This is a genomic window from Paenibacillus sp. J31P316 (genome assembly GCF_056269105.1).
Map to the genome: position 1 here is coordinate 1 of NZ_JBWDNI010000018.1, position 113637 is coordinate 113637.

The 113637-nt window shown below is 53.9% G+C and carries 123 protein-coding genes, 1 pseudogene, 1 riboswitch and 1 other annotated feature (1 of these 126 only partly in view); of the genes and pseudogenes, 13 read left to right on the forward strand and 111 right to left on the reverse strand.

The window, feature by feature from the left end; all coding sequences use genetic code 11:
- The 13 genes from AC0YNU_RS28250 to gpr all read right to left on the reverse strand — a co-directional run.
- The coding region (locus AC0YNU_RS28250) for a hypothetical protein (RefSeq protein WP_475762561.1) at nt 1-338 on the reverse strand (338 nt) is incomplete at its 3' end.
- A 204-nt stretch (nt 339-542) separates the two neighbouring features.
- Nucleotides 543-734 (reverse strand): hypothetical protein, encoded by a 192-nt coding sequence (locus tag AC0YNU_RS28255; protein ID WP_475762563.1) that lies wholly within the window; start codon nt 732-734, stop codon nt 543-545.
- 13 nt (nt 735-747) lie between these two features.
- Nucleotides 748-924, reverse strand: a complete 177-nt coding sequence (locus AC0YNU_RS28260) for a YfhD family protein (protein ID WP_475762565.1) — start codon at nt 922-924, stop codon at nt 748-750.
- Nucleotides 925-1022: 98 nt separating this feature from the next.
- Nucleotides 1023-2153, reverse strand: coding sequence for a molecular chaperone DnaJ (gene dnaJ, locus AC0YNU_RS28265; RefSeq protein WP_475762567.1), 1131 nt, complete (start codon nt 2151-2153; stop codon nt 1023-1025).
- Nucleotides 2154-2409: 256 nt separating this feature from the next.
- Nucleotides 2410-4248 carry a molecular chaperone DnaK gene (dnaK, locus tag AC0YNU_RS28270; RefSeq protein ID WP_475762569.1) on the reverse strand — a complete coding sequence of 613 codons (1839 nt, stop codon included), beginning with the start codon at nt 4246-4248 and terminating at the stop codon, nt 2410-2412.
- A gap of 51 nt (nt 4249-4299) precedes the next feature.
- A complete protein-coding gene (gene grpE, locus AC0YNU_RS28275) occupies nt 4300-4869 on the reverse strand; it encodes a nucleotide exchange factor GrpE (RefSeq protein ID WP_475762821.1) in 570 nt (189 codons plus the stop codon).
- Between the two features lie 189 nt (nt 4870-5058).
- Entirely contained in the window at nt 5059-6084 is a 1026-nt protein-coding gene (gene hrcA, locus AC0YNU_RS28280) for a heat-inducible transcriptional repressor HrcA (RefSeq protein ID WP_475762571.1), read from the reverse strand.
- 311 nt (nt 6085-6395) lie between these two features.
- Nucleotides 6396-6872, reverse strand: coding sequence for an N-acetyltransferase (locus AC0YNU_RS28285; RefSeq protein ID WP_475762573.1), 477 nt, complete (start codon nt 6870-6872; stop codon nt 6396-6398).
- A gap of 126 nt (nt 6873-6998) precedes the next feature.
- Nucleotides 6999-8156, reverse strand: a complete 1158-nt coding sequence (gene hemW / locus AC0YNU_RS28290) for a radical SAM family heme chaperone HemW (RefSeq protein ID WP_475762575.1) — start codon at nt 8154-8156, stop codon at nt 6999-7001.
- Nucleotides 8157-8438: 282 nt separating this feature from the next.
- Entirely contained in the window at nt 8439-10256 is a 1818-nt protein-coding gene (lepA, locus tag AC0YNU_RS28295) for a translation elongation factor 4 (protein ID WP_475762577.1), read from the reverse strand.
- A 65-nt stretch (nt 10257-10321) separates the two neighbouring features.
- Complete coding sequence (locus tag AC0YNU_RS28300; RefSeq protein ID WP_475762579.1) at nt 10322-10744, reverse strand: hypothetical protein; 423 nt, start codon at nt 10742-10744, stop codon at nt 10322-10324.
- A gap of 31 nt (nt 10745-10775) precedes the next feature.
- Nucleotides 10776-12110, reverse strand: coding sequence for a stage II sporulation protein P (spoIIP, locus tag AC0YNU_RS28305; RefSeq protein WP_475762581.1), 1335 nt, complete (start codon nt 12108-12110; stop codon nt 10776-10778).
- 269 nt (nt 12111-12379) lie between these two features.
- Nucleotides 12380-13384, reverse strand: coding sequence for a GPR endopeptidase (gene gpr / locus AC0YNU_RS28310; RefSeq protein WP_475762583.1), 1005 nt, complete (start codon nt 13382-13384; stop codon nt 12380-12382).
- A gap of 192 nt (nt 13385-13576) precedes the next feature.
- Between gpr and rpsT the strand changes: the two genes are divergently transcribed.
- Nucleotides 13577-13849 carry a 30S ribosomal protein S20 gene (gene rpsT, locus AC0YNU_RS28315; RefSeq protein WP_161697389.1) on the forward strand — a complete coding sequence of 91 codons (273 nt, stop codon included), beginning with the start codon at nt 13577-13579 and terminating at the stop codon, nt 13847-13849.
- An 82-nt stretch (nt 13850-13931) separates the two neighbouring features.
- On the opposite strand, the gene AC0YNU_RS28320 is transcribed toward rpsT, so the two are convergent.
- The gene (locus AC0YNU_RS28320) at nt 13932-14768 is read right to left on the reverse strand and encodes a helix-turn-helix transcriptional regulator (protein WP_475762585.1); all 837 of its coding nucleotides are present in this window, start codon (nt 14766-14768) and stop codon (nt 13932-13934) included.
- 119 nt (nt 14769-14887) lie between these two features.
- Between AC0YNU_RS28320 and AC0YNU_RS28325 the strand changes: the two genes are divergently transcribed.
- Nucleotides 14888-15730, forward strand: a complete 843-nt coding sequence (locus AC0YNU_RS28325; protein WP_475762587.1) for an NAD-dependent epimerase/dehydratase family protein — start codon at nt 14888-14890, stop codon at nt 15728-15730.
- A gap of 118 nt (nt 15731-15848) precedes the next feature.
- Here the strand turns inward: AC0YNU_RS28325 and holA are convergent, their stop codons facing one another.
- From holA to AC0YNU_RS28345, 4 genes are all read right to left on the reverse strand, one after another.
- Nucleotides 15849-16871, reverse strand: a complete 1023-nt coding sequence (gene holA / locus AC0YNU_RS28330; protein ID WP_475762589.1) for a DNA polymerase III subunit delta — start codon at nt 16869-16871, stop codon at nt 15849-15851.
- A gap of 247 nt (nt 16872-17118) precedes the next feature.
- Complete coding sequence (locus AC0YNU_RS28335) at nt 17119-18258, reverse strand: anti-sigma factor family protein (RefSeq protein WP_475762591.1); 1140 nt, start codon at nt 18256-18258, stop codon at nt 17119-17121.
- Nucleotides 18255-18803: an RNA polymerase sigma factor gene (locus AC0YNU_RS28340; protein ID WP_475762593.1), complete on the reverse strand. Its 549-nt coding sequence runs from the start codon at nt 18801-18803 to the stop codon at nt 18255-18257. Before AC0YNU_RS28340 ends, AC0YNU_RS28335 begins: the two co-directional genes overlap by 4 nt.
- A 210-nt stretch (nt 18804-19013) precedes the next feature.
- A complete protein-coding gene (locus tag AC0YNU_RS28345) occupies nt 19014-19973 on the reverse strand; it encodes a D-2-hydroxyacid dehydrogenase (RefSeq protein WP_475762595.1) in 960 nt (319 codons plus the stop codon).
- Between the two features lie 154 nt (nt 19974-20127).
- Here AC0YNU_RS28345 and AC0YNU_RS28350 point away from each other — a divergent pair, with 154 nt between their 5' ends.
- A complete protein-coding gene (locus AC0YNU_RS28350; protein ID WP_475762597.1) occupies nt 20128-20460 on the forward strand; it encodes a hypothetical protein in 333 nt (110 codons plus the stop codon).
- A gap of 231 nt (nt 20461-20691) precedes the next feature.
- On the opposite strand, the gene AC0YNU_RS28355 is transcribed toward AC0YNU_RS28350, so the two are convergent.
- The 9 genes from AC0YNU_RS28355 to AC0YNU_RS28395 all read right to left on the reverse strand — a co-directional run bounded on the left by AC0YNU_RS28355 (nt 20692) and on the right by AC0YNU_RS28395 (nt 30625).
- Nucleotides 20692-21120 (reverse strand): cupredoxin domain-containing protein, encoded by a 429-nt coding sequence (locus AC0YNU_RS28355; protein WP_475762599.1) that lies wholly within the window; start codon nt 21118-21120, stop codon nt 20692-20694.
- 12 nt (nt 21121-21132) lie between these two features.
- Nucleotides 21133-21333 carry a twin-arginine translocase TatA/TatE family subunit gene (locus AC0YNU_RS28360; protein WP_475762601.1) on the reverse strand — a complete coding sequence of 67 codons (201 nt, stop codon included), beginning with the start codon at nt 21331-21333 and terminating at the stop codon, nt 21133-21135.
- 40 nt (nt 21334-21373) lie between these two features.
- On the reverse strand, nt 21374-22141 hold the full coding sequence (gene tatC, locus AC0YNU_RS28365; RefSeq protein WP_475762603.1) for a twin-arginine translocase subunit TatC: 768 nt from the start codon (nt 22139-22141) through the stop codon (nt 21374-21376).
- Nucleotides 22138-23859: a GMC family oxidoreductase gene (locus tag AC0YNU_RS28370; protein WP_475762605.1), complete on the reverse strand. Its 1722-nt coding sequence runs from the start codon at nt 23857-23859 to the stop codon at nt 22138-22140. The genes tatC and AC0YNU_RS28370 overlap by 4 nt, the downstream gene beginning before the upstream one ends.
- Nucleotides 23860-23880: 21 nt before the next feature.
- Complete coding sequence (locus AC0YNU_RS28375; protein ID WP_475762607.1) at nt 23881-24666, reverse strand: gluconate 2-dehydrogenase subunit 3 family protein; 786 nt, start codon at nt 24664-24666, stop codon at nt 23881-23883.
- 361 nt (nt 24667-25027) lie between these two features.
- Nucleotides 25028-27853: a ComEC/Rec2 family competence protein gene (locus tag AC0YNU_RS28380; RefSeq protein ID WP_475762609.1), complete on the reverse strand. Its 2826-nt coding sequence runs from the start codon at nt 27851-27853 to the stop codon at nt 25028-25030.
- 139 nt (nt 27854-27992) lie between these two features.
- Nucleotides 27993-28523 (reverse strand): deoxycytidylate deaminase, encoded by a 531-nt coding sequence (locus tag AC0YNU_RS28385; RefSeq protein ID WP_475762611.1) that lies wholly within the window; start codon nt 28521-28523, stop codon nt 27993-27995.
- 33 nt (nt 28524-28556) lie between these two features.
- Nucleotides 28557-29849 carry a homocysteine synthase gene (locus tag AC0YNU_RS28390; protein ID WP_475762613.1) on the reverse strand — a complete coding sequence of 431 codons (1293 nt, stop codon included), beginning with the start codon at nt 29847-29849 and terminating at the stop codon, nt 28557-28559.
- Between the two features lie 68 nt (nt 29850-29917).
- Nucleotides 29918-30625 carry a ComEA family DNA-binding protein gene (locus AC0YNU_RS28395; RefSeq protein ID WP_475762615.1) on the reverse strand — a complete coding sequence of 236 codons (708 nt, stop codon included), beginning with the start codon at nt 30623-30625 and terminating at the stop codon, nt 29918-29920.
- A gap of 248 nt (nt 30626-30873) precedes the next feature.
- Here AC0YNU_RS28395 and comER point away from each other — a divergent pair, with 248 nt between their 5' ends.
- A complete protein-coding gene (gene comER / locus AC0YNU_RS28400) occupies nt 30874-31713 on the forward strand; it encodes a late competence protein ComER (protein WP_475762617.1) in 840 nt (279 codons plus the stop codon).
- Nucleotides 31714-31765: 52 nt separating this feature from the next.
- Here comER and leuS read toward each other — a convergent pair whose 3' ends face one another.
- From leuS to AC0YNU_RS28485, 17 genes are all read right to left on the reverse strand, one after another.
- Nucleotides 31766-34204 carry a leucine--tRNA ligase gene (gene leuS / locus AC0YNU_RS28405; protein ID WP_475762619.1) on the reverse strand — a complete coding sequence of 813 codons (2439 nt, stop codon included), beginning with the start codon at nt 34202-34204 and terminating at the stop codon, nt 31766-31768.
- A 90-nt stretch (nt 34205-34294) separates the two neighbouring features.
- Nucleotides 34295-34530, reverse strand: a binding site (T-box leader).
- Nucleotides 34531-34622: 92 nt separating this feature from the next.
- Nucleotides 34623-35396, reverse strand: a complete 774-nt coding sequence (locus tag AC0YNU_RS28410) for a class I SAM-dependent DNA methyltransferase (protein ID WP_475762621.1) — start codon at nt 35394-35396, stop codon at nt 34623-34625.
- 12 nt (nt 35397-35408) lie between these two features.
- The gene (locus AC0YNU_RS28415) at nt 35409-36416 is read right to left on the reverse strand and encodes a CvfB family protein (protein ID WP_475762623.1); all 1008 of its coding nucleotides are present in this window, start codon (nt 36414-36416) and stop codon (nt 35409-35411) included.
- The gene (gene rsfS / locus AC0YNU_RS28420) at nt 36413-36760 is read right to left on the reverse strand and encodes a ribosome silencing factor (protein WP_475762625.1); all 348 of its coding nucleotides are present in this window, start codon (nt 36758-36760) and stop codon (nt 36413-36415) included. Before rsfS ends, AC0YNU_RS28415 begins: the two co-directional genes overlap by 4 nt.
- Nucleotides 36757-37332: a bis(5'-nucleosyl)-tetraphosphatase (symmetrical) YqeK gene (yqeK, locus tag AC0YNU_RS28425; protein ID WP_475762627.1), complete on the reverse strand. Its 576-nt coding sequence runs from the start codon at nt 37330-37332 to the stop codon at nt 36757-36759. Before yqeK ends, rsfS begins: the two co-directional genes overlap by 4 nt.
- A complete protein-coding gene (nadD, locus tag AC0YNU_RS28430; protein ID WP_475762823.1) occupies nt 37319-37909 on the reverse strand; it encodes a nicotinate-nucleotide adenylyltransferase in 591 nt (196 codons plus the stop codon). Before nadD ends, yqeK begins: the two co-directional genes overlap by 14 nt.
- A gap of 45 nt (nt 37910-37954) precedes the next feature.
- Entirely contained in the window at nt 37955-38245 is a 291-nt protein-coding gene (gene yhbY, locus AC0YNU_RS28435) for a ribosome assembly RNA-binding protein YhbY (protein ID WP_161697434.1), read from the reverse strand.
- Nucleotides 38246-38270: 25 nt separating this feature from the next.
- Nucleotides 38271-39134, reverse strand: coding sequence for a shikimate dehydrogenase (locus tag AC0YNU_RS28440; protein WP_475762629.1), 864 nt, complete (start codon nt 39132-39134; stop codon nt 38271-38273).
- A 65-nt stretch (nt 39135-39199) separates the two neighbouring features.
- Nucleotides 39200-40324: a ribosome biogenesis GTPase YqeH gene (gene yqeH / locus AC0YNU_RS28445; protein WP_475762631.1), complete on the reverse strand. Its 1125-nt coding sequence runs from the start codon at nt 40322-40324 to the stop codon at nt 39200-39202.
- Nucleotides 40321-40848, reverse strand: a complete 528-nt coding sequence (locus AC0YNU_RS28450) for a YqeG family HAD IIIA-type phosphatase (RefSeq protein WP_475762633.1) — start codon at nt 40846-40848, stop codon at nt 40321-40323. The genes yqeH and AC0YNU_RS28450 overlap by 4 nt, the downstream gene beginning before the upstream one ends.
- Nucleotides 40849-41203: 355 nt before the next feature.
- Nucleotides 41204-43447 carry a transglutaminase-like domain-containing protein gene (locus tag AC0YNU_RS28455; protein WP_475762635.1) on the reverse strand — a complete coding sequence of 748 codons (2244 nt, stop codon included), beginning with the start codon at nt 43445-43447 and terminating at the stop codon, nt 41204-41206.
- Nucleotides 43444-44700, reverse strand: a complete 1257-nt coding sequence (locus AC0YNU_RS28460; RefSeq protein WP_475762636.1) for a DUF58 domain-containing protein — start codon at nt 44698-44700, stop codon at nt 43444-43446. Before AC0YNU_RS28460 ends, AC0YNU_RS28455 begins: the two co-directional genes overlap by 4 nt.
- Nucleotides 44701-44705: 5 nt before the next feature.
- Nucleotides 44706-45662, reverse strand: coding sequence for an AAA family ATPase (locus tag AC0YNU_RS28465; protein ID WP_475762638.1), 957 nt, complete (start codon nt 45660-45662; stop codon nt 44706-44708).
- A 155-nt stretch (nt 45663-45817) separates the two neighbouring features.
- The gene (gene spoVAE, locus AC0YNU_RS28470; RefSeq protein WP_161697448.1) at nt 45818-46168 is read right to left on the reverse strand and encodes a stage V sporulation protein AE; all 351 of its coding nucleotides are present in this window, start codon (nt 46166-46168) and stop codon (nt 45818-45820) included.
- A gap of 23 nt (nt 46169-46191) precedes the next feature.
- A complete protein-coding gene (gene spoVAD, locus AC0YNU_RS28475; RefSeq protein WP_475762641.1) occupies nt 46192-47208 on the reverse strand; it encodes a stage V sporulation protein AD in 1017 nt (338 codons plus the stop codon).
- A gap of 2 nt (nt 47209-47210) precedes the next feature.
- Complete coding sequence (gene spoVAC / locus AC0YNU_RS28480; protein ID WP_475762643.1) at nt 47211-47657, reverse strand: stage V sporulation protein AC; 447 nt, start codon at nt 47655-47657, stop codon at nt 47211-47213.
- Between the two features lie 410 nt (nt 47658-48067).
- Entirely contained in the window at nt 48068-49162 is a 1095-nt protein-coding gene (locus AC0YNU_RS28485) for a LacI family DNA-binding transcriptional regulator (protein ID WP_475762645.1), read from the reverse strand.
- A gap of 171 nt (nt 49163-49333) precedes the next feature.
- Here AC0YNU_RS28485 and AC0YNU_RS28490 point away from each other — a divergent pair, with 171 nt between their 5' ends.
- Entirely contained in the window at nt 49334-52501 is a 3168-nt protein-coding gene (locus tag AC0YNU_RS28490) for a beta-galactosidase (RefSeq protein WP_475762647.1), read from the forward strand.
- Between the two features lie 102 nt (nt 52502-52603).
- Here the strand turns inward: AC0YNU_RS28490 and AC0YNU_RS28495 are convergent, their stop codons facing one another.
- The 3 genes from AC0YNU_RS28495 to AC0YNU_RS28505 form a co-directional block, all read right to left on the reverse strand.
- A complete protein-coding gene (locus AC0YNU_RS28495) occupies nt 52604-53179 on the reverse strand; it encodes a nitroreductase family protein (RefSeq protein ID WP_475762649.1) in 576 nt (191 codons plus the stop codon).
- A gap of 171 nt (nt 53180-53350) precedes the next feature.
- The gene (locus AC0YNU_RS28500) at nt 53351-54190 is read right to left on the reverse strand and encodes a sugar phosphate isomerase/epimerase family protein (RefSeq protein ID WP_475762651.1); all 840 of its coding nucleotides are present in this window, start codon (nt 54188-54190) and stop codon (nt 53351-53353) included.
- A gap of 17 nt (nt 54191-54207) precedes the next feature.
- A complete protein-coding gene (locus tag AC0YNU_RS28505) occupies nt 54208-55275 on the reverse strand; it encodes a Gfo/Idh/MocA family protein (protein WP_475762653.1) in 1068 nt (355 codons plus the stop codon).
- Between the two features lie 130 nt (nt 55276-55405).
- On the opposite strand from AC0YNU_RS28505, the gene AC0YNU_RS28510 reads away from it, so the two are divergent.
- The 3 genes from AC0YNU_RS28510 (at nt 55406) to AC0YNU_RS28520 (ending at nt 59337) form a co-directional block, all read left to right on the forward strand.
- Nucleotides 55406-56275: a helix-turn-helix domain-containing protein gene (locus AC0YNU_RS28510; RefSeq protein WP_475762655.1), complete on the forward strand. Its 870-nt coding sequence runs from the start codon at nt 55406-55408 to the stop codon at nt 56273-56275.
- 277 nt (nt 56276-56552) lie between these two features.
- Nucleotides 56553-58208, forward strand: a complete 1656-nt coding sequence (locus tag AC0YNU_RS28515; protein WP_475762657.1) for a helix-turn-helix domain-containing protein — start codon at nt 56553-56555, stop codon at nt 58206-58208.
- 136 nt (nt 58209-58344) lie between these two features.
- Nucleotides 58345-59337 (forward strand): iron-hydroxamate ABC transporter substrate-binding protein, encoded by a 993-nt coding sequence (locus AC0YNU_RS28520; RefSeq protein ID WP_475762659.1) that lies wholly within the window; start codon nt 58345-58347, stop codon nt 59335-59337.
- A 94-nt stretch (nt 59338-59431) separates the two neighbouring features.
- On the opposite strand, the gene AC0YNU_RS28525 is transcribed toward AC0YNU_RS28520, so the two are convergent.
- The 11 genes from AC0YNU_RS28525 to AC0YNU_RS28575 all read right to left on the reverse strand — a co-directional run bounded on the left by AC0YNU_RS28525 (nt 59432) and on the right by AC0YNU_RS28575 (nt 71599).
- A complete protein-coding gene (locus tag AC0YNU_RS28525; protein WP_475762661.1) occupies nt 59432-60310 on the reverse strand; it encodes a phytanoyl-CoA dioxygenase family protein in 879 nt (292 codons plus the stop codon).
- Nucleotides 60311-60415: 105 nt separating this feature from the next.
- Complete coding sequence (locus tag AC0YNU_RS28530; RefSeq protein WP_475762663.1) at nt 60416-61282, reverse strand: helix-turn-helix transcriptional regulator; 867 nt, start codon at nt 61280-61282, stop codon at nt 60416-60418.
- A 165-nt stretch (nt 61283-61447) separates the two neighbouring features.
- Nucleotides 61448-61819 (reverse strand): IDEAL domain-containing protein, encoded by a 372-nt coding sequence (locus AC0YNU_RS28535; protein WP_475762665.1) that lies wholly within the window; start codon nt 61817-61819, stop codon nt 61448-61450.
- 228 nt (nt 61820-62047) lie between these two features.
- On the reverse strand, nt 62048-64099 hold the full coding sequence (locus AC0YNU_RS28540; RefSeq protein ID WP_475762667.1) for a molybdopterin-containing oxidoreductase family protein: 2052 nt from the start codon (nt 64097-64099) through the stop codon (nt 62048-62050).
- Nucleotides 64100-64259: 160 nt separating this feature from the next.
- Complete coding sequence (locus tag AC0YNU_RS28545) at nt 64260-65249, reverse strand: aldo/keto reductase (protein ID WP_475762669.1); 990 nt, start codon at nt 65247-65249, stop codon at nt 64260-64262.
- A 120-nt stretch (nt 65250-65369) separates the two neighbouring features.
- Complete coding sequence (locus AC0YNU_RS28550) at nt 65370-67253, reverse strand: LTA synthase family protein (protein ID WP_475762671.1); 1884 nt, start codon at nt 67251-67253, stop codon at nt 65370-65372.
- 232 nt (nt 67254-67485) lie between these two features.
- Nucleotides 67486-68103 (reverse strand): TetR/AcrR family transcriptional regulator, encoded by a 618-nt coding sequence (locus tag AC0YNU_RS28555; RefSeq protein ID WP_475762673.1) that lies wholly within the window; start codon nt 68101-68103, stop codon nt 67486-67488.
- An 87-nt stretch (nt 68104-68190) separates the two neighbouring features.
- Nucleotides 68191-68961 (reverse strand): SDR family NAD(P)-dependent oxidoreductase, encoded by a 771-nt coding sequence (locus AC0YNU_RS28560; RefSeq protein ID WP_475762675.1) that lies wholly within the window; start codon nt 68959-68961, stop codon nt 68191-68193.
- Complete coding sequence (locus AC0YNU_RS28565; protein WP_475762677.1) at nt 68958-69767, reverse strand: SDR family NAD(P)-dependent oxidoreductase; 810 nt, start codon at nt 69765-69767, stop codon at nt 68958-68960. The genes AC0YNU_RS28560 and AC0YNU_RS28565 overlap by 4 nt, the downstream gene beginning before the upstream one ends.
- On the reverse strand, nt 69764-70765 hold the full coding sequence (locus AC0YNU_RS28570) for a sugar phosphate isomerase/epimerase family protein (protein ID WP_475762679.1): 1002 nt from the start codon (nt 70763-70765) through the stop codon (nt 69764-69766). The genes AC0YNU_RS28565 and AC0YNU_RS28570 overlap by 4 nt, the downstream gene beginning before the upstream one ends.
- Nucleotides 70766-70828: 63 nt before the next feature.
- Complete coding sequence (locus tag AC0YNU_RS28575) at nt 70829-71599, reverse strand: SDR family NAD(P)-dependent oxidoreductase (protein ID WP_475762681.1); 771 nt, start codon at nt 71597-71599, stop codon at nt 70829-70831.
- 132 nt (nt 71600-71731) lie between these two features.
- Between AC0YNU_RS28575 and AC0YNU_RS28580 the strand changes: the two genes are divergently transcribed.
- On the forward strand, nt 71732-72625 hold the full coding sequence (locus AC0YNU_RS28580) for a helix-turn-helix transcriptional regulator (RefSeq protein ID WP_475762683.1): 894 nt from the start codon (nt 71732-71734) through the stop codon (nt 72623-72625).
- A gap of 282 nt (nt 72626-72907) precedes the next feature.
- On the opposite strand, the gene AC0YNU_RS28585 is transcribed toward AC0YNU_RS28580, so the two are convergent.
- From AC0YNU_RS28585 to AC0YNU_RS28595, 3 genes are all read right to left on the reverse strand, one after another.
- Nucleotides 72908-75367 carry a GH116 family glycosyl-hydrolase gene (locus tag AC0YNU_RS28585; protein WP_475762685.1) on the reverse strand — a complete coding sequence of 820 codons (2460 nt, stop codon included), beginning with the start codon at nt 75365-75367 and terminating at the stop codon, nt 72908-72910.
- Between the two features lie 105 nt (nt 75368-75472).
- A complete protein-coding gene (locus AC0YNU_RS28590) occupies nt 75473-77257 on the reverse strand; it encodes an L-fucose isomerase (protein WP_475762825.1) in 1785 nt (594 codons plus the stop codon).
- A gap of 61 nt (nt 77258-77318) precedes the next feature.
- On the reverse strand, nt 77319-78380 hold the full coding sequence (locus AC0YNU_RS28595) for a LacI family DNA-binding transcriptional regulator (protein WP_475762687.1): 1062 nt from the start codon (nt 78378-78380) through the stop codon (nt 77319-77321).
- Nucleotides 78381-78650: 270 nt separating this feature from the next.
- On the opposite strand from AC0YNU_RS28595, the gene sigK reads away from it, so the two are divergent.
- Complete coding sequence (gene sigK, locus AC0YNU_RS28600; RefSeq protein WP_161697496.1) at nt 78651-79352, forward strand: RNA polymerase sporulation sigma factor SigK; 702 nt, start codon at nt 78651-78653, stop codon at nt 79350-79352.
- A 69-nt stretch (nt 79353-79421) separates the two neighbouring features.
- Here sigK and AC0YNU_RS28605 read toward each other — a convergent pair whose 3' ends face one another.
- The 35 genes from AC0YNU_RS28605 to AC0YNU_RS28775 form a co-directional block, all read right to left on the reverse strand.
- Complete coding sequence (locus AC0YNU_RS28605; RefSeq protein ID WP_475762690.1) at nt 79422-80087, reverse strand: HAD family hydrolase; 666 nt, start codon at nt 80085-80087, stop codon at nt 79422-79424.
- A gap of 38 nt (nt 80088-80125) precedes the next feature.
- Nucleotides 80126-80788 carry a ribose-5-phosphate isomerase RpiA gene (rpiA, locus tag AC0YNU_RS28610; RefSeq protein WP_475762692.1) on the reverse strand — a complete coding sequence of 221 codons (663 nt, stop codon included), beginning with the start codon at nt 80786-80788 and terminating at the stop codon, nt 80126-80128.
- A gap of 38 nt (nt 80789-80826) precedes the next feature.
- The gene (locus tag AC0YNU_RS28615; protein ID WP_475762694.1) at nt 80827-81258 is read right to left on the reverse strand and encodes a GNAT family N-acetyltransferase; all 432 of its coding nucleotides are present in this window, start codon (nt 81256-81258) and stop codon (nt 80827-80829) included.
- 64 nt (nt 81259-81322) lie between these two features.
- Nucleotides 81323-81907, reverse strand: coding sequence for a GNAT family N-acetyltransferase (locus AC0YNU_RS28620; RefSeq protein WP_475762696.1), 585 nt, complete (start codon nt 81905-81907; stop codon nt 81323-81325).
- Nucleotides 81908-81979: 72 nt separating this feature from the next.
- Complete coding sequence (locus tag AC0YNU_RS28625; protein ID WP_475762698.1) at nt 81980-82675, reverse strand: hypothetical protein; 696 nt, start codon at nt 82673-82675, stop codon at nt 81980-81982.
- Nucleotides 82676-82679: 4 nt separating this feature from the next.
- On the reverse strand, nt 82680-83165 hold the full coding sequence (locus AC0YNU_RS28630; RefSeq protein ID WP_475762700.1) for an NUDIX hydrolase: 486 nt from the start codon (nt 83163-83165) through the stop codon (nt 82680-82682).
- A gap of 40 nt (nt 83166-83205) precedes the next feature.
- The gene (locus AC0YNU_RS28635) at nt 83206-83661 is read right to left on the reverse strand and encodes an NUDIX domain-containing protein (RefSeq protein ID WP_475762702.1); all 456 of its coding nucleotides are present in this window, start codon (nt 83659-83661) and stop codon (nt 83206-83208) included.
- Nucleotides 83662-83966: 305 nt separating this feature from the next.
- The gene (locus tag AC0YNU_RS28640; RefSeq protein WP_475762704.1) at nt 83967-84479 is read right to left on the reverse strand and encodes a DUF6933 domain-containing protein; all 513 of its coding nucleotides are present in this window, start codon (nt 84477-84479) and stop codon (nt 83967-83969) included.
- A 48-nt stretch (nt 84480-84527) separates the two neighbouring features.
- Nucleotides 84528-84824, reverse strand: a complete 297-nt coding sequence (locus AC0YNU_RS28645; protein WP_475762706.1) for a MazG nucleotide pyrophosphohydrolase domain-containing protein — start codon at nt 84822-84824, stop codon at nt 84528-84530.
- Nucleotides 84821-85429 (reverse strand): hypothetical protein, encoded by a 609-nt coding sequence (locus AC0YNU_RS28650; RefSeq protein ID WP_475762708.1) that lies wholly within the window; start codon nt 85427-85429, stop codon nt 84821-84823. The genes AC0YNU_RS28645 and AC0YNU_RS28650 overlap by 4 nt, the downstream gene beginning before the upstream one ends.
- A gap of 47 nt (nt 85430-85476) precedes the next feature.
- Nucleotides 85477-85947 (reverse strand): NUDIX domain-containing protein, encoded by a 471-nt coding sequence (locus AC0YNU_RS28655; protein WP_475762709.1) that lies wholly within the window; start codon nt 85945-85947, stop codon nt 85477-85479.
- Nucleotides 85948-85985: 38 nt separating this feature from the next.
- Nucleotides 85986-86489: a GNAT family N-acetyltransferase gene (locus AC0YNU_RS28660; protein ID WP_475762711.1), complete on the reverse strand. Its 504-nt coding sequence runs from the start codon at nt 86487-86489 to the stop codon at nt 85986-85988.
- Between the two features lie 12 nt (nt 86490-86501).
- A complete protein-coding gene (locus AC0YNU_RS28665) occupies nt 86502-87059 on the reverse strand; it encodes a DUF4240 domain-containing protein (protein ID WP_475762713.1) in 558 nt (185 codons plus the stop codon).
- Nucleotides 87060-87096: 37 nt separating this feature from the next.
- Nucleotides 87097-87408, reverse strand: coding sequence for an RNA polymerase alpha subunit C-terminal domain-containing protein (locus tag AC0YNU_RS28670; RefSeq protein ID WP_475762715.1), 312 nt, complete (start codon nt 87406-87408; stop codon nt 87097-87099).
- 92 nt (nt 87409-87500) lie between these two features.
- Entirely contained in the window at nt 87501-87932 is a 432-nt protein-coding gene (locus tag AC0YNU_RS28675) for an NUDIX hydrolase (protein ID WP_475762717.1), read from the reverse strand.
- Between the two features lie 41 nt (nt 87933-87973).
- On the reverse strand, nt 87974-88465 hold the full coding sequence (locus AC0YNU_RS28680) for a GyrI-like domain-containing protein (protein WP_475762719.1): 492 nt from the start codon (nt 88463-88465) through the stop codon (nt 87974-87976).
- Between the two features lie 3 nt (nt 88466-88468).
- Nucleotides 88469-89104 (reverse strand): histidine phosphatase family protein, encoded by a 636-nt coding sequence (locus AC0YNU_RS28685; protein ID WP_475762721.1) that lies wholly within the window; start codon nt 89102-89104, stop codon nt 88469-88471.
- Nucleotides 89105-89155: 51 nt separating this feature from the next.
- Entirely contained in the window at nt 89156-89620 is a 465-nt protein-coding gene (locus AC0YNU_RS28690; RefSeq protein WP_475762723.1) for a GNAT family N-acetyltransferase, read from the reverse strand.
- Nucleotides 89621-89667: 47 nt separating this feature from the next.
- Nucleotides 89668-90120 (reverse strand): GNAT family N-acetyltransferase, encoded by a 453-nt coding sequence (locus AC0YNU_RS28695; protein WP_475762725.1) that lies wholly within the window; start codon nt 90118-90120, stop codon nt 89668-89670.
- A gap of 32 nt (nt 90121-90152) precedes the next feature.
- The gene (locus tag AC0YNU_RS28700; RefSeq protein WP_475762727.1) at nt 90153-90686 is read right to left on the reverse strand and encodes a GNAT family N-acetyltransferase; all 534 of its coding nucleotides are present in this window, start codon (nt 90684-90686) and stop codon (nt 90153-90155) included.
- Nucleotides 90687-90759: 73 nt separating this feature from the next.
- Nucleotides 90760-91377 (reverse strand): nucleoside/nucleotide kinase family protein, encoded by a 618-nt coding sequence (locus AC0YNU_RS28705; RefSeq protein ID WP_475762729.1) that lies wholly within the window; start codon nt 91375-91377, stop codon nt 90760-90762.
- An 18-nt stretch (nt 91378-91395) separates the two neighbouring features.
- Complete coding sequence (locus tag AC0YNU_RS28710) at nt 91396-91932, reverse strand: NUDIX hydrolase (RefSeq protein ID WP_475762731.1); 537 nt, start codon at nt 91930-91932, stop codon at nt 91396-91398.
- A gap of 31 nt (nt 91933-91963) precedes the next feature.
- Entirely contained in the window at nt 91964-92140 is a 177-nt protein-coding gene (locus AC0YNU_RS28715) for a hypothetical protein (RefSeq protein WP_475762733.1), read from the reverse strand.
- Nucleotides 92141-92212: 72 nt separating this feature from the next.
- A complete protein-coding gene (locus AC0YNU_RS28720; protein WP_475762734.1) occupies nt 92213-92599 on the reverse strand; it encodes a zinc ribbon domain-containing protein in 387 nt (128 codons plus the stop codon).
- Nucleotides 92600-92802: 203 nt separating this feature from the next.
- Nucleotides 92803-93855 carry a beta-L-arabinofuranosidase domain-containing protein gene (locus AC0YNU_RS28725; protein ID WP_475762736.1) on the reverse strand — a complete coding sequence of 351 codons (1053 nt, stop codon included), beginning with the start codon at nt 93853-93855 and terminating at the stop codon, nt 92803-92805.
- A gap of 39 nt (nt 93856-93894) precedes the next feature.
- A complete protein-coding gene (locus tag AC0YNU_RS28730; RefSeq protein WP_475762738.1) occupies nt 93895-94467 on the reverse strand; it encodes a hypothetical protein in 573 nt (190 codons plus the stop codon).
- 60 nt (nt 94468-94527) lie between these two features.
- Complete coding sequence (locus AC0YNU_RS28735; protein WP_475762740.1) at nt 94528-95007, reverse strand: GNAT family N-acetyltransferase; 480 nt, start codon at nt 95005-95007, stop codon at nt 94528-94530.
- 38 nt (nt 95008-95045) lie between these two features.
- A complete protein-coding gene (locus AC0YNU_RS28740) occupies nt 95046-95483 on the reverse strand; it encodes an NUDIX hydrolase (protein WP_475762742.1) in 438 nt (145 codons plus the stop codon).
- A gap of 26 nt (nt 95484-95509) precedes the next feature.
- Nucleotides 95510-96175: a hypothetical protein gene (locus tag AC0YNU_RS28745; protein ID WP_475762744.1), complete on the reverse strand. Its 666-nt coding sequence runs from the start codon at nt 96173-96175 to the stop codon at nt 95510-95512.
- A gap of 71 nt (nt 96176-96246) precedes the next feature.
- A complete protein-coding gene (locus AC0YNU_RS28750; RefSeq protein ID WP_475762746.1) occupies nt 96247-96975 on the reverse strand; it encodes an RDD family protein in 729 nt (242 codons plus the stop codon).
- Nucleotides 96976-97298: 323 nt separating this feature from the next.
- Nucleotides 97299-97670: an iron chaperone gene (locus AC0YNU_RS28755; protein WP_475762748.1), complete on the reverse strand. Its 372-nt coding sequence runs from the start codon at nt 97668-97670 to the stop codon at nt 97299-97301.
- Nucleotides 97671-97819: 149 nt separating this feature from the next.
- Nucleotides 97820-98434: a histidine phosphatase family protein gene (locus AC0YNU_RS28760; protein ID WP_475762750.1), complete on the reverse strand. Its 615-nt coding sequence runs from the start codon at nt 98432-98434 to the stop codon at nt 97820-97822.
- A 48-nt stretch (nt 98435-98482) separates the two neighbouring features.
- Nucleotides 98483-99001 (reverse strand): DinB family protein, encoded by a 519-nt coding sequence (locus AC0YNU_RS28765; protein WP_475762827.1) that lies wholly within the window; start codon nt 98999-99001, stop codon nt 98483-98485.
- Between the two features lie 81 nt (nt 99002-99082).
- Entirely contained in the window at nt 99083-99277 is a 195-nt protein-coding gene (locus AC0YNU_RS28770) for a DUF4177 domain-containing protein (RefSeq protein ID WP_475762752.1), read from the reverse strand.
- A gap of 164 nt (nt 99278-99441) precedes the next feature.
- Nucleotides 99442-100056, reverse strand: a complete 615-nt coding sequence (locus tag AC0YNU_RS28775) for a lysostaphin resistance A-like protein (protein WP_475762754.1) — start codon at nt 100054-100056, stop codon at nt 99442-99444.
- Nucleotides 100057-100388: 332 nt separating this feature from the next.
- Nucleotides 100389-100517: riboswitch (SAM riboswitch) on the forward strand.
- Nucleotides 100518-100614: 97 nt separating this feature from the next.
- Here AC0YNU_RS28775 and AC0YNU_RS28780 point away from each other — a divergent pair.
- A complete protein-coding gene (locus AC0YNU_RS28780; RefSeq protein ID WP_475762756.1) occupies nt 100615-101157 on the forward strand; it encodes a hypothetical protein in 543 nt (180 codons plus the stop codon).
- 171 nt (nt 101158-101328) lie between these two features.
- Here AC0YNU_RS28780 and AC0YNU_RS28785 read toward each other — a convergent pair whose 3' ends face one another.
- Both AC0YNU_RS28785 and AC0YNU_RS28790 read right to left on the reverse strand, forming a co-directional pair.
- Nucleotides 101329-102156 (reverse strand): sugar phosphate isomerase/epimerase family protein, encoded by an 828-nt coding sequence (locus tag AC0YNU_RS28785; protein ID WP_475762758.1) that lies wholly within the window; start codon nt 102154-102156, stop codon nt 101329-101331.
- Between the two features lie 15 nt (nt 102157-102171).
- Nucleotides 102172-103365, reverse strand: a complete 1194-nt coding sequence (locus tag AC0YNU_RS28790) for a Gfo/Idh/MocA family protein (protein WP_475762760.1) — start codon at nt 103363-103365, stop codon at nt 102172-102174.
- A 130-nt stretch (nt 103366-103495) separates the two neighbouring features.
- Between AC0YNU_RS28790 and AC0YNU_RS28795 the strand changes: the two genes are divergently transcribed.
- On the forward strand, nt 103496-104350 hold the full coding sequence (locus AC0YNU_RS28795) for a helix-turn-helix domain-containing protein (protein ID WP_475762762.1): 855 nt from the start codon (nt 103496-103498) through the stop codon (nt 104348-104350).
- 75 nt (nt 104351-104425) lie between these two features.
- Here AC0YNU_RS28795 and AC0YNU_RS28800 read toward each other — a convergent pair whose 3' ends face one another.
- The 7 genes and pseudogenes from AC0YNU_RS28800 to AC0YNU_RS28830 form a co-directional block, all read right to left on the reverse strand.
- The gene (locus tag AC0YNU_RS28800; RefSeq protein WP_475762764.1) at nt 104426-104956 is read right to left on the reverse strand and encodes a hypothetical protein; all 531 of its coding nucleotides are present in this window, start codon (nt 104954-104956) and stop codon (nt 104426-104428) included.
- A 254-nt stretch (nt 104957-105210) separates the two neighbouring features.
- Entirely contained in the window at nt 105211-105411 is a 201-nt protein-coding gene (locus tag AC0YNU_RS28805; RefSeq protein WP_475762766.1) for an NUDIX hydrolase, read from the reverse strand.
- A gap of 114 nt (nt 105412-105525) precedes the next feature.
- The gene (locus AC0YNU_RS28810; protein ID WP_475762768.1) at nt 105526-105786 is read right to left on the reverse strand and encodes an ATP-grasp domain-containing protein; all 261 of its coding nucleotides are present in this window, start codon (nt 105784-105786) and stop codon (nt 105526-105528) included.
- A gap of 53 nt (nt 105787-105839) precedes the next feature.
- Nucleotides 105840-106325 (reverse strand): YcxB family protein, encoded by a 486-nt coding sequence (locus AC0YNU_RS28815; protein WP_475762770.1) that lies wholly within the window; start codon nt 106323-106325, stop codon nt 105840-105842.
- A gap of 77 nt (nt 106326-106402) precedes the next feature.
- A pseudogene (locus AC0YNU_RS28820) lies at nt 106403-106602 on the reverse strand (IS256 family transposase); the annotation flags it as partial.
- Between the two features lie 28 nt (nt 106603-106630).
- Nucleotides 106631-106975: a DUF6933 domain-containing protein gene (locus tag AC0YNU_RS28825; RefSeq protein WP_475762829.1), complete on the reverse strand. Its 345-nt coding sequence runs from the start codon at nt 106973-106975 to the stop codon at nt 106631-106633.
- Between the two features lie 104 nt (nt 106976-107079).
- Nucleotides 107080-107478 (reverse strand): hypothetical protein, encoded by a 399-nt coding sequence (locus AC0YNU_RS28830; protein ID WP_475762772.1) that lies wholly within the window; start codon nt 107476-107478, stop codon nt 107080-107082.
- 270 nt (nt 107479-107748) lie between these two features.
- On the opposite strand from AC0YNU_RS28830, the gene AC0YNU_RS28835 reads away from it, so the two are divergent.
- Nucleotides 107749-108216 carry a very short patch repair endonuclease gene (locus AC0YNU_RS28835; RefSeq protein WP_475762774.1) on the forward strand — a complete coding sequence of 156 codons (468 nt, stop codon included), beginning with the start codon at nt 107749-107751 and terminating at the stop codon, nt 108214-108216.
- A gap of 188 nt (nt 108217-108404) precedes the next feature.
- Here AC0YNU_RS28835 and AC0YNU_RS28840 read toward each other — a convergent pair whose 3' ends face one another.
- From AC0YNU_RS28840 to AC0YNU_RS28865, 6 genes are all read right to left on the reverse strand, one after another.
- A complete protein-coding gene (locus AC0YNU_RS28840; RefSeq protein ID WP_475762776.1) occupies nt 108405-109001 on the reverse strand; it encodes a hypothetical protein in 597 nt (198 codons plus the stop codon).
- Between the two features lie 185 nt (nt 109002-109186).
- Complete coding sequence (locus AC0YNU_RS28845; protein WP_475762778.1) at nt 109187-110107, reverse strand: hypothetical protein; 921 nt, start codon at nt 110105-110107, stop codon at nt 109187-109189.
- Between the two features lie 983 nt (nt 110108-111090).
- Nucleotides 111091-111678: a hypothetical protein gene (locus tag AC0YNU_RS28850; protein WP_475762780.1), complete on the reverse strand. Its 588-nt coding sequence runs from the start codon at nt 111676-111678 to the stop codon at nt 111091-111093.
- A gap of 130 nt (nt 111679-111808) precedes the next feature.
- Nucleotides 111809-112216 carry a tyrosine-type recombinase/integrase gene (locus tag AC0YNU_RS28855; protein WP_475762782.1) on the reverse strand — a complete coding sequence of 136 codons (408 nt, stop codon included), beginning with the start codon at nt 112214-112216 and terminating at the stop codon, nt 111809-111811.
- 128 nt (nt 112217-112344) lie between these two features.
- Entirely contained in the window at nt 112345-112926 is a 582-nt protein-coding gene (locus AC0YNU_RS28860; RefSeq protein ID WP_475762784.1) for a phage integrase N-terminal SAM-like domain-containing protein, read from the reverse strand.
- Nucleotides 112927-113169: 243 nt separating this feature from the next.
- On the reverse strand, nt 113170-113637 hold the 3' portion of the coding sequence (locus AC0YNU_RS28865) for a YjgB family protein (protein ID WP_475762786.1). The gene runs 270 nt beyond the window's last position; only the last 468 of its 738 coding nucleotides appear in the window; its start codon lies off the right edge, out of view; it ends in the stop codon at nt 113170-113172.

Sequence of the window (113637 nt, forward strand, 5' to 3'; positions counted from 1 at the left end):
TGCGTGTAGAACACATTCGCCGGGTCCCCGTCCACGTGCGTTAGCCCCGAGAAGCCGCCCAAGTACATCGGATCGCCGACCTTGATCGCTTGCGTCGTTTGGCTTGCCGGTACGTTGATGACCGAATTTCCGATGAGAATCTTGTCGTCCAGTTGGAACAATCTTGCCTGCCACGCTTCGCTCTCCAGCTGCTTAATGACTGCCTGCGGATCGACAACAGGGTCCGCATTAGCCGTTCTCTGGTCTAGTGGACTTGCCGCGAACATGCTGAGTGTTACCGCTGCCGCCGACATGCCGGCCAGCCACTTCTTCGCCGTGTGCTTCGTCTGCTTCTTCATATGTTCCTCCTAGAGTGGTATGACAACCCCGATAATCAATACTCATATTCTAGTAATTCCATATGGAAGCTTAGCACAGGATTATAATTTTATTGTTCGGGCCACATGAATGAATTGTAAATATCCGGAAGAACGACAAAAAGCCGGATCATCCGACCGAGTCATGCTCGCCCGAACAATCCAGCTTCTTCTCTTGCCTTCGCGTTACAGCTCCACTGTTCCGCCAGTTTGGCGGACGAGGCGAATCGCGCGCTCGACCAGCTCCTCGCTGATCGTCGCGGACCAGGAAGCGCCGTCCATTCCTTCATCGATGTGATCGACGCGCAGAAATTGCAGCTTATGCTGCGCTTCCCTGGCACGATCCCCGTCCTGAAACGTCGCATGAATCTTCGTCACGGCCGGAATCTTCCTACAGCAAGCGCTGAGCTTGCTGCGAAGCGTTGGACTGCGCCCTGGCGTCCGCCTCTTCCGCGCGCTTCATCGCGATAAGGTCCGAGTTGTCGGCCTGCTCCTCCGAAAACTCCACGTCTTCGTTTTTGCCGATCGGCAGGTTGCCGAAATTTTGTTTCTCCAGGTTTTCGCTCATCGTCATTCTCCTTCGTGTCTGGAATGAAATAAACACGAAGGTTAGCATCGGCCAATGATCCGAAACTTATCCCTGAAGCTTTGGTACCTTGAAGCTGCCTATTCGCCGCGGAATGCCTTCTTCATCTTATCGAAAATCGATTCGTGATGCTCATGCTGCACTTCGCTCATGCCGCCGTTGCCGCCGGCCAGCTGCCGCAGCAGCTCCTTCTGTTCGTCGTTCAGGTTGGTCGGCGTCACGACCGTCACTTTCACATGCTGATCGCCCTGGCCATAGCCGCGCAGACGCGGTACGCCTTTGCCTTTCAAGCGGAAATACGTACCCGTCTGGGTGCCCGCCGGAATCTTCAGCTTCACCTTCTCGTTCAACGTCGGAATTTCGATCTCGTCGCCAAGCGCGGCCTGCGCGAACGTGAGCGGCACTTCGCAGTAGATGTCGTCGTTCTCCCGTTCGAAGAAGTCATGCGGCTTCACCCGGATGACGATATACAGGTCGCCGGACGGGCCGCCGCGCGTTCCGCTCTCGCCTTCGCCGGTCAGGCGGATTTGAGCGCCTTCGTCGACGCCGGCAGGAATTTTCACGTTGATTTTGCGGTTTCGTTTCACTTTGCCCGCGCCATGGCAGGTCGTGCATTTTTCTTTGATGACTTTGCCCGTGCCGCTGCAGTTCGAACATGCACGCCGGTTGACCATACGGCCGAACGGCGTGTTTTGAACGACCTCTTGCTGACCGGTACCGCGGCAGACGGAGCAGGTTTCCGGCTTCGTGCCCGGCTTGGCGCCCGTGCCGACGCAGGTGTCGCAGTTTTCGGTCCGAGGAATCGTAATCTCGGTTTCTTTGCCGAACACGGCTTCCTTGAACTCGATCGTCATCGTATATTGCAGGTCATTGCCGCGCTGCGGCGCGTTCGGATCGCGCCGTCCGCCTCCGCCGCCGAAGAACATATCGAAAATATCGCCGAAGCCGCCGTTGAAGTCCGCGCCGCCTCCGCCGCCGAAGCCTTGATTCGGGTCGACATGCCCGTACTGATCGTACGTCGAGCGCTTGCCGTCATCGCTAAGCACGTCATATGCTTCCTTGACTTCCTTGAACTTGGATTCCGCATCCGCTTCCTTGTTCACGTCCGGATGGTACTGGCGAGCCAGCTTCCGGTACGCCTTCTTGATTTCGTCCTCGCCCGCGCTTTTCCCAACGCCGAGCACTTCGTAATAATCCCGCTTATTAGCCAAAATCCGTCACCCCGTCTCCTGTTTCCGCACGTTTCTCTCTTGAGCGAGATGAAACGGTCCATGCCGCCCGTTTCCGGGTGAGTCTCATCCCATGGCATTGCGTCAAAATAATCAAAACCGATAATTTGCCTGTATTCATACGAAAAACGGCTGCGCCGTCCCATACAAAGGACGGCACACCGTTTACGCAAAGCTTACCTGACCAAACTTATAGCTGTCATTCTTATTTCTTGACTGAATTATAACTTACCTTAGCTTATTTCTTGTCGTCGACGACTTCATAGTCGGCATCGACAACGTTGTCCTTGCCGCCTTGCGGGCCGCCGGCTTCAGGACCAGCGCCATCGGCGCCGCCTGCCGCTTGCGCCTGCTCATACAGCTTCACGGAAAGCTGTTGAATGATTTCCGTCAGCTCCTGCGCCGCCGTGTTGATTTGCTCCACGTCGTCGGTTGCGAGCGCTGCAGTCACTTTTTCTTTGGCTTCGTTCGCTTTCGCGATTTCGCCGGCATCTACTTTGTCGCCGAGATCCTTGATCGTCTTGTCGACGGAATAGACCAGTTGGTCCGCGCTGTTCTTCGCTTCGACCAGCTCGCGGCGCTTGCGGTCGTCTTCCGCGTTCAGCTCGGCATCTTTCATCATACGATCGATTTCCTCATCCGACAAGCCGCCGGAGGACGTAATCGTAATTTTTTGGCTCTTGCCAGTCCCTTTATCCAGGGCGGACACGTTAACGATACCGTTCGCGTCGATATCGAACGTCACTTCGATTTGCGGTACGCCGCGCGGTGCCAATGGAATGTCACCCAGCGTGAAGCGGCCCAGCGTTTTGTTGCCGGCAGCCATTTGACGCTCGCCTTGCAGGACGTGAATTTCTACGCTCGGCTGATTGTCCGCGTACGTCGAGTATACCTGCGATTTGCTCGTAGGGATCGTCGTGTTGCGGTCGATCATTTTGGTGAATACGCCGCCTGCCGTTTCGATACCGAGCGACAATGGCGTTACGTCGAGCAATACGACGTCTTTGACATCGCCTGTCAATACGCCGGCTTGAACGGCCGCGCCGAGGGCAACCACTTCATCCGGGTTAACGCCTTTGTGCGGATCTTTGCCGATTAGCTTCTTGACTGCGTCCTGTACCGCCGGAATCCGCGTGGAACCGCCGACCAGAACGACCTTGTCGATTTGGCTCGGAGCGATACCGGAGTCGTTCAGCGCTTGACGAGTCGGGCCCAGCGTGCGTTCCACGAGACCTGCGGACAGCTCTTCGAATTTGGCGCGCGTCAGGCTCAGCTCCAAATGCTGCGGTACGCCGTCTGCCATCGTGATGAACGGCAGGGATATCGTCGACGTCAGGACGCCGGATAGTTCTTTCTTCGCTTTCTCGGCAGCGTCCTTCAGACGTTGAACGGCTGCTTTATCTTTGGAAAGGTCTACGCCTTGTTCTTTCTTGAACTCGGATACGAGGTAATCGATGATCACTTGGTCGAAGTCGTCGCCGCCGAGCTTGTTGTCGCCGCTCGTTGCTTTAACTTCGAAGAAGCCGTCGCCCAACTCGAGGATCGATACGTCGAACGTACCGCCGCCAAGGTCATAGACGAGAATCGTTTGGTCTTCGGATTTCTCGAGTCCGTATGCCAGCGCGGCAGCCGTAGGCTCGTTGACGATACGAAGCACTTCCAGACCTGCGATTTTACCGGCATCCTTCGTCGCTTGGCGCTGGCTGTCGTTAAAGTAAGCAGGAACCGTGATGACCGCTTGCGTGACCGTTTGGCCCAGGTAAGCTTCGGCATCGGATTTCAGCTTTTGCAAAATGATGGCGGAAATTTCTTGCGGCGAGAAGTCTTTGCCGTCAATAACTTCTTTGTGGTTCGTGCCCATGTGACGTTTGATCGAGCTGATCGTACGGTCCGGGTTCGTGATGGCTTGGCGTTTCGCGGACTCGCCGACGATGCGCTCGCCGTCTTTCTTGAAGCCGACGACGGACGGGGTTGTACGATTGCCTTCCGGATTCGGGATGACGACGGCTTCGCCGCCCTCCATTACTGCTACGCAAGAGTTGGTTGTTCCAAGGTCGATACCGATTACTTTACTCATAAGTAGAAATCCTCCTTAAATTTGAAAAAGTGGTATATAGGCAGCTGTTCGTTAACCGCTCACTTTAACCATGGCGGGACGCAGCACTTTATCTTTTAGCATGAAGCCCTTCTGGACTTCCTCCACGACGATGCCTTCTTCGTACTCGTCGGAATCCACCTGCATGATCGCTTGGTGGAATTCAGGATTAAACGGTTGACCGACGACATCCATCGGCTTCAAGCCTTCGGCATCCAGCACGCCCTCCAGCTGGCGGAATATCATATCCACGCCTTTGGAGAACGACTCTCCGTCGCCGCCAGCTTTGGCGGCTTCGATCGCGCGGCCGAAGTTATCGACGACCGGCAGCAGCTGACCGAGCAGTTTCATCGAAGCGTATTGCGCGAGTTCTTCGCGTTCTTTCATCGTGCGGCGGCGAAAGTTATCGAAATCGGCCTGAGCGCGCAAGTAGCGCTGCTGGTTCTCGTCGGCAAGCTTCGTCAGCTCGGCGATGCGGCCCTCTTCCTCAGCGCCCTCGGTTATGTCAACCTCGGGTGTAAATTCCTCGGCGGCCGTTTCCTGATCCTCGACCGTACCGTCCATCTCTTGCTTATGTTCCTCATCCGTATGTTGTTCATTCACAGACACTCGATCGACACCTCCTACTCTGATTGGTTTGCGCTGGCGTTAGGCAGCGCAGCATTCAGACAAACTCTGATTGGTTTGCGCTGGCGTTAGGCAGCGCAGCATTCAGACATACTCTGATTGGTTTGCGCTGGCGTTAGGCAGCGCAGCATTCAGACAAACTCTGATTGGTTTGCGCTGGCGTTATCATTTGTACCAGCGTCCGAGCAAAACAGCCATATCTTTGGACAAAATGTCCAGCAGGCTGATCACTTTACCATAATCCATCCTGGTCGGCCCAAGAATACCGATCGTTCCCAGCGACTTGCCTTCCACGGAATAAGTAGCCGTAATAAGACTGCACGTATTAATGGCTTCATGCGTATTCTCTGTTCCGATGCGGACTTGAATACCGCTTGGCAGCGCATTAAACATCTGCATGATCGTGGGTGTTTCTTCCAGCAGGTCGAGCAGCGTCTTTACTTTGTCGACATCCTTGAATTCTGGCTGCGTGAGCATGTTCGTCGTTCCGCTCATGAAGACGCGGTGGTCGCCCTCGCTCTCCAGCGTTTGGTCCAGGATGCCGAGCAGCCGCTCGAACTGATCGGCATAACGCCCAAGCTCTTGCCCGACTTCCGAATGCAATTTCGATTTAAGGCGAACAAGCGGAACGCCGACCAGCTTGGCATTCAAAATGTTCACCGCTTGCTGCATCTCTTCCATCGTCATATCTTCCGGAAGGGAGATGGTTCGGTTCTCGACATGACCCGTGTTCGTGACGATGATCGCCACGGCCGTGTCCTGGCTCAGCGGCACCAGTTGAAAATGCTTCAGCGACGTCGTAAACGTCTCCGGCCCGAGCACGATGCTCGTATAATTCGTCATGTTCGACAGAATCATGGCCGCATGCTGGATGATTTGCTCCATTTGATTCATTTTCTCGGTAAAGAAAGAACGCACAAACTGCTTTTCTTGTTCATTCACTTCGCCTAGCTTGACGAGATGGTCGACGTAATAACGGTAGCCCTTGATCGAAGGGATGCGTCCTGCCGAAGTATGGGGCTGCTCCAGGAAGCCAAGCTCCTCCAGATCAGCCATTTCGTTGCGGATCGTCGCCGGACTGAAGCTGACGTCGCTGCGCTTCGAAATGCTGCGTGAACCAATAGGCTCCGCCGAGCGGATATAATCGTCGATGATGACATTCAAAATCATTCGCTGCCGATCAGTTAACATCGCAGTCCCTCCATATTCGTAAAGATCGGACCGCCCTTCGAGCGTCCCGTCGTCGTGCCTCTCATCGTCGTTAGCACTCGATAGCGTTGAGTGCTAATCATTACTACAAAAATACCAAAACGGCTCGCCGATTGTCAAGTCGATTCAGCATTTTTGTACGGTTTTCATTTAAATTACCGAGGTCAGTTCAGCAGTGACCCATCCCGATAACCTATAACCGTCGACTTCAAATAAAAACAAAGACCACGACTTATTGGCTGCTCATGGCCCAATAAGATCGTGATCTGTAGGAGGAACGCTATAGGATCGGATTAGTTCAACATTTTAAGCACCGCGATCTCATCGCAGGCATGCTGCTTCGGACAATTGACGCAATCCGTCCAAACCTTCTCGGGAAAAATCTCTTTGTTCACGACGACGAAACCGTTCTTCTCGAAGAAACGCACCTCGTAGGTTAACGCCATGATCTTCGGAATATGCTGTTCCTTCGCTTCGTGGATGAGCTGGTCCACCAGCTTGCTGCCGATGCCCAGTCCTTTGTAGCCGTTCGATATGCCGAGCGAGCGAATCTCCACAAGATCGGTTCCGAGACGCGTCAGCGATCCGCAGCCCACGACTTCGGGTCCGACCTCGGCGACGACGAAAGTATCGATTTGGCGCTTCAGCGTTTCGCGCGATCGGGGCAGCATGATCCCTTTCTCTGCATAACCGGCAATCAAATCAGCCAAAACTTCGATATCGCTCTCGGTCGCTCTTCTGCATACCGCTTCCATCGTCTTCGCCTCCATCGCGCTCGCCTCCACCCTTCTCGAATTCGATCCGTTTCCTTTATCAATACGAATAAATATACAACACCATGCATTTCTACACAAGAATAATTTAAGAGAAAGATTCATCGCGCATGCACTTGTTTTTCAGCTGATGAACGCGCCAAAAACTTCGTTGCCAAGCGGAATGCCCTGCTTCGACAGCCGGTAGCCCCCGCCTTGTCCTTCCACGTTCTCGAGCAGCCCCTGCTTCAGCAGACGCTGCAGCGGTTCGCCGAATACGCCTTCGATCGTGCGGCCCGGGAATTGTGAGGCGAAATCACCGCCGCGCACGCCGCGCAGCAAACGAAGCCCGACCATCATGAAGTCCTCCATGGCTTCCTCTTCCGAGACGGCGTTCGTCTCCAGCCGGGGAAGGCGCGTCGCCGCGGCATCCAGAAACGGCTGGATGCCCTTGATGTTGACATGACGCTCGCCGCGCGCATAACCATGCGCTCCCGCTCCAAGGCCGTAATACGGCTCGTTGCGCCAATACGTGATGTTATGCCGGCTTTCAAAGCCCGGTTTGGCAAAGTTGCTGATCTCGTAGTGATCGTAGCCAGAGCCCGTCAACCTGTCGATCAAGAGCATATACATCGCCAGCTCGTCTTCTTCCGGAGGCAGCGGCAGCTCGTTACGCTCGTACAGCGCATGGAACAGCGTGTTCTCCTCGACTTTGAGCCCGTACAGCGAATAATGCGGCAGCTCCAGCGCAAGCGCCTTGGAGACGCTGTCCGACAGCTGCTCGACCGTCTGTCCCGGCAGCCCGAACATCAGATCGATAGACAGGTTATGAACGCCCGCTATTCTTGCGTTCTCGATGCTGCGGTACACGTCGTCGACGTTATGAATTCGGCCGATGCGTTCCAGCAGTCCGTTATCGAACGACTGCACGCCCATGCTGATCCGGTTGACGCCTCCCGCTCGCATCGCCTGCAGTTTCTCCAGGTCCGTCGTGCCCGGATTGGCTTCCATCGTAAACTCCGCATCCGGGTGAATTGGAAAATGCCGCTTAACGGAAGTCAGAAATCGCTCCATCTGCGTCGGATTCAGCACCGTCGGCGTACCGCCCCCGACGAATACGGTCCGAATCTCCTCCTCCGGAGGCAAAGCCTCGACCGTCCGCGCCATTTCGAGCTCCAGCGCATCCAGATAAGCGTCAACGGGCTGGCCCTTCAGGACATAAGACGTGAAGTCGCAGTAAAAGCACTTGTTCGTGCAGAAAGGAATATGAATATAAAGCGCCCTAGGCGCGTGGGTTAACATGCCGATTACCTCCAAGCTTGCTTATAATGACCCACGCGCAGCGGATCATTATTCATTAAATCATTTCCCCTACCGCTCGCAGCTTCCTGAAATAAAAAAAGGAAGCGCGTTTGCTCCCTTAAAAAGGCTGCGTTGAGGTGGGCCGGAGGCCGGTAAGGAGATGAAGCAACGAAGTGATCGCCTTTGTAGTCAGAAATTCACCTTATAAAGTTGTTCCTAAATTCCTGACTACAACAGCGAGCGTAATCCCTTACCGGCCGCAGGCCAGCCCTTCAACGATGCTTAATCCTCGTCGATCTTCAATACCGCCATGAACGCTTCCTGCGGCACCTCGACGCTGCCGACCTGTTTCATACGCTTCTTGCCTTCCTTCTGCTTGTCCAGCAGCTTCCGTTTCCGGCTGATGTCGCCGCCGTAGCACTTGGCAAGAACGTTCTTGCGCATCGCTTTAACCGTCTCGCGCGCGATAACCTTATGGCCGATGGACGCCTGAATCGGCACTTCGAACATTTGGCGCGGGATCAGCTCTTTCAGCTTCTCGCAAATAATCTTTCCGCGGTGGTAGGCGCGGTCGCGGTGAACGATAACGGACAAGGCATCAACCTGCTCGTTGTTGAGCATGATGTCCATTTTGACCAGCTTCGACTGACGGTAGCCCGACAGTTCATAGTCGAACGAAGCGTAGCCTTTCGTGCTGGACTTCAGCTGATCGAAGAAATCGTAGACGATCTCGGACAACGGCATGTCGTACGTAATCGTGACGCGGTTCGTATCCAAGTACTCCATGTTCACGAATTCGCCGCGTTTGTTCTGGCACAGCTCCATGATGGCGCCGACGTAGTCGTTCGGCACGATGATGGCCGCCTTTACGAACGGTTCTTCGACGTATTCGATTTTGCCGACTTCCGGATAATTGGAAGGATTGTCGATTCGAAGGACATCGCCGTTCGTCAGCGTGACGTGGTAAATAACGCTCGGTGCAGTCGTAATGAGCGGAATATTGAATTCGCGCTCGATCCGCTCTTGAATAATCTCCATGTGCAGCAGGCCGAGGAAGCCGCAGCGGTAGCCGAAGCCGAGCGCCGTCGAGGATTCCGCCTCGTAGCGAAGCGAAGCATCGTTAAGCTCCAGCTTCTCCAGCGCATCGCGCAGATCGTTGTAATCCTGCGTTTCGATCGGGTACAAGCCGCAGAAGACCATCGGGTTGATCTTGCGGTAACCCGGCAGTGCTTCAAGCGCAGGCTTCTTCGCATCCGTAACCGTGTCCCCGACGCGCGTATCCTTCACGTTCTTGATTCCCGCAACGACGAAACCTACGTCTCCGACGGCAAGCTCGTCGACGATACCCATGCGCGGCATGAAAGCCCCGACTTCGATAACTTCGAACTCCGCGCCTGTCGCCATGAAGCGAATCTTCTTGCCTGCCTTGATGTGGCCGTCAATGACGCGGACGTAGACGATAACCCCTTTGTACGGATCGTAATGCGAGTCGAAAATAAGCGCTTTGAGCGGCTGGTCCGGATCGCCCGTAGGAGGCGGAACCTTCGTTACCACCTGCTCCAGGATTTCCTTGATGCCGATGCCGGCTTTGGCGGAGGCATGTACGGCCTCGCTGGCGTCAAGACCGATTACATCCTCGATCTCCTGCTTGACCCGCTCCGGCTCTGCGCTCGGAAGATCGATTTTGTTCAGCACCGGGATAATCTCTAGATTGTTGTCCAGCGCCAAGTAAACGTTGGCCAGCGTCTGCGCCTCGATGCCCTGCGCCGCGTCGACGACGAGCAGCGCGCCTTCGCATGCCGCAAGACTGCGCGAAACCTCGTACGTAAAGTCGACGTGTCCCGGCGTATCGATGAGATTCAAAATATATTCCTCGCCGTTGTCGGCTTTATAGCCCAGACGAACGGCTTGCAGCTTTATGGTGATGCCGCGTTCGCGTTCCAAGTCCATTTGATCAAGCACTTGCTCCTGCATTTCCCGAGATGAAAGCGCGCCGGTAAACTCAAGAATCCGGTCGGCCAGCGTTGATTTCCCATGATCGATATGGGCAATGATGGAGAAGTTTCTAATTCGCGTTTGTCTTTCTCGTACGTCCGTCATGCTTAACCCCCAGAGGCACCTAATTACTAATCATCATTGTATTATACCAGTTCGGGCTAAGAGCATCAATCCGTGACCCGTTCAAAAAACGAGACGACCAAGCGGATTCCTTTCGACGAGATCGATTGCAGCGCTCCGGCCGTGCCGTCCGCGACCTGATTAACGGTCGATTGGCTTTGCATATCAGGCAGTCCGGGCAGACGTTTGGCCAGCTCTTCCTCCAGCTTGCGCTCGTATTCGCGGCGGATCTCTTCCTCCGTGCGGCCATGCTGCGCGTCCGAGACCGTCAGCTGCTGCGTTGTCGCGATTTCGTTCTCCGGCAGCCGCTCGACTTGCCGCGTCGCGATTGCCGCATCGCCATTCCCCCCTGCTCCGTCTACAGGTCCATTGATGCGTTCTATTCCGCTTGTCGCGATATCGATGCCGAACAAGACAATCAGCGCGACCGCTCCGCCGACGAATGCGTTTTTCCATGTTTGACGCCGCATATTTGTTCCCCCTTTTTTGATTGGAACCGCCTTACTTCGTCGATTTATTTAGTGGTGCCGTCACTTTCTCGTCTTTCCAGTAAATATCCGAGACGACCTTCGCGAGCGCGTCGATCGTGCGGTACGATTCCGCCAGCGTGCTCTCGACGCCGCCGACTTCGATAAGCACGCTGTCCGGTGCAAGGGATTGATTGTATTCCCCGTTCCCGCTGGCCGTCGTTTTGGCCCAGATTCCCCTGGAGAGACCCGGATATTTCTTCTCGAGCGCGTCGTGGATTTGGCTGGCGAACGCTTCGTTCTCCTCCCAGTTCGGATTCGCGTGGCCGATAATCAGAAAAATTTGCGCGTATTGCTGTCCGTTGATCGTCACGGTCGTCTCTTTGTGCCCTTGCGAATCCCGGTGGATATCGAAGAAGAATTTCAAGTCCTTGTTGGCCTTCAGCGCCGACAGTACCGTTTGTTTCGAATATTTATAGGATAGGTTCCAGTTATAGTTTTTAATCGCGGTCGGGTAATCCGTCGAAGAATGCGCCGCTCCGATGCCGAGCTTCTCCAATTGATCCGCCAGGCGCTTGCCGACCAGCGTGATGTTCTTGGTGGACGATTCCGGCGTTTTCTTGTTGCTGATCTCCGGGAACCACGACTCCCTCGCGTGCGAGTGATAGATGAACACGACGTTCCGTCCGTTTGTCGTCGGCTTGGCCGGATTGGAAGGGACAGGGTTATCTCCGTCCGTGCTTCCCGAATCGCCGTTCGTGCCTGTATTTCCCGTATTGCCCGTGTCGCCAGGGCTGTCCGAAGGATCGGGCGCATCTGCATCGCCTTTGTTCACGGAGCTCGTATTACCGGGATCGTGATCAGGCCGGTCGGCATCCGACAGACCGTCAGGGGCGTCCGTGCCTTCGTCTCCGCTGCCCGGAATCGATTCGTGATCCTCGGGCTGGACCGAGGCATCCGTGCCCGTCCCGCCCTGCAGCAGCGTCGTCTTATCCCCTTCGAGTCCGGGGTACTGGCTGGCAAGCAGGCTTTTGGGATCGTCGGGATTAATGTCCGTCAACAGACGAACGAGAAAACTGCCGATCTGATGACCGGATATAGAAGGCTTGACGTCCGCCTTGGCCGTTCCGGGTATTTCCATGGCGAGCATGTCCGCGAACAAGCCGTTGGACACCGAGGCGGCAAAGCCTTTCATGGACGACACGGGCGAAGTTGAAGCTTGCCTCTGCACGATCATGCCGATTCCGACGACGAGGACAAGGACCATCGATCCTAATGACAGCAGGGCAAAGGTGCGGCCGGCAACGAGCAGCTGCCTGAGCCGCAGGCTGCTTTTGCCGATGTTGAGCGTCATTATGATTCGTTTCATTTGCGCTGTTCCTCCCGGTTCCCATAATGGAATTGTTCGCCTGTGCCAGGCCTGATTCCATCATATGAAGACGAGTCGTTTGCTAGAACCGAAAGTTTAGTAGACGCTAGGGCAAGTGCTAGCTTGCTAGATTCATAGAGACGCCAATGGCCGATAAACGCCGCCTCGCCTGATCGCAGTTGCCAACCCGGCACACCGGATCGGACATGACAAAAAAGCCCCTCCGGCCTTGAAGGCCGAGGGGCTTGCGAGAAGACGGAAGATCCCCGTCAGTGCGTATAGGCAGCCACGTTGCTCTTGTCGACGGCCTCGTGAAGCGCCGCATTCAGTCCGCTGGCCACGATATTGGCGATATCCTCGATAAACTGATCGATCTCCTTGGGCGTTACGAGCAGATCGTGACCCAGCGGTCCCAGTGCTTCCCGGACGAGCTGCAGGCGCTCGTTCTCGTCGATGGCATCGAGCAGACCCATGAACCCTTCTTTGTCGCCCGCGTGCTTCTTCAGATGCTCGCGCAGCAGGTCGATGCTGTTGCTTACGATCGTAGAAGCGTAAAGCACGGTAGGGACGCCGATCGCAATGACGGGAACGCCGAGAATTTCTTTCGTCAAGCCGCGGCGTTTGTTGCCGATGCCGGAGCCGGGATGAATGCCGGTGTCGGCGATTTGAATCGTCGTATTGACCCGCTCCAGCGCTTTCGACGCGAGCGCGTCGATGGCGATGATGACGTCGGGCTTCGACCGGTCGACGATACCCTGCACGATGTCGCTGGACTCGATTCCGGTAATGCCAAGCACGCCCGGAGCGATCGCACTTACATTTCGGTAACCGGGCGCGACCTCATTCGGCATCAGTTCGTAAAAGTGGCGAGTGACGAGCGCGTTCTCCACCACGATCGGCCCGAGCGCATCCGGCGTTACGTTCCAGTTGCCTAGACCGACGATGAGCACGTTCGCGTCTTTGCCGATTCCGATGCGCTCCAAGAAGGCGGCAAACTCCTGTGCCAGCTTCGTCGCGACGCGGTCTTGCAAACCGGTATCCTGCTTGCGCAGCTCAGGCACCTCGAACGTCACGTAGTGGCCGATCATTTTCCCCATGATCCGTGAGCCTTCCTCGGTCGTCACGTCGAGCCGCGTAATCTTGATGCCGTCTTCGTCCGTCACGTCGGACAATACGCCGGGGATCGGTCCGCTTCCATTGGACTCCGCTAATTCCTTCGCTTCCAGCGCCAAGTCGATGCCAACGTTAAATCGCTGCAGATCAAGGTCACTCATATAATAAGGGCGCTCCTTCCATCGTCGAATGGCATTAGTTTGTCGAAGCCGGACTTGAATTATGCGGTTAGCGGCAAGGTTCGAGCGGATTCGAATCAGGAAGCGCTATTGCTTTTTGTCATTGCCCATGATACACTGTGTCAAGTTGTGTTTGTTACAAAGGGTTTTCCCTTTTTACAGGAGGTGAATGCAATGCCAAACATTAAATCCGCCGTCAAACGCGTGAAGACGATCGAGAAACGCCGCGCTTTGAACGCTTCTCAAAAATCCGCGCTTCGCACGGCCGTTAAAGCTGCTGACCAAGCTGTAGTTGCTACTGATGTTGAAGCCGCGAAAGCTGCTCTGATCACTGCCACTAAAAAGCTGGACAAAGCTGCAACTAAAGGCCTGATCCATAAAAATGCTGCAGCCCGCAAAAAGTCGCGCTTGGCTAAAAAATTGAACGCACTTAGCGCTCAAGCTTAAACCAAACGAACGAAAGTCCTGCTCCTCGCTTCGGCGAAGGCGCAGGACTTTTTTAATGTCCTTTCTTTCTCTTCATGCAGCGTCATCCCTGCTCCCGCGTGCTCAGGAAACTTCGCAAACGCTCTGCCGTAGCCGGCGAAGCCGCGAAAATCATGATTTTAAGCTCGGGATTGGCCGGCGGCTGCAACGTCACATGCTCGAACTCCATTTCTCCGATCCGCGGTTCATAGCTGTGTTTGCGATGGTCCATGACGGCTTTAACGTCATGCAGCGGCCAAAATTCACGAAAAAACCGGCTGGTCCCCATAAATTCCTCGATAAGCCGCTTAAACCCCTCATCCGCTGGAAAGTACGCGTAGTCCGCACGAAAACGCGCAATCAACACCTGCATCTTCGCTTCCCATTCCTTGATGTCCTCGCTTAGCGCGTCACTCGACAACAGATGTCTCATCCAATTGGGTCTCGGTGCGAGGGAATCCGCGAACGACGGCAAGCGGAACACCACCTCGGCGGCCTTGTTCCACATCAGCAAATCCCAGCATCTCCCGATCGCGAATGCCGGATTCGGGTCAAGCGACATGATCGTGCGCTCCAAACCCGTATTTAAAAGCTGGTCTTCTCGCTTCTCGTAATTCACCGGTCTTGCAAGAAGTTGCAGATGGCGGCGCTCATCCTCGGTTAATCGCAGCGCCGTGGCCAGGCTATCCAGAACCTCTTCGGACGGATGGACGTCTCTGTCCTGCTCCAAAGCGGTATACCACGATGTACCGATGTGGGCGAGTTGCGCCACTTCTTCTCTTCGCAGCCCCGGAGTCCGCCGTCGTCCGTGCGAGATCAAACCTACGTCTTCCGGCGTAAGGCGCTCGCGGCGCGAACGCAGAAATTCGCCCAATGACATGGCGGAGAAAACGCGTTCCAATCGTGACCCCTCCTTATCCTGACACTTTCAATCCTACGATAATCGCAGGAAGGCAGCTTCTTGTCCGTTTTATTATACTGTCGCTAGGACGTCGATACTATCGAGGAGGAAAATGAATCATGAACGTATTTATAACGGGCGCAACGGGGAAGGTAGGAAGCCGGTTCGTCCCGCGCATGCTGCAGCGCGGTCATCGCGTGACGTTGCTGGTACGGGACGCAGCGAAGGCGGATCACCTTCGCCGGCAAGGAGCCGAGATTACAGAAGGCGATCTTCTGCAGCCGGAACACTATGCGGATGCGCTCCGCGGCATCGATGCGGTGGTTCATCTGGCAGCGCAATTCCGCGGCGTCGACGAGAACACCGCGCGCAGCTCGAATATCGACGGCAGCGTCGCTTTAGCTCTCGCCGCGCTGCAGGCTGGCGTCCCCAGGTTTGTTTTCGCGAGCACGAACAACGTATACGGCTCGTCGAATCGCGCGAGACCGAACCGCGAAGACGACGCATTGAACCCTGCGTTTGCTTACCCGCAATCCAAAGCGGAAGCTGAAACGGCGCTATTAAATTTACATCTCGAAAATGGATTAGGATTACGCATCGTTCGGCTTCCGTTCGTTTATGGCGAACGCGATCCGCATATCGCGGAATTCTTGCCGTACTTGCGTAATTGGCATCCGGCCAAGCGATTCCACATGGCACACCACGCGGACGTTGGACAAGCTCTGATGCTCGCGGCTTCAGCGCCGGGCGTCGATGGCCGAATATACAATGTCGGCGACGACGCGCCGATCTCCGTTGCCGAGCTGCTGCAGCTTCATCATAGCGACAATACGCTTGAAGCTGTGCAGCAAGAATTCGATGCCTGGGACATGGTCGTCGATACGACGCGCATCAGAGACGAATTGCACTATCGACCGATCTACCCGTCGTTCTACACCGCAAGAGATGCGGGGGCGCTATAGGTTTCGCTCGCATCCAACGAAGACAGCAGCCTTGGACTTATGAATGTCCTAGGCTGCTGTCTTATTGTTGCGGTCATTCCTGCTGCTTGCATGCGCCTCTGGGCTTCTCCGCCAAGGATCACGCTGCGAGCGACAACAGAAACAGCTCCAAACCAAGCGTCTTGTCGATACGGCCGGTTTTCATCCCGTAATCAAGCTCCGCCAGCCTGCTCAGATGGCGGCCCAGCGTCTGGGCCGTGAAGCGCTTCGCCTTCTCGGCCGCCAGCTTGACCGCGTAAGGATGCAGTCCGATTTGCCCGGCCATCTGCTGCTGGGAGTAATTATGCTGCTCCAGCTCCTTCACCTGCAGCATGATCCGAAACTGTCTGGCGATGAGCGCGGCGATCTTGATCGGCTCTTCCCGGCGCAGCAGCAGCTCGGCATACAGCTTGAGCGCCTTCTCCACGTTAAGCGATGCCATCGCATCGATGAGCGCGAATACGTCTTCCTCTACCGTCGAGGCGATCAGCGTCTCGACATGCTCGCTCGTGATCTGACCGCCGCTGCCGGCATGCAGACACAGCTTGTCCACTTCATGCGCGAGCTGCTGCATATTCGCCCCTGTGCGGACCAGCAGGAGCTGCGCGGCCTCTCGGCCCATGGACCGTCCCTGCTCTTCCGCCCGCTTCACCGTCCACTGCAGAAGGTCCTGCTCCTGCAGCTCCTGAAACGCGATCAGCGCATCCTGCTCCTTCAGCAGCTTGACGACCTTGCGCCGTTCGTCGAGCTTCTCCGCCATGACTTGAAAGACGACCACGCTGCTCTCGCACGGTTGCTTCACGTAGGCGATAAGCGTGTCCGTGCTATGCTGAAGCTTGCTCTCCTTGCCCGTGGCAGCCGCAAGCACGGATGCATCCCGAACGAGCACCAGCTTGCGCGAGGCGAAGAACGGCATCGTGTCGGCTTCCGCCACCGCTTCCTCGATCGGCGTCTCCGACGTGTCGTACTTCACGATGCCCAGCTCCCGCTCGCCTTCCGGCAGCAGCTTGTCCGTCAAAGCTTCGACGAACTGTCTCATGCGATAACGGTCTTTCCCATATAACACATAAACGGGCCTGAACTGCCCCGCTTTCCATTCCTTCGCGGCATCCTTCAACTCCACCCGCTCGTCCCCCTTACGCATTCCTCTAAACGATAGCGCCATTCCGTTCAAAACGCAACAAAGGGATGCGGCGTTCTGCGCCGTATCCCTTCGTCCCCGAACATCTATATAAACATTCGCGAGCGATCGGCCCATGGTACCGGCTGCGAATGGTCATACGACGTCAAGGCTTTCTTGATCGTCCCATGACTTTCTTCTACCCTACACCATACGCGAATATCCCGCCTTGTGTGCATGGGCAAAAGCATTATTTGCTAGATTGCACTTGCTCCGTTCCCGCTTTCGGATCCACGACATACGTAATCTTGGAGCCATCGGCTTGCGTGCTCGTGTAGGTAAGCACCTTCGAATCGTCGGACCATTTCAGATCGGCGATTCCCGTTCGCTTCACGCCTTCGAATACCGAAACGCTGTCGCTGACCGTATAGACCAACACCTTGTCTTCTACGATAAACGCCTGGTATTGTTGATCCGGCGAAATCGGCGAGGCCATGATCGTCGCAAGCTGATCGGTATGCTTCAACGAATTCCCGCCGCCGTTACCTGTATTGCCCGACTTGCCAGCCCCGTCGTTCGTGACGCCATCCTTCGCATTACCGCCTGCGGCCGGGGCTTGATCGCTCGCGCCATCCTGCGTGGCTGTATCGCCGGTGTTGCCGGAATCGGCCGCATCAAGCGATTGATTAGGGGAATTCGAATTCTGATCTGCCGTAACCCGGTCTTGCTCGCCCCCCGTGATCGGCGGCATCGGTTCTCCGTTCGGATCAACGTTCAGCTCTTTGCTCATTGCAACGCCGTTCTGAGCGGCATCGTTCTCGGCGCCTTGCGCCCTCACGTTGCTGCTGTCTTTCTTGTTGTCCGCCATATTGGATGTCGCACTCGACTCCGCCAAGCTGTCCGACTTGTCGGCGGCGGAATTGTTGCTGCTCGTTGCGGCAGTGTCCGCGTCGGCAGCCATATTGCCGTTATCCCGAAGCGTATGCACGCCCTGGCCGTTCAAGAAAAACATGCCTAGAATAACGCCTGCGGCTACGACGCCGCCTGCCGCAGAGACGGGAAGCCAGCGCCGCCAGCCGATCGCAGCCGGCTTTGATCGCCGCGGAGCCGCTGTTTCTTCTCCTGCGATCACGATATGCGGCTGCGGAATAGACGGCTCGGAAGCGGACTGAAGCTCCGCCAACCGAGGCAGGATGGCATCTACCAGGCTATAGCCCGGCGTCACCTTCGGCAAGCTTTCAAGCCCTGCGGAAAGCAGCTTAAGCCGTTCAAACATCGCTGCGCAATCGGAGCAATGCCGCGTATGACTCATCAAGATTGCGGTTTCCTGTTCATCCAGGTCGCCGTCAAGCTGTCTTTGCATGTAGTCCATCACCTCTTGACAATTCATCCTCGGACACCTCCTCTCTGATAGTCGTGCAGGTACGTCTGCAGCTGCTGCCTTGCCCGGAATAAGTATGATTTTACGGTATTAAGCGGCAAATCAAGCGAATCTGCAATTTCATTGTAAGAAAAGTCCTGCAGATATCGCAGCACCACGACTGCCCGATGATGCTCGGGTAGCTTGTCGATCGCTTTGCGAATATCCTGCGAGGTATAGGCAGACATGACGTCTTCCTCGACGGAATGCTGATCCCTGAACACCAAGTCGTGCTCGTCGATCGAAACGGTCGGCTTGTTCCGCCGGAACTTGTCTATACAAATATTCGTAACGATCCGCTGCACCCACGTCTTGAATTGCGCCTTCTCCTCATAAGTACCGATCTTGGTATAAATTCGGATGAGTGCTTCCTGCGCGGCGTCCATCGCATCCTGCTCATTATTGACAATATAAAACGCGGTCCGGTACACATGATTCTCGATCTGGCGCAACAGAGTAATAAGAGCTTCGCCATCGCCGGCTTGTGCGGCTTTAATCAGGCCTGGCTCCACCACGGAGGATCCCCCCTCTTGCAATCTAACAGACGCAGACGCTCCGTCGAAAGTTGCATCGCATATAAAAGTTTTTTTATAAAAATTTAAGATGTCGACGACCCCTGAAAATTTCGCGCATTACATCAAAAGAATAGCAGAAAATAAAAGGACCGTACACCCTGCCAGGAATTTACCAGCAGCGTTACGGTCCTCGTGCGGCGTCAAGCGGCGTTAATACTGGGCATTCAAATCGACGAGGTTGCGTTTCGGCGCGCCGAAGCTGCGATAATCGGCAAGGTTATCGAGCACGATACCGAGTGCCCGCTCTATGTAGCTGTCCGTATTGCCCGCTTCGTGCGGCGTCAGGATCACGTTCTCCAACTTCCACAGGGGATGATCCTCCGGCAGCGGCTCCTGCTCGAACACATCCAGGCCTGCGCCTGCGATGCCCCCGTTTTGAAGAGCATCCAGAAGGGCAGCTGTGTCGGTTGTGGCTCCCCTGCCGATATTAATATAGTAAGCCGTCGCTTTCATCATTTCGAATTGGGCTCTGCCGAACAAGAAGCGGGTTTCATCCGTCAGCGGCAGGCAGTTGATGACATAGTCGCTTTGCGCCAGGACATCGTCCAGCCTCGCGAGGTCAACCATTTCATCCACGCCGTCTGCCTTGGCCCCCGAGCGTCGTACGCCGATCACTCTCATGCCGAACGCTTTGGCAATCTTGGCCGTTTCCACCCCGATCGCTCCCGCGCCGACGATGGCTATGGTTTTCCCATGAGCTTCGCCGAGACTTGCCGACGGCTGCCACTTGCCCTCCAGCTGGCTGCGCACGGCACGGTGAACGCCACGGGTAAGAGAAAGCAGCATCGCGAAAATCGATTCCGAAATTTGGAACGGATGAATACCGGATGCATTCGTGAGCGCCGCGCCATGTGCCTTGATCCGGTCCAGCGGAATATGATCTACGCCCGCACCCAAATTTTGCAGCCATTTGAGCGCAATGCCCTCTTCGAAGAGCGTTTTCTTCACGTCGCGGTTCCAGCCCAAAATAATTACGGCGGACTTCAACTGCTTCCTTGCCGCCTCCGAATCGAGTCCCGAAGCATCCACGAAATCGAAGTCAGGAAGTGCGGCTTGAATCGCCGAGATTTGATCAGGTAAAAATGATTGAACGGAGACAATCGTACCCATATGCTGCAGTTCCTCCTTCCTAATTGGAACAAAGATTACCATCCACGACCAATTGTGTCAAACCAATCGAATGCGGTTACTTATTATCGAGGTCAATAACTGTTGAAATTTGCCATGAACGAAGCAAGGTCTAACCGGCGGGAGGGGTCTAACGATGACACTCACGAAAGAACAATGGAATAAGCAGTGGGTCGACGATTATTTGGACTTGTACAATTATGCGGCGGCGCTCGGCGATCAAGCGTGGCAGACGGAAATCGAGGCTGTGCTGCGCCAGCAGGAATATGTCTACGACGACACGCTCCGAGAATGGACGAAGGAGCAGCTTTGGCTGCAATTCAATACCATCAACTATAAAATGATGGAGCTGTTCACGCTGATGCGCCAGAGCAGCAATAACGAGGAGGAGTCGGCGATCCGGGACTTGATCTGGCAGCTCAAGCTGCAGCGCATGGATCTGGCCAAACAAATCAAGGAGCTGTGCTGACTGATTGACCACCAATGCCGCTCCTGCGGAGCCGCCGCTGCAGTGCCGTCAGATTCGATGAGCGCTCCCGTGGTGCTCCGCACCAAAGTCGCTCTCATTCGAACTGACGGCGCTTACGCTCGTCCTTGCCGCTTCGCTTCAATCGCAGCACATAGGACAACAACAATACGAAAGCCCATTTTCATCTGCAGCCAGATGAAAATGGGCTTTCGTTGTTTTCGTGCTCGGCGGCTAATCGACGATCAGTTTGCCGACCATGTTCGCGTGTCCCGAGCCGCAGACGATGGAGCAGTGATACGGATGCTCGCCTGTTTTGTCCGCGGTGAAGGTGGCCGTGCCTTCGTTTTCCTTGATGTCTACGTCGTAGTCGGGAATCGCGAAGCCATGGAGACCGGCTTCATCCACCAGCTTGATCGTTACCTTGTCGCCTTGTTTCACATGGATCTCGGGTTGATCGAACTTGAAGTTGGACGCCTTGACCGTAATCGTCTGTTCTCCGCCGGAGCTGGCTCCCGTATTGGCATTGCCGCCGTTATTGGTTCCCGTATTCGTATTGCCCCCGTTATTGTCGTTTTTATTGCCGCCGCAGCCGCTCAGCGCGAGCACGGCCGCGACAATCAATACCGCCGTCAAAAGGCCGGCTCGAATCCGCTTGTTCATTCTCAACACTCCTTATTTGGCTTGCTCCAATTCTTGGACGGGCTGCTTCTCTTCAACCGCATCGTCGATTATGATACCCTTCGTGGAGTTGCGGAATTCACGAAGCGTATCTCCGAACGCGCGGCCGAGCTGCGGGAGCTTGGCAGGACCGAATACGATCAACGCGATGGCCAAGATGATGATCAAGCCTGAAACGCCTACATTGTTAAACATGGCTTATACCTCCTTTCGCGGTTCTCGGCGACCCTAACAATCAAGGCAGCGCCGGTTCGAGCGCTCGCTTCTCTCTTCTTCTGAAATACCGGATACTGACGAAGGCGCTGATCTCGAACAAAAGAATAAGCGGCAGCGTCACCGATAGATGCGACACGAAATCAGGCGGCGAGATGAGCGAGCCCAGCACCGCCAGTCCGACATAGGCGTATTTGCGCACCTGCTTTAGTTTGCCCGGCGTCAACAAGCCGATGCGGGTCAGCAGCAGCATGACAAGCGGCATTTCGAAGGCGATGCCCATCGGAAGCAGGAAGCTGACCAGGAACGAAACGTAATGCTGGATGCCGTACACCTCGTTCGCGCCGATGGAACGATTCAGCTTGACCATGAACGAGATCATCATGGGCAGCGCCACGCTGTAGCCGAACAACACCCCGAACAAGAAAAGCAGGAAAGACAGCGGAACGTACAGAAGCGTGCTCTTGGCTTCCGTATCCGTCATCCCCGGTCTCGCGAACGCCCACAGCTGATAGATGAACACGGGCAGCGAGAGCAGCAAGCCGACCATCAAGGCGCATTTCATATAAACGGCGATGCCGTCGGAAAGCGCGAATACGCTCCATTCCACCCGCACGGACCCGAGATGCGTTTTCACGAAATGCAGCAAGCGGGGAGAGACGTACAGGCCGGCGGCAAGCGACAGCACAAACCAGATCGACGAGATGATCAGCCGCTTGCGCAGCTCCGTCAGATGGGCAATCAGGTCGCGGTCGACCGACAGCTTGCCGCCGTTCTCCCCGCCGCTCATACGAGCGATCCCGGCTTGGCGAGATATTTGGCGATGCCTTCCGCGGTCCGGTACGCAAGCGCGCCGACGGTCGCGGTCGGATTGAAGCCGCTGTTATGGGCGAACGCCGACGCGCCGCAGATGAAGACGTTCTCGGCATCCCACATCTGCAGGTAGTTATTCACGACCGACGTCTTGGGATCGCTGCCCATGATCGTTCCGCCCGTATTATGGGTGGATTGGTACGGCACGATATTGTATTGCTTGATGGAATCGTGAATTTCCGTCTTGGTGCCGCCCATGCCGTCGGCGATTTCTTTGGTCTTGGCGGCGATGTATTTGACCAGCTCGCGGTCCTGGTCTTCGAAATCGAACGTGAGCCTGATCAGCGGCAGCCCCAGCGCATCCTTGTACTCGGGGTCGAGATCCAGGTAATGATGCCGCCACGGCATGCTGGACCCTTGAGCGGCCACGGTCAGCGTGCGGTTCGCGTAGTGCAGCGTTTGCTTCTTGAATTCCGCGCCCCATTTCGGCGTGCCCATTGGAGCAGGCTGGTATTGGATCGGCCGCAGCCCCGTCTGCGTGAATCGAATGTTCGCCCCATGGAGGAACTTAAGGTCGCTATGGTCGAAATTATCGCCGTTAAAGTCGTCCAGACTGCTCCCGAGCGCGCCTGCTCCCATCGCCATGTTGAACTCCCGGTCCTCGAACACGATATTCGTGCTGGCGCCGTTGACTTGGTAGGCGTAATTGCGTCCTACCGCCCCGGTATCGGTATTCGGATCGTACGGCTTGCCCAGCTTCGAGAGCAGCAGCAGCCTCACGTTGGTGAAGAGATAGCCCGACAGGATGACGATATCGGCCGGCTGTATGTACTCTTCGCCCGTAGGCGTATTCACATAGCGCACGCCAGTCGCCTTCTTGCCGTCGTGAAGCACTTCCGTTACGTTCGCATGCGTTCTCAGATCCAGCTTGCCCGACTTCTGGGCGACCGGAAGCACCGTCACGACAGGGTCCGCCTTCGCGCCGTACTCGCAGCCGAACCGCTCGCAATACCCGCAATATTGGCAAGGCGCCCGCTCGATGCCGTCCGGGTTCTTGTACACCTCGGTCAAATTCGCCGAAGGAATGACATACGGATGGTAGCCGAGCTTCTTCGCCGCGTCCTCGAACAGCTTCATGCCCGGCGTCTTCTTCATCGGGCCGACCGGGAACGCCTTGGACATCGCTCCGACGTTCGCCTGCGTCGTCGGTTCGCCGCCGATGCCCGCCATTTGCTCGTACTTGACGAAATACGGCTCCAGCTCGTCGTACTTGATGCCCCAATCGCGAATGGCCATGCCTTCCGGAATTTTTTTGGCTCCGTAACGCTCGATCGTCTTGCTGCGAATCTCGAAATCATACGGGAGGAATCGGTAATATTGGCCGTTCCAATGTACGCCGGCGCCGCCAAGCCCGTCCCCAAGGAGGAACGAACCGTAGCTGCGCATCGGCAGCGCGCGCTGCTTGCTCGTATTGCGGAATGTAACGGTCTCCTTCGACAAGTCCTGCATGAGCTCGTAGCGGGATGCGTAGCGCAGCTCGTCGTGGACATGGAAATAATCCTGCGTGCTCCTGCTCTTGCCCCGCTCCAGGCCGACGACGGAATGGCCGGCCTTGGTTAATTCCGCTGCGATGATACCGCCTACCCAGCCCATGCCGACGATGACGATGGGCACTTTGGGAAGTTTCGTTGCCATAGTCTGTTCGCTCCTTTACCCTTAGCCGATTTCCAAGTGATCGCTTAAGCTTAACGGTTCCATTTTCACGAAATCGTCCTTGTCGATTTGTTCGGTGAAGCTCATTTGGTTGCCGGGATAATTGCGCATCCGCCAGCCGTCCATGTTCTTGTTGCCGCCGTAGAGCGGATCCGCGTAGACGCCTTCAATCGTCAGATTCAGAAAGTGGGCGAAGAATGTGGAAGCCGGCACGCCTTTCAGATTAACGGCATCCTGCTCGAAATCCCCCAGCACCTTGTCCTGCTCTTCCGGAGCAAGATCCGGGAAGCCCTTCTGGTACTTGTCCATGCTGTAGATGCTCAGCGAATCCAATCCCAAGGCGATCAGCTCGCGGCGCTTGAAGGTAAGCTGATAGCCCTGCGTCGCTTCGGATTTGTAGAACGGCGGGCTCATATATTCGCGCGCGTTCATGCCGTAAGCGCTCGCCATCTGGTGGTCGATGAAGAAGGCAACCCCAAGCTCCTTCGCCCCCGGTCCGGTATCGTCCTTCGGATAGATCCGCTCGGACGCCGCTTCCGCGGTCATGAACTGATCCTGATTGAAGAACATGAGCGCCTGATTGTAATCCCGGTCAGCCGGTTTCGCCGGTTTGCCGGTATCGGGCTGGGCAGGTGTTTCTTCGGCTTTATCCGATTTCGCGTTTGCCCCGATAAGACCGCCGATAACGCCGCCGACGACAACGCCGCCGATTGCGGTTCCGGAGTATTTCAAAAACTGCCTGCGCGACTCGTCACGCGGCTGCTGCGAAGATTCGTTCTTGTTCGCCATGCTTTATTCGCCTCTCTCTGTGGAAGTTGGAGGAATTCGCTTCGCTTAGTCTTTCCAACATAAGGGGCATTATCCAAGCCAAAAGAAGAATATTTCCAAGGGAGGAGAACGCTGTGCGGGAGCGTTTTTTTTGAGGGGGGGCAGCTTTGGAATTTGGCTATAGAGGAGAGAAGTACGGGATAGGACTGGCCGGTGGTGAGTAGGGTGTCTGTGGAGTGAAATGACCGTGCAGTGAAAGAAAGACAGCGGAGAGATATGACGGTATATAAAAAAAGAGGAAGCGGAGGATTGCTCGCGCGGCGAGCAGGCTCGTTTCTGTCTCCTTCGGATCAAGTGGGCCTAAGCGGTCCTCCTACCTCCTCTACCTACTCAACAAGCGCTCGGGGTTGGCATGCCTTTGACTGATCGCTCCGCTGGATGTGATTCTGAATTGCACCTCCCCGTTAAGATCCGTTCTCGCGGCAGGAACTCCCGCTTGCCTCAGCCGTTCCATGACGCTGGGATGGGGGTGGCCGTAGATATTGTTGCGCCCTACCGAGATGACCGCTTGCGCAGGCTGCCAATAAGAGAGCCAAGCATCCGTCGTAGAGGATTTGCTTCCATGATGCGAAATTTTCATGACGTCTACCGAATGATCAACGAGTGGCACCATCACCTGAGACTGCTCGGATACGGCCGGCGGCTCTGATGCCGCCTCGGAGTTGCCCGACTCCTTCGCCTGCTCCTCTGTCCCCTTCGTTGCCTGCAATTGGTTTAATAGACTTCGCTCCTCGTCGGCATCGGCGTCGCCTGTGAACAGAAACTGCCGGCCGTATAACGTAACTAGCAGAGGTACACTCTCCCCATTCTGCTCATCGGCGTTCGGGACGACAGTGTCGAAGGATGCGCCATGACCTCCAACTTTAGCGGTAACCGCCTCGGACGACTCAATTGGCGTCTCTGCGGCAGTTGCTCCGAGCTTTGGAAGCCGAAGCAGGCTGGGCGGCGTCCCGACCACCGCAACAGACGTACTGGCATCCATCTGCCAGCTCTGCCCTCCTACCGCGCGGTAGAGAGGGACGTCATCCTTGACGGCTGCCTGAAGCAGCGAAATGGCATCCGAAGAGTCCTTCACCGTCCCGTTCCATAGGATCGCTCGAACGGGTATGGCCTCGATGACGGCGAGTAAGCCCTTAATATGGTCGCTGTCGAGATGCGACAGCACGAGCAGGTCGATACGATGCACGCCCCGCTGCTGCAGAAGCGGCACGACGAGCTTCCTTCCGACCTCGTACGGGTCCTTGCGCTGCCGCCAAGCCTCCTGGCTTCCGAAAGTGACTGCCCCGCCTCCGTCGATGAGAATATGCTTGGCACCGGGCGTTCGGATTAAGATGGAGTCGCCCTGGCCGACGTCCAAGAAATCGACATAGGCGTTCCTATTGAGGGCATCCGGAATATAAGCACCGCCAAGCAAGCCCGCCAATGTCAGCGAGCCGCACGCAATTAGGATACGCTTTCTCCTCCCGGCGGCAGGTGACGCAGACGGGAGCTCGATGAACGGGGCCGACCACGCCGGTGCGCCCGTCTTCGCTACTTCTGAGTCATACCCACTTTCTACCTCCGGCAGCGCAGCCGTCGCCTGCAATCGGCTAAGCGTATGGAACAAGACGCCCAGAGCGGCATAGAACGCCGCAACCCACCATAACGGCGGCGTCGCCCAGATCAGCCGGAAGCGGTTCAAGCTGCTCAGCTTCATGACGAATCCGAAGGTCAGTTCGTTGCCCAATGCCGCGATATGAGCCGTCAACGCGCCGGCGGGATGCCACAGGCCTTCAAACACCAGCGATGCCCCGCCAAGCGGCATGACGATGAAGCTGATGAACGGCACGAGCACAAGGTTCGCCGCGACGGACAACAGATGCAGCTGATTGAAATAATAAATCGTAAGCGGAAGCGAAACGGCCTGCGCGACCAAGGTGACGGAAAGCAGATCCAATAGCGAGGTGCTCCACCATTTCCGGCCGCGGGGCAGTAGTCTGCGGATCGGCGCAGTGCCAAGGATGAGACCCGCCGTGACGATAAACGACAGCTGGAAGCCGACGTTGCCCAGCATGTACGGGTCCCAGACGAGCATGAACAGCGCGGCCGCGGCCAGCAAATGCAGGCCGTCCTTCAGCTTGTGCAGGCGTGCCGCTGCCAAGCCGAGCATCGCCATGATGCCGGAGCGAACCACCGACGGCGATGCGCCGGCGAGGAGCACGTACATCGGCACCGCCGCGATCATGAGGAGCAGCATGCGCTCGCGCGTCATGCGCAGCAGCTGCAGCAGGCCGCCGAGCACATACAGGAATACGGCGACGTGCAAGCCTGAGATGGCCAGGATATGCGTGAGGCCGAGCTGCGAAAACTGGCGGAACATGGCGGGATCGAGATCATCGCTTATGCCGAGGACGAGGCCTTTCATGTATCCGGCCTGGACGCCGGGGTACAGCGCGTCCATCCGTTTGCCGAGCGCGGCGCGCGCGTCGTCCATATGCTGCAGCAGCGCGGCGCCGCTCCAGCGGGAGCCGGCGCTCGCCCGGACAGCGGATGCGCCGTCCACGGCGAGCAGCCAATGAATCCGCTGGCCATGCAAATAGGCGCGGTAATCAAAGCCGCCGAAATTCGTACCGGAGGACGGCAGCGACAGCACGCCGGTCACGGCCGCCTTCTGCCCGCGCTTCCATGCCGCCGCGTCCTTCAGTTCCTCTTCCTTCCCCAGCTTCACCTGCACGAGCAGCCGCTCGCCGTCCAGCTTCACCGGCGTCGCCATTGACGAACCCGTCCCTTTCAGCACAATGGCGGTGCCGGCTACGCGAAACTGCACCCGATCGCCGTCGATTTCCGGCGGCGAGACGATTGTCCCTGCCAGCTCCGCTTCATATTCGGCTGCGTCTGCCGGCCACGCCGCCACTGCGGCTGCATACTCTGCAGGCAGCGCCGTCACGTTCCGGGCATCCGCCCACGTCCGCTGCCCGGCAGCCAAGCCGTACGCCGCCAAACAAGCGGCGGCGAGCGGCCAGGAACTACGGCGCAGCAGCACCGCAGCCGCCAGCATGGCGAGCAGCGAGGCACCGGCCAGCACCGTGCCCCGCGACGTCAAGGAAGCGGCAGTCCCGCTGCCCAGTACCCAACAAACCGTAAACCAAACGAGCGGTCTCTCCGTCATCCTAACCGCAGCCCCTTTCCTATTAATCAAACGCAAAGAACCTCTGGAAGCGCCGCGGGAGCTGCGCTCAGCCGATATACAGCTGAACGGAGTTTCCCGGGTGCAGCCAGAGGTTCTTCCTCCTGGTATGCAGTACCCGTTAGGTTGTGATATCCATGCCCGCTTGAGGGGGCGCCTCATAGGCGTGCAAGTGCCGAAACACGATGCCTTTCACTTGCATGAGCGCTACGACTTTCTCGCTGTCCTTCACGTATGCGCGATGGTAGACGACTTCCTTTACGCCGCTGTTGGCAAGCATGTTGGCGCATGTCCAGCAGGGCTGGTCCGTCACGTATACCGTAGAGCCCTCGCGATCGACCCGATCCGTGAACAGCAGCAAGTTCTGCTCCGCGTGGATCGTCCGGATGCAGCGCTGCTTCTTCACCATGCGCTCCACGCCGTTCTCCGCTTGCATCTCAAACTCCTCCACGATCATGCAGCCGTCCTCGGAGCAGTCTGCTACGCCCATCGGAGCGCCGTTATAGGCGGTTCCGAGCAGCTTCTTCCCCTGCACGAGCACCGTGCCTACATGCCTGCGTGGACAACGCGAACGGGTCGAAACCATATACGCGATATCCATGAAATACGTATCCCAATCTTTTCTCGAGCTGTCTTGTACTTCCGATGCCATGTCTGACTTGACTTCCTTCCTGCGGCCTGCCGATTACTGCTGGCTTGCCGCCAATGCTTGTGTTAAATCATGCAAAATATCGTCGATGCCTTCCGTGCCGATCGACAAGCGGATCATTCCAGGCGATACGCCCGCGGAGAGCTGGCCTTCTTCGTCCAATTGCTGATGCGTCGTGCTGGCCGGATGTATGATCAGCGACTTGGAGTCGCCCACGTTGGCCAAATGCGAGAACAGCTCCACGGCGTTGATGACTTTCTTGCCCGCTTCGACGCCGCCTTTGATGCCGAACGTCAGAATCGCGCCTTGGCCCTTCGGCAAATATTTCTGCGCGAGATCGTAAGACGGATGGCTCGGCAACCCCGGGTAATTGACCCACTCGACTGCCTCGTGCTGTTCCAGGAACTGCGCGACGGCCAGCGCGTTCGAGCAATGGCGGTCCATCCGCAGGTGGAGCGTCTCGAGTCCTTGCAGCAGCAGGAACGAGTTGAACGGCGATATCGCCGCGCCCGTGTCGCGCAGCAGCTGGACGCGCATTTTGATAATATACGCAACCGGTCCGACGGCATCCGTATAGACGACGCCGTGATAGCTAGGATCCGGCTCGGTCAGACCCGGGAACTTGCCGCTGCTTTTCCAATCGAAGTTGCCGCTGTCGACAACGACGCCGCCGATGGACGTGCCGTGGCCGCCGATAAATTTCGTCGCGGAATGAACGACGATGTCCGCGCCGTGCTCGATCGGCCGGCAGAGGTACGGGCTCGGGAACGTATTGTCGATAATCAGCGGAATGCCGTGCTTATGGGCAATGTCCGCCACCGCTTGAATATCAACGATGTCCCCTTTCGGATTGCCGATCGTTTCGGCGTACAGCGCTTTCGTTTTGTCCGTGATAGCCGCTTCGAAATTAGCGGGGTTCGACGGGTCGACGAACGCGACGTTGATGCCGAGCTTCGGCAGCGTATGCGCGAACAGGTTGTACGTACCGCCGTACAAGCTGTTGGCCGATACGATTTCGTCGCCGGCTTGGGCAATGTTCAGAATCGCATATGTAATCGCCGAAGAACCGGAAGCGACCGCAAGCGCGGCAGGAGCGCCTTCGAGTGCGGCTACCCGCTTCTCGAAGACATCGCTAGTCGGATTCATGATTCGGGTATAAATATTGCCGAATTCTTGCAAGGCGAATAAATTCGCCGCATGGTCCGTGTCTCGGAAACCATAGGAAGTCGTTTGATAAATCGGCACTGCGCGCGAAAGGGTCGTCGGGTCAATTTCCTGGCCGGCGTGAACGGATAGCGTTTCGATCGAAAGTTTGCGTTGCTCGGACATTGGATCGTTCCTCCTCACATGAATGGACGGGCCCCCAAAAAGACCCTATCTTTTCCATTGTCGCATAATCAAGTGCCGAGAACAATGAGAGACTTCAGCTTTTCTACTAGTTTCGGTCCAATACCCTTGACGCGGAGCAGGTCGTCGACGCTTCGGAAGGTCCCGTTGCGCTCGCGTTCCGACACGATGGCGCTCGCCTTCGCGGCACCGATGCCGGGAAGGGCGTCGAGTTCCTCCGCCGAAGCATGGTTGACGTCGATTTTGCCGGAAACCGATGCGTCCGGTTGAGTTGTCGAACCCGATTGACCCGCCTGATCCGAATTCTTGGCGGGTGCATTAGACGCAGTTTGCTCCGATCTCCCGAATTCGTCCGAATCCGCGCCAGCTCCAGCTCCAGCAGATGCATCCCCTCTTATGTCTGGACCCGCTCCTTCCTTCACATCGCCCTGTTCATCTGCAGTTGCCGCTGACGACTCTGGTGATGATAACATTGGAGCAGTTGCCTCTGACTTCACGTCAGCTGCTTTGGTCGGAAGCTTCGCGTCTTCGTCCTTCTCTGCGTTCTTCTCTGCGTCTCTCTCTTCCTCCGCCTTTTGCTGCTCCAGCGGCGCCAGCGCGCGGCTTACCTGCGCATTCATCGCCGTCCAGCCTGGCTGGTTGCTTGAACCGCCCGGCAGCAGCGCCATAACGATCAAGACGGCGGACACTGCCATGCACAAGCCCGCGCCAAGCCAATAGCCTTTCCATCTGTTTCGCAACCCTGATCGATTGAGCACAACCTTTCACTCCTTTCATCGTTGCACGATACGATTTCCATAAAAATGGTCATGATGGCCTTGCCGGTATGCATATCGTAGTAAGAGCATCATGGTTCCGGTGAACGCTGCACGCTGCCGCAGCCTCGAATGTTCAGCCTTGTGCATGGCTGACGCTTGCGAAGCGAGGCCAGCGCGCGGGCTTTACCGATTGGAAAAATGCTGTTGAAGCTGCGCTGATGCAAAAAAGGCGCATGGGAGGGATTGCAATGAATGTCGGGTTTATCGGGATTGGGAGCATGGGCAGCCTGCTAATAGATGCTTTCATCGGATCGGGAGCACTCAAGCCATCGCAAATTACGGCCAGCAATCGAACGTTCGCGAAAGCCATTTGCTTAGCCGACCGTCATCCCGGCCTTAAGGCTGTCCCTTCGAACCGAGAAGCGGTTATCGATCAGGATATCGTCTTCCTCTGCATCAAGCCGGTGGAATTCAAAACGGTGCTGGACGCCATCCGCGATCATCTGCTGCCGAATCAACTCGTCATTTCGATTACGAGCCCCGTCCTGCTGGAGCAGCTGGAGGATTCGCTCCCCTGCAAAATCGCCAAGGTCATTCCGAGTATCACCAACTACATGTGCAGCGGCGCTTCGCTGTGCATGTACGGCAGCCGCATGACCGACGCCGACATCGTCAGGCTGAACGGCCTGCTCTCCTATATAAGCGAACCCCTTCAAATCGACGAAGCGCATACGCGCATCGTCTCGGATTTATCCAGCGTCGGTCCCGCCATCATGGCCTGCCTGCTGCAGCGCTTTATCGACGCGGCTGCCGAGGAGACCGGCCTCCCCCGCGAGCAGGCACGTCTGATCGCCAGCGAGATGCTCCTCGGTACGGGACAGCTGCTGACATCCGGCGGCATGTCTCCGGAAGACCTGCAGGCGCGGGTCGTCGTTCCCGGAGGCATTACCGCGCAGGCGTTGGCGCTTCTGAACCGGGAGCTCGACAGCGTGTTCAACCGCGTCATCATGGCTACCCACGCCAAATATCGCGAGGACCTGGAGAAGGTCGCCGACATTTTATACGGCAAAGAGGTGAACGGCCCTTAACGCATGCTTTGCGTTAAGAGGTCGTTCACCTCTTTTTTCGTATCTATGCCGATTAGCCGACTACGATGTTAACGAGCTTGCCTTTAACGACGATCAGCTTGCGAACGGTCTTGCCCGCGATGGCTTCGGCCACTTTCTCCGACGCTTTAGCGATCCGTTCCATTTCGGCTTCGTCCGTGTCCGCTGCGATCGCGATGCGGTCGAGAATTTTGCCGTTCACCTGCACGACGATTTCGACCTCTTGGTCGACGGTCCATGCTTCCTCGTACGTCGGCCAAGCGGCATACGACAGAGCGTCCGTACGGCCCAGCTTCGACCACAATTCTTCCGCGATGTGCGGCGCGAGCGGCGAGAGCATTTGCACGAAATGTTCCATCGCTTCGCGCGGCAGCCCCTCGGCTTTGTAGGCATCGTTGACGAAAATCATCAGCTGGCTGATGGCCGTGTTGAAGCGCAGGTTCTCGTAATCGTCCGTCACTTTCTTCACGGTGCGGTGCCATGTGCGCTTGAGCGCATCCGAAGCTTCGCCGCCGACCTTCTCGTTCAGCTCGCCGTTGTCTCCGATGAACAGACGCCATACGCGGCCGAGGAAGCGGTACATGCCTTCGACGCCGTTCGTGTTCCATGGCTTCGTCGCTTCGAGCGGTCCCATGAACATCTCGTACATGCGAAGCGTATCCGCGCCGTACACGTTCACGATATCGTCCGGGTTGATGACGTTGCCGCGGGATTTGGACATTTTCTCATTGTTCGTGCCGAGGATCATCCCTTGGTTGACGAGCTTGTGGAACGGTTCCTTCGTATCGACCACGCCGATATCGTAAAGCACCTTATGCCAGAAACGCGCGTAGAGCAAGTGAAGCACCGCGTGCTCCGCGCCGCCAATATAGAGATCGACAGGCAGCCATTCCTTCTGCTTCTCTTTGGAGCAGAGTTCTTGGTCGTTGTGCGGATCGATGAAACGCAGGTAGTACCAGCAGCTGCCCGCCCATTGCGGCATCGTGTTCGTCTCGCGGCGCGCGCGCATGCCTGTTTCCGGATCCACCGTTTCTACCCATTCTGTCACGTTGGCGAGCGGCGATTCACCGGTACCCGACGGCTTGATTTGATCAACGTCCGGCAGCAGAAGCGGAAGCTGATCATCCGGAACCGGCTTCATCGTGCCGTCCTCCAGATGGAGAATCGGAATCGGCTCGCCCCAATAGCGTTGACGGCTGAACAGCCAGTCACGAAGACGGTACGTCACTTTGCCTTGGCCTTTGCCTTCTGCTTCGAGCCACTCGATCGCTTTGGCGATCGCTTCCTCGGTGCCGAGACCGTCCAGGAAGCCGGAGTTCACATGCGGACCTTCGCCGGCGAAAGCCGCCTCGGTCACGTCTCCGCCCTGTACGACCTCCAGGATCGGCAGATTGAATTGCTTCGCGAACTCCCAGTCGCGCTCGTCATGACCCGGAACCGCCATGATAGCGCCCGTTCCGTAGCCTGCCAGCACGTAGTCCGCGATCCAGATCGGCACGCGCGAGCCGTTGATCGGGTTAATCGCGTAGGCGCCAGTGAATACGCCGGATTTGTCTTTGTTCAGGTCCGTACGCTCCAGATCACTCTTGCGCGCAGCCGTATCCTGATAGTCCTTCACCGCTGCCTGCTGGTCGGCCGTCGTAATGGCTGCCACAAGCTCATGCTCAGGCGCAAGCACGCAATACGTCGCGCCGAACAGCGTGTCCGGACGGGTCGTGAAGACGACGAGCGAAGCGTCATGGCCGTCGATCGCGAACGTGACTTCCGCTCCCTTGGACTTGCCGATCCAGTTGCGCTGCATGTCCTTGATGCTCTCCGTCCAGTCCAGCTCTTCCAAATCCTCGAGCAGGCGTTCCGCGTATTCCGTAATGCGAAGCACCCATTGGCGCATCGGCTTGCGAATTACCGGATGGTTGCCGCGCTCGCTGAGGCCGTTGATAACTTCTTCGTTCGCCAAGACCGTACCGAGCGCCGGGCACCAGTTGACCGGTACTTCCGCTACATAGGCAAGACCTTTATTGAACAGCTGGATGAAAATCCACTGCGTCCATTTGTAATAATCCGGATCCGTCGTGCTGAATTCGCGGTCCCAGTCGTACGAGAAGCCGAGCGACTTGATCTGGCGGCGGAAATTGTTGATGTTCTTGACCGTAATCTCGCGCGGATGCTCGCCCGTATCGAGCGCATGCTGCTCGGCCGGCAGTCCGAAGGCATCCCAGCCCATCGGATGGAGGACATTGAAGCCTCGCATTCTTTTGTACCGAGACACGATATCCGTAGCCGTATAGCCTTCCGGATGGCCGACGTGAAGTCCGGCTCCCGATGGATACGGAAACATATCGAGCGCGAAAAACTTCTGTTTGCCCGCGTCCTCCGTCGTTTTGAACGATTTGTTCTCGTCCCAATGCTGCTGCCATTTCGGCTCGATCACAAGCGGGTTATAACCGTGTTGATCCTGGCGTTCCTGTGTCATTTTCCATTAGCCTCCCTATTTATCCATCCTGTGCGCGCATGCCCGTACCGCAGAAGGCAATAAAAAAACCTCCCGCCCCCAGCGATATTCGCTAGGGACGAGAGGATTACGCTCCCGTGGTACCACCCTAGTTAACGGTCGGCATTCTTTGCCGCCCGTTCACTCTATTCCCTTATCGCGGGCGAATCGGCATGCTTTCACTGATCGTTCCATCAGCTGCATACGGCTCCAAGGCGAGTTCGCTTCACGTTGGTCCGGCTTCCACCACCCGCCGGCTCTCTTGACCTAACGCTCCCGAAGCTACTGCTCCTCTTCAACGCCTTGCTTATTTAATAAACATGATTAGCTCGATTATAAAGAAGTAGCAAAGCCAATGTCAAGGCAAGAAGCGCCTAAACCCGCAAGATAGCGACAGCTTTCACTTCACGGCGGCAAAAAACAACCGTTCCGTATCGTCATCGGCCGGATCCAGCTTGAAGTCCCCGAACAGGTCCACTTTCGAGAAGCCCACCGCGAACAGTGCCTCCTTGATCCATTCCGCATCGTACGCGCGCTGTACATGCGTTTCCTCGATGCGCGCATACGACCGCCCCCGGCTGCCGGGAGCTTCGGCGAAAATCGTTAAATGATGCTCGATTTCCATCCGTTCCTCGTCCAGCTCGCTCGTCCATATGTAAGCGATGTCCGGTTCATCCAGCAAGAATGGCTGCTCCTCCGCATACCGGCGAAGCGTCCCGGGCGCATGGACATCGAACAGAAACACGCCGCCGGGCTTCAAGCCTCGGAGCGTAGCCGTGAACGCGGCGATCACGTCGTCTTCCTCGGTCAAATAATTGATGCAGTCGCAGAACGACAACACGCTGTCCGCGGGTTCGGCGATTTCCCATTCCGTCATATCCTGCTCCAGCCATGTAACGCTGCCTCCAGCTCCAGTCCCTGACCCCGGGCCAGAGTCTTCCTGCTTGCTGCGGCCAACCGTCAACATATCGGAAGAGATATCAATGCCGTATACCGCATAACCCGAGCGCGCGAGCGGAAGCGCAATGCTTCCCGTGCCGCAGCCCAGATCCACGACAGTCGAAGGCTTCCCATACCGCTGCCAGCAGGATTCCGCGAACGCGATCCATGCCGGATAAGGCATGTCCGCCATCAAGCGGTCATAGACGGCGGCAAACTGCGTATAAGCTTCCATCCGTGCCGCCCCCTACTTCGAGCCGTCCGGCTTCGGCGCTGGTCGCCCGATCGAAGACCCGTTCGCCGTAACCGATGCCGCCGGCGTCGAAACGTTGGCTTCAGCAGATGTCTCGCCTTCTTCGGCGGCAGAAGCCGCGCCCTTCTCCGTCAGCTTCGTCCAGCTGCCTTCCTGCGTGACGAGCCCGTCGCGCATGAGCTTGCCGAGCGCGCGCTTGAAGGCGCCTTTGCTGATGTCGAACTTTTGCTTGATGATATCGGCTTGGGTTGCATCCGAGTAAGGCATCGCGCCGTTCGGGCGCTCCTTCATGAACGCCAGAATCCGGTCGGAATCCTCCAGCCGGCCGACTTCCTTGCGCTGATTCATCGACAGGTTGACGCGTCCGTCCTCGCGCACGAAGGTCACGCGGGCCTTCACGCGTTCGCCTAGCCGCAGCAGCCGGGTACGGTCGCCCGCCGGAATGAAGCCGTATGCGCCGAAGCCTAGAACGCCGCCGTCGATCATGACGAACGAGCCAATCTTGAGGGTCTTCGTCACCCAGCCCTCGATCCAGGTGTTATGCCAGGTGGTAGGCGCGTTGAATGCCAGCTCGGCCAGCTCTTCCTCGAACGCAACCTTCGCTACCAAACGGCCGATCTTGTCGTGCGCAAGGATAACATGCACCTCGTCGCCGCGCTTCGGACGAAGCTCCTTCAGCTCCGGCTGCTCCGACAAAGGGAGCAGCAGCTGCCTGCCGAGCCCCATCTCGAGGAAAGCGCCGATACGCGGGTGAATGTCCGCCACCGCGAGCCGGGACACTTGTCCGAGCTGGATCAGCGGCTTTTTCATCGTCGCGGCTATCCTGTCCTCGGAATCGAAGAACAGGAAGACGTCATAGAATTGCCCGATTTGCGGGCGATGGCCGACAAGCTCGGTATAATGCATGAGCACTTCGTTCTCGCCGTCGGTCATAAAATAACCGTAGGGCGACACTTCACGCGCCAATTTGAGATTCATCGTCGTGCCTGCGATCAGGCTCATGCAAACTCCACAACCTTCGCGTCCGACCACAGACGTTCGATACTGTAATATTCGCGCTCCTCGCGATGGAACACATGGACGACGACGTCGCCGATGTCGACGAGCACCCATCTGCCGCTGTCCGCGCCTTCGATGCCGCGAACGCGAACGCCGCGCGCCTCCGCCTGCTTGCGGATCTCCGTCGTGATCGCTTGTACCTGTACGTCCGAATTCCCGTGGCAGATGACGAAATAATCCGCGACGAGCGAGATGTTCTGTAAATCCAGCGCCACGATGTTCTGCGCCTTCTTGTCTTCCGCCGCTGCTACTACCGCTTGCAGCAAATCTTCAGAGCTAATTGTCATTGCTCAGCCTCCCGTAATCGTAAAATCAAATCATTCCGCGCAGCGATGGTCAGCGGAAAAATCCGCTTGCCCTGCTGCAGCAAATAGGAAATCGTCGAATCGAAGCCCGCGATCAGCGCTTGCTCCAAATGTTGCTCGGCCAGTTCCCGAATGTGCGTCACGCCCGGAAAATCCCTTCCAGGCTCCATATAGTCCGCCAGGCAAACGATTTTGTCCATCAGCGTCATGCCTTCGCGTCCCGATGTATGGTAGCGGATGGCATCCAGAATCTCCGGATCCGTCACGCCGTAGTCCCGTTCCGCGACGAACGCTCCGACCGGCGCGTGCCACAATTCCTTATCGAAACGAAGCAGCTCCTCCGGAAGGTGCTGCTCCTTAATGATCGTTTCCATGCGCGATGTCGGCCAATATTTGGCCACGTCATGGAGAATCGCCGCCTGCTCCGCCCGTACCGGATCGCCGCCGAACCGCTCCGCGAGCAGTATCGATGTTTCCATGACGCCGAGCGTATGCGTCCAGCGCCGCTCGGGCATTTCGGCTTTGACGGCCGCCATCATCTCATTGCGATTCATAAAGTCCATACCTCCGAATGAAGGAATGCACCTTCTCGGGTACCAGGAACCGAATGGAACGTCCTGCCGCAATCCGTTCCCGGATCGCCGTCGATGAAATATCGATCAGCGGCATCTCGACCAGCGTCAGCTTGTCGGTAATATAAGCTGGGAGCTGCTCCAGTTGGAAAGATTCCCCGGCGCGGGTAACGCCGATGAAAGACGCTATTTTCGCGAGCGCTTCGATCTCATGCCATTGCGGCAGATCGTTGACGCGATCCGCACCGATAATGATGCTGAACGTGCGATCGGGATACAGCTCGTTCAGCGCCTGGATCGTATCGATCGTATAGCTCGTGCCTTCCCGCTCCAGCTCGATGTCCATCGCGCGGAAATGCGGCTGGAAGTCGATGCCGCGGTATACCATTTCGAGTCTGGAAGCGCCGTCGGCCTGTGGACCGGACTCCTTGAGCGGGGGTTCTCCTGACGGTACAAACCAAACCTCGTCTAATCCGCAGGCTTCCCGGGCGGTCTCGGCGGCAAGCAAATGTCCGTAATGAACGGGATCGAACGTGCCTCCCATAAATCCAACTTTAATCAATTGCCCGCAGCTCCTTTCGCTTCCAGCTGAGCGAGCATCCCCTTAAGGAAGCTCGATCGTTTTGTGATCTTTCGATTCCTTGTACAGCACGATCGTCTTGCCGATGACTTGCACGAGCTCGGAGCCGGATTCCGCGGCTACCCATGCGCCGACTTCCTTCGGATCTTCCGAGCTGTTGTTGAGTACGTTCACTTTGATGAGTTCGCGAACTTCGATCGCTTCTTCGACATGGCGGATCAGATTATCGTTCATGCCGCCCTTGCCTACTTGAAATACCGGCGTCAGATGGTGCGCGAGCGAGCGCAGATGACGTTTTTGCTTGCCTGTTAACATAATTGTCGTTCCTTCTCTCAATGAATTAGCCGTTCGTCTGCAGAGCTTCCAGCACGACTTCGCGCATCGCTGCGGCGGGAGCCGCCTGCCCCGTCCAATATTCGAAGGCGTAAGCGCCTTGGTAAATAAACATGCCGAGACCGCCGTGAATAAGGCAGCCTCGTTCCTTCGCTTCCTCCAGGAAACGGGTCGTAAGCGGATTGTAAATCAAATCGCTTGCGATGCTTCCCGGTCTCAGCCACGCGCTGTCCAGCGGCGTCGACTCCACGTTCGGGTACATGCCGAGCGAGGTCGTATTGATGACGATGTCGCTCTCCGCGCATGCATCGCGAAGCTCGTCCTGGCCGATCGCGCGGATGGAAGGCACATGGCTGCGAAATGCATCCGCAAGCTCTTGCGCGCGGGCGACGGTCCGATTCGATATCGTTACCGAACCGACGCCTTCGCGGGCAAGCGCGTACAGAATCCCCCGCGTCGCGCCTCCGGCCCCGACGATGAGCACGCGGGCTCCCGTCAGATCGGAGCGAATCTCTTCCTTGAGCGAGCGGACATATCCGATGCCGTCCGTATTATAACCGGTCAGCCGGCCTCCGTCGTTCACGATCGTGTTCACGGCACCGATCGCCTGCGCGCTCTCATGGATCTCGTCGAGCAGCGGCATGATGTCGAGCTTATGCGGTATCGTGACGTTCACGCCGCGAATGCCCATAGCCCGGACGCCCGCAACAAAATCGCCGAGCCGGTCGCCCGTAATATGCCAGGCGGTATAGATCCCGTTAATGCCGCATTCCCGAAAGGCGCGGTTCATCATGACCGGCGACTTGGAATGCCGGATCGGGTCTCCGATGACGCCGTAGAGGACCGTATGGCTGTCCACCTTGTTGCCCATTCTCCCTGTCACTCTCCCCTAAACCTGATGAATCGGCGAAACAGGAGCCTGCCCGAAGCAGACGCCTAGATCAGCGCATCGCGCGTCATGACCCGGATGCCCTTCGGCGCGTGGATATCCACAAGCGCGCCGTTCGCCCCGTTCACATGAATCCATCCTAGACCCGAAATGAAAATATCGGTGTCCGTTCCCTTGCGGAGCTTCAGCCGATGCCGCGTCCATGGAGGCATCTCGGCAAGCTCCTCGCGCGATGGCGGCGCAAGCAGTTCCCCTTTGTGATCCGCAAACAGCTCGTCGGCGCGTTCAAGCTTCGTCCGGTGCACCTGCAGCGCATTGGACACATAGAGCGAGAAGGACTGACGGTCGCCTTCGATGAAATCAAAGCGCGCCAAGGCCCCGACAAACAGCGTCTGCCCGGCGTTCAGCTGATAAACGAGCTGTTTGATCGGCTTATCCGGCAGCAGCGCGCCAAGCACGCTTCGCGGGACGATCTCGGTCATACGGTGCGCGTAGACGATGCCCGGCGTATCGATAATTTCTTTCCCGTCATCAAGCGGGATATGGACGGCATCGAGCGTCGTCCCCGGATAACGCGAGGTCGTCAGCTCGCGTTCCAAATCGCTGTAGTCGTGAATCAGCCTGTTGATGAGCGTCGACTTGCCGACGTTCGTGGCGCCGACGACGTAGACGTCGCGGTCGCCGCGGTGGCGGCCGATCGACTCGATCACGCGATCGAAGCCGATGTTGCGTTTCGCGGAGCAGAGCACGATATCGACAACCTTCAGGCCTTCCGCCTTCGTCTGCTTCTGCACCCAGTTCAGCAGCCGATTCGGGTTGATGCCCTTCGGCAGCAGGTCGATCTTGTTCACGACGAGCAGCACGGGATTGTTGCCCACGAACCGCTGCAAGCCGGAAATCAAGCTGCCTTCGAAGTCGAACAAATCGACGATATGGACGACGAGACTCTGCGTGCCGGCGATTCCCCCCAGCAGCCGCAGAAATTCGTCCTGATCGACCGCGACCGAAGCCGCTTCATTATAGTTCTTGATCCGGAAACAGCGCTGGCATACGGGCAGTTCCTTTTCCAGCGCCGCAGCCGGGACATAGCCCAGTTTGTCCGCCGTTTCGGTTTGCAGCTTAATGCCGCAGCCGGCGCACGACTTCACGCCTTCTTCTTGCCGATTGATCATGAATTCCGTTCCTCCTCGGGCCATAGCCCTTTCTTCCGCAGACGCGACAGGGCGACCTTCTCGAGCATCCGGTTGAAACGGGTCATGACGCCTTCGTCGTCCGGCGCGATCGGTCTAACCAAAATCGTGAACAGTCCCATCCGCCTGCCGCCAAGTACGTCCGTCATCATTTGATCGCCAATAACGGCCGTGCTCTCGGCGGGCAGGCCCAGCTCTTTCAATGCACGGACGAATGCGGCATTCGCCGGCTTGCGCGCGGCATGCACGAACGGAATATCGAGCGGCTTCGCGAACTTGGAAACGCGCGTTTCGTTATTATTGGACACGATGACGACCTTGAAGCCGAGGTCGCGCACATCGTCGAGCCATTTGACGAGCTGCGGCGTCGCGAGCGGCACCCGCGCGCCAACGAGCGTATTGTCGAGATCCGTAATAATTCCGCTGATGCCCTGCTCTTTCAAGGCATGCAAGTTGATATCATAGATGGTATTGACGCGCATTTGCGGCAACAGCCGTTCAAACATGTTTTCGACTCCCCCGGTTGCATTGGCGAGCAGTACTCCTATTTGCATTCCTAACTATGCGCATGGGTACGACCAGCCCTGTCTTCGCTATCACGCAAACTATACCATAAGTTGTGATTTTGTTGCAAAATACCGCACTATGCGTGAAAAAAAGATGACCTCCCAAATAAATGCAGAAGCCATCTCTTCATGTTGGGTTAAAGGTGGAATGCTGCATTCAAAGCTTCCGCTTTGAACGCAAACCAATCCCGAGGTGGAATGCTGCATTCAAAGCTTCCGCTTTGAACGCAAACCAATCCCGAGGTGGAATGCTGCATTCAAAGCTTCCGCTTTGAACGCAAACCAATCCACCTACCTAACCAATATGCTCACGTATATGCTTGATTGAAGCCGTTGCCCGTTCCGCTTCCTCTTGCGTCATGGACTGGCTGCTGTACATCGCTTTCTCGAAAGCATGCTGGACGATTTTGAACTGCGGCTGAAGCGAAGTCAGCTTCGTCGACCAGCGCCCCATCGTTTCCCGCACCGTTTCGTTATTCTCCACGTCCATGCCTTTCTTGCGGCAATGCTTGATCAGGCGGTTCGTTTCATGCACGATTCGGGCATTGACGGTATCGGAGCGGCGGCGGCGATACCGACGGAGCAATGCCGGGAAGGAGCGATACGCATACCCTGCAATTCCCAGGAGAAGCACGCCCGCAGCCGTCCAAAACATCCATGGCTTCACGGAGAAGCTGCTTTCTTCCTCTATCGGCACAACCGCCGTGCTGTCGTCCGCCGCCGGATCCTCTTGGACAACCGGAGCAGGCTCGTCTTTCGGCAGTGCGTACGGATAAGAGAAACCAGGCGTCGCTTCGAACGGGAGCCAGCCGTAATCGTTGAAATAAATTTCGACCCACGAATGCGCGTCGGCATTGCGGACGGTATACGTACCCGCGCCGTCCGGATTGGGAACGACCATGCCGGACAAGCCTTGCATTTGCTGCATTTGTTCATTGGCCGGCAGGCTGCCCGAAGAGTAGCCCTTCACCCAGCGCGTCGGAATTCCGAGCGTTCTCGACATGACCGCAAGACTGGAGGAGAAATAATCGCAGTAGCCCTCCTTAATCTCGAAGAGGAACGCATCGACGAAGTCCTTGCTTGATTTGAGACTCAGATCCGGCGTGTTCGTATACTTGTAATTCATCTGCAGGTAGCTGATCAGCGCTCTCACCTTGTCGTACGGCGTTGCCGCGTCCTTCGTCAAGTCCGCTGCGAGCGTCTTGACGCGTGAAGGCAGTCCCTCGGGAAGCTTCAGATAGACGTTGCTCAATCCTTCCGCAGCCTCAGCAGCCGGACCGGTCTTCAGCGTCTCCTCGTTCAAGACCGGGACCTTCGATTCGATCGTGTAGGATTGGGGATACCGATCCGCAGCCGCCTTAGGGAATCGCAGCTCCCAGGAATTCGCCAGCCAGCTGAGCGCAGGGAACCCGGAGTCGTCCCCGTTGATCTTCAGTACCTTATTGATCGGCCCTGCCCCGAACAGCACCGGGTATTTATCTTTGCGTTCCATCGTCACGGTTTGGGTAACGGCGACGGTTTCCGTGGAAGCCGCGATTCCTTTCGCCGGAAGCGCTTGTCCGCCAGCGCTTGCTTTCAGCGTGCCTTCCGACTTCTCCTCGGCAGATTCCTGCCAGCCGGTGCCGTTGTACAAGGCCCTCGTCTCTCCGCGCCAATAGCTGCGCTGATTCGTCGTCACGGTCATGACGGGCGTGTAATCGAACGTGAAGCCGCCGCCGAGCACGCTGTCGTTGCGGCTGTAACCGGAACGAGTGTCGGCGTTATTCTTGCTGACGGCGACCGAAATGGCCTTATCCCCCACGAAGGAAGGCACGGTCTCGCCGCGCGATTCCTTCCAAGCCGTGTACGGGTCCGTCAGCACCGGCCTCACGGTCGGCACGAACAAACCGGCTGCCATGACGAGGGTGATGATGAGCATAATTGGAAGGAACAAGCTGAGCGGATATTCGAGCAGCCGCGACCAATTATCGGGATGACGCTCCTTGAAGCCCGCGAAATGACTCGCCACCAGCCAGCCGAGGCCGACAAACACGAGCCAGGCGATTTCTTCCCACAAATAGATCGGCGTGAATATCGAATCGGCTGCCGCCAAGGAAAGGATCGCTGCGGCTACGAGCATCATGATCCAGCTTCGCCTGCGGCGAATCGACACGACGAGATGGAAGACCGCCAGCACGCCGAGGCTGATCCATAAGTAAGGATTCAATTGGCCGAACTGATTGCCGATCCAGTACATCCAGTCCAAGAAGTGCCTGCGGCTGCCCACGAAGGGAAGCCATTCGTATTTGGTATAGGCGATAGTCAAACCTGCTACCGCAATGAGCTGGACGCCGATCGACAACGTCTTGGTTGGAAGGAGCAGATTCGCCAAGACGGCCGCCAGCAGCACCCCGTTCACGATCGTAAACGTCTCTTCCCACCAATAATCGCCCAAGCAGCGGATCCATTGGGAGATTAGCAGCGCCGCCAAACAGGCGGATAGTTTGCGGTACAGGCCGTCTGTCAGCCAATGAAGCGCCATGCGGCGAATCGCGGTCATACGCGGCCCCCTTCCAGCGCTTCCGGCAGCTCTTGCAGCTTGCTGATCGTATACACCGTAAATCCGCTTCGGCGCAGCAGTCGCAGCCATTCGCCGGCGTGGATATCGCTGACCTTGCTGCCGCGCTCGTCTTCCGCGCGCTTCACATGTACGAGAACGGGCATAACGCCTGTCCGATTGAGCCATTCCATCGCCCGAATCGTCTCCTCGCCGGGCTGCGGACTGACGATGATCACGAACGCGCCCGCTCCGGCGAGAGCGCCGGACTGGCGCAGCGCGCGGTACAGCGGCTGATCGCCGTCCGCCTGCACGCGAACGAGATGCTTCATCATGAGATCGCGCTGGTCTGCGGATGCGTTCGGCGCGTAGCCTTCGTGCTTGGTGCCGACGGATATAAGCCCCACCGCGGTCGAGCGGCGAAATCCGAACTCGAGCAAGGAAGCCGCGGCGGATACCGCAAGCTCGAACTGAGCTTTATTCTCGTAAGCGCCTGTATATCGATCCAACATGACGATCATGCGCGGCAAGGACTCCCGCTCGAACTCCCTCGACTTCCATTGCCCGGTCTTGGCCGTTGCGTTCCAATGGATGCGGGATAGCCGATCGCCATAGATATATTCGCGGACGCCGTTGATCTGGGTCGTTTCCTTCGAGGACGAACGCGACACGGACGTGGAGAACGGACCTTTGAAGCCCCGTCTCATCTGCCGCCAGTCCCGGATCGCCGCCGTGCGCGGATAGACGCTGAACGGAATCGACGAATCGAATGTCCCCGTATGTTCGAACAGACCGAAGATATCGCGCGTGGAGCACTCCGTCGCTTCGAAACGGTACACGCCGCGTTCCAGCGGCGGCGTCGTGTAATTCACGCTTCCCGCGCGGCGATAATTCGGCACGAACGAAGCTTCGAACGGAACGGTGCTGCCATTTTGGGCAATGAGGCGATCACGTACGAGCACATACGGAATCGGCCAAAAGCCCGGAATCTGAACGTCGATATTCACTTCGAGCCGCGTTCCCGCGACGAGCGCTTGTTCCGTCAGCGTGCTGGCGCCATTGGCCAGCCGGCGCTCGCCGGACACCTGGGCGATGCCGCTCCAACGGCCGAACACCAAATAAACAAGCAGGACATTGAATATGCAAAAAAGCATCAGCGAGGTTTTGCCGCCTTGAAACAGCACGAACAGCAGAGAAGATATATAAAGAAATCCAATCAGCCGCCACCTTAGTATCGTCGCTTTCGCCGTCAACATAGGCGTTATCGCTCCATTCGGACGGGTACGCTCGTTTCGCGAATGACCGCCTGCACGACATCCTCAGCCGTAAGGCCGTTCATTCGGGATTCGGTATGCATAATAATTCGATGCGCCAGCACGGACGATGCCAACTGCTTGATGTCGTCAGGAATGACATAGTCGCGCTCCTGCAGGTAAGCGTTCGCTCTCGCTGCCGCCGTCAGCGATATCGCCGCCCGCGGGCTTGCGCCAAGCTGTACGCCGCTGTGGTCGCGCGTAGCTCTGACGACGCGGATAATATAATCCGCTACCGCGTTGTCGAGATGGACCCGCTTCACGTCCTCCATCATAAGGGCGATCTGCGCAGCGGTGACGACGGACTCCAGCTGATCGGCCGGCGAAGTGGCGTTGGGCGAAATAATCATTTGACGCTCGGTGGCCGCATCGGGATAGCCGAGCGAGATTTTCATCATGAAGCGGTCCAGCTGCGCTTCGGGCAATGTGTACGTGCCGTCGAATTCAATCGGATTCTGCGTCGCGATGAGCGTGAACGGCACCGGCAATTCATACGTGTCTCCGTCCACCGTGACGCGGCGCTCTTCCATCGCTTCCAACAAAGCGGATTGCGTCTTCGTCGTGGCGCGGTTGATTTCATCCACGAGCACCAGGTTTGCCATGACCGGACCCGGGCGGAACAGGAAGGTCTCATGTTTAGGGTGATAAATGGCAACCCCCGTAATATCGGAGGGCAGCAGATCGGGATTGCATTGAATGCGGCGGAATTGCCCGCCAATCGTACGCGCCAGCGCTTTCACGAGCTGCGTCTTCCCGGTTCCCGGAACGTCTTCGATGAGAACATGGCCGCCTGCCAGCAGCGCCGTTAACAGCCGCTCGATTTCGGATTGTTTCCCCAGGATGCAGCTTTCCAAATTGCGGCGAATTTCATTGCTTAAACGGTATTCTGCTGTACGAGTCTCCATGAACATTCCTCCCGGAAAAAATGCTAGAATGAATGCGGTCTCTAGTCCTATTATTTTACAGAAAATCCACCCCTCCGTACAGACGCATAACCGCCAAAAAAAATTGGAGATTCCCACAGGGAACCTCCAATTTCAATGCATGCGGCCGGTTGTCGTCAGCCCTTCGGCCTAACGGCAAGCGCCGCCAGGAACGAAAAGATGATCGCCGCGGATATGCCCGCGCTCGTAATGTCGAATATTCCGGTTATGATCCCGATCCACCCGTCGCGGTGCAGCTCCGTCAGCGCCCCGTGCACCAGCGCATTGCCGAAGCTCGTGATCGGAACCGTCGCCCCCGCCCCCGCGAACTTGATGAGCGGATCATACCAGCCGATGCCGTCCACGACCGCTCCCGCCACGACGAGCGTTGCCATCGTATGCGCCGGCGTCAGCTTCGCAACGTCGAACATCAGCTGTCCGATCAGGCAAATGCCGCCGCCGACGATAAAAGCCCACAAATAAATCATGCTGCCTAGCTCCTTTCGTTCTCTTAGTTGTGCAATGGACTTTCCAACGAAACAGCATGCGCGATGCACGGAATCGATTCTCCCTGCTGGAAGGACAACGGCGACAAGAGCGCGCCCGTCGCGCAGACGAGAATTCGCTTCAGCTCGCCCTTCTGCAGCCGCTTCAGCAAATGACCGTACGTGACGACGGCGGAACAGCCGCAGCCGCTTCCCCCTGCCTGGACCTTCTGGTTCTGCACGTCATACACCATCAAGCCGCAGTCGCCGAATACCGTGTCCTCCATGGGGATGCCATCTCTAGCCAGCAAATCCTTGGCAATGCCATGGCCGACGGTGGCCAAATCCCCCGTGACGATCAGATCGTAATCCTTCGGCTGCCTGCCTGTATCGTTAAAATGCGCCGTGAGCGTATCCACCGCCGCCGGAGCCATCGCCGCCCCCATGTTGAACGGGTCCGTGATGCCGAGATCGACGATCTTGCCGATCGTGGCGCATTCGACGATGGGGCCGTCGCCTGCCGGCGCGACGACGACGGCGCCTGCCCCCGTCACCGTGTATTGCGCGGTCGGCGGCTTCTGCGAGCCGTATTCCGTCGGATAGCGGAACTGCTTCTCCGCCGTGCAGTTATGGCTGCAAGTACCCGCCAGCACGTACTGGCCGTTGCCGGAATTGACGATTAGCGAGGCGATCGCAAGCGACTCCATCGAAGTGGAACAAGCGCCGAACACGCCGAGATAAGGCGCCCCGATGGTTCTGGCCGCGAAGCTGTTGCTGATGATTTGGTTCATCAGATCGCCGCCGACGTAGAACTGCAGCTGCTGCTTGTTGACCTTGGCCTTCTCCAGGGCGATCTCGGACGCCTGCTCGAGAAGCAGCCGCTCCGCCTTCTCCCAGCTCTTCTGCTGCATGTCCAGCTCCGGATGGACGAGATCGAAGTCGGCCGCGAGCGGTCCGTCCCCTTCGTCGGGACCGACGACCGTCGCCGCGCTGATGATGACGGGACGCTGTTCGAACCACCATGTTTGTTTGCCGCGCAGCATAGTCAGTGCCCTCCGATGCCGAAGATGAAGTAGACGAGACCGACGAAGAAGGCTGCCACGACGCCGAAGACGATAACCGAACCCGCCAGTTTGAACATGTTGGCGCCGACGCCGAGCACGAGACCTTCGGTGCGATGCTCAAGCGCCGCGGAGCACATGGAATTCGCGAAGCCCGTGACGGGAACGGCCGTGCCCGCGCCGGCCCATTGGGCGATTTTGTCGTAGACGCCCAGGCAAGTCATTATGACCGAGATCAGAATCAGCACGGCGACCGTCGGATTGCCCGCCTCCGTGCGCGACATGTTGAAGCCGTATACGAACACCTCGGATATGGCTTGTCCGACAATGCAAATCATTCCGCCGACGAGGAACGCCCGAATGCAATTGGCCAGGATCGACCTGGACGGCTCTCTCGACTTGGCAAAGTTTTGATATTCTTTCGGCGACATTGTCATCTTCTTATATTTGTTCTGTCCTGCGCTCTTGGTTGCGATGATCGTGCCCTCCTCTTGATGGTCTTTAAAGGAGTATGCGTCTTTGGAGGCGGCTTTATGCCAGTACTGGAAGGCGCTAGGCACTGTCTTTTCAAGAATCCGGAAACGCCGATAAACCTTCGTCTCCGGAAGGGAGCGGAAGGTTCAAAGGCCCCGGGATCGGGAAGCAATGATGCTAAAACAAGGCAACGACCAGCAGGACGACGAGCAGCACGTAAAGCGCCAGCACCAGCAGCATAAACATACCGGGAAGATCACGTTGCAGGGACATGCGAAGAAACTCCTCTCGGACCGGGATAGGCTTCTGCTGTATCCTATGCGGACATTCGCGGAGAGGCGACAGCAGAGGTGCCCATTGCCGCGGCTTAGCCGGAGCTTCTTACGACAAGGCGGGCGGAGAGCACGATCTTCTCCGGCTGCGCGCCGGGCTGCCGCAACTTCCGGACGAATGCTTCGACGGCGCGGATGCCAAGCCGCTCTTTCGCGAGATCGACGGTCGTGAGCGGTACGGCTGCTTCCATGCCCGCGGCGGTGTTGTCGATGCCGACGACCCGAATACCGCGATGCCCTTTCGAGTCCAGGAGCTGGAGCAGGAGCAGCGCAATGTCGTCGTTGGCGCAAATAATCCCTTGCGGCAGGCTACCTTCCGCTGCCGCGGCATCCAGGCGTCGCTCCAGCGCAGCCAGCCACGTCCTCATACCCGCGCTGCCGTAAGGAATCGTCCATTTCTTAAGCGTCGTGTTCACGTTAGGAGGCCTGGTTCCTTCCTTCGCATCATCGAGCGCAAGCCTGCAGCCCCACCAGCGCTCGCGGAAGCTGACCGCGAAGCTGTCCCGGCCGACGAACACGAGCGACCCGCAGCCCTGCGAAAGCAAATGGTGGCATGCCATCCGCCCCGCTTCCGCATTGGCGTTCAGCACGGCATCCGCCCCCGTCAGCGGCGCTTCATGGTCCACCAGGACCATCGGCAGGCCGTAGCGGACGATCCCGAGCAGCGTGCCTAACGGGCAATTGCCGGCGATAATAAACCCGGCCGCCCTTTCGAGAGCGCCTTCTGCCCCTAACAGCTCGGACAGGTCTTGGGTGGCATACGCGACTTGTCCGAACGTAAAGAAGCGCGGCTCCAACCCGTGCATCCGGCAGCCCGCTTCCACCCCTTCGACGACGCGCTTCCAGAAGTTCGGCTCCATCACGTGGCGTTCATCCAAGCCGATCAGGATCAGCCTTGCAACGTCTGGCGTTGGATGCTCTTCGACCATCCCCTTACTACGAGCGTCCTGCGGCAGCGCTTTACCTGTAGCCGATGGCCTCAGGCCATATCCGAGCGCGCCTGCCAGCGCCAATACTTCCCTGCGCGTCGCTTCGCTGACGCCGGGCTTGCCGGCTAACGCTTGCGATACCGTATATTTGGAGACGCCAAGCCGATCCGCGATCTGCTGCATCGATATTTTTTGGGCCATGGATGATTCCCCGTTTCGGCGAACGACAGGCGTTCGTTTTTCTGATTGACTTTTGCTCCGTTTCCCTCTAAAGTGAGCCCCGGATAAAACGCTTTCCAACCTAACAAACCTAACGAATCCATCTTACATGTTTTGCGTTTAATAATCGAATCCGAGAGGCTGTGAACGAGAATGAACCATTCCATTCTATTCTATGACGAGAGCTTTCCTTATGCGGGCGAACGCCCGAACGCGGCATCGCTTGCGAGACTGAAGGAAACCTTCGAGATCGTCGGTGCTTCCGAGCTGACTGACGCCCTGCAAGGGGCTGCGGTGTACGTCCACATGCATGGCTCGTATTTCCCGAAATCCGCATGGCCTTCCATTCTCGCGTTTGCTTCTCAAGGCAACGGCCTGATTACAGTCGGCGGCGCGCCATTCAAAACGCCCGTGACCGGAGAAGCCGGCAGTTGGAGAGCCGAGCCGGATCAAACGGCCTACCACCAGCAGCTTCATATTCATGAGGCGCTTCCCGTGTCCACCGAAGGCGTCGCCAAACTCGCGCATCACCGGGATATCCCGATCTTCGAAGGTTACGAATCGCTCTTCTCGATCGAGCCGACGTTCGGGCTTGCCCTGCACGTGACGCGCGCGGACGATTGTCCCGGACAGCAGAACGGTTCCGCCGGCCCGATGGATGCGCATTTCTACCCGCTTCTGAAAGGGATCAGCGGCGAAGGCCTGGAACGCGAACGCACCGCGCCGGCCGTATTGCTCGAGCACACGAAAGGTCCTTTCGCCGGAAGCCGGATGATCTTCGTGAACCAGCAGCTGGGCTCCGCGTTCTGGTCCGGAAACGGCGCGGAAGCACTGGCGAATTGGGCCGGATTCGCCGCGTCAGGCGTAACGGAGCTTTGGCTGAAGCCGAACTACGGCTCCTATGAGCTCGGCGAGCGCCCCGTCCTGATGCTGCAAGGCCAGCAGCTGCTGCAGACCCGCAAGGAACGCGTCAGCTCGCATGCGGCGGCATGGTCCTTCAAGGTCCGCGTCCTGAAGGCCGTCAACAGCGAAGTGCAGGAATCGGTTCCTTCGTTCGACTACGATAACGGCGAATTCACGGAAGTTTGGCGCACGGAAACGACGCTGGAGATCGGCCGCGAGCTCGTCATTCAGCGCATCGTCACGCCGCTGGATGCGGAAGCCGGCTTCTATACGGTGGAATGCGAAGCTACCTCGCCTGCGGGCGAGCGCCGCCTGCTTCGCCAAGGCTTCTGGGGCATGGATCAAGCGCTGCTTGAATCCGGCGAGCTGCTCACGTGCGATCGCGACTATTTCATCAAGAACGGCCGTCCGCTGCCGATCGTCGGCATGACCTATATGACGAGCGACGTCGCGCGCAAATTCCTGTTCCTGCCGAATGCGGCCGTCTGGGATCGCGATATCGCGCAGATGAAGCGCGCCGGCATCAACTCCATCCGGACTGGCATCTGGACCGCATGGCGCCAAATGATGTTCGTCGACGGACATCCGTACGAAGAAGTGCTTCGCGCCATCGACGCGCTCTTGTTGACGGCAAAGCGCCACGACATGGAAGTGACGTTCAACTTCTTCGGCTTCACCCCGGAAGCGTGGGAAGGCGTCAACCCGTATCTGGATCCGCGCAGCGTGGAAGCGCAAAAGCGGTTCATCGCGGCCATCGTATCGCGCCACGCGAACTCGAAGCACGTGCACTGGGATCTCATCAATGAACCCTCCATGTTCGATCCGAAGCGGGTGTTCAGCAACGGAGCGCGCTCCGCGCACGATCCGTTCGAGCACGCGGCTTATCTGGAGTGGCTGCAAGAACGCCATGGCAAGATCGAGCTGCTGCAGGAACGCTGGAACATGACGCCGTCGGAGCTGCCTTCCTTCGCGGCCGTCAAGCTGCCGGAGCCGGACGACATCAGCTTCGGCACGACGGAAGTGCTCGAGAAGAAAGGCGGCCCTTGGCTGGACTACACCCTCTTCTCGATGGATATGCACAACCGCTGGGCTTCCCAGCTGGTCGACACGATCCGCGCCATCCAACCGAAGCAGCTCGTTACGGTCGGCCAGGACGAAGGGCTCGGCGCGCAGCGCCCGTCGCCGTTCTTCTATGCGGAAGCGGTCGACTATACGACGGTTCACTCCTGGTGGCTGATGGACGATCTCGTGTGGGACGGCGTATTCGCGAAAGCGCCCGACAAGCCGAACCTTATTCAGGAAACCGGCATCATGTACGTCGAAACGCCGGATGGCCGCGCCAAACGCAGCGAAGAGGAGTTGCGCAACATTCTGGAGCGCAAGTACGCCTACGCCTTCTCCACTGGCGGCGCCGGAGCGGTGCAATGGATCTGGAACATCAATTTCTACATGCATAATATCAACGAATCCCATATCGGAGCGCTTCGCGCGGACGGCACGGAGAAACCGGAAGCGAACGTCTCCTACGATTTCGGCGCCTTCATGGGAAGCATTCGCGACCTGTTCGTGGACCGCAAGCTGGAAGAAGTTGCCGTCATCTATCCGTACTCCAACGACTTCTCCAACCGGAAGCTGGCAGCGGCGGCGACGACGCACGCCATTCGTACGCTCTCGCACGTGATGAACGTGCATGCCTTCGGCCTCGGCGAATATCAGCTCGAATCGCTCGCAACGACGAAGCCGAAGTTGATTATCGTGCCGAGCGCGCACAACTTTAGCACGAAGGCGCTGGAAACGTTGACGAACCACGTCGAGACGCATGGCGGCACGCTGCTATTCACGGGCCCGCTCGGCCTGGACGAGTACTGGCGTCCGGTACAAGCGAAAGCGAACGAGCTTGGACTCGGCGCCGTCGGCAACCTGCTCCGCGAAGAGCTGCTGGAGCTGAACGGCAAGCTGCTGCCGGTTTCCTTCGGCGGTACCCGCATTGCGGACAGCAGCAAAGGCGTGCCTGCTGCGGGACAAAGCGGTCCTTCGAAGCTGACGGAAGCGAAGCTCGGCGCAGGACGCCTGCTCTACTGCCCGCTGCCGATCGAGCTGAACGAGCGCCTGGAGCCGCTGCAAGCCGTATACGGCACCGCTCTTGAGCAGGCCGGCGTGGAAGCCGAGCTGGAATGGCTGCATGGCGGCGAGCTGCCGGGCGTCTATGGACGTAAGTTGTCCTTCGCTGCCGGCTCGCTCTACATCTTCGTCTCGGAGTTCGGCTGCGATGCCGCGGTCGAGGTCCGTGACCCGCAATCCGGCATCGGCTACGCATTCTCGCTTCCTCAAGAGCGGACAGTCATGTTCGCGGCGGATGCAAGCGGCAAGCTGCTGGCCGTCTACCGTCCGGACGAAGTGACGATCGACGTCAAGTAATCCGGTCTTCGGCGCAATCGAAAAGGCGAGCGAATTCCCTCATGGGGACTTCGCTCGCCTTTTTTGATCGCCTTATATGATAGCAATACGCTTCGAATGGCATTAAGCCTCGATCCACGTCGTCTTGCCGGCTGCCGGCGAACGCTTGCCTTGCGCCGGCGTCATGTCGGGAACGCCGATATAGAGGAAGCCCAGCATTTTATCCTGCGGACGCAGTCCGAATGCTTCGTTCATCAGCGGATGGAAGCACGGCTCGCCGGTTCTCCACACCGCGCCCAGACCGAGCGCATGAACGGTCAGCAGCATATTCTGAATGGCTGCGTTAACGGCGCCGTATTCTTCCAGCTCGATGACGTCGCGACGCTCTACCGGCGCGACGGCGACGCCGATGACAACCGGTGCGCGCTTCGCCTTGGTCAGGGCATCGGCCGTTTTCGCCGCTTGCGCCTCGGCATCCAAGCCGTCTCCCGCCTGCGTCAGCGCAATCGCTCCCAGAGCTTGGCCCAGCTTGTTTCTGCCCTCGCCGCTCATGACGAAAAACTGCCACGGCTCGGTCAGCCGATGGTTCGGCGCCCAAGTGCCCGCTTCCAGAATTTGCTCGATCGTTTCGCGCGCGATCGGCTCCTGCGTAACTTTCCCGATGCTTCTTCTTGTACGAATCGCTTCAATGACGTTCATGCGCATCTCCTATTCTATCCATCGTTATAGTAGCCGTTCGATAGATTCATTGTAGCATAGTTGCCCCCGAATGTTGATCGGCGAATGGCGTACGTTCAACTGGACAAACGAAAAATCCCGTCACAGCCGGCTTATCGTCGGACCGTGACGGGACAACTCCACTACATGCGATTAAGCCAATCCGGCAGCCGTATAAACCTTATCGAATCCGGCTTTGGAACGCTTCAGCAGCGCTTCCGGCGCATCGGTCGGCGCTTCCGCCGTCAAAATCTCCTGCGTGACGGAGCCCTTGTAGCCGATCGCGTTCAGCGCGCTCAGGAAACCGGCCAAGTCGATGACGCCTTCGCCCGGGTAGAGGCGTCCGTTATCGAGAACGTCTTCCACGGCCACGTTCGGCGCGTCGTTGATGTGGACATGAACGATCCGATCCGGCGTCAGCGCTTCGATATCCGCAAGGCCGTGACCGTTCGTATACCAGTGGTACGCGTCGAACAGCAGGCCGACGTTCGGCTCGCCGATCGCATCGATCCAGTCCAGCGTTTCCTGCAGCGTCCACAGGAACGGGTTGGCCCATGCGGTACGCAAGTGATGCGGGCCGACGAATTCAAGGCCGAGGCGGATGCCGTATGCGCCGAGAATTTGCGCGCATGTGCGCAGTCTGCGCGTAGCGAGCACTGCGAAATGCGACGCTTTATAGTCCGTCGCCGGCAGCACGTACGTGCAGCAGCTTCGGCAGCCAAGCGCCGCGGCAGCGGCAGCTTCTTCGGCCAGCTTGGCCAGTCCGGCGCGGAAGGATTCTTCCGATGCGCGCCATTCCACCGACAAGCCGATCGATCCGATCGTTACGCCGCTGTCCGCGAGCAGCTTGCGCGCGCCTTCGAGGCCGTTGCGGTCGATCAGGCCTTTCGCATCGATATCGACGGTTTGAAATCCGTATTCGCCGGCAAGCGCGATGAAACGTTCGTCGCTGCCAATCTCGCCGAGCCCGGCGCGGGATAATCCTTTTAGCATCAATAGTCAACCTCCGTTTATGATAGATTCCAGTCTAGCTTCACTTCATGGCCGGTACGGGACGATTCGTAGATCGCATCCAGTACCAGATTGTTCGTAAATCCTGACAGTGCCGACGTGATGGGCTGTTTGCCCGTCAAGATGCAGTCGAGGAAATGCCGGCTGAGGCGAAGACGCTCGTTCTCGTCGTTCTCCGGCCGGGCAAGCACCGTTTCCATCGGCTTGTCGAACTTCTCCGTCATCAGCTTGCCGGTTGCGCCGCGGTAGCTGGCGCCGCCTTCCGTGCCCATGAGGTGCACGAACGGCGTATTGTCCGTATCCATGTGAACGGCCCAGCTCACTTCGAGCGTCAGCGTGCTGCCGTCTTCCATTTTGATCATGGCCGTAGCCAAATCCTCGACATCGTAGATGCCGTTCCAATTCGGCTTGCCCCATGTGCCGATCCCTCTGCGCTTCGGACCGAATTCGGCGTACGTGGAGCCGAACACCGAAACCGGCTTCGGATTGCCCATCAGATAGAGGGCGAGATCCAGCATATGAACGCCGATATCGATCAGCGGTCCGCCGCCGGATTGATCCATGCGCGTGAACCACGTGCCCCAGCCCGGAATGCCCTTGCGGCGGAACCAGCCCGTCTTGGCATTGTAAATTTTGCCGAGCTCGCCGCGGTCGATCTGTTCCTTGATTTGCATCGGAACGGATTCCCAGCGCATCTGATGCCCGACCATGACGACTTTGTCGGTCTTCTCGGCCGCTTGCAAAATTTGCTTGGCCGCCGCCGCGTTGATGCCCATCGGCTTCTCGAGCAGCACATGCTTGCCAGCCTCGATCGCTTGAATCGCAAGATCCGCGTGATACTGATTCGGCACGCCGATGATCACGGCATCGACATCGGGGCTTTGAATAAGCGCCTCCGGCGACTCCGGCACGGCCGGGATGCCGAACTCTGCAGCGCGCTGCTCCGCCAACGGGAGGTAAAGGTCCGTAATGGACGTAATTTCGCATGCGTCGCGCAGCTGCGAAAACTGCGAAGCGTGAACGCTTCCAATATTGCCTGCGCCAATAATACCGATCCGAACAGCCATTTCCCCATCTTCCTTTCCGAAGACCAAGCGTGATGACGTATCTACCCGTATCTATGATAGAATAGTCCGTAGTAAAAAGCTTGTCTCATATTTCGAAAAACGTCCCATTTCTTCGGAGGACTTACCAAGCATGACTCATTTTCCGGATTATTTGAAAACGTATCCGAACGTCGATACCTCTTTTCCTCTTCATATCGACATCCATGCCCTGCCGCGCGGTTTCCGGGCACATCGCCATGACTTTCTCGAGCTGTCGTATGTCATCGCGGGCAAAGGCTCCGAAGTCGTCAATAACGTCAAGCATGAAATGGTCCCGGGCACGTTCACGTTCGTTCAGCCGTACCAAGTCCATGAGCTGTTCACGGATCCGGGCAGCACGCTTCAGTTATACAACTGCATGTTCAGCATGGATCTGCTGATGGATGCCGCAGGCCAGGGAGACGGGCTGGCGGAGCTGATCGAACCGAGCGCGCTGCCCCCTTACACGACGTTCACCGGTGCCATGGCGGAGCGGATGCGATTCCTCATCGACGATATGATGCGCGAGTACAAGGGGAACGAGCCTTGGCGGCTGGCGCTTCTGCAGGCCCGCCTGAAGGAGCTGCTCGTCTGCTTCGACCGTGAGCGCAGGAAGCAGCTGCCCGCCGAGGAGTCGCCGCAGGCCGCAGTGAAGCCTAGATCGTCCGTATGGCCCATCATCCACCATATCCACCGTAATTACCAGGAGGATATCACGCTTACCCAGCTGTCCGAGCGGTTCGGCATGAGCGCGTCACGAATCAGCGAGGTGATCAAGGAGAAAACCGGACAGACGTTCGTCCATTTCCTGCAGGACCTCCGGCTTCGGCATGCGAGCTCCTTGCTCATCTCGACCGATTTCAGCGTCGTCGAGGTCGCGCTCGAAGTCGGCTTCGGTTCCTACAAAACCTTTGCCAAAATCTTCAGGGAACGCAAAGGTTTGGCCCCCCTTGCTTACCGTAAAGCAAAAAGGTCTGTGTAGGCGGTCTACGCCTGGAAGCCTGGAAGCCTGGAAGCCTCCAAGCCGGCCCTCTGCGGGGAGCAATACTTGCTTCCCTTTCGCTTCTCATTTCCCGAATATATTCCGTTTCGCAATGACTCAACCTATTGCGTTCTTTGATTTTTACTTTGACATTCACTTTCACTATCACTTTTCACTATCACTTTCACTTTCACTTTAGTTTCAAATTCACTTTAGTTTCAAATTCACTTTAGTTTCAAATTCACTTTTCACTTTACTTGAAACGGAGGCTTCGGTCGTGACAGAAGTTGTTTCGGAGTGGGCGGAGTCCCGCTTTCCCATCTATACGGCTGACGGCATCGAGTCGCTCTACAGCTCCTCGAACAACCCGGTCCATCAGATGAACTCGGATGCGACGGCGCTTATTGTCGTTGCCGGCGGATCGGGCACCCTCAGGATCGACGATCAAATGTTCGACCTCGCCGAAGGAAGCGTCGTCCTTCTCCCCGCCCGCAGCCAAGCCGCGCTCCTGGCTAACCGGGGGCGTCCGATTCACGCGTACCGGCTCTCGATCGGAATCCGCGAACCCAGTCTTCTGCAGGAAGGCGCCATGCCGCAGCGCAGCGAAGTCGCCGCCAGCTCGGAGCCGCACTTCTTTCCGCACGAACCTGCGATCGCGGCCGACGTGGAACAGTTGTACGTTCACCGCTCCCCCGTCAGCGAATCTCGGCATCTGCGAAACCAGATCCTCTTCCACCGCGTCCTGCTGCAGCTGCTGCAGCTGCTGGAGAGGCTGGAGACCGGATACGTTGCCGGGGAACATCCGTCCATGGAGCGCAGCATCGCATACCTGGAGAATCATTATCGCGATAAAATCACGCGCGAGCAGCTAGCCGCGATGGCCGGCGTCAGCCAATCCCACTATTCGATCCTGTTCAAGCAGCTGACCGGCTTTACTCCCAACGAATATTTGTCCCGGCTGCGCGTTCACCGGGCCAAGGAGCTCTTGATCGGCGGATCGGGCACGCTCCGGGAGATTGCGCAGAAAGTCGGGTACAAGGACGAATTTTATCTCAGCCGCCGCTTCAAGCAGCAGACGGGGATGGCTCCTTCAAGCTTCGGCCGCGAACCGGTCCGCCGGGTGGCCGTGCTCCTTGCTCCTTACGCGAGTCATCTGCTCCTCCTTGGAATCGAGCCCACCGTCACCATCTCGGAAAGCGGCGAGTACGTGAACGCCGCCGGTGTCCGAGCCCCGCAAACGATGCTGTTCTTGAATGCCAATCACGCCGTCGAGCAAGTCAATTCGGTCCTGATCGATAACGAGGTCGAGTTGATCATCGCGGCGAACCAGCATATGCAGCGTTACGGGCTGCATCCCGGACATTTGCGGGCCGCAGCCCCGATCGCTGAAATTTCGTGGATGGATATGGGCTGGAAGGAGCATCTGCGCCTGATCGCGCGGGCCGTGCAGCGGAGCGATCTCGCCGAGCAATGGCTGGTCGAATTCGAACGAGAGGAACGGGAGGCCCGTTCCCGGATCAAGCAACTTGCCGCGGCTCATGAGACTTTTACGATTCTAGTGATGAAACCGGGGGCACTGCTCGTGTACGGAGCGCGCAACGTCGGCTGCGTGATCTATCTATCGCTGGGCCTTCATCCTCCCGCCAAGATTCGCGAGAAAATAGAGACGCTCGGGGAGCGGTTCCACTCCGTTCCGATCGACGTATCCGAGCTTATGGATTATGAAGGGGATCGCCTGCTCGTCATCCCGTATCCCGATGCCAAGGGCTCTACCGCACATGCCGAAGCGATATTCGGTTCGCCTTATTGGAGCAATCTTGCCGCCGTGCGGCGCAATCGCGTCCACCTGCTCGACCTGGACGAATGGATTCCTTACAACCCCGTATCGATTCGAGCGCAGCTCCACCGCGCCGTTGCATTGTTTTGCGATTGACTAATAATCCAAGCCCAATTCCAAACAAAAAGGCATGGCCCACCGTCTCTCGGCTCCCTATAATAAGGGATGTAATTGAGAATGATTTTCATCATCAAGGGGCATGCCTTTAATTGGAGAGGGAGAGACATACGTTATGAAAAAAATTTTTATTCCGTTCGTTCTGATCTTGGTGCTCGCTTTGAGCGCTTGCGGGGGCAACAACAACGCGCACAACACGGCCACTAACACGGACTCGTCGAATGCGGCCAACGCACCTGCGGCGGATTCGTCCAACAACGCGGCTGACACGCCTGCAGCGGATTCGGCATCCGACACCTTCGTCTATCAATCCGAGAGCGGACCGGTTGACGTGCCGACTCACCCGCAGCGCGTCGTCGTGCTGACGAGGTTCTTGACGGGCAACGTCATGCTGCTCGGCGTGCCGGTCATCGGCGCGGACGAAATGTCCAAGGACAATCCGAATTTCAAAGACAAGCTGAAGGATGCCGCCTTGGTATCGGACGAAAGCATCGAGAAAATCGTCGAGCTGAACCCGGACCTGATCATCGGACTGTCCGATATTAAGAACATCGATAAATTCAAGCAGATCGCGCCTACCGTTACGTATACGTACGGCAAAGTCGATTTCTTCACGCAGCAGCTGGAAGTCGGCAAGCTGTTGAACAAAGAAACGGAAGCCAAGGCTTGGGTGGAGGATTTCAAAGCCCGCTCGACAAAGATCGGCGAAGAAATCAAAGCCAAAATCGGCGCGAACGCGACGGTCTCCGTCATCGAGACGTTCAATAAGCAGCTTTATGTCTATGGGGACAACTTCGGCCGCGGCACCGAAATCCTCTACCAGCAATTCAAGCTCGGCATGCCCGAGAAGGTGAAAGAAGCGACGAAGACGGACGGATACTTCGCGTTATCGACGGAAGTGCTGAAGGATTATTCAGGCGACTATGTCATCTTCAGCAAGGACGCCGATGAAGACAACTCGTTCCAGCATACCGACACGTACAAGAACATTCCGGCTGTCAAAAATAATCATGTGTTCGAAGCCGATGCCAAAACGTTCTACTTCAACGATCCGCTCAGCATGGAATTCCAGCTGGAATTTTTCAAGCAGCATTTCCTCGGAGAATAACTGCAGGTATCGTAAGCCGCATACCGGCAATTCAGTATAAAGAAGGGGCACTCCCAAAAGCCGGCAGGCTTAGGGATGGCCCCTTCTTGCGGTGCTAGACCCGGTGCAGCTTCCGCCCCTTCTCCTCCTTGACGGTCTGCCACAGGCGGCGCCATTCATGGACATCGGTCAGCACGCTCGCCGGATCCGACGCGCTGCGTACGGGGAAGGACGGCTGGAACGATCGGCCCGAATTCGCGCCTGTCTTGTGATAGCGCAGGTCGATGGACCAGCGAACGATGTCCGACCGATTGCCGATGCCCCGATGCGGCGTGTACTTGTTCATGATGACGAGACTGCCTTTCGGACATTCCGCGAGCACCGGCACCGCGTCCGGCAGCTTGTCGGGATCGATCATCGTTCCGCCTTCCGCGCGGTGATTGATATAGCCCTGCTTGAAGACGCGGGGCATCACTTCCATGCAGCCCGTCTCGGCCGTTGCATCGACGAGCGGCATCCAGAACGTAATAATCTCGGAGGCTTCGGAATCCGGCGTCGTAACGGCGCAATCCTGATGCCAGGGCACATTTTGAAAATAATCCGGCTCGTCGCCCGCCTGCTTGGCCGGCAGTTTCGCCCGCAGATGCTGAATCGGGTTGCAGCTCAGCTCGCTGCCGAGCAGGCATTCTACGACATCGAGCAGCTTCTCGTTGCCGAGATGCCGGAACATCGCCTCCCCGAGATAATGCTGGATATCGAAGCCTTTGCCGATTTCCCGGCACTGCGCGTGCAAGCTCGCGTAACGGCGTTCGAATGGCTCCCCCTCGTGAAGCGCTTGCAATTTGCCTTCCGCGAACAGCTTTCTCGCCCGATCATCGATCTCTTGTTCCAGCTCGTCGATAACCGGCTGAAGCTCTTCATCCGTCAACACCTTCGGTACGATCAAATAACCTTCCGTTTGAAAAGAAATGATTTGCTCGATCGTCAGCTGCATGCCTGCTTACCTCCAAGGATTCATGTGGTTTTGTTGCCCTGCCACTATGTTATCAGCAGCCTGGACCGCCTTGAAGATACAAAACAATCGGAGCTGCGGACGATCTTATCCTTTTCGATAATCGCTTGGCGCTCGTTTGCGGTGCCGACGGAATAAGCGGGCAAAATAGGACGGATCTTCATAGCCCAGCATTTCCGATATCGTGAATACAGGATAATCCGTATACAGCAGCAGCTTCTCCGCTTCCGCCATCCGGAGCGACTGCAGCTGCGCCATCGGCGTCATGCCGGTATGCGTTTTGAATACGCGGCACAAATAATTAGGCGTCCAATGGACCAGCTCGGCCAACTGCTCCAGATGAATGGTCTCGCCCAGATGGGCGGCCATATACCGCTGCAGCACTGCGACTTCTTTCGCTCCACCAACGCGACCCTGATCGCCCCTCGACGTGAGAAGCTGCCACAGCAGCTCCTCCACGCGCAGCAGCAAATCGGCCACCATAAGCGATCGATGCTCTTCCGTAACGAAGCGATTGCCGGGATCGAGCAGACGGTTGAAGCCCTCCAGCAGAAAAGGCTGCAGCTGTGCCGGCACGGCAATGGGCTCATCGCGGTATGCCTGCGGAACGGCAATGCCCCGCTTCTCTTCAAACCAATCGAAGAAGTTTTCGGTCTCGGGTTCCAACCTTTCGCCCCGGACGATGAAGGTGCATTCCAAATTATGCAGCGGATTCGCCTCGTCGCCGTGAAACTGATGCCACTCGTCCGGATTGATAATATACAACAGTCCAGGCAAAGCGCGCGTCTGGCGGTCGTTCACGAGAAATCGGCCTTCGCCGTCCGTAATATACATGACATGAAAGACGGGATGCCGATGGCGGCTGTTCAGCGTCCCTTTGCGGTTCTGCTGACGATCGGTCGTAATATGTTCAACGCGCAATGGTCGATCACGCATGAGTAGCCGAAATGTCATACGGATGCCTCCTGGTGGAAATAACATGGAAAACGCTTGCCTCTACGTTCATTTTACGCCAAGAAGAAAACGGCGAATAGACCGGAATGAACCATTCCGGCCTAACGCTATCGCGTAAACGACGTAAATTTGCGATTCCTATTGCTATGGCGCATGCCGCGCTCGTTATCCGTGGATTCGACCAAGGCGATTTTGGCTGTTCAGAGCCGGCGCGTTCTCGTCACGGCCGTTCCCATTCTGCTCGAGCGCGTGCAGCTGTTCTGTCAGCTCCGCGAACCATTCCTCGTCCCGAGTAGCAAGCGCGAGTTCAATCAAACTGCGAACCGCCTCTTCGTAGTCCAACACCTGCAGCGTCGGAACCTCACGCAGCCAGTGACTCGGTACCGCTGCCGTCGTGCCAACCGCTGCATCATGATCAGATTGAACGACATACACGCCTGCAGCAGTCTGCGTATCATTAATCGATGTGATAAATCCTTGGACAAGCTCTCCGTCTCTCGTTCTTCCTTGCACCCAATCACTGATTGCATAACGCATCGTCAGCACCACCCTTTCGAAATATAAAAAGACTTCGTCTACCTATAGCTGCCTTTCAAAACTGTACTTGAATCCATTACAGTATAGGCGAGAGAAGAGGACGTTTCGCAAGCAGTTGCTTGATCAGTCGTCCCGTTCCTTGTTACTGTAATTATAATTGTTACAGTTAATAATGTCAAGCAACTAACTAAAGTAAAGCGTGGTTTTGCAGATTGTCCAGCCAGCGCTTTATACCGCCCGCGCCACGCCGACGCGTCCCGAGAAGAACGTCGCTCCTTGACCCATATCCGCGACACGGTCGGGCGTCAGCGCATTCACGACCGCCTTACGCTCCGTGCCATCCGCCCACAACCCTTGGCTGACGACGACGCCTGGCAGCACATCTTCCCCGACCACGGCCGTCAGCTCGCATTCGCCGCGTCCATTCCATACCCGAACCGCATCGCCGTCTTGAATGCCAAGGCTGTCGGCATCCGCAGCATTCATGTACAGCTTGGGGCTCTTCTCCATCGCCACATGCTTCCCGTTGTGGGAGAAGGTCGAGTTCAGGAAGTTATGATTGACCGTCGGTATGAAGAGGAACGGATACGGACCGTCATCCACAAGCGGCACATAGGTCGGCAGCGCAGGGAAACCTTGCCGCTCCATGGACGCGGAGTACAGCTCAATTCGTCCGCTGGGCGTACGAAGCTTACCTGGCAGGATCGGCTTGACGTCGGCTTTGGCAAATTGCTTCTCCTGGAGAAGCGCGGCGGTAATGCCATGCAAATTAGGATTGTTCGGATTGTCGAGCGCTTGCCCGATCATGGCGAGATCGCTGTCTTGCAGCGCTTCGTCTTCATAGCCCATCGCTTGCGCCAGCATCCGGAATACGTCCGTGTTGGACTTGCTTTCGCCGTAAGGCGCGATAACCGGCTCTTGGATTTGCAAATAATGATGCCAATAGGACGAATACAGATCCGTATTCTCGAATGCGGACGTCGCCGGCAGCACGATATCCGCGTACATGGCCGTTTCGGTCAAGAACAGCTCATGCACGACCGTGAACAAATCGTCTCGGGCAAGCCCCACTCTCACTTTGCCTGCTTCCGGTGCGACGACCGCCGGATTCGCGTTATAGACGTACAACGAAGAGATCGGCTGTTCCAGCTCCAGCAGGGCGCTGCCGATGAGATTCATATTGATGGATCGCGGGTGAGCCGCATCCTTCGGTTTCAGATTGGAGCGCTCGAGCGCACTGCGGTTCAAGGCTAGATGACCGCCGTTGCCCTTGATGGCGCCGCCGCCCTTCTTCAGCCACTGTCCGGTCAGCGCCGGCAGGCAGGAGATGGTCCGGGTCGTCATGCCGCCGTTATCGTGATGCTGCGGTCCGTTGCCAATTCGGATGAATGCTGCCCCGTCGACGTCCCCATACATCCGCGCCAGACTGACAATATCCTCGGCCGGCACGCCGGTGATGGAGGACACGGTCTCCGGCGTGTAGGCTTTAACATGCTCCCGGAGCTCTTCATATCCGACGGTATATTGCGCCATGAACGCTTCGTCCGCCAAATGCTCGGCGAACAGGACATGCATCATGCCGAGCGCCAGCGCGGCATCCGTTCCCGGCTGAATCGGAATGAACCAATCTGCCCACTTGGCAGTCCGGTTGCGATGCACGTCGATGACGACGACTTTGGCGCCGTTCTTGCGCGCTTTCTCCGCAAGCGTAACCTGATGCATGTTCGTGCTGACCGCATTGACGCCCCACATGATGATCAGCTTGGCATGAACCGTATCCTCGGGATCTATGCCGTAGCTGCCGCCCATCGTAAATCCGTACCCTACAGTGCCTGCAGCCTCACAGATGGAATAAATCAATCGGCTTGCGTTCATCCGGTTGAAGAAGCGCCGGCCCATCCCTTCCGTATTGATTCGGCCCATGTTGCCGTAGAAGCTGTAAGGCAGGATCGATTCCGGTCCTTCTTCCGCGATCAGCTTCTTCCAGCGGGAGGTCATCTCGTCGATCGCCTCCTCCCAGCTGATTCGCTCGAATTGACCGCTGCCCTTAGGTCCGGTCCGCCGGAGCGGGTACTGCAGCCGCTTCTCGTCGTAGATCCGGGCGGTCATGTTGCGGACTTTATTGCATATCGCCCCTTGCGTTACGGGATGCGACGGGTCGCCTTCAATCTTCACGATCTTATGATCTTGCTTATGAATGAGGAGACCGCACTGGTCGGGACAATCCAAGGAGCAAACGGACGGGAATACGCCGTTTGCCTGTTCTGTGTAGCTGCTCATGCCGTCTCTCCTTCCCCATCTTCGCGCTTTCGATAGTTTCAGTATAAGGGATTGACCACGCTCACGACAAACCGTCACGAGTCTCTTACGTATCGGCCAGGTCTGGAAAAAACAAAAAAAGTCTACCGGACCGTAGGGTCAGGCAGACTTTCTGTCATGATTACGATGATTTCAAGCCTGTTTCCAAATATGCCACTTGCTCCGGGGTCAGGGTCAGATCGCCCGCCGCACAGCTTTCCTTCACATACTCCGGCTTCGTCGCCCCGATAATCGGGAACACGGGGAACGGCTGCGAAGTCAAGTACGCGAGAGCTATCGCGGAACCGGTCGTACCCAGCTCTGATGCAAGTGACTGCACGCGGTCCAGCCGATCGAAGCTGGATTCGTTGAAATAATGGCGAGCTACCGTAGAGGCGCTACCTTGGTTCCCTGCTTCAAGGCCACGGGCGTATCGGCCGCTGAAGAAGCCGTTCGCCTGCGAGGAATACGGGATCACGGTCAATCCCGTCTCCTCGTAATAACGCTTGTCCGACTCCGACATCGCCACCGTCGTCTTGTCCCCGATCGAGTCGGGGTTGAGCACCGCAAGATTCCATAACGGCTGACTCGCGACAAACGGCGTAAGGCCGTTGGCGCTGGCATATGCCTGAGCTTGAGCGATACGCTCCACGGTCCAGTTGGAGCAGCCGATGCTGCGGATTTTGCCGGCTTGGACCTGCTCATGCAGCGCATCCATGATCCCGTCAACCGGTATCGAAGGATCGTCGCGGTGCAGCCAATATAAATCGATATAATCCGTTTGCAGCTGCGCCAAGCTCCGATCGACGTCCGCAACGATATCGTTCTTTCCGAGCCTTCCGATATGCATCGTAGCCAAATCCGGATGTCCGCCCTTGGTAGCGAGCACGAGCTGCTCGCGGTTGCCGCGTTCCTTCAACCACTTGCCGATCCGGATTTCCGTCAAGCTTACGCCTTTATTCAGCCAATCGTCATAAACGAGCGCCGTGTCGAAGAAGTTACCTTCCAGTTCGACGTACAAGTCGAACAGCCGAAACGCGTCCTCCTCCGACATGCCGCCGCCGAAGCCGGCAGTCCCCATAACGATGACTGCGGCATTCAGATCGGTGCCCGGTATTGTTCTGTACTGCATGTTCACAATCCCTCCCGTTCAATCGGTCTAGTTCATGATGCACAACCAACAATTGCCTCTTCATGATGACATACTCAGGAGGGACCGGCAATTTATTTCGTTCGGGTCGCGTTGCGTCCGTTATTTCGTATCCGACGCGCTTCCGTCTTTATTAGGCAGATACGTCACGTAGCTGTCCGATAGATTCAGCAGCTTCAGCGCACGCTCGTACTGCGATTCCGTCACAGGCGTCGTCTCGGTTTCGCCCGGCAGCGGGAAGTTCGTGCCGTCCTCGAACCCTTTGCCCGGCAGGAACACGCTCTCGTCCGAAATAAACGAGCCAGACGGGAGGAAATGCCGCATCGGCAGGACATTGGACGTTTGGTTGAACAAATCCTGACCGAAATGAATTTGGTTCGACGTCGATACGCCAAGCAGGTTCGTCACGGTCGGCAAAATATCGATCTGGCCGCCGACATCGTGCTGCACGGACGGATACGTCACGCCAGGCACGCTCAGGATCAGCGGAATGCGGAACATATCGGGATAGCCGTATTCATGTCCCAGCATGTCCTTCAGCATATCTTTCTCGTCCCCGCTCAGCGAGTATATCGGAAGCCCTTGATGGTCACCATACATAACAATGATGCTGTCATCCCAGAGTCCGCTGTCTTTCAAACCTTGAATGAAAGAGCCGAGGGCATAATCCGCGTAGTTTTGCGCATGGATATAGTTGCCTACCAGCGTGCCTTCCATGTTTTCGGGCAGCGTCATTTTGTATTTCGATTCCGGAATATGATACGGGTGATGCGCGCTCATGGAAATGACCTGTGCGTAGAACGGTTTATCGGATTGATCCATTCGCACCAGCTCCGGAATCGTCTTCTCGTACAGCACCTCGTCGGAGGAGCCGAACGCGATGTGATCCTCGTCGCCGTAGAACTTCTGGTCGTAATATTTGTCCCAGCCGATTGCCGCGTACAGGTTGTTCCGATTCCAGAAATGAACCTCGTTCGTATGGAACGTCGCCGTATCGTAGCCGTTCGCGTGAAGCAGTTTGGGCAAGCTAGGCAGCGCCTTGTCGACGTAGGTATCCGTCGCCGCTTCGTGATGCGGAACGTACAGCGACGTATTCACGACATACTCGGCATCGGACGTCGTGCCTTGGCCGACCATCGTATAGAAGCGATCGTAGTGGAAGGTTTCCTGAACCAGTTTGTTCAAGTTCGGCGTTACTTCCTGACCGTCGATTTTCAAGCCAATCAAGAAATCCTGGAAGGATTCCATCTGCAGGATAATGAGATTCTTGCCTTTGGCGGCACCGAAGTTTTTAGGCGCCGTTGTTTGCTGCACGCCTTTAAGCGCGTCGATATTGGCTTGCGTAATTTGATCCATCGGCTGGACAACGTCCTTCTCCGTGGAATCCGAGAGAAGCGTGAACACCTCGTAATTGAGGATGCCCATATCCGCGGCTTGCTTGTTCTCGTTCATGCTTGCGCGGTTCGGCCAAACATTGAACACGCAGACCATCAGCGAAGCGATGATCATGGCATACAGCGTTGCTTTTCGGGCAGGACGAACGCTTCTGCCGACCGAATACGTATTCTGGTACTTCTTCTTTCTCTTCTGCCAGAACATAACGACCGCCAATATGATGACGTCGACGAAGAACAGCAGGTAGTACGGATCCAGCAGGGAGTACGTGCTCTCGCCTACCTTCGTTACTTTATCGGCTTGATGGAGCGCATGATACGTAACGATAACGCCATAATATTTGTAATACATGACGACCGTGAAATAGAGCAGCGTAATTAACAAATCGGATATTAAATAATAAAGTGCTTTCCGCTTCGAAGCGAACAGCTCGAGGCAGCAGAATACGATCCATATGAACGGAAGTTCCGTAACGATCGTTTCCCATGAGAATCCGATGTCGAACACGACATACATGACGAGGCTGCCTTTAATTAACAAGAGCAGCGTGAACAGCAGAAAACGCCGGCTTAACAGATTAGACCAAAACATCCCTTTCATCACCTTCATGACTTTGATTGTGAAGCCCCTCGGACCTGTGCTGCAGATCGTACGAAACTTCTTAAGTATACTTCCGATTGATAGACGACGGGTCAGCTGAAACGAAGAAGAAGAAACGGCTGCCGCCGCCCTCCCGGGCAGCGTAGCGAGTTTCTTCCAATGAACCCTTGCCGCGTACGAAGCCTCATGCGGCGTTTCATGCGCACAGCTGATTATCTCTCCGTCACGTCTGCCAGAGACTGACCGTGAAATCGACCATTTCTTCCAAGTAGGCCGAAACATCCGGCTCCGACACTACTTTAATGCCGATAATGGAGCTGAAAATATACTGCATCCACATCGACAGCAATTGGCGGGCCGCCAGCGTGAAATTCATGGATCGAATTTCTCCCTTGGCATGCCTGCGCCTTAAGAAGTCGGCGATCGATTCTACCCGCTCGGACATCATGACGGACAATTGCTTCGCTTCCTCCAAATCTAGCAGATCGTTCTCGCGGAACAAAATACGCATGAGGTCGAGATCGTCGAGAAACAATTCATAGATCTTCTTCATGACGACGAGCAGCGCTTCGCGAAGCGGAAGATGTTCGATCGTCTCATGCGTTAGCTGTTTGATTTCGAGGACGCGATGCTCAAAACTTTCCCGCAGCAGAACAGACATGATCTCTTGCTTCCCGCCGGGAAAATAATGATAGAGAATGCCATCGCCCTTCTGAATCTGTCTCGTGATCGCACGAACCGGAGTTCCGTGATAGCCCATCTCGGCGAAAAGATTTTTAGCGGTATCTAGTAACTTCTCTCTGGTTGCGACTGCTTGTTCTTTTCGACTGAGCTGCGCCATTTCCGTTACCTCCAGCTTTCGTTGAACGATCGTACAGTGAGAAGTATAGTCCCGGCCCGCTCGTTCTGTCAATCCTTAAGATGACGGTCACCGCAGACTCGATCCGCCGTCTACCGTCAGCACTTGGCCGGTCACGTGCAGACTCATCGACGAAGCCATGAAGATCACGCTGTCCGCAATGTCCTGCCCCGTCTGAATGCGCCCCATCGGCAGCCGCGCGGAAACGTCGGCGAACAGCTTGTCGGGGTCGACCCCTTCGGCTCGCAATCTCGACGTCTCCCCTTCCGATGCAACCCAGCCCGGCTGTACGCAGTTGACGCGAATGCCGTGCTTCGCAAAGCCTTTGGCCAAATTCCTCGTCAGCGTAATCAGGCCGCCCTTGGATACCGCATACGCCATCGCCGCAGGCTCGCCGCTTCTGGCATGCGTAGAACCGATGTTAACGATGCTCCCGCCGCCTTGCACGATCATCCCGGGCACGAACGCCTGACACATCATGTAGGCTCCCTTCAAGTTAATACCCATCAATCGCTCCCAGAACGCTTCATCCGTATGAAGAAGATCCGCCCGCGGAAAAATACCCGCATTGTTGACGAGCGCATGAACCGGCCCGTGCTTCGCCTTTACTTCAGCTGCCAGCGCCTGGATGTCGTCATAGCTGGATACGTCGCAGCGAACAAAATACGCTTCATGACCTGCTTCGCACAGCTGCCGCGCGGTCCCGACGCCTGCCTCGTCTACGTCCGCAATGACGGGTCGTGCGCCGAACTGCGCGAATCGCTCCACGATGGCTCTGCCTATACCTTGGGAGCCGCCGGTTACGATCACCAGCTTGCCGGCGATGTCGATTCCCATCATCGCGACTTCACATCCCTCTGAGAAGCCGCCTCGTACGCAATGCCCGGAATTTGCGTCGCCAGCTTGCCGCCGCTGACGTCGATCATCGTACCGGTAATGTAAGCGGCCAGTTCCGACGACAAGAAGCAGATCAGATTCGCTACATCTTCCTTGCTTCCCCAGCGGCGAAGCGTCAGCGTATCGAGCAGACGATTCTGACGTTCCTCGCTAAGCTCCGCGAAGTGATTCATATCGGTCGGAATCATTCCCGGGGAGTAGCAGTTGACCGTAATGTTCCAAGGCCCGAGCTCTCCGGCCAGCACGCGCGTGAACTGTTTGACCGCCGCCTTGGAGGAGGCGTACGCGGCACTTCCGTAAGAAGGGATGATCGCGGCAAACGAAGCCGCATTCAGAATTCGTCCCTGCTGCTGCGCTTTCATGATCGGGGCTACGGCTTTGCACATCAGGAAAGTACCCTTCAAATTGATGTCCAGGTTCGCATCCCACACGTCTTCGCCCAGCGTTTCCACGATGCCGCCGCTCGCTACGCCGGCGTTGTTGACCAAAATATCGATGCGGCCGAATAGCTCGCTCACTTCCCGTACAACTTCCAATACGCGGCTGCCATCCCGAACGTCGCAAATATATTGCGCGCCTTCGTAACCGCGCTCCGCAAACAGGTCGCCAAGCTCGGCCAGCTGCTCCTGGCGGATATCCAGCGCGACCGTCTTAACCCCTTCCCGGGCAAGCGTCAACGCGATTTCCCTGCCGATTCCTCTTCCCGCTCCGGTTACGATCGCTACTTTTCCGTTCAAATCGATGATCATAAGAACGCCTCCTCGGATTCGCTCGAATCGACTTCCTCTAACAGAGACTGCATGTAAGCGATGCTTGAACGGAGCTGTGAACGTTCGTACGCGATCACGTCGCCGGGCGCCGCTTCGCGCTCATGCGGCGTCCGCCAATCCGCTGCGGGCTTGCTGTTCGCGCGGACGAACCGCAGCAATTCAACCAGCTGCCGAGCGGAACGTTCCGGATACGCCGGCCAATAATCGTCGGCGAGCACGCGGATATGACGCGCTTCCAGCGCGCCGATCTCGATCGACATCGGCAGGTCCGGCATTCCGGATCGACGGAACAGCGACACCAAAGCCGGAAAATCGACCACGCCTTGTCCCAGCGGACAGCGGACGAGCCGATAACCTTCTTCGCTTGGATAGATCCAATAGTCCTTGAGATGCACGTTCTTGATATACGGCGCGATCCGACGGGCAAATTCGACGGGTTCTTCCGCGGTCGCAAGCGGGTTGCCGGTATCGAGGGTGAGGCCGAAATTCGGGGAAGCGATGGACTCGCACAGCCAGAGCAGCTCCTCGGAGGCGAGATCCTGGTGATTCTCCAAGGCGATCGTCACGCCTTCGCGCTCGGCGATACGGACAGCCGCCGTCAGCCCTTCCCGCACTTCCTTCATGAAGGCTCCCCAGCTCCCGGCTATATGCCGACGGTCGCCGCCGATTCGCGCCCCTCCAGCTACAGTTCGCACGATCCGTGCCCCGCTCGCTGCCGCAAGCCGGCACGCTTCCCCCAGCTTGGCGGGGTCATAGCCGCCGGATGCGACCGCTACGTAGAACCCCTTCTCCCGGGTCAGCTCGGCGATCGCCGGAAGATCGGAAGCGGCAAGAATGCCTTCCGGTAGCTCGACGCCTTGCAGATTGGCGCCGAGCGACCAGGCAATGACGCTTTCCGCGGTCAGAGCAGGCTTTCCCGAACGGGGATGGAGCCCCATCGCGTACGTGGTGCCGTACATGGATAGACCGATACGCATACCGTTCACTCCTTTTGTATGGATAAGATCGATGATCAAATAATCGAACCGGAATGCTTGTCTTTATTTCGCCGTCCAGCCGCCGTCGACGGTGAGCGCCGCTCCCGTCATGAAGCTGGATGCGTCGGAGGCCAGATAGAGAATCGGGCCAGCGATCTCCTCCGGCCTGCCCCAGCGGCCGAGCGCGATCTGATCGATGAAGAACCGATTCGCCTCCGGATTGGACATGACGACGGTGTTCAGCTCCGTCGCGATCGGGCCCGGGCAAAGGGCGTTGACCGTAATGCTCCAAGGCGCGAGCTCGAGCGCAAGTACCTTGGTCAGTTGGATAACGCCGCCCTTGCTGGCGCAATACGCCGAGCGCTCCGGCAATCCAACGGCGCCCAACATGGACGCGATGTTAATGATGCGGCCGTGCTTCTGTTCCTTCATGATCGGCGTTACGGCACGCGCGCACAGATAGGGCGACTTCAAATTCGCGTTCATGACGAGATCCCAGCTGGCTTCGTCGTACTCCTCGATCGGTTTGCGGATATTCATGCCGGCGTTGTTGATCAGAATATCGATACGGCCGAATCGCTCCATGACCGCATTGACCATAGCCGCCGCGCCGCTGGCGGAAGCGATGTCGGCTTCCAGCGCGAACGCTTCCGCTCCCGTCTCTTCCCGCAGGCTAAGCGCCGCTTCTTCCGCTCTTGCGAGCGTCCGGCTCGTCAGCACGACCGCCGCCCCGGCGCCCGCAAGCGTCTGAGCCATGATAAATCCGAGACCGCCCGCGCCTCCCGTAATTACGGCGACTTGACCGTTTAATTGAAACAATCGCTGTACGTTCATTGTGATATCCGCCCTTTCGTACGCTTGTAAGAGAATGCGCTTACATGGTACCATTCAGCTATCCGCTTGGATTTACATAAAAAGGATCGTTTTTTGGATTTTTCCGTAAATCTGCCAACGGTGGTGACGTCTATGGATATACCTTCCTATTCCATTCCAAAGCCTTCCGCGCTGCGTGATTTATCGCCGGTCATCCACTGGGCCCAACATCATGTCCGTACGCCCGCTTATCAGTGGAACCGGCGTATTTACGATTTCGAGCTGCTCTTCGTCAAGCATGGCGAGATTCGCGCAACGATCGGCGGAGAGGCGTATCTTGCCCGATCGGGCGCGCTGATCGTGCTCCCGCCATGGGAGCCGCATGTCGTCGAGGTCCGTTCGGAACCGCATGCCGAGCTGATCGGAGTCCATTTTGATTTTTTCGACGGCGCTCCCGCCAGCCACAACATTATCGTAGACGAACAGCAGATCAATCCGCTCGCCTTCAGCGCGGTCCCTTATCTGCAAGAAAAGCCGCTCCTGCCCGATTATCTGTATCCCGTCGTCTCCGGGCGGATCGTGTCGCTGCTGGAAGGCATCGTGCAGGAATGGAACGAGCGGCGACCCGGTTACGATGCAGCCTGCAAGGCGATGCTGCTGCATCTCTTCACGCTGCTGGTCCGCCACGGGAACGAAGCCGGTCGCCAGCCGCTGCCCAAATACGAGGAGCGGCTGTACGCGTTGGCGGAGGAAATCCGGCAGCATTGCAGCCGCAACTGGACCTGCGCCGAAATGGCCAAATACGTGCTTGTCCACGAGGATTACATGAGCCGGCAGTTCAAAGCGCTGATGGGCGTCGGGCCGAACAAATTCGTTCAGTCCATCCGCCACCAGGAAGCGAAGCGGCTGCTGCGCGAAACCGATCATACGATCGAATGGATTGCCGGCGCGATCGGCTACGAGGACTTTCATTATTTCAGCCGGATCTTCAAGCGCTGGGAAGGGATGAGCGCGCTGCAGTTCCGGAAGTTGGCGCGCATGATCTAAGATCGAAAGCCGCGGTTCACGGGGCTTTGGAGCATAGGCTTTGGTATACGGTGCTTTGGAGCATAAGCTGAGGAACACGATGCTCTGGAACATAGTCTGTGGAGTACAGTGTGCCAAGCAATGCAGCTACTAGTACGATATGTCCGCAAAGCACTGCATAGCCCAAAAAGCCTGCCTCGATTGCTCGAGGCAGGCTTTTTTTCGGAAGTTTGCTTCTAATAAAGGTAACGGTCGCCCCGGACGGGATGCCGGGAACAACCATAAAGCTTAGCATGGGATGGGCTACAACTGAATAGTCGTGCCGCAGGCATGAACGCGCACGCCGCTCATATCGCCCCCGAGCACATCAATTTGAGGGACCAGGCTACCGCTGATCGGATCAATGGCCTGCCTGTATACGCCCCAGCCTTTGCCGGTGCTCCAGAACGTAGTATACGCTTCGTCCGACGTCGCGGGCTTAAACGACATCGTACCTGCCGCCATATCGAACTCGAAGCCAGCAAACGCGATCAACAGCCCCCAGCTCGACATCGACCTGGCGTAATGGTGTCCGCATTCCACTTCGTTCCACGGATTGCGCCGGTAGCCGTCCTGCCGGTCTCGGACCGCTTTCACGATCGTCAGCCCCTCTTCGACGAAGCCCTCGTAAACGAGGTTCGTCGCGACCTGATATTCGATGCCGGTCCACACCTCGTCCGAGTAAACGAACGGCAGCTTCGGCCGGCCGCCGTTCGGCCAGGAGCAGAGCACGAGTCCCTGCTCGTCATGAAGCGCGTACACCCGCTGGCAGTTCACGTGATCCTTGAAATCCTGTTTGAAATTGTGCCTGAATATGGCTTGAATCGCGCTCTTGAGCCGATCCTCTTCCATTAGATGGCCCAGGCCGTACAGATGGGCCAGCTGCTGGCCCAGCAGCTGGTCCGACAGACAACCGATGCCGTGCTGGTATTTGTGCGCATTCACGTCGTCCAGCACCTGCACGAAATATTCGCCGTTCCACGTCAGCTCGCTGAGCCGCTTGGCACTGGACGATGCCGTGCGGCCGTAACGTTCCGCTGCTTCTTGGTCGCCAAGGCCGCCGGCCATCGCTTCGCCGGCTCTCAATGCGCCGAGCAGCATAATCCCCGTCAGCGGATTCGGGCCGTAGAATTCGATGTCGTACGTATTGTGCTGCTCGCCTTCCATAACGCCGTCTCCGTCGTGATCCCAATGGATGAGGGCGTAATCCAACGCCAGCTTCACGTTAGGCCACAGCTCCCTCAGAAACTCGGTATCGCCGGAGAGCTTCCATTCCCGGAATACCCGCATGACGGCGCCAAGCTGCCCATCCGCGGCAGCCGGTCCGGTATAGCCGCCCCAGCGCCATTCGCAGTTAAACATGCTCATGGCACGGAACGCCATTTTGCCGGATGCGTCGACCTCCTCCATAAACTCGACGCGGCGCATCGTCCGCTCGAGCGACGGATACAGGAAGGCCAGCGTCTGCTCGTAATTCCATACATGCGTACAGCTGCCCTCGCAAGAGCCTTCGTCGTCGAAGGTGCCTTCGAAGCCGAGGAATTTGCCGTTCTCGAGCCAGAAGCAGGTCGTGCTGCGAAGTACGGGCATATTGCCGGCCAACGCGTCGATGACATAGCCGGGCAGCGTCGTGCCGAACAGCGCGTCCCGGAACGCGATCGTCCGCCCGCGTAACTGATCCAAGTTATTCAGCAGGTAAGCGCCCGCTTCCCACGCGCTGCCGAAGCGCGTTGCGTAATGGTTGCGGATCGTCTCATGACCGGGCCGGGTATCCATGACACGGTCGTACCAGCCGTTGATCCGGTTCGGAAAGTACCAGGACAACGCGAATTGAAATTCCTTCGTCTCGCCGGGCAAGAGCGTTTCGATGATGCCCAGCGAGCCGGTATCCGTCTTATGCTCCTCCGACGGCGTCTCGTAGCCGAGATCCGTCAGTCGGCCGTCTTCGGTGAAATCATCCCAGAACTCCTGCAGAAAATCATACCAGGCGCCGCGCAGCCATGCCCGTTTGACCGTCAGGCTCGCGTTGGTTGTCTGAAGCGCCAGATTGCCGTAGTTCAACTCCCCGGCTGCCCATTTCTCGGAGGACAGCACCAGTCCTGATACATCTGCATCTTGACGGAAGGCATTCACGTTCTGGCCGCACGGCATCTGATGGTGCAGGTTGCCGAACTTGTCGTACTTCAAGCCGCCCACGGGATTGATCAGCGAGCCCGCGATCACAACCTCTGCAGGACGGTCGCTGGCGTTCGTGACCCGATACGTCAGCGATGCCGCGGGGATGCCTGAATTCTCCGGGTCGAGCGGAATCATCGGCGTGAACGCCTCCAGCTCCACATGAACCGGCAGGTCACCGTCGCGGAAGACGACGCGCGCCATCGGATACGTGCCGATCAGCTCGGATTCATCCAGCCGAGGCAGTCCGGCACCCGTAAGCGGATGATAGCCGTGCGAGAGCGCATGCGGCGGGAGCAGCTTCGATTCCAGCACTTTGGCAACGGGCTGACGTCCCTCCTGTTCGACGCGAATAGCGAAGAACGTATTCGGCATGTAGGTGCCCTTGGCCGGAAGATTGAAAATTTCCCAGTCCCTCAGCTCGCCTCGGCTGCCGAGGGAGATGTTGCCCGTACCGATGCCGCCGAGCGGAAAGCGCGCTTCCTTCGCCGCTCCCGGGTACGTGCGCTGACTATTGTCCGTATAAAGCCGTTCTTTCGATCCGATCATGAGAACACCGTCGCTTTCCGCATGAATAGTCAATTCGGAATCATCTAAGCTTCGATAGTCAGGCCAGCTAGCTAGCCAGCGTTACCCGACCCGGCTATACGCCGTTTAACGATAAAGCGGTCCCAGCGTCTGGCATGCGCGGAAATCCGCGCCGACTGGATCCATGCCGCCGAAAGCGCTCCACATGCTCGGGCGGAACACGCGGTCGTCCGCCACGTTATGCATGCTGACGGGAATACGCAGCATCGAAGCGAGCGTGATGAGCTCTCCGCCGACATGTCCGTAGCTGACAGCCGCATGGTTGGAGCCCCAGTTGTTCATGACGGCGTAGACATCCTTGAACAGGCCTTCTCCTGTCAAATTCGGGACGAACCAGGTCGTCGGCCACGTCGGGTTGCTGCGTTGGTCCAGCTTGTCGTGCACGTCGTCCGGCAGCTCGACCGTGTAGCCCTCCGCCAATTGCAGCACCGGTCCAAGGCCCGCCACCAGATTGATGCGCGCCATCGTCACCGGCATGCCGCTTCGCGTCGTGAAGTCCGTCGAGAAGCCGCCGCCGCGGAAGAAGTCGACCGCAGGACTCCACTGTGTAGCCTCCAGGCAGTCCGTCATCTCCTGTTCCGTGATATCCCAGAACGGTTTCATCGCCGGCTGGCCGTCGATTGTCTGGCGTCCCGTCGCGTCGAGCGCCGCAGGACCGGAGTTGATCAGATGGATGATGCCGTTCGCGGCACGGCCTTCCAATTCGTGACCGGTTACCCGTCTAACCGCGTCCGGGCTCCAATAGGTCCGTACATCCGCGAAGATTTGCGCGGCGTTCGTCAGCAGGTGGCCGAACAGCATGGTAACGCCGTTCAGCGTATCGTTCTCCGTCGCCAGCATGAACGGCTCGCGGATGCCGTTCCAGTCGAAGGAAGACGTCAGAATCGCCTCCATGAAATCGCCGTTCGGGTAATAGTCCGTCCATGCGCGCTGCCCCTGGAAGCCGGCCGCGATGGCGTTATGGCCGAATGCCTCCTCGCCGTAGCCGATCTCGTTCAATTTGGGATTGCCGATCATCAGATCGCGCGCGATGAGCGCCATTTTGACGACCGTTTCCCATTCGCCCGCCTTCTGCTCTTCCGTACGCTGCAGATGCTCCGGATTAACCTCGGCGCCCTCCTTGCAGTTCGCCTTCACCCAATCCAAGGCACGCTCGTATTCTGCTTGATCATAGATGCCGAGTCCCATGCGGCGCACGAACTCCGTCATGTCCACGTATTCATTGCGAATGCCCAGGTAGCGCTGGAAGAACGACTCGTCGACGATGCAGCCCGCGATCCCCATCGACACGGAGCCCATCGAGAGATAGGACTTCCCTTGCATCGTGGCGACGGCGAGCCCTGCTTTGGCGAATTGCAGCAGCTTCTCCCGTACGTCGGGCGTAATGGTCGTATCGCCGATATCCTGCACGTCACGGCCGTAAATGGAGAACGCGGGAAGCCCCTTCTGATTATGGGCGCTCAGCACGGCGGCCAAATAAACGGCGCCCGGACGCTCCGTACCATTGAAGCCCCAGATCGCTTTGGGTCTCGTCGGATGCGTGTCCATCGTTTCCGTCGGGTAGCACCACGATGGCGTTACCGAAATCGTCAAGCCAACGCCGGCCCGCGCGAATTTCTCCTCAGCCATTGCCGCTTCGGCTACGCCGCCGATGCAGGTGTCAGCGATGACGCATTCTACGGGCAGCCCGTTGCTATGCTTGATGTTTTCCGTCAGGAACGCAGCTGCGTTCCGTGCCATCTCCATCGTTACGTCCTCGAGCGATTCGCGGATCCCGCCGCGGCGGCCGTCGATTATCGGGCGGATGCCAATCTTGGGCAGGCTGCCCTGAAGCCGGTTGCCAATGTGCATGTTCATGTTCAAATCCCTCTTTCGCTTGGAATGGGTTAAGAATGACTGACGCTGACGCTCGCTAATGAATTCGCATGACCTCATGATGAAAAATCTCGCTTGCCGCTTCCCGCTCTCCGCCCTCGCCGCGAATGAGCTGGAGCAGCAGCTCGCCTGCCCGCAGGCCCATCTCGTACGGCCGCTGGTCCACGTAATACAGACCCGGCTCCTTCAGCAGCCTACCCGCTTCCACCTCGCCGAAGGAGGCTACCGCCATATCGCTCGGAATGCGCAGGCCGCTTTGGACCAGCTCCAGCAGAACGCCGAGGCTCATCTTATTGTTCAGCGATACGATGGCCGTCGGCTTCTCGGGTTCGCCGAGAAATTGCCGTACCGCGCGGATGCCGCCTTCCATGGAAAAGTCTCCGCTGTAGAGCAGCAGTCGGTCCTCCACGCCGTGCTCCTTCATGGCGCGAAGCACCCCTTCCAGCCGCTCGCGTCCCGTGCTGACCCTCGTCGGCCCATTCACGACGCCGATGCGGACATGGCCGTCTTCCAGCAGCGCCTTCGTCAATTCGTACGCGCTGCGGACGTTATCCTCCGCGACCAAGTCAAGCGAGGGCGGGCTATCGTCTTCGATTCCGTTGACATCTTCGTTACCGCTTACATTTTCTTGCTCGCCATCGTCGACTTCAAGCCGCCGGTCGACCAGCAGCATCCGCTGCCCGTTGTCCCGCAGCGTGTTAATCGTCGCCACATTGCCGCCGGAAGTCGCCAGCACGATGACGTCGACGCGTTTCTCGTGCAGCAGCTGCAGCAGCCTCGCTTCCTTCTCCGGCATCTCGTCGGAGCTGCAGAACATTAACTGAAATCCCTCCGGACCGACTACGTCCTCGATGCCTCTGGAAATGCCCATGAAGTAAGGATTGGATATATCCGGAACGATGATGCCGATCATGAAGGTCTTGTCCTGCTTCAAGCTTCTTGCGATCGCGCTCGGTTGGTAATTCATCCTGGCAATGACCTCGAATACGCGCTCTTTCACTTCGGCACTGACATAGCCGCTGTCGTTCAAGACGCGGGACACGGTTGCCGTCGATACATTTGCCTCTGCCGCGACTTGTTTGATGGTTGCTTTGGACAAACCTCATTCACCTCTAACTGGTTATGTAAACGATTACGTAATCGATTACATACAAGAGATTACTGCAGGATTTGCCAGGTGTCAATAAGGATTTCAGCCTGCCTCCTCCGGGCGAACACAGGGTCATCCGACTCCTTCGCCGCCGGATACGGCAAATTTCGACGTACAGGCACGGATAGGCCGTCGCCCACATAGACTATAGAACAGTCGAAAGGGCCAAGTGAATAGGTTCGTTCACATGCGCCGTTCAGCATGGAGGTGGCCGTTACGATGCCTGGATTTTTTGCAGCGATCGCGTTGTTCATTAAGCAGTTGTCATTGCTTGTCTCGTATGTCAAAAACAACGCGTTCCCCCAGCCTCTGCAGGAAGAAGAAGAACTGAAGCATTTGCAGCTCATGGCGGAAGGCAATCAGCAGTCGCGGAATTTGCTTATCGAACATAACCTGAGGCTTGTCGCGCACATCGTCAAGAAATTCGACAACACCGGAGAAGGTCTAGAGGACCTCATTTCCATCGGCACGATCGGATTGATCAAAGCCATCGAGAGCTTCCAGTCCGGAAAAGGAACGAAGCTCGCGACCTTTGCGGCTCGCTGCATCGAGAATGAAATACTTATGCATCTCCGTTCACTGAAGAAGACCCGCAAGGATGTCTCCCTGCACGATCCGATCGGCACGGACAAAGAGGGTAACGAAATTACATTAATTGACATTTTAGGCACTGAGGCGGATGACGTGGCGGATCGCGTCCAATTGAAGATCGAGAAGAGCAAAATATATAAAAATTTAGAGATTCTTGACGAGCGCGAGAAAGAAGTCGTCGTCGGCCGCTTCGGCCTTATTACGGGCGGCGAAGAGCGCACGCAGCGCGAGATCGCGAAGGAGCTCGGCATATCGCGTTCCTATGTATCGCGGATCGAGAAGCGGGCGTTGATGAAGCTGTATCATGAGTTTTATAAAGCGAAGAAGTAACGAAGATAAGCGAACAGGCAAATCGCCGGACGAACCGAGGTTCTCCAGCGATTTTGTCGTTTCAGAAACTTATGCCGTGAGCATGCCAAGCAGCTCGGGCAATTCCCGGATCGTTAACGCATCGCATGCAGGACGGCCCAGCCCTTCGTCTTCCTTCCATACGCCCAGCATGCCCGCATGCATGCTGGCTTCGACATCATTGACGGGATGATCGCCGACGAAGACCGCTTCTTCCGGCCGGGCGCCAAGCCGCTGCATTGCCAGTTGGAAGATTCGAATATCCGGCTTCCTTAAGCCTTCGATTTCCGATACGAGAATCGCGTCGAAGTACCCTTCGATCCCCAAGCCGCGAATATTGTTCATTTGAAAATCGCCAAAACCGTTCGTAATGACCCCAAGCTTGTAATTCCGCTGCTTCAGCGCATCCAGCAGCTCAATCAATCCCGGAAATCCGATGCAATGGTGTTGGAAGGAAGTGATGTAGTCGGCCAGCAGCTCCTGCCAATCGAGATCCAGCCGCCACTCTTCGATCAGCGTTTGGTAGACACGGTCCTTCCACACATAGCCCTTCTGGTCCAGCTCGACGAAACGCTGAATGAAAGCTTGCTTACCGATCGCTTGAAAAGCGGATACACGCTCGAATTGCAGCTCCAGAAACGACACCAGCGACCGGTCTCGATTCAGCAGCGTCCCGTCCAAGTCAAACAAAACCGCTTTTATGGGCTGCCTATCCATGATCGACATCCTCCCCAGGTCACCGAACCAAGATCCCGCTACAAGTACCGAACCTTGCCATCTTCGCTTCCGATAATGACGGTATCGGTCATCTTCACGAACAAGCCGTGCTCCGCAACGCCGGGAATCGCAAGAAGTTGGACGCTTAGTTCTGCAGGATGTTCAATCGCGCCGAATGCGCAATCCAGAATGAAGTTGCCGTTATCCGACACGAACGGCTTGCCGTCTACGACCCGCAGCAAGGGATTGCAGCCCAGCGAGCGTACCTGCTTCGTCGTCAGTTCGTAAGCAAAAGGAATGATCTCTACCGGCAGCGGAAATTGGCCCAGCTTGCGGACAAGCTTCGATTCATCGACGATAATAATCAATTTAGCGCTGTTCGAAGCAAGAATCTTCTCTCTGAGGAGCGCTCCGCCGCCGCCTTTGATCAGATGCATCTCTTCATCGACCTCGTCCGCGCCGTCGATCGTGACATCGATCGCGTCTATGGAGGCGAAAGGAACGATCGGAATGCCGAGCTGCTGCGCCAATTCTTCCGAGCGCTTCGAGCTGGCGACGGTCCGAACGCGAAGGCCGTCCTTCACCCGGGCTGCGATGCCTTGAATGGCGTAATAAGCGGTCGTGCCTGTTCCAAGTCCAACGATCATATCGTGTTCAAGATGCGTGACGGCTTGTTCGGCCGCGAGTTGTTTGGCGTTCATGCTGCGTTCACCCTTGTCGTTATGTCTTATGTCCAAGCCTATTCCTTCCGCGCCGCGGTTCCGGCGGCTTGCGCCATTCTGCGCATGAACCGTCCTGGAACCTCCTCAAATCCATATTGCCGATAGAGCTCGTGCGCATCCAATGTACCCAGCAGTCCCATCAAACCTTCGTATTCCTGCACGATCGCATCGACCAGCTTTTTCCCGAGCCCTTGCCGCTGATAGGTTTCCAAGATAAACACATCGGCTAAATAATACATCGTCGCGCCATCCGTAATGACGCGGGCAAACCCGACCTGCTCGTCCAGATGATAGACGCCGTAGCACGCCGAGTTCTCGATCGACTTCAGAATCCGCTCCTGCGGCCGCTTGTTCGCCCAGTAGCTTCTAGCCAGGTAATCCAAGATGACGGCGTGATCCAGCCTCGTCTTATCATCGGATATAACGAACGAATCGAAACTGATTTCCATCGCGTTTGCCCCTTTCTGCTGTTGCTTCCGTTGGCGAGAACCCCGCTCCCGCGCATCAATCGATTCACGGCAGCCGCTTCTTGCGCAGTCGGTCTTGAATCCACGGCATGGCAAGCTCGTAATCGTTGCGATAACTCGCGAAGCTTTCCTTTGGTACGAGCTTGAAGCCAGTTTGCATATACAAATCTACCGCCTTGTAGCTCCAGGTTTGCGAATGCAGATACACGTCGCTGTTTCCTTCTAGCCGCGCTAACGCCAATAAACATTGCTGGACGAGCGCTTTGGCCAATCCTAGCCCCTGGAACCCTGGTTTCACGGCAAGCCAGTGCAGCGAAGCATCCCGCCGCTCCCCGGTAAAGTTCCACCAAGCCGTCACTGTACCCGCGAGCTCGCCGGCTGGACTTCGCACGAAGAGTACCCGTTCACGCACGTCCTCCAGCTTCACGAGATACTCTTGTTGAAAATAGTACTTCGCCTCCGCAGGGCTGTCAAACTCCCCCACCGCAGCTTCGATAACGGCCCACTGCTCCTCGTCGCCTTCCGAGAAGGGCTTGAATGTATATCCCTCCGGCAGCTTCGGGAGCGGAACGGCCAGCGCACCGCTTCGTTTCATGATGAGATTGTAATACGGAAGCGTTTTGTCGAGCATGCCGGTTCCTCCTATGGTCAGCGAGGGGCTTGAGGTGCCTCTCGTATGATTCCGTTTCTTCTGCCATCACGTTTACATACCCGATTGATTCATTTGCTCGCTTTTCCCATGTTCTCTCACGCTCCGCCGCGTTCGCCATTTGTAGAGCAGCCAGGTCACAAGGGTCGATTCCCCCGCCGGATGGACCGATATGCGATCGGCGAAAGCGAAATCCGCACGACTGACCTCCAAACGAAGCAATGGCCGCACGGCTTCCATGCTGACCCACTCGTCAAAATACACCGATGCCTGACTCGTTCGTTGGAACGAATCGGACGGCAGTAGGTATATCGTGCCATTCGTCCAAGGCGCTCTATCCATCGTCGGGCGGTTTAACGAGAAGAAATAAAACCGTTTGCCGCCGAGCGTTTTGTAGCAGCCGTTCCGAAAGCCGCCCTCGACCTTGCCGCGGTCGAGAACCGCGAAGAAGATCGGCCATATGCCGTCTTTCGACGCGAAGATCGCCTCTACCGGTCGGCCATTGAACAGCGTCGAATGCCGGGTTTCGAAAGCTTCGATCGTCGCAAGATTGGAGCCATGCGCCAAGAGATGCTTCTGCTCCAGCACATAGTCGAGAAACCGATGCTTCGGATAAGCCGAATCGTAGTCGATTCGCCCCTCTTCGCTGATAGCCCGTTCGTACATCCGTTCGAAATCGCGAATCTCTTCCTCCGCAAAGATGCGATCCGTCTGCCGATAGAATAACATGCGCAGCAACAAGCTAATCATCTCGTCAGCTCATCTCCCGGAGATAAAACTTGATTCCCGCCCGGTCCACGTCCGAGAATTGCAGCGAATCCGCCTGAAATAACGCCTTTACGTCGCTCACCGTTATCCAGCGGATATCAAGCGTCTCGTCGCCCGAGGACAGAAGATCTCCTTCTGCCTTACAGCGAAAATAATACCCGACCGAATCGATCGCCCCTTTGATCGTCTGGTAGGCCGCAAAGGGGCGCAAACATTCGACCTCAAAGGCAGGGTCGATGCCGACCGTATCGATCCGCGTTTCTTCCCCCTCGATTTCATAAACATCCAGCCCTGTCTCTTCTTTCACTTCCCGAATCAGCGCTTGAGTCAGCGACTCGAAAGGCTCGATTCTACCGCCCGGCAGCTCCAGCTTGAAGGGATAGCCCGACTTTGCACGCGTCTGAATGACGATTTCCGCTTCGCCGTCTGCGTTGATCCGTTCGATGAATGCTCTCGCGTTGACATAGAACATGCCGTTCTCCACCTCGACTATGGAATGTTGTACATGCCGATTAATTCGTGTCCCCTACGTAACAAACGCGCGTCTGTGTACCCATTAACTGACCGATCAAGGAATGCGGATAAAGACGGATCTCCTGCAGACGGTCGATCTCCACCCACTCCACGCCGACTTGAAGCTCGTCCGGGTTGCTGCCCTCGTACGTCTCCGCATGACTTTCCAAGCTGCAGGCAAAGTAAAACTCGACCTGGTGAACGTCATGGTCCCACTCCGCGAATTCATGATTGTTCCCGATGTACTCGCGAATGTGAATCATATCGCCCGGCACGACCTTGCAGCCGATTTCTTCCAAACATTCCCGTACGACCGCCGAGCGCAGATTCTCTCCTTTGTCCTGTCCGCCGCCGGGAAAGAGATAGAAGAAGCCCCAGTCATCCTTGTTTTTGGTCAATAACACGCGATTCTCTTCAATGATGACGGCCTTCGCCGAATTTCGGATTGGTTTCATGCCTGTCTCCTGTTCTTATTAAATAGAAACGGTTTGTGGTAACCTGTCACGCGTTGCATACGAATCACTCACATTTGGTAGTATATACCAATTGCGATGCGGCCGCACGTTGAATTTGCATCTCACAATTCGTTGTATATTTGTAATGTTCTGCATAGTCCTTGCTTATTTTCATACGATCTGCGTCCTCTTGATATCGAATGCGAAAAGAGCCCCTCTGAAATGGAGCTCTCTTCACATGGAATTAATATTCGGTCGATTTAATTCCCCGCCAACGCTGCATTTTCGAGATACAACTGGCTCCATTATAAATCCGTTGTTGCCGTTATTTTGTGTTCTTCGTAAAGCATTTGACTCGCTTCTATAAATACATCGCCGGCTCGTTTATAGTTAATTGGTTTATGAATAAGCCGGTTCAGCCATATCATTTGTTGCAGTGGATTCTGATATTCCTCAGACATATAGAAGGATACTTCTTTCAATGTCCCAAGTACGCTTCTGCTATTCGTTTTGGAAAAGCAAATTTCAGTTCCACCTTGTAAATAGGCTTCTATGACACCTTGATTCACACCTTGGCTAATCATATACTCGTGAAGCGCGGATTCGAACTTCTCTCTGAGCAATACGACTTGGGATGTCCGGACCCCATTGATAATGACACAAAGACGGGAAAAATCATTGATGAAAAGAATATGTTTTCTATTCATGAACGATACGATATTGGCATGCCAACTGAATAATGACGAACCATCCTCAATTTCGACTGGAGTGACCTTCATGTCTTTTAATAAGGATTGTGTACATCTGAATACCAGCACTGCAATACCTGCCTTTCGCTATCCTGTTATCTTGACAGGACCAAATTATTAGCCCTTGTTCCACTTCACTTTATTTATCTCCTCTTTAAGTCTAGCGCAGGTCTCAAGATCAATATCATAGCAATTCGCGATCGCCGCTACATAATAGAGCACGTCGTATAATTCTTCTTCGATGGTTCCCTTGATCGTATCGCTTGCTTCCAGTCTTTTATTCTTGCGTATGACCTCGGCTAACTCTCCTGTCTCTTCAATCAGCTTATAGAAGTAATGATCCTTGAAAGCGGGATTGTGATCCGTTGATTTGATATAGGCCTGTAACTCTCTGAGCGTTAGATCCTCTTTCATATGGCCTCCGTTGACCTATAGTGCGCTGCTTTGCAGATCCTTACCGTCTCCTCCAGCACTTCGATCGTTTCTTGAACATCCAAGATCTCCAAATCCTCATGCTTCGCATCGTCTTTCATTGCAAAGTCCGTCGCCAACTCTTGAATGATGTCAGGAAGATACCGGTAATCGATTTCGTCCATGCTTACAGGATGGACATGCATCGGTTTCAACACTAATGAATAATGATCGATGAGTTTGCCGTTCAATCGCCAGAAATCCCGGTAATATTTCGCCTGTGCTTCTTTCTTCTCCGGCTGTGGCAGCCATTTTATTTTCGGCGTATAGACGTTATCTACCCACACGCGGTCAGCAATCAAGTGATAGTAATAGCCCAAATAAAATGGCGTTGCCGAATGCTTCACGTATTTCGCATAGAATCCCTCGAGATCGATGTCTTGCTTCCCGTCGGCGTCCACATGGATAAAATGCGATCTGCCTTTCGGCTCATTCGCGTTCTTATTCACATCCGGAGCTATGCCGCCAAGAAAAAATTGCTCATCCGTGATCTGAAGCTCTCTCGCGAGCAGCGTATTGATGCTATAATGCATGACTCTCGATCCCATTGCCTATCCACCTCCGGCTGCAAGTCGGACGACTCCCCGAATCGCATTTAGAACTTATAGTCGGTGCCAGCTTCACCGTAGGTTAAGCGATATCTCTTTAACTCGGCCTTCGAAGGAATGGCATGCCATTCCGCAACCATCTTGCGATAGATTTCCCCATAGTTTAAGTCTGCAGGCAAACCATCGACGAGCTTGATCTCCGCGATTTCGTATGGCGGCAGCTCTCCGAGTTCCGTGATTTCCACATGAAAATTCATTCCATAGCTGCCGTTCATAAGATAAATGCCATAGGGCGTTAATTCAGCCGTTCGCGCACCCGTCTCTTCGTACAACTCCCGGATGGCGGCCTTTAGCAGCGGCTCCCTTGCTTCCCTCTTGCCCCCAGGCAGCTCCCATAACGTTCTGTCTTGATGCCTGATCACAACGAGCTTCTGATGATAATAAGCGAGCAGGACGACATATTTGATGTGGTCTTCGTGTACTTCGGACAGTTCAAAATGTTGGATCGCCATCTCCATTTTAAGTTCCCTCACATCATGCTATCATGTCTGTCGTCTTACTTCTTCTCGTACAAACTCGCGCTCCAATCGGCTGCATCGAGGCGTCGTATGTAGGTGTAGCCCATCTCCTGATAGTATTGATTGAGCCGTAAGTTATCGGCCATGCAATCCAGCCTGACGAACGTCTTGCCCTGCTGCCTAATCTGTTCTTCCGCCGCTCGCAAGAGGGCGCCGCCTATCCCCTGCCCTTGATAATTCCGATTCACCGCGAATCGGTGAATGTATCCGGCATCCGGCGTATCAAGCTCCTTCCAGATCAACGGATCCGACCATGTGAGGGTGTAAGTCCCGACTACGGCATCGTTCAAATAAGCCAAATAGACGTGCGCTCCGTCCGCCATGAATTCCGTCACTTGCTCGAGATGAAAATACTCCGGCCTCCATTGATAAATGCCTTTCGCGTTCAGCCATCTGGCAGACAGCTGCCAAAGGTCCAGCACGATCGATGCTTCTTCCGCCCTGGCAGGTCGGGTCATGATTTGCGCTTGAAGCTGCTCCACTGCTTATCCCTCCTATGTTAACGGGTTTTCTCCGAATCGTTCCATCAGCAAAGGATACCGTCCTTCCAGATCGTCCTCTTCCCAATCCAATTGGATGACAGTCGATTTCGATACATAACCGCGCGCTTCTATAGCATCCGAAAACTCGAAATACAGGTCATCGTCAAACTCGAACGAGCCGGTCTTCAAATACGTGTACGCATCGGAAGCCACGGATAAGATCTCTTCCAATTCCGGCGCGTATTCATCTGCTTCCAACACGTCATCCGTTAAATAGGCTGCCAAATATTCAGGATTCTTCAGCGTGGCATGGAATACATCACGGCCTTGCGCAATTAGCCAGCCTCTGAAGTAATCGAATCCGTCGTCCGAGCAACCGCCCATGATGACATAGGCCGCTCCCCATAACGAGGAGGTATACGAGAGGTCGAACTGCTTCCGGAGCTCGATCTCGAATTCGATAATCTCATTTGCAGGTTTCGTTAACAATGCTTGTTTAATCTGCTCCAGTTGATCTTCATTTTGAGTTTTGGATTGCTGGATGAGTTCCCAAAAGGCTTGATTGTTCATGAGCGATGTTCCTCCGTTGTTTTACTCGATTATAAGTTTAGTCATCGATGCTTGCGGATTCCCTGAATGACAGCCCGTTCGACTCCAAAGCGGCTCTAAGCTTGGGAATAGAACCTGGCCCCATGCCGTGGAATTTCAAAATATTCGCCTCGCTGTGCGTGGACAGCTGCTGCAGCGTCGTGATGCCATTGTTCTCCAATGCTCGCCTGGCCGGTGCTGAAAGTACGGCAAGAAATCCGCTTTCGGGTTTCAATTCGTTCTCGCAGGTCGGGCATGTCGGACAGTCGGTGCTTTTATAGTATTGGTGTCCTTTATTGCAAGTCCTTAACGTTTTCTTCGTGGTGGCCATTGGCGCAGCTCCTTTATATTACTGTCCTACGTGAATTCCAGCTGTTGATTAACTGACGAATCTGGCATTTACGAGCGTTCTACATCACTACGTCACTTCAAACCTTCATCCACATAAGGTATTTCATATCCCGCTATCAATCTATGAAGTCTGCCATCATAGAAAGGCATGAGTGCGTCGGCCTGTTCGATATTCATCCATGCAATTTCCGCGATCTCGTCGGGTCGTTGAATGGTCTCTTCTCCCCCGATCACTTCTGCCCGAAACGTATAGAATATGGCATGGTGTTGGGATTTCCGAAACTTGCATTCCCTAATGGCAACAATGCCAAAGACATCAACATCCAATCCGGTCTCTTCCTTCGCTTCCCGTACAGCAGCTTGTTCCAAGGTTTCATCCGCCTCGACCGCTCCACCGGGGAGCGACCATCTGAAGTCTCCCGCATCCCCAACGTTCTTGACCATTAATACTTTCGTTTTGGTAGGATTCGTGATTAAGGAATAGGTAACGTCGACCCTTTGCATATCGTTGGCGCTCCTTCGCGTTGGAGTTTTAAACGGTGTCCTTACCGGACCTTCTTGATCGGGCAGTAAACCTGGACTTCACCTGACGCATCATCCGTGTCCCTCAACGTCTTCTCATCATAGCGTTCATAATAATACGAAACATCGTCATACGCATAGCCGTTTTCTTCCAGCCACGCAGACGTGAAGTCATAAGCTCTGAAGATCTGGCTTGCCGGACCTGTATAATAAGTGACGGAATACAGTCTTGGCAGCAAATGAATGTGGACCATCCCATGCGGGACATTCACGATCTCATCGACTTCATGACAGCAATAAAAGTCCAGCTGACCATCGCTCCCCTTATAATTCGGAGGTGTGATTCCATACGTCACGTTCGCATCGGTTAGATTTTGAATATCGTTTCTTCGATTGCTTAATTCACGAAACGCTCGACTTGCGGCATCGCCTAGATGCTCCATGGAACTCATTGCCCGGACTCCGATGAATGAGGTAATTCCACTTGTTTGTACGATAGCTATCTTCATACGCATCCCTCAGCTCTCCACGGATTCTTCCTTATAATGCGAGATATCGCCATGAAGAATGATGGCATGATTGTCATGGCTGATTTCGATTTTACTTAAACAGGTCGGATGAATATAAGGAGGATTCCATAGATCCTTAAAGGCACGGTTCTCAAAATAAGCCATGAGGAGCTTCACCACGACCGTATGGGCGACAATAAGAACGGCTTTGCTTGCGTGCTCGGTCGTGATCTGACGTAATTGATCGATTGCGCGCTCGGATACCTCTTGAAAGGTTTCTGCCTCCTGAACGTAAAACGCTTCCGGATCGTTCCAAAAGTTATGAAAGGCCACCGGATACAAGCTTTTGGCTTCCTCTTGATTCATGCCTTCCCAAATGCCGAGACGGATTTCTTTGAACGCATCGCTCGTATGAATCGGTATCGACCTGTCTGATTTAAGAATCTCAGCCGTTCGATGGGCTCTTGGGCTGGTACTGGAATAGATCACGTCAACCGTTACGTTTCGAAGCGATTCGCCTAACCAGCTCGCCTGATTCAGACCAAGCTCCGTAAGCGGGGAATCTTCATGGCCTTGAAATCTGCGCTGCGTATTCCATTCTGTTTGACCATGTCTGACCAGGTACACCGTTGTCGTTTCCTGCATGTATCTCCCTCTCCCTTCGAGTGTGAACGTTACTTCCGTCAATCGGTCCTACTAGAGGTCCATTCTTAATCTAATCCTGTCTCTGCATTGCATGCCATCTTCATAGATTACTTCTTCATAATGCCGAATGAAGAAATCCTTATCGATGCCGACAATTTCAAAACCACAGGATTGATATAATTTAAGCTGATGGGCACTAGAATTTCCAGTCCCAATTTCGATATGCCTAGCTCCCGATTTCGTTGCTTCTTCTATAGCCGATGCCAGTAAGCGCCTCCCGATTCCTTGCCTCTGAAACGCTTCCTTCACGGCAATATTGATGATTTCCAAGGTTTGCGGTTCTGATTCTATTAGAACAAATTCCCCAACTACTTCATCTTCATCGTTTCGATAAGCCAAATAACACTGGCCTTTCTGAACATAAGCCTCTACGAAATCCCTAGATGGATCGGCAAGCAGCAAGAGATCATACGGGACATCTTCATTGTTTTCTAGTTTTCGAACGTGAATCTCCATGCGTCCACATCTCCTTCGCGCGACATTGGGATTTCAGCTTATACCCGTTATTCGAATTTCTTCAAAAACCCTGTTTTGAGTCCTTTCTTATACCCGGCCTGCTCATAAAAGCGATGTACATTATCCCTCGTCGATCCCGTTAATAACATGACTTTGTAGCAATTATAGTTCTGACAAATCTCATCCGCCTTATCTAGCACGGCTCTTCCCAGCCCTTGTTTTCGATAATCGCGATGCGTTACGACGTTCTCGACAAGGCCATAAGGCCGAGCGCCGCGAGTTAAATTCTTAATAATGCTCAGTACGCATGTAGAGACTAACTTACCCTCTTGTTCGATCACGATGATCTTCATGTAAGGGTCTGTCGTGATTTCGCTCCAGAGCTGCCGGAGGGCTTCCTGATCTGCAATTTCAGCGTCCTGTTCGTGCAAATGCTTATACAAGTCAAGTAATTGAGGTAGTTCGTCAAACCGAACGAGCCGAGCTGGATTCCCTGACATATTGACACCTCTTCTAACGAAGAATGAGTTACTTAGGTTTCCTTTCGAACTAATTCCATTTCAATATTATTCCAAACTACGCCTTCGCTCGACGTGTAGATGTTTTCTCTCAAGTGCTTTTTGACAAAGCCCAGGCTTTCATAACATTGAATAGCTTGTAGATTGCTATCAAATACGTTGAGTCTGATAGTCGTTAATCCAAATTCGTTCCAACCCATGCGCACTAATTCCTGCAATGCTGATTTCCCGTAACCTTTCCCGCGATCGGACTGATTTCCAATCAAGAATCTCCCCACGACTGCTTCTTTTCGCTCCTGATGAAAACGGCAGATTTGAACGGTTCCTACAAATGTATCCGTATCCCGATCTAAGATGCGATAAATAAAAACATCCGATTCAAATGAATTGATGCCCTTTTTATAGTGACTCTTCATTTGATCCAATGTTAATGGATAGTGATAGGTAAGACCCGCCCATTGCACGATAAAGTCACGATCATGTTGGTTGACCCATTCAATGATCGCAGGAAAGTCGCGCTCCTCCAACAATTCTAACCTTGTCCTCATGGATCGACCTCCGGGGTACAGGTTATGGGCTATAATCAGCAATGGTTTGATTAAACGCACTAAACCACCCTCATTATCGTGTAAATAATAAGCTAATAACCTGTTGAGCCATTTCATCTGTCGTTAAATGGCCATCTAATAGAATATTGCAATCAGAAGATACAGCCTCAAAGAGTTTTAGATACGAGATTCGTCCGCCCCGCAGGTATTCTTCAAGAAAGGACTCTACGTATTCAACTCTTCCTTCGATGTTTAGATGATTGAAGTCGGTCCGTAAATTCCTTAACAATCGTCTTGCCAGCGCAATATCCAGAGGCAAATCAATACAGGCAATGAGATCGATACATTCGTTCATTCCAGCTCTCAATCTTCCGTATGGTTCTTCTAGAATGATATAAGTAGCCGGCGCGAGCTGCCTGCCCCATGGATCGGTAATCTCTTTCCCCTGGCTTAATGCTCGCAAATCGCTATCAAAGACCGGACTCTCAATTTGTTTAACATCAACATATCTACCCGAGGCTAGGTCTTCATATAAGTGAGGCGGGTAAACGGTGGATTCATGATACGCATCAAAATATAAAGTGACTGAATCAGGAATTAACTCCCCTAGCCGATGTACAAGCGTGCTTTTCCCTACTCCGGACGCAGAACCGCATATTGCAATTACTTTGCTTGAAAGCTCTTGACTCAAGATGTTCGCCTCCCACCGTTAAACCCCCGCTACATACTTTCGCAAATACGCTTCTCTTCGCTCTTGATTTGTTTCAAACTCGGAATCAATCCTATGCGACTCGTGATTAATCAGCTTCCCTGCGAGATATGTGCAATGGTGTTCATAACAATGGGAATCATTCGAAATGATCTCAATGGATTTTGGAATGTTGGCCGCCAGCCCCATGTTATTCGGATCCAATATCCACGGAATTGGTTTCCAATCCAGTAGTCCCTCTTCGGTTCTTAGCGGCGTTTTATAGGCAAAGGATTCTGACACCTCGGCACGATAAAGGTACATGCCTCCAAAATGACTATCGTCTACCATCCACGTGATCAATCCTTTAAAAAACAGATCGTATTCAGCAATACTTGTTTCCTCATAGATTTCGCGTTTCATTGAATCCCTGGGAAGCTCACCCGCTTCGATCTTTCCCCCTACGCCATTCCAGCAGCCCATCCATGGTTTGAATGTTCGGTTGAGCAATAGGATTTCGTCCTTGCGTTGAATGAAACAAATCGTGTAGTTAAGCATGTCGATTCAGCTCTCCTGGTTCGGAAGTGATTTATAATCTTCTATTTCTCTTCTCGTCTAGATAGATGTCGAGCGCTGCGATCGCGCGAATCGCCAGCTTAATGAACAGATAGAGCGCATAAAGACCGAGTAATATAAACAGTCCGTAAACGATGAACAAAATGATAGGCAGTACCTGGTATAGCGAGGATCCCGTTGAAATGTCCACATTAACTCCTCCGTTTCGAGCGTTCCGATGTTGCGGCTTAACTTCCGAGCATGGGAACGGCAACGCTGGTTATTATCCGAACAGAATATCCATAATCGAACCCAACTGCCCGGATTTCTTTCCATTTAAAATATCAGGATTATAGAATTCTACAAAGCCGCAATGCATACAAGAAACGGCAAGAAAATGGTTATGTTCGATATCGAATAGTTTACTTAAACCGGTTCCGGTCATGGCAACCTCTTTGATCGCGCATTCCTCGCATTTGCATTTGGCGCATTTGAAAGCATGAGCGATCGCGTCTTCGACGCTCAGATGAGCGCCTGAATGATAGATGAACTCCTCTTGTTCCGGATCGAACTCATGTACAATGGCTTCTTCGTCTATCTCATTTTTACATTCGGGACATGTTCCGTTTTTGATCATTACTTCTTCATGACACCACGGACATTCAGCCATAGAGACACATCCTATCAGTCAGGAATTAAGAAACGCTGGATAATAGCGGCCTATAAACGTTCTAAAACCGCCCTCAACTGGTATTGTATCCCATTTCTAGCAGGCGTGCATTGATTATCTGCCATGAAAAAGCGCCGAACGGCAAAGCGGCAAATGGGGTTTCCCAATGCTCGCTGCACGCTTGGCGCATCGCTCTCTTTCGTTTAGAAGAACAATATAGCTTTTCGTTCCAGCGCGCTTTCTTTGTCGCCTTGGCGAATCGGAACGAATATCGGCGACAACACAACGGAACCACTCACGTCCGTGTAAATACCGTCTTGGGCATAATGCAACGTTCCAAGGTCCGATACATAGCCATTCGACTCTTCCAAATGCTGACTCCTGCTCCTCAGCATTAACGCCCCATGCCGCAGCGTAAAGGAATCGGGGAATCCGGGAGCATGCGTCGCCGGAACGCGTGCCAGTCCGAGTTCGAATTGCAAATCCAACCTCATACCTGCGACCAGCTCGACCTGTACCTCCTGAAAGCCGTTCTCGCTCTCGATATCCAGACGAACCCCGTTGACTTTGATCGCCGCCGTGCCCGGAGCCGCATGCTGCGGAATATAGAATCGAAGCGTAGCTGTACATGCCGCCGGGGCACTCAGCACTTCGAAGGCCACCTGCCCTTCATATGGATACGAGGTAGATTGCCGAACAACCACTTCTCCCAAATCCAATGCAAGCCTAGCGACTCCGTTATGATAGAACGGCACCGTTACCCGGTTGCCATCCAGCCAGTAGCCGTATTCCGCCGCGCGCGCGAGTCCCTCGCCGCCTCGCATCGTGCAGCACCAATGCGCTTCGTATAGGTTTTCCAGCGCATACAGCTCGCGCTCATTCGAGCCCGCGCAGTTATCGCAGCCGAAGCCGCCATTCGGCCGCTGGCCGTGACTCAGTCCGTTGAAATAGATCATATGAGCAATCTCCAAGTAAAGCGGCTTCGAGGTGTGGCGCCACAGCTCAATTGCAGCGACGAACGAATCGACAACGGCGCACGGCTCCGTCCACCAAGGCCTGTTGAACCAATTTCGGTTGGCTCCGTTCTCCGTCATGCCCTCGTTGATATACAGCTCGAATACGCGCTCGGCCGCAGCCAGCAGACTGGCATCGCCGTTCATGCCGTAATAGCGGAGCATCCCTCGCAGCGCCGACAGTGTCGCATGCGTCTGCGCGCTGATTCCTATCAGATCGATGGATAGAAACTTCTGAATCATCTCCTCGATCGTTTCTTTCAGCTCCGGCCAGCCCAGCAGCTAGTATGCGTGGGTAGCGCCGTCAAGCATAATAAACGCGCATCCGATATCCGTCGACAAGTACCAATTTCGTACCGGCTTTTCCCCGAGCTGCCCCGCGGCCTTCCCCTCGATAGCGCGTTCCTGCGGATCGGTCGGATAATGAGCGAAATGCGCTTTGGCGGGCAGGATCAATCCCTTAACGACCCGTTCGATTAGCTGGAGAACATCAGGCTCTTTCTTCCACGCGTACAGCTCGGCTAGCGCGCGCAAATACCAACTATTGCCCGACAGCTGCTGCTCGTCCGTCATCCCTTCCGGCAATAGGCTGCCGAAATAGCCGCGTTCATTCACTGCTCCTGGCAGCTTGGCCATAATCGCTGCCGTATGCAAGGGCTCCGTGCCCGTGGCGCGAGCGGTCAGCACTTGGGCCAGCAGCGTCCTGCCTTCATTGTCGCCTGGCCAGTCGTAAGAAGCCGGCTTGAATACCTCGTCCGGTCCGTACAGCGAGTCGGCTAGACGCGAAGCGCTGGCCGTCAATCGATCGTGCAGATCGCCTTCAAGCGAGATGCGTTCTAAATCTATCGCTTTCATTGAACTCTCCTCCATTTATAGTTCAATATGGTCCGATACTCGACTAAACAACTCCTTATTTTAAATTCTTATGAATTCCTGTGCTGGCCCTTTATTATCTTTCCGACTTGTCTCTATGTATGTTTCGTTCGTGTACACTGCCAGTACCTTTCTCCAAAAGATCTGCGCCGGCACATTCCAAGCAAATTGACTTACTCGCCAACGCCCTGCGAACAGATCAAATGCCTTGATGGCCGCTTGTTTGCCGACATGCTGTTTTCTAAACTTTCGCAGAATGAAGAAATGGTTCAAATAATGAATATCTTCTTCGTTGATGTATCTAATGACGACAAAACCGGCTATAAACCCATCCACTCGTACGAAGAATAAGCTGTAATTCGGATCGTCATGCCAAGCCTTGCAATTCAAGTTGGTTAGATACATGCCATTTTCGTTTACTTCGGTCCCATTTAACTCAGATAAATCATACGCTCCCAGCTCGCATAGATTGCTTAGCGCAACCAGTCCATCCTCCTTGACTTTCTCTAGGACAACAGCCACCGAATCACCTCCAAGCTGCGGATATAGAATAGCCTTGTTCATACTTGTCCATGAAAGTAATAATGCGCGGAAGATAGCTTCTTTCCTAGCGGTGCTAAGATATGCTCTGGAATGTACGGCATAAGTTGTTTCGCCGAGTTAACGTCGATCCATTTGGCTTCGAGAATTTCATGATCGGGATCTGATATGCGAAGCTCCCCGCCAACAATCCTCGAGATAAAAGTAAATAGCAGCGCATGTTCCTCTCGATCGGCAAAGAATGCTTCCCTGACGGAATGGAGTCCTTCTACCTCGATGATGAAACCTGTTTCTTCTCTTACTTCGCGAATGGCAGCCTCTTCTAACGTTTCAGAAACCTCAACTCCGCCGCCAGGAAAGCTCCAATAATAGGAATCCATATTTCCATTCTTGACCAGCAATACTTGTCTGGCAGCTTCATCTACGATGAGCGCATTAGCGTAATTGACTCTTTTCATAGAAATCTTCTCCTGAGAGGATTGGTTTAACGCGCATCGGACATATAGGCGTTATATAAGTTCGAGCATTGATCCAGACATTCCAAATATAATCTTCTCGCTTCCTCGTCCGGACACAATTTCAAGTACGCTTCATTATTCAATATATCGATAACGGGCAGCATGTGATGATAGTGTTCTGGACTGCGCTCCTTCAACAACAGCGTTTTATAGCGTTTAAGAATTGCTACATATGCAGGATCAACTAGTCGATAGTGACACTTTTGAAGTTCTTTTCGAAAGAATGCTCGGATCTCGCCAGCTACAAATACTCCATTGTTATGAGGAGGTGCACCTAAGAAACTGCTGCTCACCGGTGAACGATATCGATATTGATCTTGATACCACGCTTTCGCAATCGTAAAAGAATGCCATTCCTTGATTTCATTATAGCGAGGCCCTAACACCTTGGATTTCGTACCGTATACCCTCTCTGTGGGGTTGGATAGTAAATGATTCATGATCTCTGCATTCGTGTCTATATCCGATCCCATTGTCATGGAACACCAACAAATATAGTTGTTATCTACCTTGCCGATTAAACATACTTCTTCTTTAGGACTTACATAGATTTCAATAGCTATGTCTTTGCTGCTAATATCATAATTAGATTTTACATGATTCTGAGACGTAATGAGGTTATACCGATTCATTTTATTACCTCCTCGCTGCCTGGTAGCGTTAAAAGGGTTCAATTCGTTGCTACGCGCTCCTATGAAGTGTGCTAACGATAAGTAATCGTCCTGACTTCCCATTTACGATGTGGTTCTTTAGATAACGATATGAATACCGACATACTGGCTCGATCTCCCGTAACGTTGATCCTATAGGCAGCTTCGCCATACCCATTGCTTCTACTCATGCTGCCAGATGGAAAAAAGCTGAATTTCATATGATTTCCGACTTTTTCATGAATGGCTTCATTATCCTCAATAGAAGCAATAGCTGCTTTATAGGAGGCATCTTGTTTGATCATGATGACAAATCCACTTATCATTAACGTACCGATAATCCCCATTGAAAGGATGATTCTAAACGCTTTTTTAGCCTTGCTTTTTGTATTCAGGAGTTGATAGATATCGGTTCCGTTTAGCAGGTCACCTTGTTTGCGTTTATCCCTATTGAAAATAAGGTTATACATATCTTTCGGCCAATAATAGGAAGCCAAGTTTCTTTTTATTAATGTTTTCGTCCGAGGAACCAAGAACGTATTAGCCTCACGAACACCAATGTTCAACATTCGCTTGCCAATACTTCGCCCGTCAAAAACATCTTTGAATAGCATCGCTGCCAAGCCCAATAAAATTACGAATGAAGTTACAAGCAAAGAGAGGACTTGATGATCCTCTATACGATTGATGACGATGAAAATCAACATGATCGTTAGGAACACGGATAAATATAGATCAATGACACTTGCCACAATTCGACTTTTTACGGATGCTCGATTCATTTGACGCCCCCGGTGTTCTTCTATTTTGCTGTAGTCTCCGTAACGCGCTTTTTAGTCTTTCGTGTTGCGTTTATCTATTTCGTCGATTCTCTTTCTCAACTCGATATTCTCGAGTCTTAATTGGTTTAATTCGTCCTTCGAAGCACGTATTACATATTGGAGCGTTAGTCCGATTAAGAAAGCCATTACGCCAACGAAGGAGAACGAATGCTGAATGATTAATTGCAAGAAGAAAATGAGAATGCCCGAAAATAAGATTAGCGTGGCATAGACCATGGGTTTCCTAAACGTTTCGAACATCGATTGCCCCGGCTCCCCTCTTCTTATTTCCGCCAAAATGTGGAACAGTCAGCCTTATCGAAAATATTAAACTCAATCATTCTCTCCAGCAAAGCAAAGTCAACCGGACTACCCCACGGCATACGTACCAATTCCTTGGTATGCTCATAGCCAGCCTCCACGATTTCATCCGAGAAATGATTCATGCCCGCCTTTTCAGGTGCAACAGCCAAATGATGTTTGGATACGCTAAAGCCAACAATAAACGTGCCGTGATCGGTAAACATCGGTTGATTCCATGCAATTTTCGTCTCTAATTGAGGAAATGTTTTCGCGACCCAAGTCAAAACTTCTTCCGTTCGCGCCCGATGCTGCGGGTTGGTGATTTTCTCGAGATATTCTGCAAAAGCCTCCATGTCATTTCCTCCAATAATTAGATTAAGTTTGTCGTTAGCTCATAAACGCTCATTCGAACCAATGGGATAAGCAGAAACGTGAATAAAGGGTTATACGAAGACTTCTCTTCGATGACTCACTTTATACTCAATAAAAGTCAGTACTCCACTCAAGAAATATCGCTAACCAAATGTTCTACGGAGGAAAATTGTTTCAAAGTCATATTTTCTCGCTCATAAAGCAGTTTTGTAATTGAACATTCAGCGACTAAGCTGCTTTGTTCAGCAATAAATCGAGGATGAAAATTATTTAGTACGTTCTCGGAAAATGTATACACGAGATAATCTGTTAGCAGTCCTCCGTGTGTAACAATTACAATATTACTGCCAGACGGGTACTCATTTACGAGCTCTGCTAACAATGCGTACATTCTTTTGCCTGCTTGCCTAGCAGAATCACCGATTGGTGGTATATAGTCGGGTTCTCGCGTGCATTTATCCCACATCTCAACAAATGCTTGAAAGGATTGCCCTGGCAAGTCCCCCCAGTTGGCTCGCTCTCTCAAACGAGTATCGACTCTTACTGTTGTTTTTGTTTCTAAAGCTATGTAGGCTGCTGTTTCTTTAGCTCTGCGGAGTGGACTGGAAACAATGGCAGTTATAGGAGTAGCACAAAAATATTGCGCAGTTAGTTGGGCTTGTTTAATCCCCGTCGGAGTAATGGATACATCACCAATAGCTTTTTCTTTAATGCCATGCCTTACAAGAAAGAAGGTTATACTCATAAGCCACTCCTCCGACTGAGTAAGAAATTCAGTGTTGTCGGCTTTTTATTACACATTCAATCTGTTTCGAATCATTCTGATTTGACCTCTATGATTGATCTCGTCTTCAAAAACGTGAAACCACATAAAATAATGATTCGCTTGCTTGTTCCACCAGAATTCCTCTTCAATATACAACCAATCATCATTCACGGATTTAAAAAGCTCCAGCGTTCTATTTCTTACCTGCTCTAATTGATTGAGATAAAATGCTAAATCATTCCCCTTGATCTTATCTCGTCCTTCATCTCCTAAATCAAGTGCAGGGCCCCAAATTGAAATTTCTTCTTCATTCAAAGATCGTTTTTCAAATGTCGAGACTTGATAGGCGTATTCAACAGCAGCGAAATGTAACAATAACGCTCCAATTGAATTGCTTTGCGAATCCAGCAGAAAATCAAGTTGATTTTGATTTAGTCCCTTTACAGCATCTAACGTCGTGAATCTAGCGTAGTTCATCATGGACACTAACCGACTGATTTGAAGCGTGTAGCCGGGAATATCGGTTATACGAAGCAGGTTCTCCATATTTATCACGGATTGTTCCTCCAATTATCGTGTAAAGTTCTATTCAATTCTTGCATTTTATTTCACCGTCTATCACACGCTTTATTTTCTTCTTTTGAAAATTGAAATAATCTCCTTAGATTCTCCTTGATACTTACTTGTATCAAAAGATGATATAAGCTCCCAACCTTCAGCTCCATATTGGTTTAACATCGCTTCGAATTCATTCGGATCTAATTTGCCTCCTAGAAAGCCGCCAATCTTGAATTTAATGGTTTTGTATTCCCATTGTTCCATATCCATCATCCCTTCCGTTGATTTCTATAAGTTTACTATTCACTCCGCTTTCCTTAATTCCCTTTTTCTTCTAATCCAATTTCTCCAAGGCATAAGAAAAGCCGCGAAGATTCGCGACTAGAAAAAACAATATGGTTATTACATTTATGGCTGGCAGAAATTGCTCATATTCTTATTATTTTCTTTGAATAAAGAATCGAAAATGTATTAAATACCATATGTAATACAAGCGAAAACAAAATGGATTGTGTCATTTCTGTCATGGCTCCCAACAAGATTCCACCTATAAACGCAAAAATCATAAATCGAATACTTTCGGCAGATAAGCTGTAGTATTGCAAATGACAAATTGCAAACAGAAATGCAGTAATGATAACCGGCAATGTGACTGGCAGATACAAAACATCCATGAATGTAGTAGAGACTATATAAGGACTTAGGTTTGGTAAAAGTATTCCCCTAAATATTATTTCTTCGACCACAGGAAATGTAAGCACAAAATTAATCAAGTTGTACTTCCCGATTGGATTATAGCCGGAGTAACGTGCAGCGATCATGTTAATTAGAATAAGGACAGCAACTATGGGAATTGCATGATCATATTCAAGCGGCATCTTAAAAATATAGTTTGTATGAAATAAGGGAAGGACTGCACTTACAATAAGGGCCCAATATAAAACAGTATAGTTGCTCATGCGTCCGTAGAGAAATATTTTAGTGGCTGCTTCTACAAGCTTGTAAGAGAATGTTAAGAGCAGCGATAGGCAAAGAAAGATCATGGATAGCTCTCCTAAATAGTTCTATTCATAAAATCCCCAATAATTTCCTATCACTCTTGTCAAATCAACCGTTTGTTCATATAATAGGATGGGATTTTCTTCACTTCACCGTTCTTAATAAGTGAATTCACGGTGTTGTTATTCGATCATCTAGCTGGTATTTTACCCCATTTCCAGCAAATTGGCACTGTCTATCTTTATAAAAAACGCCCGCGAACACGCAGCCTCGATGGCTGGCTCCCCTAACGCGTTATCGCCACAGGCCGCGGCCTGAACAAGACTTGACATCCAGCCTACTTTTATCGGATAATGGTGAAAATTTAATATGTAATTTCTTATCAAGAGCAGGTGGAGGGACAAGCCCGATGATACCCGGCAACCGACAGACCTTTGTCAACCAAAGGCATGCACGGTGCTAATTCTTGCGGAACGCTTTACGAAGCGAATCTGGGAGATAAGAGCGAGGATCGATGACATTAAATCCTATGACCTTCTCTGCTTCCAGAGAGGGTCTTTTTTGTTTTCCAAAATGAATGTACCTTGCGTACGGGAGGAACCATGATGCCGAACCAAATACCTGACTTTTCGATCCTGGCTGATTCCATCGAGTATCAACCGGAACCGCTGTCCCAACTGATTTCATTCCTCAATTTGAGGAATTCGGTCATTGAATTATCGTTAGCCTACTTGCAGCAATGCAAAATTACCCATATCGAGTGTTTTCGATTCGACAGCGAGCTTACGGAAAAGCTGCGGCCCGGCCGCGGTAACGATGATTGCTGCGGTCTGCTTGCGATCACCACGAATTCAGGAGCAAGGGGAATTGGGGAATTCGCTATCCCTTGCAAAAGCCTGAACGGCGATTTGGTGATGTGGGCCGCCCCTTTTCAGCGGATGAAAGGTCAAACCTTACTTGAGAGCCTCGACTACGTTCAGAATAAACAAGACACGTGGGGGCCAGCAAGATCCGAACTCCTTGCGTCAGCGCTTAAGGAGCTAATCGGCAATCGCGAACGTACAGCAGCTAACGACGGGGATCGCAAATACCTTAGAGACCGATCCTTCTTGCTCCGACATACGCAATCTTACGTTTCCTTCTAAATGGAACCCTCTGCAACCGTGAGCGGCATGCCGAGCTGCCTGCCCTGCTCGTTCGCAGCACCTTAGCCAGTAGCAGAGCCAAAAAGCCATCGTTAAAGTGCAACGATGGCTTTCTTTCGTATTCGTATTCGTATTCTTCTCTTCCCTATAGCTTCAAATTAGAAGAATAAACTACTTCCAAGCCATGTCGGCCCGTTCCAGCAGCCGCTTCAGCGCGCGGACAGCCGTCACGACGCGCTTTGGATTACTGGCATGCGGCATGTAGTTGTGCAGATGCGGCTCCACGGATAGAAACCCATCGTACTCTCGCTCTCGGAGCTCCGTCAGGAGCTGATCCAATTGTCCTTCGCCCTCGCCGGCCGGGACGAATTGTCTTGGCTCTGACGTGGCATCCTTCACATGGACGTACGACGTATACGCCTGCAGTTTTGGATAGGCCTCCGTCATCGGCTTAACGCCGTTGATGACGAAATTTCCGGGATCGAGTGCAAGCCGCAGCGAATCCGACGCGCAATGCTGCAGGATATCCAAGCAGCGGTCATCCTTCGCACCGTAAAGGTGATCGTCGTTCTCCAAAATGAGAATAACGTTGTTCCGCTCGGCGATCTCCGCTAATTGCTTCATGCGGCTCAACACTTCGTCCCTGCAATCATCCAGGCTGCTATTCTCCGGCAAATAATAAGAGAAGACGCGAATATAAGGCGTTCCCAAGGCATGCGCGGCCGCAATCGCGCGCTGCAAGCTCTCGAGCTGCGGCGCAAAATCATCCTGCAGGGCATACTTACCGATTGGGGACGCGATGGACGAGATGCCGAAGCCGCGTTCTTCCGTGATCGCACGGATGTGCCGGAGCTCCTCGCCTGTCAAATCGAGGACGTTCTTGCCCCATACGCCGCGAACCTCGATATAGCGGAGTCCCTCCTGCTGCAGCACATCCAGCTGTTCTTCCAAATCATGCGAAATTTCATCGGCGAAGCAAGTCAGTTTGACGGTAGCCACGATCGCGATCTCCTCCTATTTGGTCGTCCCGAAGGAAGCGGACATATCTTGGTTGGCAGTCGGCGCTTGGACGGCTTTCTTCACGTAGCTCGACGTACGGATTCGCTCTTCCAACTCCGCTTGGAACGCATCGCCGTCGATCGGTACCGCAACGGGACGTTTCTGGAAGGAAGACAGCATGATCCCGTTGGCCAGCGTCAGGGCGCCCAACCCTTCCGGTCCTTCAGCGATCAAGTCGACCTGCTTGCCGAGCAGCCGTTCTACCAGCCGTTCCGTAACGACGTGGTGCCCGTTCGGAACGTCCGTGTCGACAACGATTTCCTCCGGCGCGATGTCCCATTCGGCAAAACGCTGGTCTGTCTCCTGGGAGAACGCGAGCATCGATTGCGGATATTTATAATAGAGCAGCTTATTGTTTTCCAAGATCAGCTTGCCGAGATCGCCGACGATTTCCATCCGGTTCGTACCCGGCAGCTCCGCCGTCGTCACGATCAGATGCCCGACCATGCCGGACGTATGCTCGAAATAAGCCGTCACTTCATCCTCGACCTCGATATCGTGGTATTTGCCGATATGGGCATGACCCGAGATCAATTCCGGCAATCCGAACAGCCATTGGTACATATCCAGCGTATGCGGACATTGGTTGGTCAGAATGCCTCCGCCTTCGCCAGCCCAAGTGGCGCGCCAGCCGCCGCTGTCGTAATAGGCTTGGGAGCGGAACCACTTCGTATGAATCCAAGTCGCGCGCGATAGTTTGCCCAGTGATCCGCCGTCCATGATTTCTTTGAGTTTCGCGTAGAAAGGCAGTGTCCGCTCTTGAAACATGATGGCGAATTGCAGGTCCGGTTTGTCCGTTTTAGCCGTTTCGTATGCCTGAATCATCGCCTTGGCGGCATTGACGTGAACCGCGATCGGCTTCTCGCACATGACGTGAATACCCCGCTTGAACGCTTCGATCGCGATCGCAGGATGGTCGTAATGCGGCACGGCGATGATGACCACATCGATTCCCGCTTGCTCCAGTAAGTCGTTGGCGTCGTAATAAGCCGTCGCCCCGCAAGCTTGTGCCGTCGCGTCCGCCTTCTCCTTGTCCGTATCGCAGACGCCGACCAAGGCTACATGCTCCATGGTGCGCAAATAATTCACGTGATGCTGTCCGATGCCGCCGATTCCGACAAGTCCGAATTTAATACTACGATCATTCATTCGTTAGCCCTCCCGAATACGTTGAAATACGCGCTACCCTCTCATCCTATCGAATTACAAGTACAACTTCCTTGACGAAATTGCCCTCAAAGTGGATAATATTGCTCAAAATCACGGGAGGTCCGGCAGAATGATCAGCGACTATATGGCTCGGCTCGACGACCATGTGAAATTTCTCCATGCGACCCGGCAGCCGCCGTTCAGCATTCATTTCCACTTGCATCAGGGCTGTGAGATTTACTTCCTTATTCGCGGCGACGTGAATTATTTCGTGGACAAAGCCGTGTACCCGCTTCAACACGGCGATCTCGTCATTACGAACGAACATGAAATCCATAAGCCCGCCCTCACGACGGATGCGGTGTATGAACGCGTCACGATTGAATTCGACGCGGCGCTGATCGCCTTGTTGCAGACGGCCGACATGAACCTGCTGCGATGCTTCTATGATCGACCGATCGGCGAGCATAACAAAATCAAGCTGAGCGAGCACGATCAAACGGCGCTGTCCGCATTGTTCGTCAAATACGCCGACCTGCAGAAGCAGCCTTTTCCCGAAGCGCCGCTGCTGAAGCTTGGCTGCCTGCTCGAAATTCTCGTGCTGGTGCAGCGGTGTTTCCATAAAAATAAGGAAAAAGAGAGCCGCCTGGATTTGCCTCCGCAGCTCTCCCCTATTCTCGCCTATCTCGATCGGCACCTGGCCGAAGATTTATCGTTGGAACGGCTGGAAGGATTGTTCTTCATCAGCAGGTTCCATCTCAGCCGGCTGTTCAAGAAACATACCGGAAGCACGATTCACGAATACATTCTGTACAAACGCATCGCCCTCGCCAAGACGCTGCTCCGGGAAGGACGCAGCGTCACCGAAGCCAGCATGGATGCGGGCTTTAACGATTATTCGGGTTTCCTTCGCGTGTTCAAGAAGAAAGTCGGCCTTTTGCCCCGGCAGTATGCCAAGCAGCATCAGGCGAACGCGCTCAAGTGAGTGCCGGCATCGTGTTACTGTTACGTGTTCTAGAACTTGTTCAATGCTGCATCCTGCTTTGAACAAATCCATCATCTATTCAGGCCATGTATTTAAATTAACTTTTCTTATAAATATAATCCCCATACGGGAGTACTTGATCTTCACATCTTCTATATCGTCATCGTTAACAATTCTAAGTCCATAATGAATTGGCGTTGTATGCGTTTTAACAGCTGCTTGGAATTCTTGCGGTGATAATCGAGGATGAATCGGTGCGTCTTTTAGTTGAACAAACTTGGCAGATGGCTCGTCGTCAATGCCGCCTGCGACCAATTGCCCGGTATAACTAATTACCAGTTGCGCACGCTTTGGGGTTTTACGGTTTACGAGAACTTCCCGAATACGAATATTAAATCTCCCTTCATTGACAAGCGAAATATCAACTTGCTTTCTTGAGTTGTTATATTCCGTAAAACCATCAGCGACTAAGGGATTTTTATTCAGAACGAGAATAGTAAGCCATCCTATTCCTAGCAGGACGATAATGAATAAGGATATGAAGATGATTCTTTTCTTAAATATAAACGTCACTTCTTTCTTTATATAGATCATCGGTACTTTCACATAACGTTCCTGTGTTCAAGAACCCGAGAGCCTTAAGTGACCGTAGAGCGACGCAACATGAATATGGTGTTATGTGATGTTCTGGGCTTCTTCGAATTGATTCACAAATTGTTCTATTATCGGTCTAGTGTATGTATCAAATGTATTTATTTCTTTAATAGGTTTCCATGCTAATTCTAGTATGTCTTCATTGCCTTCGACGCTATAATCGGTTCCTTCAGTGCCGCCAACGATCTTGGCGATATAAGTATATTTCATCTCTTGAACATGCATTTGATTGAGAAGTTCATATCATATCCTGTTTCTTCTTTCACTTCTCTAATACAAGCGTCTTCAGGAGATTCTCCAGTTTCAATTCCCCCACCTGGAAAGTTCCAGACGATATCACCACGCTCAACATATTGACGAACCATAAGTACCTTTCCATCAATCACAATGAGTGCCTGCGCTATCATAATGCCTATCTCCTTGTTCTGTTATTTATGCGTTCTTACCGGATGTTACATAACGTGACTGTGTCCACGACGTCCAACGGAGACGGTTGTGCCCGGTCGAATCCATTTCCTCGCTTAAAAATCACATTCATCGGTTGTTCGTGTTAATTCAGTCCATCTAGCTGATAATAATTTAGCGTAATCCAAAGAAAACATTCCATAACTCCCCAATGCATATCCATCGTTCACTTCAATTAATAGCGTCTCGCCTGTATCAGTCAATCCAATATCAACAGCATATCCCTTAGGAGCTGTTATTTGCCAGACTTTGAATCGCAAGGTTGTTCTAGTGAGTACACTTCTTAGGTTCTCCACTTCAGACCGAACCGAGGGCATTAGCTAGCTGCGTGAATACGGTATTATATATTTACGCCCTCCAAGATATGCATTCATAATTTTTTGTTAATCTTAGTTGCTATGAATCTTATAAATTCATTTCTTTCCTCATTATTATTAAAAACTCTCTTAGGGATTATTGAGTAACCTTTCTTCCCGTATAGTAGATAAATAAAATCTTTCGTTTCTTTAATTCCATTATAATAATCCCAGCCAATTGTTGATTTCAGGCTTCCGGCCTGAAACAAAATTTCGTCATCATTAAATGTTAATATATATTCTTCTCTGAACTTAGGATTTCTTCTATAAACTACCTTAGGTAAGACAATCAATTTTATGAATACAATAAATAAGAATACGATAGAAATAACAATAATAAATGATACAAATAATGAATTTGTATTCGTATTTAGTGCGTAGAAACCATACAAAAGTAAGGAAATTGCTAAAATTACATTGAACACAACTTCCTTCAAACTATTATTTTGGTTCATTGCATGTATAAACTCTCTTTCAGAGTATTTATAAATTAACTTCATTGTTTTGATCCTCCTAAGGATTATTGGTGTTAGAGGGTCTGTCAATAATTTTGTTTAAACTCACTACCAATGAACCTTTAGCGTAAATGCTGACCGATGCGATCGGGGAAGAAGACGGAGAGCTGGAGGAGGATTTGTCCCCAGTTCTGCACCGGCCCGTCCATTTGCGAACAACATCCATCGTCGCCAAATAGAGCATTTTGAGCAATGCTTCGTCGGTAGGAAAGATGCTCTTGCCCTTGGTCACTTTACGAAGCTGTCGGTAGTAGCTTTCAAGCGAAGCCATTGCCTTCCTGAGCTATCCGTCAAACTATGTTGTAATTCTTATTGTCCCAGATTAATTGTTTAAATAAGTTAATCGGCTCTTTATAATCAATTGGTTTATGAATTATTCGATTCAGCCATTTCAATCGTTCTATGTTATCTTGAAAATCATCTTCCATAAACCATGTTACTTCCTTCATTGTTCCAAGCACACTTCTATTGTTTGTCTTTGAAATATGTATTTCCGTAGAATGCTCTAAATATGTTTTAATCAACCTTTCATGAACTCCCTCTTGAAGTAAGTATTCTCGAAGAGCGAATATGAATCGGGTCGTCAGACTTAGGCTCGCAGTGGTTGTCCGGCTGATTCTACTTCCTCGCCTGATTCACTTCTTCGAATCCTCTTCTTCTGCTCCGGACCGGACCGGGGGCCGAATGGCCCGAAGCGTGAATATGATGTTATATGACGTCCTCGTCTTCGAAGCATAAACTATAAATTTATCTCTCTTGTAACTATTTCGTAATTCTTAGCTAAGACCCATCCATTCATACCGTAAGCTGACATCAAGATTATATATCTATAACTTCCCTCTACTAATGTTCTTCTTATATCATCAATAGATTCAAAATGCATTGGCCAACCATAGTTTTTATTTTTAAGAAGTAACTCTGAATTCCCTTGAATAAATAGATCTATTTTAGATTCATAGATGTCGAGAATAATACTGCCTTTTAATTGTTGTTCAAATAAATGATTTAACACACCAGTAAATATAATATCTGTTTCCTCTAATAATTCCTTGCCTTCATATAGAGTATGTATTTTAATTTGATCATTTTGTAAATTTACTTCATATGACAGAATAACGTTGTCATGGACCATAGACATATAGCACTTCTCCTTTCGCACTTACGAGGATGTCATATAACGTTCTTGTGTTCTCGACGTCCGACGGCGTCGGATGTGTCCGGCTGCTCCCGCTTCCTGGCTTCTCCACTTCGCCTGACCGAGGGCGCAAGCCCGAAGCGTGAACACGGTGTTATATCACGTTCGTGACATCTCTGAATTACTCCCAATTTGACTAATTGTGAAAATAATCCTTCGTGATATAATTATAAGAACAAATGTTCTTATTTTGATGTTTTAGAGGGTTTTTTAATGAATGGCAATTCAGTCTCGGAACAACGAAGTAAGATGATGAGCCGAGTTAGAGGAAGGAATACAAAGTTAGAACAATCTGTATCAAAAATTCTTTGGAAAAACGGTTTTAGATTTCGTAAGAATGTTTTGACTCTCTATGGCAAGCCAGACATCGCGATAAAAAAGTATAAAGTTGTAATCTTTGTTGATTCTTGCTTTTGGCATGGTTGTGACAGTCATTTTAAACTTCCCATTAAAAATACAGAGTACTGGAACAAGAAAATCACTAGAAATATTGCTAGAGATGAAGAAGTCAGTCTTCATTACACAGATAGAGATTGGACTCTGATTAGAATTTGGGAACACGATTTAAAAAGTCATTTTAGTCTTGTTATTTATCAAATCTGTAGAGCGATAATTAATGCCAAACATAAAGAAGATTTGAGAAAGATTATTCAAATTTCTCGTTCCACGAATGTCATATAACGTAGCGAACGAAGCTGCCGGCTGCGCGGATGCGCAGTTAGTCGATGGGATGTGTCCGGCTGAATCTGCTTCCATGCTACTGAGAATCCATCTCCGAATCCACTTCTAGCTTCTGCCGGGCCGAGGGCCGAATGGCCCGAAGCGTGAATATGGTGTTATGTGATGCTCCCGTCTTCCTCGAATTTCAATCAAATTCCCTTACGTTTAAAATATCCTGACATCACCTGTAAATAATCCTGAAACTTTATCGGATCATCAGAAAAGTCATAAGTAATATGAACTTCACCTTTTTTCGAAATAGTGTATGCAGACTTCTGTAACGTCCAAATATGTTTAGGTATCACAATGTCAGAATTTAAAAAGAAAAACCAACAACATTCGCCTTCTAAAAATAATTTATTTAATATAGGTTCATGATATTTGATTTTTTTTTGAGACAGTTCACCACGAAAGTATTCTTCAGCCATTAGTTTTGCTTGTTCAAGAGTAATTGTTGGTTTGTAATCTTCTACTACATCTCCATATAAGTATTCTTGAATTAAATAGTTTTGGTTAAAAGATTTAAGAGTTATAGTTCCAGTATTTATTACTTCTAGTTTTGATACACTTTGATTTTCTATAGTAATTTCTTCAACAATTCCGAAACCTTCATCTAAAACAGAATCAGAAGCATATAATTTGTCGTCCAGATTGACTTGGTAAAGCGCTCTTCCAATTATATTTAGTCGGAACTCATTATTATCCTTATCTTTAGAATGAACTGAAAACATAGGTATTCGTCTCATATTCCATCCCCTGCATATTAAAATTATTGAATATCTTCGGGAGTTTCGCATAACGTTCTTGAGTTCACGACGTCCGACGAAGGAGGATGTGTCCGGTTGCCATCTCTCCCCCGACTACTCTCCTGCCGGACCGAAGGCGTTAGCCCGAAGCGTGAACATAGTGTTAGGCGATGTTGAATTGACTTCTATGATTTACCTCTCCCTCCATTCCTCTTTGCAACATCCGGAATAGATTCAGCTGGTGAGATAATACTAGTAACATCTGCGCCAATATTCCTCAACAAAGACGCCATCGTTTTTCCGGTTCTTTCACTCTCTTTAAATAGCGTGTGAATTTCTTCGCCAGAGATACCACCTTTAAAATGAGCCATTGATGAAATATGGTATACCTCATCTTCTTCGTTTTGAGAGATTGAAGACTGCTCAATAATGTCTAATGGATCAATTTGAAAACCTTCCTCTAGTCCAACGCCACCAGCTCCATAAGATTCATAAGCTCCAACTTCATTAATCATTGTTAATTTAAAAATATCTTCATCGGTAAATGGGATGTGATAATCGTTAAAGTTTATAAATTGTTGTCCGTTTATCCTCATTTGAAAGTGATAATGAGGAAAATATACTTGTTTCCCTTTATGGCCTTTAAAATCTTCATAGGTACATGAAAAGCTCCAATCAATATGTTTATATCTAATAGTTTGTTCAATAATTTTGTTTTTCTCCCTCTCCTCGCTCAGATCATTAATATTTCTCATGAATTTATCTAAGTTTGCGACCCATCTGAGGTAAGCGTTAATATTAAAGTAATCAAATTTTTCATATATTCTTACGAAATCCTTCTTTTTAAATTTGCATTGTCTTAGCAACCAATGTACACATGGTTGTTCAGACTTCATTGTTTTTAGCGGAGAACCACATATATAACACTTACCTTGTTCAAAGTTTGACTTGAACAAATTGTACTCTTTTTCTCCCTCTTTTTGCTGAATTCGATTGCCGTATTCTATTTCTTCTGGAGAAAGAGATTTTACCCATTCTTCTAATTCAGCTTTTGAGTAAGTCACATTATCACTCCATTCAATTTCGCCTAACGTTGTTGTATTCACGAACCCGAGAGGCTTAAGGCGACCAACGGGAGCCGGGTCGAAGACTTAGTCTCGCAGCAGTTGTCTGGCTGCCTCAACTTCCCCGAAATGCCCCGGTCCAGACCAAGGACGAATGCCCGCCACGTGAATACGGTGTTAGATGAAGTGTCCGGCTTTTGCGATTAAACCTTCAATACCTTTAATTCCTTGCCGATAAGTTAACTATTACTAAATCTTAAGGTTGGTGATCGCTCTGGAACTCTTAAAACAACTGATCCCTTGGTTGGGAATCACGTCTTTACCAGTTACTATTATTGGAATCTTCAAGATTATTGCTATGTTAAAAACAACAAGAATAGAAAGATTAATTCTTAGTGATCAGAAAAATCTCATGATTCAAGCAGTGCAGATATTTTCATACAGTATATTCCTCTCTATTTTTGTTTTATATATTCACTTACTAATAGACAGCCATCAGCCAATAGAATATTTTGTTGCACTTTTTATAATTCTAGTTATTGCTTGGTTCATACTCATCATCTCTGCCACGCCGGCACTTGAAACATTTAAAAAGACTACTTACCATTACATTGAAATTAAAGTAGAAGAAAATAACGAAAGGTTCTATATTCATAAAGTTACAATAAGTAACCATATCTTGCTCTGTAACACTAAGAGCTTAAAAAAGACCGGCAACAAAAAAATGTTTGTTGATGTCGACTTTATAAAAGAAAAGATAATATTTCATGAAAATGATTAGTGATTTTATATTTATCGGGCATTTCATCTAACGTTCTTGGATTTACGAACCCTCACTGCCTTAAGCTACCAACGGGAGCGGCCGCGACGCGGTTAGGCAGTGCAGGGTTGTCCGGCTGAATCTGCTCCCCTGCTGCTGAAAATTCTCCAACCGAATCCGCTTCTTATGCTTCGGTCCGGACCAAGCGGCGTAGCCGCGCAGCGTGAATCCGGTGTTATGTGATGTATTCGCCTTCCTGGACTGCTTACAATTTATCTTTAATAAAGGGCAGTTTATCAATACTGACCAGCATCTCACATACTTCTTCAAGAATCTCATCTAATTCTAATTCTTCTTCGTTGATTTCTATGTTCCAATAATGATGTAATTTTATAGATCTCACAAAGTGTACTCCATTGCTATTAAGAGTTACTTCCCAAGTAATTTGAGGTTTATTCTGATGTTCCATTACTCTGTTAATAGCAGTTAATAATTCTGTATTTATTAAATTTGTTTCTTCTTTAAAACCTTCTTTAGCCTCTATATTGTATTTAATTTCTAGTTCTAATAATGCTTCTCTATTCTCTTCATCATGTAAACATTCTTCAGTTTCATCGTGGAATAAAGCACAGTTTCCTCCGTAGATAGATTCAGTCGTCATCACACTTTCCCAACCAAAACTAATTTCTGCCCTTGTAGTATGCGGGGATTTGTTATTCTTTAACACGCAAAGGCATTCAAATTCTTTCATAAGTGTAGTTAACTCAAGATTATGTTTAATAAGATATGGATCAAGACCTACATCCCTCATAGAATTAATAATTTGGCTTGTAATCTGTTCATAAGTTAGCATTCGTAACACCCCATAAGTTTTGTTTTTAAATCCTGCGAATATTTCATATAACGTCTTTTTTACGTATTTCGCTAACATTCACACAGTAGAAAGTTTACGTATTTCCAACCATCACTCGCAATGGGGGTATTCACGTACTCGCTCCCGCATCCTCCATCCGATCTAACGGACATTTGATCTTCCTTATATCCCTCGTGCTAACATGCGTATACCTCTCGGTCGTACGAAGATGCTGATGACCGAGCAGCTCCTGGATATAGCGGATATCGATTTCACCTTCCAGTAAATGCGTGGCAAATGAGTGCCGCAGAACATGCAGGCTGACCGGCTTATGGACACCTGAACGAGCAAGCCCCTGCTCGAACAGCTTTTGAACGGTGCGTTCCGTTAGATGGCTTCCCTCGCGCTGGCCGGGAAACAGCCAAACCTGGGCATATCCTGTGCCACATAACGCTGGACGACTGCATAATCTGTGTCGGACAATAACGTCTGCCTGTCCTTGCGTCCCTTGCCTTGACGGATACGAATCGTTTTTCATTCGCGGTCGAAGTCGCTTAGGCTCAGCCGCACGACTTCGCTTACCCTCAAGCCGGAGGAATATGTAATATACATAATTGCCCGGTTCACCAGGTCCTCGAAAGCGCAAAGAATTTGCATGACCTCGGTCTACGCCAGTTCCCGCGTCTGCGTCTGCACCTTCCTCGGTCGAACATAAGAGGCCGAAGCCACAGCTTCCCCCAGCACGCGACTACTGAAAAACTTGATCGCGCTGAGCGCTTGATTCACATGGGAATGTGAACAACCACGTCCCAGCATATGGAGCGAATATTTCGCTACGGAGCGAACATCTTCGACGAACCCCTGCTCCTTCAAATACCGATAATAACATTCGACTTGGCTGCAATACGCCTTGATTGACTTCAGGCTATACCCCCGGAGCGCCATCTCCTGCCGCAGCCGATGCTCATGCTCGGCATCCCAGCGATAACTGTTCGCCACCACCGTCGGCTCCCATTCCTCCAGCGCAGGGCATTCCGCCGAAAGCTCCTCTTCAATGTCCACATCCGCCCGGCAAAACAATTCCTTCAGCTGCTCCAGCGCGAGCAGCGTATAAGGAATCAACCACGTCTTCGAGGCAGGATGCCATCGTCTCCCGTCGATGGACCGTATGGCTTTCACGATCGACGCTTCGTAAGCAAATGTCACGGCAAGGTAGGTTTCGTCTTCTTTAGCTAACCGAATCTTCATGGTAATCTCCTTTTCAGTATACCAGTTCCACTAAATACTGGTAACCGTTTCAATAGTCTCTTCGACTCGAAGAATCGCCTCTGCCCGGAAATGCAAAAAGGGAGATCTCCCGTCCAATTGGACGAGAAATCTCCCGATGCTTTCGGTCTATTCTGCGATACATTCAGCTTATCACGGCCTTCATTGCTTGTAAATGCGGCCGCGCCGATGTCACTGCCTACTCCCCGTACTCGCTTCTCTTCCTCAGCCAGCCATATTATTCACGGCAGCCGCAGGCGCATACACCGAGATATGGTCGACTTTGCCCGTGTCTGCGGGAATGACGAAGCGCAGTTCGTAGGTTTTGCTCGCTTCGTATGTGTAGATGCTATCCGTGCCACTTTTCGTGACTTTCGCTGCTTTGCCAAGCGCAGCTTCGATCTGCTTCAAGGTCAGCTTCTGCAGCTCCGGTGCGTCTGAACGGACATCGAAGATTTGGCTGCCCTTATTGTAACCGATGACCGCATGCTTTTTGGCGTACGTGGCGTAGATGCCTTTACCGGCGAAATCGCTTTTGTCCGCCTTGCCCCATTCCTTCTCGACATCCTCGGTCAGCCCTTTGTCAGCCTGGAACGGAATGCCTTCCACTTTGCCTTCCTTCGCCAGCGCAAGCATCGCTTTTAGCATCTTCGACGTCTGATCTTCATCCTTCGGCGGTGACGAAACGTTTCC

Coding starts and splice junctions, on each gene's coding strand:
- AC0YNU_RS28260 (WP_475762565.1), bottom strand. CDS start 924: ATGAGCGAAAACCTGGAGAAACAAAATTTCGGCAACCTGCCGATCGGC.
- dnaK (WP_475762569.1), bottom strand. CDS start 4,248: ATGAGTAAAGTAATCGGTATCGACCTTGGAACAACCAACTCTTGCGTA.
- hrcA (WP_475762571.1), bottom strand. CDS start 6,084: ATGTTAACTGATCGGCAGCGAATGATTTTGAATGTCATCATCGACGAT.
- AC0YNU_RS28285 (WP_475762573.1), bottom strand. CDS start 6,872: ATGGAGGCGAAGACGATGGAAGCGGTATGCAGAAGAGCGACCGAGAGC.
- hemW (WP_475762575.1), bottom strand. CDS start 8,156: ATGTTAACCCACGCGCCTAGGGCGCTTTATATTCATATTCCTTTCTGC.
- lepA (WP_475762577.1), bottom strand. CDS start 10,256: ATGACGGACGTACGAGAAAGACAAACGCGAATTAGAAACTTCTCCATC.
- AC0YNU_RS28300 (WP_475762579.1), bottom strand. CDS start 10,744: ATGCGGCGTCAAACATGGAAAAACGCATTCGTCGGCGGAGCGGTCGCG.
- spoIIP (WP_475762581.1), bottom strand. CDS start 12,110: ATGAAACGAATCATAATGACGCTCAACATCGGCAAAAGCAGCCTGCGG.
- gpr (WP_475762583.1), bottom strand. CDS start 13,384: ATGAGTGACCTTGATCTGCAGCGATTTAACGTTGGCATCGACTTGGCG.
- rpsT (WP_161697389.1), top strand. CDS start 13,577: ATGCCAAACATTAAATCCGCCGTCAAACGCGTGAAGACGATCGAGAAA.
- AC0YNU_RS28325 (WP_475762587.1), top strand. CDS start 14,888: ATGAACGTATTTATAACGGGCGCAACGGGGAAGGTAGGAAGCCGGTTC.
- AC0YNU_RS28335 (WP_475762591.1), bottom strand. CDS start 18,258: ATGAATTGTCAAGAGGTGATGGACTACATGCAAAGACAGCTTGACGGC.
- AC0YNU_RS28345 (WP_475762595.1), bottom strand. CDS start 19,973: ATGGGTACGATTGTCTCCGTTCAATCATTTTTACCTGATCAAATCTCG.
- AC0YNU_RS28350 (WP_475762597.1), top strand. CDS start 20,128: ATGACACTCACGAAAGAACAATGGAATAAGCAGTGGGTCGACGATTAT.
- AC0YNU_RS28355 (WP_475762599.1), bottom strand. CDS start 21,120: ATGAACAAGCGGATTCGAGCCGGCCTTTTGACGGCGGTATTGATTGTC.
- AC0YNU_RS28360 (WP_475762601.1), bottom strand. CDS start 21,333: ATGTTTAACAATGTAGGCGTTTCAGGCTTGATCATCATCTTGGCCATC.
- tatC (WP_475762603.1), bottom strand. CDS start 22,141: ATGAGCGGCGGGGAGAACGGCGGCAAGCTGTCGGTCGACCGCGACCTG.
- AC0YNU_RS28370 (WP_475762605.1), bottom strand. CDS start 23,859: ATGGCAACGAAACTTCCCAAAGTGCCCATCGTCATCGTCGGCATGGGC.
- AC0YNU_RS28375 (WP_475762607.1), bottom strand. CDS start 24,666: ATGGCGAACAAGAACGAATCTTCGCAGCAGCCGCGTGACGAGTCGCGC.
- AC0YNU_RS28380 (WP_475762609.1), bottom strand. CDS start 27,853: ATGACGGAGAGACCGCTCGTTTGGTTTACGGTTTGTTGGGTACTGGGC.
- AC0YNU_RS28385 (WP_475762611.1), bottom strand. CDS start 28,523: ATGGCATCGGAAGTACAAGACAGCTCGAGAAAAGATTGGGATACGTAT.
- AC0YNU_RS28390 (WP_475762613.1), bottom strand. CDS start 29,849: ATGTCCGAGCAACGCAAACTTTCGATCGAAACGCTATCCGTTCACGCC.
- comER (WP_475762617.1), top strand. CDS start 30,874: ATGAATGTCGGGTTTATCGGGATTGGGAGCATGGGCAGCCTGCTAATA.
- leuS (WP_475762619.1), bottom strand. CDS start 34,204: ATGACACAGGAACGCCAGGATCAACACGGTTATAACCCGCTTGTGATC.
- AC0YNU_RS28410 (WP_475762621.1), bottom strand. CDS start 35,396: ATGGAAGCTTATACGCAGTTTGCCGCCGTCTATGACCGCTTGATGGCG.
- AC0YNU_RS28415 (WP_475762623.1), bottom strand. CDS start 36,416: ATGAGCCTGATCGCAGGCACGACGATGAATCTCAAATTGGCGCGTGAA.
- rsfS (WP_475762625.1), bottom strand. CDS start 36,760: ATGACAATTAGCTCTGAAGATTTGCTGCAAGCGGTAGTAGCAGCGGCG.
- yqeK (WP_475762627.1), bottom strand. CDS start 37,332: ATGAATCGCAATGAGATGATGGCGGCCGTCAAAGCCGAAATGCCCGAG.
- yhbY (WP_161697434.1), bottom strand. CDS start 38,245: ATGTTAACAGGCAAGCAAAAACGTCATCTGCGCTCGCTCGCGCACCAT.
- AC0YNU_RS28440 (WP_475762629.1), bottom strand. CDS start 39,134: ATGGGCAACAAGGTGGACAGCCATACGGTCCTCTACGGCGTCATCGGA.
- yqeH (WP_475762631.1), bottom strand. CDS start 40,324: ATGATCAATCGGCAAGAAGAAGGCGTGAAGTCGTGCGCCGGCTGCGGC.
- AC0YNU_RS28450 (WP_475762633.1), bottom strand. CDS start 40,848: ATGTTTGAACGGCTGTTGCCGCAAATGCGCGTCAATACCATCTATGAT.
- AC0YNU_RS28455 (WP_475762635.1), bottom strand. CDS start 43,447: ATGACCGCGATTCGCCGCATGGCGCTTCATTGGCTGACAGACGGCCTG.
- AC0YNU_RS28460 (WP_475762636.1), bottom strand. CDS start 44,700: ATGTTGACGGCGAAAGCGACGATACTAAGGTGGCGGCTGATTGGATTT.
- AC0YNU_RS28465 (WP_475762638.1), bottom strand. CDS start 45,662: ATGGAGACTCGTACAGCAGAATACCGTTTAAGCAATGAAATTCGCCGC.
- spoVAE (WP_161697448.1), bottom strand. CDS start 46,168: ATGATTTATTTGTGGGCTTTTATCGTCGGCGGCGGCATTTGCCTGATC.
- spoVAD (WP_475762641.1), bottom strand. CDS start 47,208: ATGCTGCGCGGCAAACAAACATGGTGGTTCGAACAGCGTCCCGTCATC.
- spoVAC (WP_475762643.1), bottom strand. CDS start 47,657: ATGTCGCCGAAAGAATATCAAAACTTTGCCAAGTCGAGAGAGCCGTCC.
- AC0YNU_RS28485 (WP_475762645.1), bottom strand. CDS start 49,162: ATGGCCCAAAAAATATCGATGCAGCAGATCGCGGATCGGCTTGGCGTC.
- AC0YNU_RS28490 (WP_475762647.1), top strand. CDS start 49,334: ATGAACCATTCCATTCTATTCTATGACGAGAGCTTTCCTTATGCGGGC.
- AC0YNU_RS28495 (WP_475762649.1), bottom strand. CDS start 53,179: ATGAACGTCATTGAAGCGATTCGTACAAGAAGAAGCATCGGGAAAGTT.
- AC0YNU_RS28500 (WP_475762651.1), bottom strand. CDS start 54,190: ATGCTAAAAGGATTATCCCGCGCCGGGCTCGGCGAGATTGGCAGCGAC.
- AC0YNU_RS28505 (WP_475762653.1), bottom strand. CDS start 55,275: ATGGCTGTTCGGATCGGTATTATTGGCGCAGGCAATATTGGAAGCGTT.
- AC0YNU_RS28510 (WP_475762655.1), top strand. CDS start 55,406: ATGACTCATTTTCCGGATTATTTGAAAACGTATCCGAACGTCGATACC.
- AC0YNU_RS28520 (WP_475762659.1), top strand. CDS start 58,345: ATGAAAAAAATTTTTATTCCGTTCGTTCTGATCTTGGTGCTCGCTTTG.
- AC0YNU_RS28525 (WP_475762661.1), bottom strand. CDS start 60,310: ATGCAGCTGACGATCGAGCAAATCATTTCTTTTCAAACGGAAGGTTAT.
- AC0YNU_RS28530 (WP_475762663.1), bottom strand. CDS start 61,282: ATGACATTTCGGCTACTCATGCGTGATCGACCATTGCGCGTTGAACAT.
- AC0YNU_RS28535 (WP_475762665.1), bottom strand. CDS start 61,819: ATGCGTTATGCAATCAGTGATTGGGTGCAAGGAAGAACGAGAGACGGA.
- AC0YNU_RS28540 (WP_475762667.1), bottom strand. CDS start 64,099: ATGAGCAGCTACACAGAACAGGCAAACGGCGTATTCCCGTCCGTTTGC.
- AC0YNU_RS28545 (WP_475762669.1), bottom strand. CDS start 65,249: ATGCAGTACAGAACAATACCGGGCACCGATCTGAATGCCGCAGTCATC.
- AC0YNU_RS28550 (WP_475762671.1), bottom strand. CDS start 67,253: ATGTTTTGGTCTAATCTGTTAAGCCGGCGTTTTCTGCTGTTCACGCTG.
- AC0YNU_RS28555 (WP_475762673.1), bottom strand. CDS start 68,103: ATGGCGCAGCTCAGTCGAAAAGAACAAGCAGTCGCAACCAGAGAGAAG.
- AC0YNU_RS28560 (WP_475762675.1), bottom strand. CDS start 68,961: ATGATGGGAATCGACATCGCCGGCAAGCTGGTGATCGTAACCGGCGGC.
- AC0YNU_RS28565 (WP_475762677.1), bottom strand. CDS start 69,767: ATGATCATCGATTTGAACGGAAAAGTAGCGATCGTAACCGGAGCGGGA.
- AC0YNU_RS28570 (WP_475762679.1), bottom strand. CDS start 70,765: ATGCGTATCGGTCTATCCATGTACGGCACCACGTACGCGATGGGGCTC.
- AC0YNU_RS28575 (WP_475762681.1), bottom strand. CDS start 71,599: ATGAACGTACAGCGATTGTTTCAATTAAACGGTCAAGTCGCCGTAATT.
- AC0YNU_RS28580 (WP_475762683.1), top strand. CDS start 71,732: ATGGATATACCTTCCTATTCCATTCCAAAGCCTTCCGCGCTGCGTGAT.
- AC0YNU_RS28585 (WP_475762685.1), bottom strand. CDS start 75,367: ATGATCGGATCGAAAGAACGGCTTTATACGGACAATAGTCAGCGCACG.
- AC0YNU_RS28590 (WP_475762825.1), bottom strand. CDS start 77,257: ATGCACATTGGCAACCGGCTTCAGGGCAGCCTGCCCAAGATTGGCATC.
- sigK (WP_161697496.1), top strand. CDS start 78,651: ATGCCTGGATTTTTTGCAGCGATCGCGTTGTTCATTAAGCAGTTGTCA.
- AC0YNU_RS28605 (WP_475762690.1), bottom strand. CDS start 80,087: ATGGATAGGCAGCCCATAAAAGCGGTTTTGTTTGACTTGGACGGGACG.
- rpiA (WP_475762692.1), bottom strand. CDS start 80,788: ATGAACGCCAAACAACTCGCGGCCGAACAAGCCGTCACGCATCTTGAA.
- AC0YNU_RS28615 (WP_475762694.1), bottom strand. CDS start 81,258: ATGGAAATCAGTTTCGATTCGTTCGTTATATCCGATGATAAGACGAGG.
- AC0YNU_RS28620 (WP_475762696.1), bottom strand. CDS start 81,907: ATGCTCGACAAAACGCTTCCGTATTACAATCTCATCATGAAACGAAGC.
- AC0YNU_RS28625 (WP_475762698.1), bottom strand. CDS start 82,675: ATGATTAGCTTGTTGCTGCGCATGTTATTCTATCGGCAGACGGATCGC.
- AC0YNU_RS28630 (WP_475762700.1), bottom strand. CDS start 83,165: ATGTTCTATGTCAACGCGAGAGCATTCATCGAACGGATCAACGCAGAC.
- AC0YNU_RS28635 (WP_475762702.1), bottom strand. CDS start 83,661: ATGAAACCAATCCGAAATTCGGCGAAGGCCGTCATCATTGAAGAGAAT.
- AC0YNU_RS28645 (WP_475762706.1), bottom strand. CDS start 84,824: ATGAAAGAGGATCTAACGCTCAGAGAGTTACAGGCCTATATCAAATCA.
- AC0YNU_RS28650 (WP_475762708.1), bottom strand. CDS start 85,429: ATGGGATCGAGAGTCATGCATTATAGCATCAATACGCTGCTCGCGAGA.
- AC0YNU_RS28655 (WP_475762709.1), bottom strand. CDS start 85,947: ATGGAGATGGCGATCCAACATTTTGAACTGTCCGAAGTACACGAAGAC.
- AC0YNU_RS28665 (WP_475762713.1), bottom strand. CDS start 87,059: ATGAACAATCAAGCCTTTTGGGAACTCATCCAGCAATCCAAAACTCAA.
- AC0YNU_RS28670 (WP_475762715.1), bottom strand. CDS start 87,408: ATGGCCACCACGAAGAAAACGTTAAGGACTTGCAATAAAGGACACCAA.
- AC0YNU_RS28675 (WP_475762717.1), bottom strand. CDS start 87,932: ATGCAAAGGGTCGACGTTACCTATTCCTTAATCACGAATCCTACCAAA.
- AC0YNU_RS28680 (WP_475762719.1), bottom strand. CDS start 88,465: ATGCGTATGAAGATAGCTATCGTACAAACAAGTGGAATTACCTCATTC.
- AC0YNU_RS28685 (WP_475762721.1), bottom strand. CDS start 89,104: ATGCAGGAAACGACAACGGTGTACCTGGTCAGACATGGTCAAACAGAA.
- AC0YNU_RS28690 (WP_475762723.1), bottom strand. CDS start 89,620: ATGGAGATTCACGTTCGAAAACTAGAAAACAATGAAGATGTCCCGTAT.
- AC0YNU_RS28695 (WP_475762725.1), bottom strand. CDS start 90,120: ATGTCAGGGAATCCAGCTCGGCTCGTTCGGTTTGACGAACTACCTCAA.
- AC0YNU_RS28700 (WP_475762727.1), bottom strand. CDS start 90,686: ATGAGGACAAGGTTAGAATTGTTGGAGGAGCGCGACTTTCCTGCGATC.
- AC0YNU_RS28710 (WP_475762731.1), bottom strand. CDS start 91,932: ATGCTTAACTACACGATTTGTTTCATTCAACGCAAGGACGAAATCCTA.
- AC0YNU_RS28720 (WP_475762734.1), bottom strand. CDS start 92,599: ATGGCTGAATGTCCGTGGTGTCATGAAGAAGTAATGATCAAAAACGGA.
- AC0YNU_RS28725 (WP_475762736.1), bottom strand. CDS start 93,855: ATGATTCAGAAGTTTCTATCCATCGATCTGATAGGAATCAGCGCGCAG.
- AC0YNU_RS28730 (WP_475762738.1), bottom strand. CDS start 94,467: ATGAAAGCGATAGATTTAGAACGCATCTCGCTTGAAGGCGATCTGCAC.
- AC0YNU_RS28740 (WP_475762742.1), bottom strand. CDS start 95,483: ATGAAAAGAGTCAATTACGCTAATGCGCTCATCGTAGATGAAGCTGCC.
- AC0YNU_RS28745 (WP_475762744.1), bottom strand. CDS start 96,175: ATGAATCGGTATAACCTCATTACGTCTCAGAATCATGTAAAATCTAAT.
- AC0YNU_RS28750 (WP_475762746.1), bottom strand. CDS start 96,975: ATGAATCGAGCATCCGTAAAAAGTCGAATTGTGGCAAGTGTCATTGAT.
- AC0YNU_RS28755 (WP_475762748.1), bottom strand. CDS start 97,670: ATGGAGGCTTTTGCAGAATATCTCGAGAAAATCACCAACCCGCAGCAT.
- AC0YNU_RS28760 (WP_475762750.1), bottom strand. CDS start 98,434: ATGAGTATAACCTTCTTTCTTGTAAGGCATGGCATTAAAGAAAAAGCT.
- AC0YNU_RS28765 (WP_475762827.1), bottom strand. CDS start 99,001: ATGGAGAACCTGCTTCGTATAACCGATATTCCCGGCTACACGCTTCAA.
- AC0YNU_RS28770 (WP_475762752.1), bottom strand. CDS start 99,277: ATGGAACAATGGGAATACAAAACCATTAAATTCAAGATTGGCGGCTTT.
- AC0YNU_RS28775 (WP_475762754.1), bottom strand. CDS start 100,056: ATGATCTTTCTTTGCCTATCGCTGCTCTTAACATTCTCTTACAAGCTT.
- AC0YNU_RS28780 (WP_475762756.1), top strand. CDS start 100,615: ATGATGCCGAACCAAATACCTGACTTTTCGATCCTGGCTGATTCCATC.
- AC0YNU_RS28790 (WP_475762760.1), bottom strand. CDS start 103,365: ATGAATGATCGTAGTATTAAATTCGGACTTGTCGGAATCGGCGGCATC.
- AC0YNU_RS28795 (WP_475762762.1), top strand. CDS start 103,496: ATGATCAGCGACTATATGGCTCGGCTCGACGACCATGTGAAATTTCTC.
- AC0YNU_RS28805 (WP_475762766.1), bottom strand. CDS start 105,411: ATGATAGCGCAGGCACTCATTGTGATTGATGGAAAGGTACTTATGGTT.
- AC0YNU_RS28810 (WP_475762768.1), bottom strand. CDS start 105,786: ATGCCCTCGGTTCGGTCTGAAGTGGAGAACCTAAGAAGTGTACTCACT.
- AC0YNU_RS28815 (WP_475762770.1), bottom strand. CDS start 106,325: ATGAAGTTAATTTATAAATACTCTGAAAGAGAGTTTATACATGCAATG.
- AC0YNU_RS28830 (WP_475762772.1), bottom strand. CDS start 107,478: ATGTCTATGGTCCATGACAACGTTATTCTGTCATATGAAGTAAATTTA.
- AC0YNU_RS28835 (WP_475762774.1), top strand. CDS start 107,749: ATGAATGGCAATTCAGTCTCGGAACAACGAAGTAAGATGATGAGCCGA.
- AC0YNU_RS28840 (WP_475762776.1), bottom strand. CDS start 109,001: ATGAGACGAATACCTATGTTTTCAGTTCATTCTAAAGATAAGGATAAT.
- AC0YNU_RS28850 (WP_475762780.1), bottom strand. CDS start 111,678: ATGCTAACTTATGAACAGATTACAAGCCAAATTATTAATTCTATGAGG.
- AC0YNU_RS28855 (WP_475762782.1), bottom strand. CDS start 112,216: ATGAAAAACGATTCGTATCCGTCAAGGCAAGGGACGCAAGGACAGGCA.
- AC0YNU_RS28860 (WP_475762784.1), bottom strand. CDS start 112,926: ATGAAGATTCGGTTAGCTAAAGAAGACGAAACCTACCTTGCCGTGACA.